At 72.2% G+C, this 113,573-nt stretch carries 106 protein-coding genes, 1 tRNA gene, 2 pseudogenes and 2 riboswitches (2 of these 111 running past the window's edge); of the genes and pseudogenes, 66 read left to right on the top strand and 43 right to left on the bottom strand.

Annotated features, from left to right (window positions below; translation table 11 throughout):
• On the top strand, window positions 1-1,022 hold the 3' portion of the coding sequence (locus tag IW249_RS07445; RefSeq protein WP_196920075.1) for a tetratricopeptide repeat protein. Its footprint begins 7 nt before the window's first position; the window shows 1,022 of its 1,029 coding nt (coding positions 8-1,029); its start codon lies beyond the left edge, outside the window; its stop codon occupies window positions 1,020-1,022.
• On the opposite strand, the gene IW249_RS07440 is transcribed toward IW249_RS07445, so the two are convergent.
• A complete protein-coding gene (locus IW249_RS07440; RefSeq protein WP_196920074.1) occupies window positions 1,019-2,215 on the bottom strand; it encodes a homogentisate 1,2-dioxygenase in 1,197 nt (398 codons plus the stop codon). The two genes, IW249_RS07445 and IW249_RS07440, sit on opposite strands and share 4 nt — an antisense overlap.
• Window positions 2,216-2,309: 94 nt before the next feature.
• Between IW249_RS07440 and IW249_RS07435 the strand changes: the two genes are divergently transcribed.
• From IW249_RS07435 to IW249_RS07410, 6 genes are all read left to right on the top strand, one after another.
• A complete protein-coding gene (locus tag IW249_RS07435; RefSeq protein WP_196920073.1) occupies window positions 2,310-3,179 on the top strand; it encodes a hypothetical protein in 870 nt (289 codons plus the stop codon).
• Entirely contained in the window at window positions 3,176-4,372 is a 1,197-nt protein-coding gene (gene fahA, locus IW249_RS07430; protein ID WP_196920072.1) for a fumarylacetoacetase, read from the top strand. Before IW249_RS07435 ends, fahA begins: the two co-directional genes overlap by 4 nt.
• 176 nt (window positions 4,373-4,548) lie before the next feature.
• Entirely contained in the window at window positions 4,549-4,758 is a 210-nt protein-coding gene (locus IW249_RS07425; protein WP_030327888.1) for a DUF397 domain-containing protein, read from the top strand.
• Between the two features lie 144 nt (window positions 4,759-4,902).
• Window positions 4,903-5,385, top strand: a complete 483-nt coding sequence (locus IW249_RS07420) for an SRPBCC family protein (RefSeq protein WP_196920071.1) — start codon at window positions 4,903-4,905, stop codon at window positions 5,383-5,385.
• A gap of 82 nt (window positions 5,386-5,467) precedes the next feature.
• Window positions 5,468-6,724: an outer membrane protein assembly factor BamB family protein gene (locus IW249_RS07415; RefSeq protein ID WP_196920070.1), complete on the top strand. Its 1,257-nt coding sequence runs from the start codon at window positions 5,468-5,470 to the stop codon at window positions 6,722-6,724.
• A 101-nt stretch (window positions 6,725-6,825) separates the two neighbouring features.
• Window positions 6,826-7,188 (top strand): LPXTG cell wall anchor domain-containing protein, encoded by a 363-nt coding sequence (locus tag IW249_RS07410; RefSeq protein WP_231392440.1) that lies wholly within the window; start codon window positions 6,826-6,828, stop codon window positions 7,186-7,188.
• 352 nt (window positions 7,189-7,540) lie between these two features.
• On the opposite strand, the gene hisC is transcribed toward IW249_RS07410, so the two are convergent.
• From hisC to hppD, 4 genes are all read right to left on the bottom strand, one after another.
• Complete coding sequence (gene hisC, locus IW249_RS07405; RefSeq protein ID WP_196920068.1) at window positions 7,541-8,644, bottom strand: histidinol-phosphate transaminase; 1,104 nt, start codon at window positions 8,642-8,644, stop codon at window positions 7,541-7,543.
• Entirely contained in the window at window positions 8,641-9,606 is a 966-nt protein-coding gene (locus tag IW249_RS07400; protein ID WP_196920067.1) for an RDD family protein, read from the bottom strand. The genes hisC and IW249_RS07400 overlap by 4 nt, the downstream gene beginning before the upstream one ends.
• 156 nt (window positions 9,607-9,762) lie before the next feature.
• The gene (locus IW249_RS34165) at window positions 9,763-10,464 is read right to left on the bottom strand and encodes an RDD family protein (RefSeq protein WP_196920066.1); all 702 of its coding nucleotides are present in this window, start codon (window positions 10,462-10,464) and stop codon (window positions 9,763-9,765) included.
• An 11-nt stretch (window positions 10,465-10,475) separates the two neighbouring features.
• Complete coding sequence (gene hppD / locus IW249_RS07390) at window positions 10,476-11,681, bottom strand: 4-hydroxyphenylpyruvate dioxygenase (RefSeq protein WP_196920065.1); 1,206 nt, start codon at window positions 11,679-11,681, stop codon at window positions 10,476-10,478.
• A gap of 139 nt (window positions 11,682-11,820) precedes the next feature.
• On the opposite strand from hppD, the gene IW249_RS07385 reads away from it, so the two are divergent.
• From IW249_RS07385 to IW249_RS07365, 5 genes are all read left to right on the top strand, one after another.
• A complete protein-coding gene (locus tag IW249_RS07385; protein ID WP_112588124.1) occupies window positions 11,821-12,324 on the top strand; it encodes an Lrp/AsnC family transcriptional regulator in 504 nt (167 codons plus the stop codon).
• Window positions 12,325-12,396: 72 nt separating this feature from the next.
• Window positions 12,397-13,839 carry an outer membrane protein assembly factor BamB family protein gene (locus IW249_RS07380; protein WP_372432940.1) on the top strand — a complete coding sequence of 481 codons (1,443 nt, stop codon included), beginning with the start codon at window positions 12,397-12,399 and terminating at the stop codon, window positions 13,837-13,839.
• A 125-nt stretch (window positions 13,840-13,964) separates the two neighbouring features.
• Window positions 13,965-15,632, top strand: coding sequence for a fumarate hydratase (locus IW249_RS07375; RefSeq protein WP_196920064.1), 1,668 nt, complete (start codon window positions 13,965-13,967; stop codon window positions 15,630-15,632).
• A 258-nt stretch (window positions 15,633-15,890) separates the two neighbouring features.
• Complete coding sequence (locus tag IW249_RS07370) at window positions 15,891-18,872, top strand: AfsR/SARP family transcriptional regulator (protein ID WP_196920063.1); 2,982 nt, start codon at window positions 15,891-15,893, stop codon at window positions 18,870-18,872.
• Window positions 18,873-18,907: 35 nt separating this feature from the next.
• Entirely contained in the window at window positions 18,908-20,317 is a 1,410-nt protein-coding gene (locus IW249_RS07365; RefSeq protein ID WP_196920062.1) for a class II fumarate hydratase, read from the top strand.
• Window positions 20,318-20,332: 15 nt separating this feature from the next.
• On the opposite strand, the gene IW249_RS07360 is transcribed toward IW249_RS07365, so the two are convergent.
• Window positions 20,333-20,623: a hypothetical protein gene (locus tag IW249_RS07360; RefSeq protein WP_196920061.1), complete on the bottom strand. Its 291-nt coding sequence runs from the start codon at window positions 20,621-20,623 to the stop codon at window positions 20,333-20,335.
• 383 nt (window positions 20,624-21,006) lie between these two features.
• Between IW249_RS07360 and IW249_RS07355 the strand changes: the two genes are divergently transcribed.
• From IW249_RS07355 to IW249_RS07345, 3 genes are all read left to right on the top strand, one after another.
• On the top strand, window positions 21,007-21,819 hold the full coding sequence (locus tag IW249_RS07355; RefSeq protein WP_196924677.1) for a helix-turn-helix domain-containing protein: 813 nt from the start codon (window positions 21,007-21,009) through the stop codon (window positions 21,817-21,819).
• The gene (locus IW249_RS07350; RefSeq protein ID WP_196920060.1) at window positions 21,810-21,992 is read left to right on the top strand and encodes a DUF397 domain-containing protein; all 183 of its coding nucleotides are present in this window, start codon (window positions 21,810-21,812) and stop codon (window positions 21,990-21,992) included. Before IW249_RS07355 ends, IW249_RS07350 begins: the two co-directional genes overlap by 10 nt.
• Before the next feature lie 95 nt (window positions 21,993-22,087).
• A complete protein-coding gene (locus IW249_RS07345; RefSeq protein ID WP_196920059.1) occupies window positions 22,088-22,687 on the top strand; it encodes a GNAT family N-acetyltransferase in 600 nt (199 codons plus the stop codon).
• On the opposite strand, the gene IW249_RS07340 is transcribed toward IW249_RS07345, so the two are convergent.
• Window positions 22,654-23,214 (bottom strand): CGNR zinc finger domain-containing protein, encoded by a 561-nt coding sequence (locus IW249_RS07340; RefSeq protein ID WP_196920058.1) that lies wholly within the window; start codon window positions 23,212-23,214, stop codon window positions 22,654-22,656. The two genes, IW249_RS07345 and IW249_RS07340, sit on opposite strands and share 34 nt — an antisense overlap.
• Window positions 23,215-23,285: 71 nt before the next feature.
• On the opposite strand from IW249_RS07340, the gene IW249_RS07335 reads away from it, so the two are divergent.
• The 3 genes from IW249_RS07335 (at window position 23,286) to IW249_RS07325 (ending at window position 26,792) form a co-directional block, all read left to right on the top strand.
• Entirely contained in the window at window positions 23,286-24,251 is a 966-nt protein-coding gene (locus IW249_RS07335) for an EamA family transporter (RefSeq protein ID WP_196920057.1), read from the top strand.
• 94 nt (window positions 24,252-24,345) lie between these two features.
• Window positions 24,346-25,047, top strand: a complete 702-nt coding sequence (locus IW249_RS07330; RefSeq protein WP_196924676.1) for an HAD family hydrolase — start codon at window positions 24,346-24,348, stop codon at window positions 25,045-25,047.
• A gap of 56 nt (window positions 25,048-25,103) precedes the next feature.
• Window positions 25,104-26,792 carry a S8 family serine peptidase gene (locus IW249_RS07325; RefSeq protein WP_196920056.1) on the top strand — a complete coding sequence of 563 codons (1,689 nt, stop codon included), beginning with the start codon at window positions 25,104-25,106 and terminating at the stop codon, window positions 26,790-26,792.
• Between the two features lie 230 nt (window positions 26,793-27,022).
• Here the strand turns inward: IW249_RS07325 and IW249_RS34160 are convergent, their stop codons facing one another.
• On the bottom strand, window positions 27,023-27,577 hold the full coding sequence (locus IW249_RS34160; protein WP_231392439.1) for an endonuclease domain-containing protein: 555 nt from the start codon (window positions 27,575-27,577) through the stop codon (window positions 27,023-27,025).
• Between the two features lie 621 nt (window positions 27,578-28,198).
• On the opposite strand from IW249_RS34160, the gene IW249_RS07315 reads away from it, so the two are divergent.
• Window positions 28,199-28,456, top strand: coding sequence for a hypothetical protein (locus IW249_RS07315; protein ID WP_196925106.1), 258 nt, complete (start codon window positions 28,199-28,201; stop codon window positions 28,454-28,456).
• Between the two features lie 140 nt (window positions 28,457-28,596).
• Here the strand turns inward: IW249_RS07315 and IW249_RS07310 are convergent, their stop codons facing one another.
• Window positions 28,597-29,262, bottom strand: coding sequence for an IclR family transcriptional regulator (locus tag IW249_RS07310; RefSeq protein WP_196924675.1), 666 nt, complete (start codon window positions 29,260-29,262; stop codon window positions 28,597-28,599).
• Between the two features lie 291 nt (window positions 29,263-29,553).
• Between IW249_RS07310 and cysS the strand changes: the two genes are divergently transcribed.
• A complete protein-coding gene (gene cysS / locus IW249_RS07305) occupies window positions 29,554-30,969 on the top strand; it encodes a cysteine--tRNA ligase (protein WP_196920054.1) in 1,416 nt (471 codons plus the stop codon).
• On the top strand, window positions 30,969-32,102 hold the full coding sequence (rlmB, locus tag IW249_RS07300; protein ID WP_196920053.1) for a 23S rRNA (guanosine(2251)-2'-O)-methyltransferase RlmB: 1,134 nt from the start codon (window positions 30,969-30,971) through the stop codon (window positions 32,100-32,102). The genes cysS and rlmB overlap by 1 nt, the downstream gene beginning before the upstream one ends.
• Before the next feature lie 143 nt (window positions 32,103-32,245).
• On the opposite strand, the gene IW249_RS07295 is transcribed toward rlmB, so the two are convergent.
• Window positions 32,246-33,337 carry an ABC transporter ATP-binding protein gene (locus IW249_RS07295; protein ID WP_196920052.1) on the bottom strand — a complete coding sequence of 364 codons (1,092 nt, stop codon included), beginning with the start codon at window positions 33,335-33,337 and terminating at the stop codon, window positions 32,246-32,248.
• A gap of 340 nt (window positions 33,338-33,677) precedes the next feature.
• Here IW249_RS07295 and IW249_RS07290 point away from each other — a divergent pair.
• A tRNA-Thr gene (locus IW249_RS07290) sits at window positions 33,678-33,754 on the top strand.
• A gap of 53 nt (window positions 33,755-33,807) precedes the next feature.
• Here the strand turns inward: IW249_RS07290 and IW249_RS07285 are convergent.
• A complete protein-coding gene (locus IW249_RS07285) occupies window positions 33,808-34,566 on the bottom strand; it encodes an ATP-grasp domain-containing protein (protein WP_196920051.1) in 759 nt (252 codons plus the stop codon).
• 207 nt (window positions 34,567-34,773) lie between these two features.
• Here IW249_RS07285 and IW249_RS07280 point away from each other — a divergent pair, with 207 nt between their 5' ends.
• The 4 genes from IW249_RS07280 to IW249_RS07265 all read left to right on the top strand — a co-directional run bounded on the left by IW249_RS07280 (window position 34,774) and on the right by IW249_RS07265 (window position 37,019).
• Window positions 34,774-35,175 carry a helix-turn-helix domain-containing protein gene (locus tag IW249_RS07280; protein WP_196920050.1) on the top strand — a complete coding sequence of 134 codons (402 nt, stop codon included), beginning with the start codon at window positions 34,774-34,776 and terminating at the stop codon, window positions 35,173-35,175.
• Between the two features lie 35 nt (window positions 35,176-35,210).
• Window positions 35,211-35,630: a VOC family protein gene (locus IW249_RS07275; RefSeq protein WP_088952055.1), complete on the top strand. Its 420-nt coding sequence runs from the start codon at window positions 35,211-35,213 to the stop codon at window positions 35,628-35,630.
• 10 nt (window positions 35,631-35,640) lie between these two features.
• Entirely contained in the window at window positions 35,641-36,306 is a 666-nt protein-coding gene (locus IW249_RS07270) for a DUF998 domain-containing protein (protein WP_196920049.1), read from the top strand.
• A 68-nt stretch (window positions 36,307-36,374) separates the two neighbouring features.
• The gene (locus IW249_RS07265; RefSeq protein ID WP_196920048.1) at window positions 36,375-37,019 is read left to right on the top strand and encodes a histidine phosphatase family protein; all 645 of its coding nucleotides are present in this window, start codon (window positions 36,375-36,377) and stop codon (window positions 37,017-37,019) included.
• Here the strand turns inward: IW249_RS07265 and IW249_RS07260 are convergent.
• Complete coding sequence (locus IW249_RS07260; protein ID WP_196920047.1) at window positions 37,007-37,558, bottom strand: hypothetical protein; 552 nt, start codon at window positions 37,556-37,558, stop codon at window positions 37,007-37,009. The two genes, IW249_RS07265 and IW249_RS07260, sit on opposite strands and share 13 nt — an antisense overlap.
• 151 nt (window positions 37,559-37,709) lie before the next feature.
• Here IW249_RS07260 and IW249_RS07255 point away from each other — a divergent pair, with 151 nt between their 5' ends.
• The gene (locus IW249_RS07255) at window positions 37,710-38,477 is read left to right on the top strand and encodes an enoyl-CoA hydratase/isomerase family protein (protein ID WP_196920046.1); all 768 of its coding nucleotides are present in this window, start codon (window positions 37,710-37,712) and stop codon (window positions 38,475-38,477) included.
• A 93-nt stretch (window positions 38,478-38,570) separates the two neighbouring features.
• On the top strand, window positions 38,571-40,157 hold the full coding sequence (locus IW249_RS07250) for a serine/threonine-protein kinase (RefSeq protein WP_307788541.1): 1,587 nt from the start codon (window positions 38,571-38,573) through the stop codon (window positions 40,155-40,157).
• 70 nt (window positions 40,158-40,227) lie between these two features.
• Here the strand turns inward: IW249_RS07250 and IW249_RS07245 are convergent, their stop codons facing one another.
• From IW249_RS07245 to IW249_RS07230, 4 genes are all read right to left on the bottom strand, one after another.
• Window positions 40,228-40,671 carry an HNH endonuclease gene (locus IW249_RS07245; protein WP_196920045.1) on the bottom strand — a complete coding sequence of 148 codons (444 nt, stop codon included), beginning with the start codon at window positions 40,669-40,671 and terminating at the stop codon, window positions 40,228-40,230.
• A 211-nt stretch (window positions 40,672-40,882) separates the two neighbouring features.
• Window positions 40,883-42,091 (bottom strand): hypothetical protein, encoded by a 1,209-nt coding sequence (locus tag IW249_RS07240; protein ID WP_196920044.1) that lies wholly within the window; start codon window positions 42,089-42,091, stop codon window positions 40,883-40,885.
• Between the two features lie 67 nt (window positions 42,092-42,158).
• Window positions 42,159-43,706 carry an FAD-dependent oxidoreductase gene (locus tag IW249_RS07235; RefSeq protein WP_196920043.1) on the bottom strand — a complete coding sequence of 516 codons (1,548 nt, stop codon included), beginning with the start codon at window positions 43,704-43,706 and terminating at the stop codon, window positions 42,159-42,161.
• Between the two features lie 25 nt (window positions 43,707-43,731).
• Window positions 43,732-44,220 (bottom strand): MSMEG_6728 family protein, encoded by a 489-nt coding sequence (locus IW249_RS07230; RefSeq protein ID WP_196920042.1) that lies wholly within the window; start codon window positions 44,218-44,220, stop codon window positions 43,732-43,734.
• A gap of 95 nt (window positions 44,221-44,315) precedes the next feature.
• On the opposite strand from IW249_RS07230, the gene IW249_RS07225 reads away from it, so the two are divergent.
• Genes IW249_RS07225 through IW249_RS07210 form a run of 4 tightly spaced genes read left to right on the top strand, consistent with a single transcriptional unit; the run spans window position 44,316 to window position 51,003 of the window.
• A complete protein-coding gene (locus tag IW249_RS07225) occupies window positions 44,316-46,298 on the top strand; it encodes a potassium channel protein (RefSeq protein ID WP_231392438.1) in 1,983 nt (660 codons plus the stop codon).
• Between the two features lie 50 nt (window positions 46,299-46,348).
• Entirely contained in the window at window positions 46,349-49,201 is a 2,853-nt protein-coding gene (locus IW249_RS07220) for an AfsR/SARP family transcriptional regulator (protein ID WP_196920041.1), read from the top strand.
• A 30-nt stretch (window positions 49,202-49,231) separates the two neighbouring features.
• Window positions 49,232-50,221 (top strand): ATP-binding cassette domain-containing protein, encoded by a 990-nt coding sequence (locus IW249_RS07215; protein WP_196920040.1) that lies wholly within the window; start codon window positions 49,232-49,234, stop codon window positions 50,219-50,221.
• A complete protein-coding gene (locus IW249_RS07210; protein WP_196920039.1) occupies window positions 50,218-51,003 on the top strand; it encodes an ABC transporter permease in 786 nt (261 codons plus the stop codon). Before IW249_RS07215 ends, IW249_RS07210 begins: the two co-directional genes overlap by 4 nt.
• A gap of 19 nt (window positions 51,004-51,022) precedes the next feature.
• On the opposite strand, the gene IW249_RS07205 is transcribed toward IW249_RS07210, so the two are convergent.
• Complete coding sequence (locus IW249_RS07205; RefSeq protein WP_196920038.1) at window positions 51,023-52,258, bottom strand: APC family permease; 1,236 nt, start codon at window positions 52,256-52,258, stop codon at window positions 51,023-51,025.
• Between the two features lie 11 nt (window positions 52,259-52,269).
• A complete protein-coding gene (locus IW249_RS07200) occupies window positions 52,270-53,016 on the bottom strand; it encodes a phosphatase PAP2 family protein (RefSeq protein WP_307788540.1) in 747 nt (248 codons plus the stop codon).
• 102 nt (window positions 53,017-53,118) lie between these two features.
• Between IW249_RS07200 and IW249_RS07195 the strand changes: the two genes are divergently transcribed.
• A complete protein-coding gene (locus IW249_RS07195) occupies window positions 53,119-54,330 on the top strand; it encodes a DUF4032 domain-containing protein (protein ID WP_196920037.1) in 1,212 nt (403 codons plus the stop codon).
• Between the two features lie 298 nt (window positions 54,331-54,628).
• On the opposite strand, the gene nagA is transcribed toward IW249_RS07195, so the two are convergent.
• The 3 genes from nagA to IW249_RS07180 are packed head-to-tail and all read right to left on the bottom strand — an operon-like array spanning window position 54,629 to window position 57,617.
• Window positions 54,629-55,738, bottom strand: coding sequence for an N-acetylglucosamine-6-phosphate deacetylase (nagA, locus tag IW249_RS07190; protein WP_196920036.1), 1,110 nt, complete (start codon window positions 55,736-55,738; stop codon window positions 54,629-54,631).
• Entirely contained in the window at window positions 55,735-56,688 is a 954-nt protein-coding gene (locus tag IW249_RS07185; RefSeq protein WP_196920035.1) for an ROK family protein, read from the bottom strand. Before IW249_RS07185 ends, nagA begins: the two co-directional genes overlap by 4 nt.
• Window positions 56,685-57,617 (bottom strand): SIS domain-containing protein, encoded by a 933-nt coding sequence (locus tag IW249_RS07180; RefSeq protein ID WP_196920034.1) that lies wholly within the window; start codon window positions 57,615-57,617, stop codon window positions 56,685-56,687. Before IW249_RS07180 ends, IW249_RS07185 begins: the two co-directional genes overlap by 4 nt.
• Window positions 57,618-57,817: 200 nt before the next feature.
• On the opposite strand from IW249_RS07180, the gene IW249_RS07175 reads away from it, so the two are divergent.
• From IW249_RS07175 to IW249_RS07100, 16 genes are all read left to right on the top strand, one after another.
• Complete coding sequence (locus IW249_RS07175; protein ID WP_053654382.1) at window positions 57,818-58,603, top strand: DeoR/GlpR family DNA-binding transcription regulator; 786 nt, start codon at window positions 57,818-57,820, stop codon at window positions 58,601-58,603.
• 122 nt (window positions 58,604-58,725) lie between these two features.
• The gene (locus tag IW249_RS07170; protein ID WP_269215241.1) at window positions 58,726-59,736 is read left to right on the top strand and encodes an ABC transporter ATP-binding protein; all 1,011 of its coding nucleotides are present in this window, start codon (window positions 58,726-58,728) and stop codon (window positions 59,734-59,736) included.
• Window positions 59,733-60,749 (top strand): ABC transporter permease subunit, encoded by a 1,017-nt coding sequence (locus tag IW249_RS07165; RefSeq protein WP_196920033.1) that lies wholly within the window; start codon window positions 59,733-59,735, stop codon window positions 60,747-60,749. The genes IW249_RS07170 and IW249_RS07165 overlap by 4 nt, the downstream gene beginning before the upstream one ends.
• Window positions 60,750-60,859: 110 nt before the next feature.
• On the top strand, window positions 60,860-61,261 hold the full coding sequence (locus IW249_RS07160) for a DUF3263 domain-containing protein (protein ID WP_196920032.1): 402 nt from the start codon (window positions 60,860-60,862) through the stop codon (window positions 61,259-61,261).
• A gap of 112 nt (window positions 61,262-61,373) precedes the next feature.
• Window positions 61,374-62,198 (top strand): hypothetical protein, encoded by an 825-nt coding sequence (locus IW249_RS07155; protein WP_196920031.1) that lies wholly within the window; start codon window positions 61,374-61,376, stop codon window positions 62,196-62,198.
• 149 nt (window positions 62,199-62,347) lie between these two features.
• A complete protein-coding gene (locus IW249_RS07150) occupies window positions 62,348-62,857 on the top strand; it encodes a GNAT family N-acetyltransferase (RefSeq protein WP_196920030.1) in 510 nt (169 codons plus the stop codon).
• 277 nt (window positions 62,858-63,134) lie between these two features.
• On the top strand, window positions 63,135-63,587 hold the full coding sequence (locus IW249_RS07145; RefSeq protein ID WP_196920029.1) for a hypothetical protein: 453 nt from the start codon (window positions 63,135-63,137) through the stop codon (window positions 63,585-63,587).
• Between the two features lie 2 nt (window positions 63,588-63,589).
• Entirely contained in the window at window positions 63,590-64,783 is a 1,194-nt protein-coding gene (locus IW249_RS07140) for an SRPBCC family protein (RefSeq protein ID WP_231393143.1), read from the top strand.
• Window positions 64,780-65,130: a gas vesicle protein GvpJ gene (gene gvpJ / locus IW249_RS35330; RefSeq protein WP_307788539.1), complete on the top strand. Its 351-nt coding sequence runs from the start codon at window positions 64,780-64,782 to the stop codon at window positions 65,128-65,130. The genes IW249_RS07140 and gvpJ (IW249_RS35330) overlap by 4 nt, the downstream gene beginning before the upstream one ends.
• A 1-nt stretch (window position 65,131) precedes the next feature.
• Entirely contained in the window at window positions 65,132-65,887 is a 756-nt protein-coding gene (locus IW249_RS07130; RefSeq protein ID WP_196920028.1) for a GvpL/GvpF family gas vesicle protein, read from the top strand.
• Between the two features lie 3 nt (window positions 65,888-65,890).
• On the top strand, window positions 65,891-66,208 hold the full coding sequence (locus IW249_RS07125; protein ID WP_196920027.1) for a gas vesicle protein GvpG: 318 nt from the start codon (window positions 65,891-65,893) through the stop codon (window positions 66,206-66,208).
• Complete coding sequence (locus tag IW249_RS07120; protein ID WP_196920026.1) at window positions 66,177-66,506, top strand: gas vesicle protein GvpO; 330 nt, start codon at window positions 66,177-66,179, stop codon at window positions 66,504-66,506. The genes IW249_RS07125 and IW249_RS07120 overlap by 32 nt, the downstream gene beginning before the upstream one ends.
• A 1-nt stretch (window position 66,507) precedes the next feature.
• Window positions 66,508-66,891: a gas vesicle protein GvpJ gene (gene gvpJ / locus IW249_RS35325; RefSeq protein WP_196920025.1), complete on the top strand. Its 384-nt coding sequence runs from the start codon at window positions 66,508-66,510 to the stop codon at window positions 66,889-66,891.
• Window positions 66,875-67,702 carry a GvpL/GvpF family gas vesicle protein gene (locus IW249_RS07110; protein ID WP_196920024.1) on the top strand — a complete coding sequence of 276 codons (828 nt, stop codon included), beginning with the start codon at window positions 66,875-66,877 and terminating at the stop codon, window positions 67,700-67,702. The genes gvpJ (IW249_RS35325) and IW249_RS07110 overlap by 17 nt, the downstream gene beginning before the upstream one ends.
• Complete coding sequence (locus IW249_RS07105) at window positions 67,699-67,911, top strand: gas vesicle protein (RefSeq protein ID WP_196920023.1); 213 nt, start codon at window positions 67,699-67,701, stop codon at window positions 67,909-67,911. Before IW249_RS07110 ends, IW249_RS07105 begins: the two co-directional genes overlap by 4 nt.
• Window positions 67,908-68,261: a gas vesicle protein K gene (locus IW249_RS07100; RefSeq protein ID WP_196920022.1), complete on the top strand. Its 354-nt coding sequence runs from the start codon at window positions 67,908-67,910 to the stop codon at window positions 68,259-68,261. The genes IW249_RS07105 and IW249_RS07100 overlap by 4 nt, the downstream gene beginning before the upstream one ends.
• Window positions 68,262-68,312: 51 nt before the next feature.
• Here the strand turns inward: IW249_RS07100 and IW249_RS07095 are convergent, their stop codons facing one another.
• The 8 genes from IW249_RS07095 to IW249_RS07060 form a co-directional block, all read right to left on the bottom strand.
• Entirely contained in the window at window positions 68,313-69,245 is a 933-nt protein-coding gene (locus IW249_RS07095) for an SMP-30/gluconolactonase/LRE family protein (protein WP_196920021.1), read from the bottom strand.
• A 93-nt stretch (window positions 69,246-69,338) separates the two neighbouring features.
• Entirely contained in the window at window positions 69,339-71,552 is a 2,214-nt protein-coding gene (locus tag IW249_RS07090) for an AAA family ATPase (RefSeq protein ID WP_196920020.1), read from the bottom strand.
• A gap of 36 nt (window positions 71,553-71,588) precedes the next feature.
• Window positions 71,589-72,089 (bottom strand): hypothetical protein, encoded by a 501-nt coding sequence (locus IW249_RS07085; RefSeq protein ID WP_196920019.1) that lies wholly within the window; start codon window positions 72,087-72,089, stop codon window positions 71,589-71,591.
• Window positions 72,090-72,126: 37 nt separating this feature from the next.
• Window positions 72,127-72,885: a GTP-binding protein gene (locus IW249_RS07080; RefSeq protein ID WP_196920018.1), complete on the bottom strand. Its 759-nt coding sequence runs from the start codon at window positions 72,883-72,885 to the stop codon at window positions 72,127-72,129.
• Entirely contained in the window at window positions 72,863-73,351 is a 489-nt protein-coding gene (locus IW249_RS07075) for a DUF742 domain-containing protein (protein WP_196920017.1), read from the bottom strand. The genes IW249_RS07080 and IW249_RS07075 overlap by 23 nt, the downstream gene beginning before the upstream one ends.
• Window positions 73,348-73,821 carry a roadblock/LC7 domain-containing protein gene (locus tag IW249_RS07070; protein WP_196920016.1) on the bottom strand — a complete coding sequence of 158 codons (474 nt, stop codon included), beginning with the start codon at window positions 73,819-73,821 and terminating at the stop codon, window positions 73,348-73,350. Before IW249_RS07070 ends, IW249_RS07075 begins: the two co-directional genes overlap by 4 nt.
• A complete protein-coding gene (locus tag IW249_RS34720) occupies window positions 73,818-76,436 on the bottom strand; it encodes a sensor histidine kinase (RefSeq protein ID WP_196920015.1) in 2,619 nt (872 codons plus the stop codon). Before IW249_RS34720 ends, IW249_RS07070 begins: the two co-directional genes overlap by 4 nt.
• Window positions 76,423-77,601 (bottom strand): hypothetical protein, encoded by a 1,179-nt coding sequence (locus IW249_RS07060; RefSeq protein ID WP_196920014.1) that lies wholly within the window; start codon window positions 77,599-77,601, stop codon window positions 76,423-76,425. The genes IW249_RS34720 and IW249_RS07060 overlap by 14 nt, the downstream gene beginning before the upstream one ends.
• A gap of 374 nt (window positions 77,602-77,975) precedes the next feature.
• Between IW249_RS07060 and IW249_RS07055 the strand changes: the two genes are divergently transcribed.
• Both IW249_RS07055 and IW249_RS07050 read left to right on the top strand, forming a co-directional pair.
• Window positions 77,976-80,840 carry an alpha/beta fold hydrolase gene (locus IW249_RS07055; protein ID WP_196920013.1) on the top strand — a complete coding sequence of 955 codons (2,865 nt, stop codon included), beginning with the start codon at window positions 77,976-77,978 and terminating at the stop codon, window positions 80,838-80,840.
• Window positions 80,840-81,706: an ABC transporter permease gene (locus IW249_RS07050; RefSeq protein WP_196920012.1), complete on the top strand. Its 867-nt coding sequence runs from the start codon at window positions 80,840-80,842 to the stop codon at window positions 81,704-81,706. Before IW249_RS07055 ends, IW249_RS07050 begins: the two co-directional genes overlap by 1 nt.
• Before the next feature lie 9 nt (window positions 81,707-81,715).
• On the opposite strand, the gene IW249_RS07045 is transcribed toward IW249_RS07050, so the two are convergent.
• Complete coding sequence (locus IW249_RS07045) at window positions 81,716-82,426, bottom strand: DUF4232 domain-containing protein (RefSeq protein WP_196920011.1); 711 nt, start codon at window positions 82,424-82,426, stop codon at window positions 81,716-81,718.
• Between the two features lie 267 nt (window positions 82,427-82,693).
• On the opposite strand from IW249_RS07045, the gene IW249_RS07040 reads away from it, so the two are divergent.
• Window positions 82,694-83,143: a DoxX family protein gene (locus tag IW249_RS07040; protein WP_196920010.1), complete on the top strand. Its 450-nt coding sequence runs from the start codon at window positions 82,694-82,696 to the stop codon at window positions 83,141-83,143.
• Window positions 83,144-83,399: 256 nt separating this feature from the next.
• On the opposite strand, the gene IW249_RS07035 is transcribed toward IW249_RS07040, so the two are convergent.
• A complete protein-coding gene (locus IW249_RS07035) occupies window positions 83,400-83,705 on the bottom strand; it encodes an ArsR/SmtB family transcription factor (protein WP_196920009.1) in 306 nt (101 codons plus the stop codon).
• Window positions 83,706-83,796: 91 nt separating this feature from the next.
• On the opposite strand from IW249_RS07035, the gene IW249_RS07030 reads away from it, so the two are divergent.
• From IW249_RS07030 to IW249_RS07020, 3 genes are all read left to right on the top strand, one after another.
• Window positions 83,797-84,759 carry a DMT family transporter gene (locus IW249_RS07030; RefSeq protein WP_196920008.1) on the top strand — a complete coding sequence of 321 codons (963 nt, stop codon included), beginning with the start codon at window positions 83,797-83,799 and terminating at the stop codon, window positions 84,757-84,759.
• A 68-nt stretch (window positions 84,760-84,827) separates the two neighbouring features.
• Window positions 84,828-84,963: riboswitch (SAM riboswitch) on the top strand.
• A gap of 10 nt (window positions 84,964-84,973) precedes the next feature.
• Complete coding sequence (thrC, locus tag IW249_RS07025) at window positions 84,974-86,260, top strand: threonine synthase (protein WP_196920007.1); 1,287 nt, start codon at window positions 84,974-84,976, stop codon at window positions 86,258-86,260.
• A 254-nt stretch (window positions 86,261-86,514) separates the two neighbouring features.
• On the top strand, window positions 86,515-87,534 hold the full coding sequence (locus IW249_RS07020; RefSeq protein WP_196920006.1) for a GNAT family N-acetyltransferase: 1,020 nt from the start codon (window positions 86,515-86,517) through the stop codon (window positions 87,532-87,534).
• A gap of 9 nt (window positions 87,535-87,543) precedes the next feature.
• Here IW249_RS07020 and IW249_RS07015 read toward each other — a convergent pair whose 3' ends face one another.
• A complete protein-coding gene (locus IW249_RS07015) occupies window positions 87,544-89,736 on the bottom strand; it encodes a hypothetical protein (RefSeq protein ID WP_196920005.1) in 2,193 nt (730 codons plus the stop codon).
• Between the two features lie 158 nt (window positions 89,737-89,894).
• Here IW249_RS07015 and paaN point away from each other — a divergent pair, with 158 nt between their 5' ends.
• A complete protein-coding gene (paaN, locus tag IW249_RS07010) occupies window positions 89,895-91,568 on the top strand; it encodes a phenylacetic acid degradation protein PaaN (RefSeq protein WP_196920004.1) in 1,674 nt (557 codons plus the stop codon).
• A 172-nt stretch (window positions 91,569-91,740) separates the two neighbouring features.
• Here the strand turns inward: paaN and IW249_RS07005 are convergent, their stop codons facing one another.
• The gene (locus IW249_RS07005) at window positions 91,741-92,271 is read right to left on the bottom strand and encodes a GNAT family N-acetyltransferase (protein ID WP_196920003.1); all 531 of its coding nucleotides are present in this window, start codon (window positions 92,269-92,271) and stop codon (window positions 91,741-91,743) included.
• Between the two features lie 317 nt (window positions 92,272-92,588).
• On the opposite strand from IW249_RS07005, the gene IW249_RS07000 reads away from it, so the two are divergent.
• The 3 genes from IW249_RS07000 to groL all read left to right on the top strand — a co-directional run bounded on the left by IW249_RS07000 (window position 92,589) and on the right by groL (window position 95,933).
• Window positions 92,589-92,792 carry a cold-shock protein gene (locus IW249_RS07000; protein ID WP_196920002.1) on the top strand — a complete coding sequence of 68 codons (204 nt, stop codon included), beginning with the start codon at window positions 92,589-92,591 and terminating at the stop codon, window positions 92,790-92,792.
• Window positions 92,793-92,886: 94 nt separating this feature from the next.
• Window positions 92,887-94,038: a YciC family protein gene (locus IW249_RS06995; RefSeq protein ID WP_196920001.1), complete on the top strand. Its 1,152-nt coding sequence runs from the start codon at window positions 92,887-92,889 to the stop codon at window positions 94,036-94,038.
• A gap of 272 nt (window positions 94,039-94,310) precedes the next feature.
• Complete coding sequence (gene groL / locus IW249_RS06990; protein ID WP_030490078.1) at window positions 94,311-95,933, top strand: chaperonin GroEL; 1,623 nt, start codon at window positions 94,311-94,313, stop codon at window positions 95,931-95,933.
• Window positions 95,934-95,989: 56 nt separating this feature from the next.
• Here the strand turns inward: groL and IW249_RS06985 are convergent, their stop codons facing one another.
• The 3 genes from IW249_RS06985 to IW249_RS06975 form a co-directional block, all read right to left on the bottom strand.
• Window positions 95,990-96,238, bottom strand: a complete 249-nt coding sequence (locus IW249_RS06985) for a hypothetical protein (RefSeq protein ID WP_196920000.1) — start codon at window positions 96,236-96,238, stop codon at window positions 95,990-95,992.
• Between the two features lie 78 nt (window positions 96,239-96,316).
• Window positions 96,317-97,252, bottom strand: a complete 936-nt coding sequence (locus IW249_RS06980) for a GNAT family N-acetyltransferase (RefSeq protein ID WP_196919999.1) — start codon at window positions 97,250-97,252, stop codon at window positions 96,317-96,319.
• A 69-nt stretch (window positions 97,253-97,321) separates the two neighbouring features.
• A complete protein-coding gene (locus IW249_RS06975) occupies window positions 97,322-99,853 on the bottom strand; it encodes a S8 family serine peptidase (protein WP_196919998.1) in 2,532 nt (843 codons plus the stop codon).
• A 79-nt stretch (window positions 99,854-99,932) separates the two neighbouring features.
• Between IW249_RS06975 and IW249_RS06970 the strand changes: the two genes are divergently transcribed.
• Complete coding sequence (locus tag IW249_RS06970; protein ID WP_196924670.1) at window positions 99,933-101,747, top strand: glycerol-3-phosphate dehydrogenase/oxidase; 1,815 nt, start codon at window positions 99,933-99,935, stop codon at window positions 101,745-101,747.
• Between the two features lie 88 nt (window positions 101,748-101,835).
• Window positions 101,836-102,372, top strand: coding sequence for a hypothetical protein (locus tag IW249_RS06965; protein ID WP_196919997.1), 537 nt, complete (start codon window positions 101,836-101,838; stop codon window positions 102,370-102,372).
• Window positions 102,373-102,382: 10 nt separating this feature from the next.
• Here IW249_RS06965 and IW249_RS06960 read toward each other — a convergent pair whose 3' ends face one another.
• Window positions 102,383-103,783, bottom strand: coding sequence for an FAD-binding oxidoreductase (locus IW249_RS06960; RefSeq protein ID WP_196919996.1), 1,401 nt, complete (start codon window positions 103,781-103,783; stop codon window positions 102,383-102,385).
• A 68-nt stretch (window positions 103,784-103,851) separates the two neighbouring features.
• Here IW249_RS06960 and IW249_RS06955 point away from each other — a divergent pair, with 68 nt between their 5' ends.
• The gene (locus IW249_RS06955) at window positions 103,852-104,136 is read left to right on the top strand and encodes a DUF4031 domain-containing protein (RefSeq protein WP_196919995.1); all 285 of its coding nucleotides are present in this window, start codon (window positions 103,852-103,854) and stop codon (window positions 104,134-104,136) included.
• Here the strand turns inward: IW249_RS06955 and IW249_RS06950 are convergent.
• Window positions 104,108-104,764 (bottom strand): HD domain-containing protein, encoded by a 657-nt coding sequence (locus IW249_RS06950; protein WP_196919994.1) that lies wholly within the window; start codon window positions 104,762-104,764, stop codon window positions 104,108-104,110. The genes IW249_RS06955 and IW249_RS06950 overlap by 29 nt on opposite strands.
• 106 nt (window positions 104,765-104,870) lie before the next feature.
• On the opposite strand from IW249_RS06950, the gene IW249_RS06945 reads away from it, so the two are divergent.
• Window positions 104,871-106,106: an FUSC family protein gene (locus tag IW249_RS06945; protein ID WP_196919993.1), complete on the top strand. Its 1,236-nt coding sequence runs from the start codon at window positions 104,871-104,873 to the stop codon at window positions 106,104-106,106.
• A 20-nt stretch (window positions 106,107-106,126) separates the two neighbouring features.
• On the opposite strand, the gene IW249_RS06940 is transcribed toward IW249_RS06945, so the two are convergent.
• On the bottom strand, window positions 106,127-107,395 hold the full coding sequence (locus tag IW249_RS06940; protein WP_372432938.1) for an aminotransferase class V-fold PLP-dependent enzyme: 1,269 nt from the start codon (window positions 107,393-107,395) through the stop codon (window positions 106,127-106,129).
• A gap of 46 nt (window positions 107,396-107,441) precedes the next feature.
• Window positions 107,442-107,562, bottom strand: a riboswitch (SAM riboswitch).
• 23 nt (window positions 107,563-107,585) lie between these two features.
• On the opposite strand from IW249_RS06940, the gene IW249_RS06935 reads away from it, so the two are divergent.
• Window positions 107,586-109,076 carry a PrsW family intramembrane metalloprotease gene (locus IW249_RS06935; RefSeq protein WP_196919992.1) on the top strand — a complete coding sequence of 497 codons (1,491 nt, stop codon included), beginning with the start codon at window positions 107,586-107,588 and terminating at the stop codon, window positions 109,074-109,076.
• A gap of 27 nt (window positions 109,077-109,103) precedes the next feature.
• On the opposite strand, the gene IW249_RS06930 is transcribed toward IW249_RS06935, so the two are convergent.
• A complete protein-coding gene (locus IW249_RS06930) occupies window positions 109,104-109,271 on the bottom strand; it encodes a hypothetical protein (RefSeq protein ID WP_167362445.1) in 168 nt (55 codons plus the stop codon).
• Window positions 109,272-109,364: 93 nt separating this feature from the next.
• Complete coding sequence (locus IW249_RS06925) at window positions 109,365-109,703, bottom strand: GroES family chaperonin (protein WP_030327790.1); 339 nt, start codon at window positions 109,701-109,703, stop codon at window positions 109,365-109,367.
• A 159-nt stretch (window positions 109,704-109,862) separates the two neighbouring features.
• Between IW249_RS06925 and IW249_RS06920 the strand changes: the two genes are divergently transcribed.
• A complete protein-coding gene (locus IW249_RS06920) occupies window positions 109,863-111,173 on the top strand; it encodes an AI-2E family transporter (RefSeq protein ID WP_372432937.1) in 1,311 nt (436 codons plus the stop codon).
• Between the two features lie 13 nt (window positions 111,174-111,186).
• Here the strand turns inward: IW249_RS06920 and IW249_RS35170 are convergent.
• A pseudogene (locus IW249_RS35170) lies at window positions 111,187-111,882 on the bottom strand (ATP-dependent DNA helicase); the annotation flags it as partial.
• A 111-nt stretch (window positions 111,883-111,993) separates the two neighbouring features.
• Window positions 111,994-113,391: pseudogene (locus IW249_RS35165) on the bottom strand (ATP-dependent DNA helicase); the annotation flags it as partial.
• A gap of 102 nt (window positions 113,392-113,493) precedes the next feature.
• On the opposite strand from IW249_RS35165, the gene IW249_RS06910 reads away from it, so the two are divergent.
• On the top strand, window positions 113,494-113,573 hold the beginning of the coding sequence (locus IW249_RS06910) for a DUF402 domain-containing protein (protein ID WP_196919989.1). It continues 427 nt past the right edge of the window; the window shows 80 of its 507 coding nt (coding positions 1-80); its start codon is at window positions 113,494-113,496; the stop codon falls past the right edge of the window.

Below are 113,573 nucleotides of genomic sequence, written 5' to 3'. Positions count from 1 at the left end.
GCGACCCCGCCCCCGACCAGTCCGCCGCCGACGGCTACGTCCAGCGGGCCCAACTCCTCGCCGAACTCGGCCGCTACGACGAGGCGGCCGGAGAGCTGGCCTACGGTCTGGCCCTCCAGCCGGATGACGTGGACGCGCTCACCATGCTGGCCCGGGTGCACCTGGCCGCCGGCCGCCCGGCCGAGGCGCTCACCGCAGCCGACACGGCCGTGGCTGCCGCACCGGAGGCCCTGCCGCCGCTGGTGGCCAGGGGGATGGCCCTGGCCGACCTGGAGCGCTACAGCGAGTCGGCGGCCACCGCCGACCGGATCCTCGCCCTCGGCCCGACCGCCGCGTACGCCCAGCGGAGCGCGGCGGCGATCCTGGCCGGCGCCCGCAACGGTCAGCCGGCGCTGAACGCGGCCTGGCGCGGCGTCGAGTTGGCCCCGCAGGAGCCGCAGGCGCACCTGGTGCTCAGCCTGGTCGCCGCCCGCCTGGACCTGTTCGACCTGGCCGAGCGGGCCTACCGCGAGGCGCTGCGGCTCGACCCGCGGCTCGCCGAGGCCGGCCACGACGTGGGGGTCATGCGGCTGGAGCAGCGCCGTTGGTCGGAGGCGTTGGAACACGTCGCGGAGGCGGTGACGGTCAGCCCGAGCCGGATCGACTCGCCGCGAACCCTCGCGTACGGGCTGCACCGTCTGGTGCTCTACGGCGCGGGCTGGTCGCTGGTGGCGGCGGTACTTGTCGCGTTCTCGGCGTCGGCGAACGACGGGTTCTCCCGCATCGTGGCGGTGCTCGCCGCGCTCACCGGCGGGATCGTCGTGTGGCAGCTCGCGGCCCGGCTGCCGGGGCTGACCCGGACCGTCCTGCCCGCCCTGCTGCACTCGGACCGCGCGATGGCCCTGGCCGTCTACGCAGTGGCCGCCGCGCCACTGCTGTTGCTGGTGTACGCCATGGTCGGCTCCCCGTGGCCCCTTGTGCTGGCCATCGCCGTCACGGCGGTAGCCGAGTTCGCGGTCTTCACCAGAACCGCGATCCGCTAGCCGCGACGCGCCCAGGTCCAGGCGTACCCCTCGTCCTCGCAGGCGCTGGCGGCGCCGCAGAGATCCAGTGGGCGGAAGGTGTCGACCATGACGGCCAGCTCGTCGAAGTAGTCCGCGCCGATGGAACGCTCGGCGGCACCCGGCTGGGGGCCGTGGGTGAAACCGGACGGGTGCAGCGAGATCGAGCCCTGCTCGATGCCGGAGCCGCGGCGCGCCTCGTAGTTGCCCCCGGTGTAGAAGAGCATCTCGTCGGAGTCGACGTTGTGGTGGTTGTACGGCACCGGGATCGACTGCGGGTGGTAGTCGACCTTGCGGGGCACGAACGAGCAGATGACGAAGTTGGGCCCCTGGAAGGTCTGGTGCACCGGCGGGGGCTGGTGGATACGGCCGGTGATCGGCTCGAAGTCGTGGATGGAGAACGCCCACGGGTAGAGGTGCCCGTCCCAGCCGACCACGTCGAACGGGTGGTTGGCATAAGTGTGACGAGTCCAAGCAGTGCCGCTGCCACCGGGACCTGCGGCCCGGGACCGGTGGCGGACCAGCACCTCGACCTCCTCGTCGTCGACGAGCAGCGGGGCATCGGGGCCGCGGACGTCCCGCTCGCAGTACGGCGAGTGCTCCAGGAACTGGCCGCGCACGGAGAGGTAGCGCTTGGGCGGGCCGATGTGCCCGGACGCCTCGACGGCGAGCAGTCGGACGGGCTGGTCGCCGGTGGGCACCAGCCGGTGGATGGTCGAGGTGGGGATGACGATGTAGTCGCCGGCGACCGCGTCCAGCACCCCGAACGGGGACTCGACCCGCAGGGTGCCCGACTCGACGTAGAGGCAGTGGTCGCCGGTGGCGTCGCGGAACAGCGGCGAGGGCCGGTCGGCGAGGACGTACCCGATCCGTACGTCGTCGTTGGCGAGCAGGTACTGCCGGCCGAGGATGGGGTCGGAGCCGCCGGTGTCCAGTTTGTGGGTGCGCAGGTGGCGGGGCTTGAGCGGCAGGTTCGGTGCCCGGGTGAACGCGGCCGGGGTGAACTCGTCGGCGGCCAGGATCGCTGTGGGCGCGTGCCGGTGGTAGAGCAGGGACGAGTCGGAGGAGAAGCCTTCCTGGCCCATCAGCTCCTCGGCGTAGAGGCTGCCGTCGGGCTGCCGGAACTGGGTGTGGCGCTTGCGCGGCACCTCGCCGACGCTGCGGTAGTACGGCATCTCGCCTCCCGATATGTCCCGTTCACCGGCCGAAGGCGTCCGATAATCGGACGCTGTTGTCCGTTCCTCGTAGCGTCCCGTACATTCTTGTTCCGTGTCAACGCAGGTGCCCGCACTCCTCCACGGCCTGGTGGACGACGCCGCCGTCTTCCCGCCGGGCAGCGCCGCGCTGCACGATGCAGTGGCCGCCCACCGCCAGCACCGTGCCGCCTGGTACGCCGACCTGGTCGGCCCGCTGTTGATCCCCGCCTCGGTCGTGGCCGCCGGTGAGCTGAGCGGTCTCGTCGACCCGGACGAGGGCCTGGTCGTCGGCGTGATCGGTGACACCGGGATCGGGAACCTGCCGTCGGCACTGTCGTTTCTCGCCCCGGACGGCGTCACCGCGCGTCAGGTCGAGGTGGCGGTCGCCAAACGTGGCGAGGACCCGCTGCCCGGCGTCGCCGAGCTGCTGCGGCTGACCGACGCGCTACCGGGCGTGGAGGCCGTCTACGCCGAGCTGCCGCTGACCTTCGGGCTGATGGGCGCGCTGGACGCGCTTGTCGCCGCGCGGGCCGACGGGGTGCCGATCGCGGCCAAGTTCCGCACCGGTGGCCTGGCCGCCGAACTCTTCCCCACCCCGACCGAGCTGGCCGCGGTGATCTGCGCCTGCCGGGACCGGGGCCTGCCGTTCAAGCTCACCGCCGGGCTGCACCAGGCGATCCGACACCTGGACCCGGAGACCGGTTTCACCCACCACGGCTACGCCAACGTGCTGGCCGCCACCCTGGCCGCCGCCGACGGTGACGGGGCGCGCTCGGTCGCCGAACTGCTGACCATGGTCGACCCGCGTCCCCTGGTGGAGCGCGCGACGGCACGGCTGGACGGGCCTCGCCCCCTGTGGGTGGGCTTCGGCTCGTGCAGCATCCTGGAACCACTGACCGATCTGATCCGGCTTGGGCTGGTGAACGGGGGCTACGACGCATGACCTGGGTGACCGGCGCCGACGGTTCGCCGTACGGGGTGACGAACCTGCCGTACGGGGTGTTCCGGCAGAACGGGGGTCAGCCGCGGATCGGCGTACGGATCGGGTCCTGGGTCTTCGACCTCGCGGCGGCGGAGACCGCCGAGCTGGTGCTGGCCGCCGGCACGCTGTGCCGGCCCGTGCTCAACGACTTCATGGCGCTGGGCCGTCCGCAGTGGACTGCGGTGCGGCAGCGGATCACCGAGCTGCTGACCGACCCGGCGCACCGGGCCGCGGTGGAGCCGCTGCTGGTGCCCCTCGACGACGTGGAACTGCTGCTCCCCATCGAGGTGGCCGACTACGTCGACTTCTACTCATCCGTTCACCACGCGTCGAACGTCGGGCAGATCTTCCGCCCCGGCCAGCCGCCGCTGCTGCCCAACTGGAAGCACCTGCCGATCGGCTACCACGGGCGGGCCGGCACCGTGGTCGTCTCCGGCACGCCGGTGACCCGGCCGACCGGGCAGCGGGCCTCCGCCGAGGGCCCTGTCACCGGCCCATCGGTACGCCTCGACATCGAGGCAGAGGTCGGCTTCGTGGTGGGCGTACCCAGCGCGCTGGGTGACCGGGTCGCCGTCGACGACTTCACCGAGCACGTCTTCGGGGTCGTGCTGGTCAACGACTGGTCGGCCCGGGACATCCAGGCCTGGGAGTACCAGCCGCTCGGCCCGTTCCTGGGTAAGTCGTTCGCCACCTCGGTCTCGGCCTGGGTGACGCCGCTGGACGCCCTCGCCGACGCCAACGTGGCGGCCCCCGACCAGGACCCGCCGGTGGTCGACTACCTGCGGGACGTGCCGCACCTGGGCCTGGACCTGCGCCTGGCGGTCGAGTGGAACGGCGACCAGGTCAGCGAGCCCCCGTTCGCCACCATGTACTGGACCCCCGCCCAGCAGTTGGCGCACCTCACCGTCAACGGCGCGTCGCTGCGTACCGGTGATTTGTACGCCTCCGGCACCGTCTCCGGCCCGGAGCGGGGACAGGTCGGGTCCTTCCTGGAACTGACCTGGGGAGGGGCCGAGCCGGTCACTGTGGGCGGCGAGAGTCGTACTTTCCTCAACGACGGCGACACGGTGACCATCACCGCCACCGCGCCCGGCCCGGACGGCACCACCATCGCCCTCGGTGAGGTATCCGGCACGGTTCGTCCGGCCCGCTGAGCGGGCACCCGCCGCCCGTCTCGTGCACGGGACCCGTGATCGCACCGGCTGTGCGATCACCGGCCCTGGTTGATCCGTTGAGCGTCCGGATTCCGTTGCCACACCGCGCAATCCGAGCCGGGCTCTGCCCGGCTGCCAGCGGTGGGGCAATCCCGACGCACACGGAGGTAACGACGATGCACGATCTTGCGGGCGCGGTCTGGCGTACCAGCAGCCGCTCAAACGACCAGGGGCTCTGCGTGGAGGTGGCGGACAACCTTGTCGATGTCCATGGTCTGGTCGGAGTCCGCGACTCCAAGGACCAGGCCGGTCCCACACTCGCGGTCAGCCCGCCGGGGTGGACGGCGTTCATCGGCGCGATTCGGGCCGGTCGCTTCGAGCGCTGACCGGCGCTTCGGCGCCGATCGACGACGACCGGTGCCGAAGCGACCGCCCAATCGGACAGCGTGGCCCCCGGGTGGTGGAAATTCCGTCCCGGGGGCCACGTCCGGCCCTCACTCCGCGTACCGTCGGGGACACGGGAGGGTGGCATGTCGACGGTGGCGATTACCGGGATCATCGAGGCGCACGCTGTCGATGTCTGGCGTCTGCTGACCGATCTGCCCGGCCGCGCGGCCCGATTGACCGCAGCCGGCCCGATCGAGGTGCTCACTCCTGGTCAGTTCGGGCCGGGCACCTCCTGGCGCGAGGAGCGGGTCCAGCCGGGCGGCGGCACGCTGACCGAGGAGTTCCTGGTGGTGGAGGCGCTCGCGCCGCAGCGACTGGTGCTCTGTTCCTCCGGTGCCGGCGCCGACTACCGCATCACCTGGAGCCTGCGACCGGTCCGTCGCCGCCGTCGGGGTTGCACGGCGATCACCGTCACCCAGGAGGCGGTGCCGACCGCTCCGTACGGTCGGGTGGTGGCGCTGCTGCTCGGCGGGCTGGCCGCCAGGGCGGTCGAGGCGGCGCTCCGGCGTGACCTCGCCGATCTGGCCGTCGCGGCCGGTGCCACCGGCTCCGTCGAAGCCGCCTGAGCGTCAGCCGGTCACCCCCTCGCCGTGACCTGACCGGGGTCCGGCCCCCTCCGCTGGGTAGGGTGCCGGGCGGAGGTGCGGCATGAGGTTCCCGAGAGGCCGGCGGCGGCTGGTGATCGCGGTCGCGGCGCTGCTCGCGACGGCGGCCGTCGTGGTCATCGTCCACCGGGTCCTCGCGCCGGCAGAGGTGAGCACCGTGGCACGGGCCGACTATCCGGCCCCGGCCCGACCGGCTGCCGGAGTGATCGGTCGATTGCCGGTCGCCCCGCTGATCGTCGACGGCAGACTGCGGGTGTACGCCGCACACCGCCAGGTCTACGCCGACCGGCCGGTCGACGGGCGGTACCGGACCAGCCCGTACTGGTCGTACCGGCGGTGGCCGGCGGAGCTGACCGGGGTGGTGGCCAGCGGCAGCACTGTGATCAGCCGCTGGTCGGACGGGCAACTCGTCGCACTCGACGCCCGGACCGGCGGGGTGCTCTGGCGAACCGACGGCCCGAAGCCCGCCGAGAGCGAGGCGTTGGTGCGGCGAACCGGGGCGGCGACCGTCTGGGATGCGCCAGGGCTCCACCTCACCGACCTCCCCGACGGGCGGGTCGTGCTGGTGGCGACCGGGGATGCCCAGGCACGCGGGGTCGAGCTGAGCGGCGGTCGGGAACTGTGGCGGGTCGAGCTGCCCGGCAGGTGCCGCAGCGATGTCGGCACCACCGCCGCCGGGCAGTTGATCGGTCTGGACACCTGCGCCGGGCCGGCCACTGTCGAGTTCCGGGACGCGGCGACGGGCGCGGTGCGGGAGCGTTGGCGACCGCCGGGCGGCCCGGACGCGTTGGTGGTGACGCCGCTGGGCTGCCGTACCGGCTGGTCGGACTGTCTGGGGCTGCGGACCGCCGGGCCGGGCGACGAGGGCGGTCGGGGTTGGCTCTTGGGTGCCGGTCCGCCGGTCGCGGCCCCGGCGCTGGACCCGGCTGGCGGCGCGCTGGTCGGTGAGCAGTCGGTCGCCGTGCTCGACGGCGTCGTGGTGGGTCGATCGGCGCGTACGGGCACCGAGCTGTGGCGGTCCACGGGCCTGGGCTCGGCCCGGGTGCTGGCCGGGCAACCTGGCCGGGTGCACCTGCTGACCGAGACGAACGACCTGGTGACGCTTGATCCGGCGACCGGGCGGCAGTTGTCCCGCTTCGCGCTCAACGTCGGCTCCGATGGGACCGGCTGGGCGCCCGGGGCGGTGACAGCCGAGGACGGGTTCGTCGCGGTCGAGCGGCTCCGCAAGCCGGTCGACCCGACTGGCGACGACCGGCGCTACTACTACACCGGCGAGGCGGTGATCCTGGCCGCCACCTGATCGTGGCGTCTTCGATCTCGGAACACCGAACCGTTCCGTGCTCTTTGTCGCAAAAGGGTACGTTTTTCATGGTTCAGGTTTCCGGTGGAAGGGGTCGGCGCATGGCCAGGACAGCAGCCAACTACCTCGTGGGCGGCGCGCTCGCCGCCACCGCGAGCCTGGCGTTGGCGGTGTCGCCGATGCTGGCCGCTGCGGACCCTGCCTCGGCGCGCGGGTTCAGCGCCGCCCAGCCCGAGCCGTCGGCGGGCGGCGGCGTCACGTTCGAGATCCTGCCGGCGTCGCCGACTCCGCCCCCGACCCAGCCGCCACCCACGTCCACGCCGACGGCACCACCCCAACCCACACCCAGTCACGGTGAGTTGCCGGTCACTGGGTCGGGTGGGTCGGCGCTGCTGCTCGCCGTGCTGGGCGCAGCCCTGGTCGTCGTCGGTTGGTTCGTCGCCCGCCGGAGACGACCGAGCTGATGAGCCCGGCCCGAGTCGGCGACCGGGCTGCCGCTCGCTGTCAACGGCCAGCCGGGATGCGCTCCCTCGGGTGACCGGTGGGAGGTTGACCGGACCGGCGGGAACGGCGGGCCAGCATGGCGAGACCGACGACCAGCAGCAGGCTCATGACGGCCGCCGCCACTGTCCAACCGGAGAAGATCCGGGCGTCTCGACCGACCTTGCCGTCGGGGTCGAGGGTGAGGCGCGGTGGCGACTGGCGGTGGTCGACGGAGCGCCCTAGGGCACTGGCAGGCGGAGCAGTTGAGTGCTGCCCCGCCCGCCTGGTCCTTCGTTCCCTGCCGGTGCGCCGGTGCGGTGCCGCCACGACGGCTCAGGCCAGGGCGGCCTCGGCCGCTGCCAGGAACGCGTCGTTCTCGGCCGGGGTGCCGATGGTGACCCGGACCCCGTCCCCGGCGAACGGCCGGACGATCACACCGCGCGCCTCGCACGCCTTGCCGAACGCCACCGCCCGCTCGCCCAGCGGCAGCCAGACGAAGTTGGCCTGGCTCGTCGGCACCTCGGGCACGAACTTGCGCAGCGCCTCGGTGACCCGGTCCCGCTCGGCGACGACCAGGGCACAGCGGCGCTCCATCTCCGCTACCTGGGTCAGCGCGGCGAGCGCACCGGCCTGGGCTGCCGTGCTGCTGGAGAACGGGGTCGCCACCTTACGGATGGCGGCGGCCACCACCGGCTGGGCAACCAGCCAGCCCATTCGCAGCCCGGCGAGGCCCCACGCCTTCGACAGCGTGCGCAGCACCGCCACGTTGGGCCGGTCCAGGTAGTCGAGCCCGTCCGGCACCTCCGGGTCGGTGACGAACTCCCGGTACGCCTCGTCGATCACCACCAGCACGTCGTCCGGCACCGCGTCGAGGAACCGGTCCAGCTCGGCCCGGCGCACGGCCGTACCGGTGGGGTTGTTCGGGTTGCAGACGAAGATCACCCGGGTCCGGTCGGTCACCGCCGCGGCCATCGCCGCAAGGTCGTGCCCGTACCCGGCGTCGTTGGGCACCCGCACGCTGGTCGCGCCGCTGGTCGCCACGATGATCGGGTACGCCTCGAACGACCGCCACGAGTAGAGCACCTCGTCGCCGGGCAGGCAGGTCGCCCGCACCAGGTGTTCGGCGAGCGCCACCGAACCGCAGCCGGTGGCGATCCGGTCGGCGTCCACCCCGTACCGCTGGGCCAGCGCGTCGCGCAGCGCGACCACGCCCATGTCCGGGTAGCGGTGCGAGGTGGTGATCGCCTCGGTGACCGCCTCCACCACCCCGGGCAGCGGCCCGTACGGCACCTCGTTGCTGGCCAGCTTGATGGCCTCCGGCAGCCCCAACTCGCGGGCCAGGTCGGCGGGGCTGCGCCCCGGCACGTAGCTGGGCAGGGCGTCCAGGTCGACGCGGGTCAGCCGCAGCGCCGGCTGGTGACGTCCGGAGTCGGTCATGGGGTGTCTCCCGGGGGCTGGTTGCTGTCGTTCGAGGGGGCGGAATCGGTGCGGTAGGGGACCTCGACGACCACCGTCTGCGCGCGCCTGTCGTGCAGCGCCTGACGCAGGGGGTGGTCGAAGAGGGGGGAGAGAGCATCGACCAGTTGCAGCACCAGGCCGAGCCCGGCGCAGTACCAGAGCAGAGTTGGCAGGCCCAGCGTGCTCCACCGGCTCAGCGCCCTGCGGACGCCCAGCGGCTGGTCGGCGGCCATCGGCACCGCCCGGATCCGCATCACCCGCTTGCCGATGGTCTGCCCGCCGGAGGCCATTGTCGGCACCTCGTACGCCAGCCAGAGCGCGGTGGCGATCAGCAGGATCGCCACCAGCAGGGACCCGGCCTGCTCACCGGGCATGGGCAGGCCGTCGGCGGAGGTGTCGCCGCGCGCCGCGCGCCGGAAGACCTCCTGCCAGTACGGCGCCCACTCCTGCACCCAGCGCCAGACGAACCAGCCGTTGACGACCACGTTCAGTGCGAAGACGAGGCCGAAGTCGATCAGCCGGGCGACGAACCTCCGGCCGTAGCCGGCCAGTCTGAGGCCGTGCGGTCGCGGCTCGGGCGGTCGTCCGGGCCAGCCGGGATGACCGGCCGGAGGCGCCCAGCCGGGAGGGCTGCCCTGCGGGCCCCACCCGGGCGGGCCGGCCTGCGGTCCCCAGCCCGGGCCGTGGCCCGGTTGCGGGCCGTACCCCGGGGGTGGGCCCTGCTGCGGCGACCAGGCCGGCGCGCCGGTCGCCGAGTCGGGGGTCGTCGACGCCGCGGGCGCGGCCGGGGTGACCGGCGCGGGCGGCGGCTCGGGCGGCGGCGGGCCGTCCGGCGGGGTGGCGTCGACGGGAATGGGCGCACCGAGCCAGCCCTCGCCGTCCCAGTAACGCCGGGTCTCGGTGTCGGCGGGGTCGACATACCAGCCGGGTTGAACGCTCACGCCGTCGCTCCGCTTCGCTTCGCGGCGGCGCGAGGCGCCACGCTACTGAGCCTGCTGGTTCGCTCGCTGCGCTCGCTCACGCCGTCGCTCCGCTTCGCTTCGCGGCGGCGCGAGGCGCCACGCTACTGAGCCTGCTGGTTCGCTCGCTGCGCTCGCTCACTGGGACACCTTAACGACGACCGTCCCGGCGAACTTGTCATGGAGGCACTGCTGCCACGGCTTGTCCCAGAGCTGCCAGAACCCGTCGAGGTAGCTCAGCCCCGGCAGGAAGCCAGAGAGTTGCTGCACCAGGAACCGCTTCGCGGCGGCCCGGCGGTCGAGGGAGCGCGTCGGGTCCAGCGGCACGATCCGCAGGTTCATCATCTTCTTGCCGAAGGTCTGGCCGGTCTTGAACATCATCTCGACGTAATAGATGTACGCGAGCACGAGCGAGATCGCGATGATCCCCAGGTCGAGCCAGATCAGGGGCAGCAGGAGGTCGCGAACGAAGTCGACCTCGTCAACCGAGCCGTCCGACGCGAGCACTGTGATGTCGGGCGCAACGACAACGAGGAAGATGATCGCCGCGGGCACCGCGAGCACCAGGCCGACCACCATGAAGACCGCGGAGTCGAGCAACATGGCCAGTAGTCGATCGCTGAAGCTGGCCAGCGGCTGTCCGCCCGGGGTCAGCGTCGGGGGCGGGGCCGCCGGTCGCGGTGGTCCGCCATAGAACTGCGGCGGGGCGTACCCGGGTGGGGCGTACTGCGGCGGCGCGGCGTACCCGTGGGGGTGTGGGCCGGGTTGCGGCGCGAAGCCGCCGGCGGTGGGTCGGGGCCCACCGGCCGGCGGCGTCGGGTACGACGGAGGTTGCGTCACGCTCGCAAGTGTTACAGGTTGCCGCGGGCTTCCTGCTCCCGCTCGATGGCCTGGAAGAGCGCCTTGAAGTTGCCCTTGCCGAAGCCCAGCGAGCCGTGCCGCTCGATCAGCTCGAAGAAGACAGTGGGGCGGTCCTGGACCGGCTTGGTGAAGATCTGGAGCAGGTAGCCGTCCTCGTCCCGGTCGACAAGGATCTTGCGGGCCTTCAGCTCCTCGATCGGCACCCGCACCTTGCCGATCCGCTCGCGCAGCTCCGGGTCGTCGTAGTACGAGTCCGGGGTGTCCAGGAACTCCAGACCGGCCGCGCGCATCGCGTCGACGCTGGCCAGGATGTCGTTGGTGGCGACGGCGATGTGCTGCGCGCCGGGGCCCTGGTAGAACTCCAGGTACTCGTCGATCTGCGACTTCTTGCGGGCGATCGCCGGCTCGTTGAGCGGGAACTTCACCTTGCGGGTGCCGTTCGCCACGACCTTGCTCATCAGCGCCGAGTAGTCGGTGGCGATGTCGTCGCCGACGAACTCCGCCATGTTGGAGAAGCCCATCACCCGCTTGTAGAACTCGACCCACTCGTCCATCCGGCCCAGCTCCACGTTGCCGACCACGTGGTCGACGGCCTGGAAGAAGCGCTTCGGCTGGATGCCGGCGTCGATCATCGGCTGCCGGTCCACGATCGGGCCCCGGGCCACGAAACCGGGCAGGAACGGGCCGGTGTAGCGGGACCGGTCGACAAGCGTGTGCCGGGTGTCGCCGTACGCGGCGATGGCGGCCATCCGGACGGTGCCGTGCTCGTCGGTCACCTCGTGCGGCTCGACGACGCTGGCGGCGCCCTGCGCGATGGCGTGCGCGTACGCGGCGTCCACGTCCGGGACCTCCAGCGCGATGTCGCTGATCCCGTCGCTGTGCCGGGCCACGTGCTCGGCGCCGTCGGCGTCCGGGCGCACCGCGCCGGTCAGCACGAACCGGGCGGAGCCACTGGTCAGCACGTACTGGGCGTGGTCCCGGTAGCCCTGCTCGGGGCCGCGGTACGCCACGCAGGTCATGCCGAAGGCGGTGGAGTAGTAGTGGGCGGCCTGCTTGGCGTTGCCGACCAGGAAGTGCACGTGGTCGAGGCCCCGGACCGGGAACGGGTCGTGGCTGATGTCGTGGTCGACAGCGCCGACGAGCCGGTCGACGTCGACGTCCTCGGTCGACTGGGGTCGGTCGATCGCCTGGGTCATGGTGGGCTCCCTCGCGTACCGGCCGGCCTTGTGGGCCGCCGTGGTCGGTTCTTGTGGCGAGGATCGCTGCCCCGGCGTCGAGTGGGCAACTGTTGCCGGAAATGCTGGTCAAGTTGTGCATTCGGTATGGTCGTCACTCATGAATGGTGAGCAGAATGTACAGCTCGACGCGCTCGATGTGCGCTTGATCGAACTGCTCGCCGAGGAGCCGCGGATCGGGGTGCTGGAGTGCTCCCGGCGGCTCGGGGTGGCCCGGGGCACCGTGCAGGCCAGGCTGGACAAGCTCATCGAGCGGGGGGTCATCAAGGGCTTCGGCCCCGAGATCGCACCGGCCGCGATCGGGTTCGGGGTGACCAGCTTCGTCACCCTGGAGATCAGTCAGCGGCACGGCCACGACCCGGTCACCGCCCACCTCGCGGCCATCCCCGAGGTGCTGGAGGCGCACACCATCACCGGCTCCAGCGACCTGCTCTGCCGGATCGTGGCCCGCTCCAACACCGACCTGCAACGGGTCATCGACCAGATCGTCTCGTCCGCCGGCATCACCCGCGCTTCGACGATCATCGCGCTGGCCGAGCAGATCCCCTACCGCACGCTGCCGTTGGTGCGCAGCGCTGTTCGGGCCGAGGGAAGGGTGCTGTAACACCTCCGAGCCCAGAAAGCGCGGCGACACGGCGGCGCGGGCGTACGGAAGATCCGTGATCGTGGCTACGGTGTGCGGGTGGCGAAGGGGAGCGTGCGCGGCGGGCTGCTGCTCGGCCTCGCCGTGGTCGTCGCGCTCGCCGCGACCGGCGTGTGGAACCCGTTCCCCGGCCTCTGGGACTGGGTGGACCGCAGTGAACCCATCTCCGAGCCGGACGTGGTCTGGCAGCAACGGGTCGGCGGCACTCCGCGCAGCGTGACCATCGCCGGTGACGCCGTGGTGGTCGAGCAGCGCACCCGTGTCGAGGCCCGCAGCCTGGCCACCGGCGCCCAGCTCTGGGAGCGCAAGGCGGACTGGGCGGCGGTCGCCGGCGGAGACCGCGACCCGGTCGTGGCAGTGGGCAAGCTCCTGGTCAAGGGGTACGAACTGCTCGACCCGACGACCGGGGTGACCCGGCGACGTGACGATGACGCGGTGGCCGTCTGGACGTACCGCAACCTGCTCCTCGACGCCCGGTGCACGGAGGCCACCGACTGCACCCTGAGCGCCTGGGACCCGCGTGGCACCGCGCCGCTCTGGACGGCCTTCCTGCCCGGGGTGCACAGCGGCCTGCTCGCCGACAACCCCGGTCTGCGCGGCACCCGCCGGCTCACCGCCACCCGGATCGACGACGGCGTGGCCGGGGCGGAGGCCGCGCCACCGCTGCTCGGCTTCCCCGTCGACGGTCGGGTTCACGTGGTCGACACCGCCACCGGCCGGGTGTTGCAGAACGTCGAGCCCGCCCGGGACGAGCGGCTCTCAGTGGTGGGCGGCCGGCTGCTGCGGATCGCCGCCCGCTCCCAGGACGGCACCTGTTACTTCGCCATCTCCGCGCGGGACTCGGCGACCGGGCAGGAGGCGTGGCAGCGGGCCGGCGTCAACCTGCGCACCGCCGACTCCGCTGGCTGCGTGCAACGCGAGGACCCGCAGGGTGCGCGGAACGTGCTGATCGGCGTCGCTCCGGACGGCCGTGAGGCGGTCATCGACGGGTACGACGGCCGGCTGCTCTGGGTCGGTGAGCGGGGCACCAAGTTGATCGCGGTGGACGATCGTTCGGCGGTGTTCCGGGCCGCCGACAAGCGTTCGGTCATCGCACGTGAGCTGGGCACCGACAAGGTGCTCTGGACTCGACAGGCCAGCGGCAAGGCCGGGGCGGCGCTCACCCCGTACGCGGTGGTGGTGGCCGACGAGAAGCCGTCCCGGCTGGCGGCACTGGACCCGCGTACCGGCCGGGAGTTGGCCGCCCTGCGCACCTCGGCGAACGCCCTCGCTGTCGGATCGCAAGGCATGATCATTGGCGAGGGGCGGGAGATCGGGTACGTCCGCTTCGGCGCGTCCGGAAACTCGCCCGCCCGACCGCCCGGCGACGGCGGGAATCCCGGGCCGGGCAGTACGGGCCCCGGCGGGTCGAACAACGGCGACTGCGGGCCGAAGGGGGAACTCTGCCCCGACCCGGGCGGCGGCAAGGACGGCTGAGCGGGCCGTTCACCTGATGTTCCGGACGGTGGCCGGGCCCGGCACGCCTGGTAGATGAGAGCGGCGTCCCAGCACCCGCCCGGCGGGTGGGAGTGATCGACCGGTCTGCCCTAGGCTTGCCGCTCATGAGCAGTGCCGCCGCATTCTCGTACGCCCCTCTGCTGCCGACCGGCCCGGACCAGACGGACTACCGCCTGGTCACCGACGAGGGCGTGGACGTCGTACACGGCCCGGGAGGCCGTCGGTTCCTCACCGTGGAGCCGTCCGCGCTCACCGCGCTGACCGCCGAGGCGATGCACGACATCGCGCACTTCCTGCGCCCCGCGCACCTGGCGCAGCTGCGGGCGATCATCGACGACCCGGCGGCCTCGCCGAACGACCGGTTCGTCGCGCTGGATCTGCTGCGCAACGCCAACATCGCCGCCGGCGGTGTCCTGCCCATGTGCCAGGACACCGGCACCGCCATCGTGATGGGCAAACGCGGTCGGCACGTGCTGACCGACGGTGCCGACGCGGAGGCCATCTCCCGGGGCGTCTACCAGGCGTACACCAGGCTCAACCTGCGCTACTCCCAGCTCGCCCCACTGACCATGTGGGACGAGCGGAACACCGGCAGCAACCTGCCCGCCCAGGTGGACCTGTACGCCGAGGACCCGGACGGGCACCCCGACGCGTACAAGTTCCTGTTCATGGCCAAGGGCGGTGGCTCGGCCAACAAGTCGTACCTCTACCAGGAGACGAAGGCGCTGCTCAATCCCACGCGGATGATGCAGTTCCTGGAGGAGAAGCTGCGGCTGATCGGCACCGCCGCCTGCCCGCCGTACCACCTGGCCATCGTCATCGGCGGCACCTCCGCCGAGTACGCGCTGAAGACCGCGAAGTACGCCAGCGCCAAGTACCTCGACGCGCTGCCGACCGCGGGTTCGATGAGCGCCCACGGCTTCCGCGACCTGGAGCTGGAGGCGGAGGTGCTGGAGCTGACCCGCAACTTCGGCATCGGCGCGCAGTTCGGTGGGCGGTACTTCTGCCACGACGTACGGGTGGTCCGGTTGCCCCGGCACGGCGCGTCCTGCCCGGTGGCGATCGCCGTCTCCTGCTCGGCGGACCGCCAGGCCGTCGCCAAGATCACCCCGTCGGGCGTGTGGCTGGAGCGGCTCGAAACCGACCCGGCGCGGTTCCTGCCCGACGTCACCGACGAATCGCTCGACGCCGAGCTGGTCGTCCGGGTCGACCTGAACCGGCCGATGGACGAGATCCGCGCCGAGCTGTCGAAGTACCCGGTGAAGACGCGCCTCTCGCTCTCCGGGCCGCTCGTGGTCGCCCGGGACATCGCGCACGCCAAGATCGCCGAGCGGTTGGACGCCGGTGAGCCGATGCCGCAGTACCTGCGTGACCACGCGGTCTACTACGCCGGCCCGGCGAAGACCCCCGAGGGGTACGCGTCCGGCTCGTTCGGCCCGACCACCGCCGGCCGGATGGACGCCTACGTGGAGAAGTTCCAGGCCGCCGGCGGCTCGCAGGTGATGCTGGCCAAGGGCAACCGTTCCGGTCAGGTGACCCGCTCCTGCCAGCAGCACGGCGGCTTCTACCTCGGCTCCATCGGTGGCCCCGCAGCCCGCCTCGCCCAGGACTGCATCAAGCACGTCGAGGTGCTCGAATACGCCGAGCTGGGCATGGAGGCGGTCTGGAAGATCGAGGTGGAGGACTTCCCCGCCTTCATCGTGGTCGACGACAAGGGAAACGACTTCTTCGCCGAGGTCACCAAGCCGGTGCTCACCGTCGGCCGCCGCTGACCCGACAGGCACGCGAACGGGCGTCGGGCGAACTCGCCCGGCGCCCGTTCTGTCGCCCGTGCTCTGCCGACATCGGTACGCCCGCCCCGCTGGGGTGGGACGGGCGCACCGCCCCCGTCGGATGCCGTCACCGACAACCCACAGTGAGTGTGCTGAGCACCGCTGTCGATCCACTCTCAGATCACTATCGCCTGACCGAGGCGATCTGTTACCACCGGACTACGCTGCTGGAAGTTGCACCACGAAGCGGGAGAGCAGATGCGGTTCGGGATCCTGGGGCCCCTGCGGGTAGGCGGTGGCGAGTCCACTGTCACCGCGGGACGCGACCGGATCGTGCTCGCCATGCTGCTGCTGCGGGCCGGCCGGCTCGTGCCGGTCGACGAGCTGATCGACGCGGTCTGGGAGGAGCGTCCGCCGGCCACCGCCCGGGCCCAGTTGCAGACCTGCGTGTCGCGGTTGCGCCGCCGGTTCGCCGAACTCGGCCTGGCACCGGACCTCATCGTCACCGACCCGGCCGGGTACGGCGTGCGTACCGGAACGACCGACCTGGACGCCGAGGTCTTCACCCGGGGCGTGGAGGCGGCCCGGGCCGCCGCCACTGCCGGTCGCCTCGTCGACGCCCGTGCCGAATTCCGCGCCGCCCTGGCGCTGTGGCGCGGGCCGGCGCTCGGCGGAATCCCGAGCGGGAGCGTCCGTCGTCGTGCACAGGCACTCGACGAGCAGCGCCTCACCGCCCTGGAGGAGTGCGTTGACGTCGAGCTGCGCCTCGGTCAGGCGGCCGAGCTCATTGAGGAACTCGCCGAGAGCGTTGACCGGCACCCGTTGCGGGAGCGGCTGCGCGGCCAACTGATGCTGGCGCTGTCCTCGGTCGGGCGGCAGGCTGACGCGCTCGCGGTCTACCGGGAGGGCCGGCGGTTCTACGCCGACGAGTTGGGCATCGAGCCGGGCGCCGGGTTGCAGGAGCTGCACCAGCGGGTGCTCGCCGGTGACCTGGCCCTGGCCGGCCGACCGGCCGGACCCGCTGGAGCGGTCCGCTCGCTGCCTCGGGCAATCGGTGACTTCGTCGGTCGGCAGGAGACCGTGGCCCGCCTGGTCAAGGAGATCGATGAGGACGGCACCCGCATCCAGCTCATCGACGGGATGGCCGGCAGCGGCAAGACAACGCTCGCGGTGCACGTCGCAACCGCCCTCGCCGACCGCTACCCGGACGCCCAGCTCTTCATCGACCTGCACGGGCACAGTGAGCGCCGCCCGCTGACACCGGCCACGGCCGTGGCCGCCCTGCTGCGCCAGCTCGGTGTGTCGGCGGAGCGGATACCGGAGAACATGGACGATCGGCTGGCGCTGTGGCGCACGGAGTTGGCTGGCCTGCGCGCCCTGGTGGTGCTGGACAACGCGGGCACCGCCGACCAGGTGGCACCGCTGCTGCCCAACGGCTCGCACTGCCTGGTGCTGATCACCAGTCGTCGCCGTCTGGTCGGGCTGGACGAGGGCCGCCCGTCGTCGCTGCCCGTACTCGACGCCGACGAGGCGATAGAGCTGCTTGGACGGGTGGCTGGCATGGAGCGGATCGCCGCCGAGCCGGAAGCCGCGGCCGAGGTGGCGCGCCGCTGCGGCCATCTACCGCTCGCCATCCGGCTGGCCGGCGCGCGGCTGGCGCACCGGCCTCGCTGGCAGGTCGCCGACCTTGCTGAGCGGCTGGTCGCCGGGGCTGGCCCGCTGGCCGAGCTGACCGCGGGGCAACGTTCGGTCGGGCAGGCGTTCGCCCTGTCGTACGCGCAGATCTCACCGTCGGCGCAGCGGCTGTTTCCGCTGCTCGGCCTGTACCCGAGCGGACGCCTGGACAGTCGGGTGGCCGCGGCCCTCGCCGGGCTGCCCCTGACCGACACCCAGGAACTGCTGGATGAGCTGGTCGACGCCCACCTGGTGGAGGAGGTGCAGCCCGGTCGGTACCGGTTACACGATCTGCTCCGGGAGTATGCCCGGCTGCTGCTCGCCGCGCCGGAATGGCAGCCGGAGCGCCGTGCCGCCCTCGAGCGGCTGCTGGACCATCACCTGTCCGTCACGTTGGCCATTGCCCGGATGCTCGAGGCGGCGGGCAGTCGCCGCAGTATCCCCGCGCACACGCCCGGCCGACCCGATCTGCTGGCCGCCCCGGTGTTCGAGGGGCGGGCGTGGTTCGAGGAGAACCACGCCGGTCTCACCGCACTGGTCCGGGTGGCCGAGGAGGAGGGCTTTCCGGTCCAGTGCTGGCAGTTGGCCCGGGCCTGCTGGCGGCTCAACTTCGACGGTGGGCACCTCGATGAGCTGATCGAGACCCACACGATCGGGCTTCGTGTCGCCGAGCGGCTGGGCGACGAGGCGGCCATAGCCACGATGTTGAACTACGTCTCCTCGGCGTACTTCCGACTGGCCCGGCTCCCGGAGGCGATCAGAGCGATGGAGTTGGCGCTCAGTTTGCGCCGCCGCATCGGGCTACGCGGCGACCTGCTCACCACGCTCTGGAACCTGGGCGTCTCGTACGCCGCGAACGGCGACCTTCGGCAGGCTGAGGTGAAGTTCGACGAGGCGTTCGGCCTGATCCGGGGTCCGGAGGACGCAGACGCGCTGACCAATCTGTTGAACAACCGGTCCTACACGTTGATTGGCTGGGGTCGGTACGACGAGGCGTTGCGCCTGGCTCGGCTGCACCTCCTGCTGGCCCGGCAGACGAGGGACCTCCGGCAGACCAACAACGCAATGGGGCATCTCGCCATGATCCGGCACCGGATGGGTGACCTGGGCCCGGCCCGCCGTCTGCTGCGGTCGGCGCTGTACCTCAAGCGACTGGGCGGTAATCGGTTCGGCGAGGGCGAGGTGCTCAACGAGATCGCCGTGATGGAACGCGTCGCCGGACAGCCGGATCGTGCGGCCGCCCTGCACCGGGAAGCACTGGTGGCGATGGTGGACGCCGGCGACCGGATCGGTCAGTGCGCCTCCCGGAATCTGCTGGCCCGGGCGATGCTGGAGCAGGGTGATGCCGTCAGCGCGCTCGACCTGCACCGCCGGGTGCTCGCCGACGCCAGCCGGCTCGGTGCCCGCTACGAGAAGGCCCGGGCGTTGGAGGGCATCGCCCGCTGCGTACGCGCCACCGATCCGGCGGCCGCCCGCGCGCACCTGGAGCAGGCGCTGGCGCTGTTCCGGCAGGTCGAGTCGCCGGACCAGCACGAGGTGGAACGGCTGCTCACCGAGTTGGGCTGACGGATCATCTGCGAGTCGGCCACGGGCGCGGCAGGATGGTACGCGTGACGACTCCAGAGGCGACCGGTTACCGCATCGAACGCGACTCGATGGGCGAGGTGGAGGTGCCCGCCGAGGCGCTGTGGCGGGCGCAGACCCAGCGTGCCGTTCAGAATTTCCCGATTTCCGGCCGAGGGCTGGAACCGGCCCAGATCAAGGCCCTCGCCCAGATCAAGGGCGCGGCGGCCGAGGTCAACGGTGAGCTGGGCGTGATCGACGCCAACGTCGCCGCCGCCATCGCCGCCGCCGCCGCGCACGTGGCCGACGGTGGTTACGACGACCAGTTCCCGGTGGACGTGTTCCAGACCGGCTCGGGCACGTCGTCGAACATGAACACCAACGAGGTGATCGCCACCCTGGCCAGCCGTGAGCTGGGCTCAGCCGTGCACCCGAACGATCACGTCAACGCCTCCCAGTCGAGCAACGACGTCTTCCCGTCCTCGATCCACCTGGCGGCCACCCAGTTCATCGTGGAGGACCTGCTGCCGTCGCTGGCGCACCTGGCTGCCGCGTTGGAGGCCAAGGCCGCGGAGTTCGAGACGGTGGTCAAGGCCGGGCGTACGCACCTGATGGACGCCACGCCGGTCACCCTCGGTCAGGAGTTCGGCGGGTACGCCGCCCAGGTCCGCTACGGGATCGAACGGCTGGAGGGCGCGCTGCCCCGACTGGCCGAGCTGCCGCTGGGCGGCACCGCCGTGGGCACCGGAATCAACACCCCGCTCGGCTTCGCCGCCGCCGTCATCGACAAGCTGCGCGAGTCGACCGGGTTGCCGCTGAGCGAGGCGCGTAACCACTTCGAGGCGCAGGGCGCGCGGGACGCGCTGGTGGAGACCTCGGGGCAGCTACGGACCCTGGCCATCGGCCTCTACAAGATCGCCAACGACATCCGCTGGATGGGTTCCGGCCCCCGCGCCGGTCTGCGTGAGCTGCGCATCCCCGACCTCCAGCCCGGCTCGTCGATCATGCCGGGCAAGGTCAACCCGGTGGTCGCCGAGGCGATGCGGCAGGTCTGCGCCCAGGTGATCGGCAACGACGCCGCGGTCGGGTTCGCCGGCTCGCAGGGCGACTTCGAGCTGAACGTGATGCTCCCCGTGATGGGCCGCAACCTGTTGGAGTCGATCCGGCTGCTCTCCGCGGTGAGCCGGCTCTTCGCCGACCGGCTGGTGGTCGGCCTGGTCGCGGACGCCGAGGTCTGTCTGGCGTACGCCGAGGGCTCACCGTCGATCGTCACCCCACTCAACCGCTACCTGGGGTACGACGAGGCCGCGTCGATCGCCAAGGAGGCGCTGGCCAAGCAGACCTCGATCCGCGAGGTGGTGATCTCCCGGGGTCACGTCGACTCCGGCAAGCTCACCGAGACTCAGTTGGACGAGACGTTGGACCTGCTCCGGATGACCCACCCCTGACTCGTCCTGCCCTGCTCAGGGCAGGTGCCGTGGTCTCGCCCAGCCGAGGAAGCGGGTGAAGAGCGCGGCGGGGTCCGGGCCGTCGTGCGGGTTCAGGCGGTACAGGTCGGCAGCCGCCTCGTGCAGGACACTGCACAGGTAGACGCTCAACCCGATCCGGTCGTGCGCATACTCCCGGCGCAGGGTGAGCCGGGCGACCGGGCACGGCCAGGGCGCGGCGCAGACCCGGCAGAGCCAGAGCGGTCGCAGCGGCAGGTGCGGTCGAGGGACTGGGGTCGCGCTGTCGTCCAGGGCGGTCCGGGACATGGTGTTGCGGTCCTTTCGAGCTGACTCGTTTGTGGCATCACCCCGCGCCCCGGTGGGGGTGCCACCTCAAGATCGTGCTCGATCCAGGATGGAGTGGTATCCGCCCGTCAGGACCCCACTACTTCCACGATCGAGCACGATCTTGTGTGGTCGGTCAGGGCGGGCTGGGAGGTGGGACCGCCCGGCACGGGGGAGCGGGCGGTCCCGTGCGGCGCCGGCAGATCCCGGGGGACGGGGAGCGGTGCCGCGCTTCACAGTCTGGTGATCAGGCGACTACGGTCGGAAGGGTTTGGCCGCGTCGTCATAGTCGCCCTGTTTCGGGTGGCACCGCCGCTGGCGGCCGGCTGGAGATGATCGTCTGCGGGGTGGAGGGCGGGCACGGCATGGCCGATGGACAGATGACGGCGGCGGCGTTCCTGATCGCGGAGCTGCGCCGGGCGCGGGTCCGACGCGGCTGGAGTCAGGACGAGCTGGCCAAGGCGGTGAACTACTCGGCGTCGATGGTCAGCGCCGTCGAGTTGGGCCAGCAGCCGCCCACCGCCAAGTACCTGGAACTCGTCGACCGCGCACTGGAAACCGGCGGCCTCTTCGGCCGGATGTCCACCGAACTGGTCAGCCTGGACCGGGCACAGCCCTGGCTGCGCGGCTGGCGCGCGATCCTCGCGGAGGCGCGGGCGCTGCGATGGTTCGACCCGCTGCATGTCCCTGGGCTGCTGCAAACCGAAGGCTATGCCCGCGCCATCTTCGAGTCAGACCGACTGCTCGACGCCGACGAGGTCGAGCGTCGCCTGACGGATCGGATGGACAGCCAGCGAGTCCTCTACGAAGATCGCCCGCCGCATGTGGTCGCGGTGCTCGACGAGTCGGTGCTGAGGCGACGCGTCGGCGGTCGGAAGGTCATGTGCGAGCAGTCTCTGCACCTGGCGCGTTTGGCGACCGAGCATCCGCGGGTTCAGCTCCATGTGGTGCCTCGCTCGGCCGAGGAGTATCCCGGCCTGAACGGGCCATTCATCCTTGCCACCGTGGACGACCATAGCGATCTTGCCTACCTTGGTGGCCAGATCGGCGGTCAGGAACTCGATCGACCTGCGGATCTGTTGCGTCTACAACGGACCTGGGAAGCTACCCTCGGGCAGGCGTTGCCACCGCAGGAGTCGATCGAGTTGTTGAGGGAAGTGGCAGAGTCGTGGAGTTGACCCGAGCCCGATGGCGTAAGAGCAGCCGGAGTGGTTCCAACGACCAGTGCGTCGAGGTGGCGACGAATCTCGGGGACGTGGTCGGGGTGCGAGACAGCAAGGACTTGGACGGGCCCGTGCTCGTTGTCGACGCGTACTCCTGGCGGCTCTTTGTGAGCGCGCCCCCGCGCTGACGCGACCGCCTCGCCCGCGACGGAGGTCGGGGTTCCGCGCACCTGGCCCGGTAAACGGCTCGACGAGGTCCTGAGCGGGACGGATGATCCGGGCCATGGGTGACGATGGCGCGGGTGTGCCGGCGGGGACCGAGCGGCTGCGGTTGCGGCGGCTGACCATGGCCGACGTGGGCGCGCTGGTCGAGCTGGACAGCGACCCCGAGGTCATGCGCTTCCTCACCGGTGGCGTCGCGACCCCGCCGGCCACCGTGCGCGATGAGCAGTTGCCGAGGTTGCTGGCCCAGTACGACAGGTATCCCGGGCTGGGTCGGTGGGCGGCGCACGGTCGGGAGTCCGGCGAGTTCCTGGGTTGGTTCGCGCTGGACCCGTCGGAGGACGGCACGGAGGCCGAGTTGGGCTACCGGTTGCGCCGCTCGACGTGGGGGCGAGGGCTGGCCACCGAGGGGTCGCGGGCGCTGGTCCGGTACGCCTTCGACACGGTCGGGGTGCGTCGGGTCTGGGCCGAGACGATGGCGGTCAACGAACGCTCCCGGCGGGTGATGGTGAAGGCCGGGCTGCACTACGTGCGGACCTTCCACCTCCAGTGGGACGACCCGATCCCGGGCACCGAGCAGGGCGAGGTGGAGTACGAGGTGCGGGCCGAGGAGTGGGCGACAGTCGGTCAGGAACGGCCGGCGGCTCGGCGGGCGCGGTAGGCGGTCACCGCCGCGCGGTTGCCGCAGCCGGCCTCGCAGAACCGCCGGGACCGGTTGCGAGACAGGTCGACGACCACGTTGTCGCAGTCCGGGTATTCGCAGATCCGCAGCCGGCTCAGCTCGCCGGTACGGACCAGGTCGGCCATCGCCATGGCAGCCTCCACGGCGATCCGGGTGGCCAGCGGCGCGTCGCGGGGCACGGCGTGCAGGTGGTACGGCTCGTCGTCGTGCTCGATGAGCTGGGGGAGCGCCTTGTGTTCCAACAGCAGGCCGTTGACCACCGCGACGATCTCGGGTGGCTCGGCGTACCAGATGCGGCGCAGTTGGGGCCGCAGCTCCCGGACGGCCCGCAGTTCGGCGTCGGTGTGCTCGTGCCGGCCGCTGTAGGAGTAGCGGACGAAGAACGCGTCCAGCGCCGCGATGTCGGGCAGTAACTCACCGTCTCGACCCGCGGTGTTGACCAGCGCCGCGGCGGCGATCAGCGAACACTCGGTGTCATGAGCGAATAGCAACTTGACTCCTGTCATGGCTTCCGCCTAGCGTCATCAGCACGAGGATAGTTTGCTCATGACATGGTGCCCATCCCGAGGAGCGCGACATGCACTCACGACCTGCTGCCGGCGTCGGGTTGGCGCTGCTCTCCGCAGTCACCTTCGCCACCTCCGGAACCTTCGCGCGGTCGCTCATCGACGCCGGCTGGTCGGCCGAATCCGCGGTGATCGCCCGCGTCGGCGTGGCCGCCCTGGTGCTGGCGATCCCCGCCCTGCTGTCGCTGCGGAGCAAATGGGACGTGCTGCGAAGCAACGCCACCTCCATCGGGTTGTTCGGGCTCCTCGGAGTGGCGCTGGCCCAGGTGTGCTTCTTCAACGCCGTGCGCTACCTGCCCGTCGGTGTCGCGCTGCTGCTGGAATACCTGGGCATCATCCTCGTCGTGGTCTGGATGTGGCTACGGCACGGGCAGCCGCCCCGCCGACTCACCGTCGCCGGGTCGGTGGCCGCACTGGCCGGGTTGGCGTTCGTACTCGACCTCGCCGGCACCGCCGACTTCCACCCGGTGGGCGTGCTCTGGGGGTTGGGCGCGGCGTTCGGCCTGGCCGGATACTTCGTGCTCGCCGGCCGGGTCGACCCCCGGCTGCCCTCGGTCGCCATGGCCAGCGGCGGAATGGCCGTCGGCGCCGCCGTGCTGCTCCTCATCGGCCTGACCGGCCTGCTGCCGCTGCACGCCACCTTCGGCGAGGTCACCTTCGCCGGGCAGCCCACCAGCTGGTTGGTGCCCATCGCCGGGCTGTCGCTGGTGGCCGCCGTCATCGCGTACCTCGCCGGGATCGCCGGCACCCGGATCCTCGGCCCCCGCCTGTCGTCGTTCGTCGGACTGACCGAGGTGCTCTTCGCGGTGCTGATCGCCTGGCTCTTCCTGAACGAGCTGCCCACCGGCTGGCAGTTGTTCGGCGGCGCGCTGATCGTCGCCGGAGTCGCCCTGGTACGCCTCGACGAGTTGCGAGGGTCGCCCGCGACGCCCGCGCCGGTCACACCCGAGCCCGAGCTGGTACTCGACGGGCGGTGAGGTTCGGCGGTCGTACTCCTGATGGTCGGCGCTTGTCGGCGGGCGGTGAGTTCGACGGTCGGTGAGTTCTCCGGGCGGTGAGAGAGTGGGCGTCGTGCTGACCACTGTGGTGTTCGATGCTGACGAGACGCTGCTGGACCTGCGTCCGGCGGTCACGGGCGGGCTGATGGCCGTCCTCGACGAGATGCGGCGACGCACATCGGCGGCGGCCGGGGTGACGCTCGCCGACCTGGAGTCGGACTGGCGCGCGGTCTTCGGCGAACTGAGCGCCGCCCCGGTGACGGAGATCCGGCGCGCCGCACTGGCACGGTCGCTGGCCCGCGCCGCGCTGGTCTACCACCTGGACGAGATCGCCGACCTCTTCTTCGCCCAGCGCTTCGCTCTCACCCGACCGTTTCCCGACGTACCGCCAGCGCTGGCCACGCTGCGCCGCCAGTACACGCTGGGCTTCGCCACCAACGGCAACAGCCGCGCCGAACGGTGTGGGCTCGATGGCGAGTTCGCCTTCGAGTTGTACGCGCACGAGAACGGCCTGCCCAAGAAGCCGGCCCCGGAGTTCTACGCCGCTATCGTCGCGGCGGCCGGGGTGCCAGCCGGGCAGATCGTGTACGTCGGCGACTCGTGGGAGCACGACGTGGTGGCGCCTCGGCGGGCCGGCCTGCGGTCGGTGTGGCTGAACCGGCTCGGCCTGCCCCGCCCACCCGGCTGCACGCCCGACGCCGAGGTCTCCAGCATGGCCGATCTGCCGGCCGCACTGGCGAGATTCACGGCCATAACGGGCGCTCAACTGGCGTAATCCGAAACGATGTTGTGTGATGGCTGCCACGTCCCTCAACGAGAGGATCCGATGTGGTGAGCAAGCGCTTCACCGCCCGCACGGTCGCGACCGCGGCAGTGCTGGCACTTACGGCTACGGGGTTGGGTGTACCGGCCAACGCCGCGCCGAGCGACTCCCGCACCTTCACCGTCGTCGCCGAGGATGGCGTCGCCGCCGACACGGCCATCGCCGCGATCCGGGCAGCTGGCGGCACTGTGGTGTCCCGGTCCGACGAGGTCGGGATGTTCCAGGTCAGCAGCGACCGGGCCGACTTCGCGACCAGGGCGACCGCCGCGCCGACGCTTATCGGCGCCGCCGAGCAGAAGGCCATCGGCCGCAAGCCGAAGCTGGACCGGGTCGAGCAGGAGCACCTGACGGCCGGTGCCCGTGCCGGTGCTGCCGGTGCTGCCAAGAAGGGCGCCAAGCTCGATCCGCTCGATGACAAGCTGTGGGGTCTGGAGATGATCCAGGCCGACAAGGCCCGCAAGATCGAGCCGGGTGACCGTCGGGTGACCGTCGGCGTACTGGACACCGGCGTCGACGCCAGCAACCCGGACATCGCGCCGAACTTCAACTGGTCGCTGTCGCGCAACTTCGCGCCCGACCTGACCGACGTGGACGGCCCCTGCGAGGTGTCGAGCTGCCTCGACCCGGTCGGCACCGACGACGGCGGGCACGGCACCCACGTGGCCGGCACCATCGGCGCCGCGGCCAACGGCTTCGGCCTCTCCGGCGTCGCCCCGAACGTCTCGCTGGTCGAGCTCAAGGGCGGCCAGGACTCCGGCTACTTCTTCCTCGACCCGGTGGTCAACGCGCTGGTCTACGCTGGCCGGTCCGGCATCGACGTGGTCAACATGTCGTTCTACGTCGACCCGTGGCTCTACAACTGCACCGCCAACCCGGCCGACTCGCCCGAGGACCAGGCCGAGCAGCGGGCCATCATCAAGGCGATGAAGCGGGCGCTGATCTTCGCGCACAACAAGGGCGTCACCCTCGTCGGTGCGCTCGGCAACAACAACGAGGACCTGGGCGCGCCGCGTACCGACGTCACCAGCCCCGACTACGGCGCCGCCCCGTACCCGCGACCGATCGACAACGAGAGCTGCTGGGACCTGCCCACCGAGGGCCCGCACGTGATCGGTGTTTCGTCGGTCGGCCCGTCCGGCAAGAAGTCGGACTTCTCCAACTACGGCACCGAGCAGATCTCGGTCGCCGCGCCGGGTGGTTGGTTCCGGGACGGCTTCGGCACCGACACCTTCCGTACCGACGCCAACATGATCCTCTCCTCGTACCCGAAGCACGTGCTTCAGGAGGAGGAGTCGGTCGACGCCGACGGCAACATCGTCGCCGGTTTCGAGAACTCGGTCTTCAAGCAGTGCAAGGCCAACGGTGAGTGCGGCTACTACACGTACCTCCAGGGCACCTCGATGGCGTCCCCGCACGCCGCCGGTGTCGCCGCGCTGATCGTCAGCCGGTACGGCAAGGCGCAGGGTCGGACTGGCTTCGGCATGTCGCCGGACCAGGTCGAGCAGCACCTCTACCGCACGGCCGCCGAGCACGCCTGCCCGGAGCCGCGCCTTCAGCAGTACCGCAACGAGGGCCGGGACGAGACCTACGACGCGTACTGCGCCGGTGGGGTCAACTTCAACGGCTTCTACGGCTACGGGATCGTCGACGCCTACGCGGCGGTGAAGACCCCGCTCAAGCCGAACGCCCGCCCGTAACGCACTTCGCACTGCGGTGGCGGCCCAACCGCCACCGTCCCCCGGGGCCCGGTCGACACGTCGTCGACCGGGCCCCGGGTCGTCTGGGCCTGTTGTCACCGGCCGTCGCCCGACGCCCGACGCCCAGCGCCGTCGCCCGACGCGCGGCCATGATCGACTCGGTTTCCTTGAAGGCGCGGTGTTGGCGCCTGAAGGATGGCGCGGTTTCCAGGAACCCGAGTTGATCCTGGTCATCTGGGCGATCCCTGTCGCCAGCCACGGCTGGCCAGCGCGTCGCGTACCTCTCGAAGCACCGCCGGAAACTCGCCGTGCAGCCGTCGGCTGGTCACGTGCAGGACCAGCCAACCCGCGGCGACCAGCTGATTCAGCCGACGGCGATCGCGGTGCAGTTGCTCCGGGTCGGAGTGCCACTTCCCGTCGTATTCGACCGCTACCCGGTACTGCGGCCAGGCCAGATCGGGGTGCAGAACAACGCCGGTGGGCAGGCGTACCGGATGTTGAACCGCTGGGCGCGGCAGCCCACCCAGCACCAACCGCACGCGCAGCTGTGACTCCGGCGGAGACTCGGCTCCGCCGTCGGCCAGGTCGAACACCCAACGTGCTCGTCGCCCACCGGGCCGGTCAGCATTGCGGGCAGCCATGGCGGTCAGGGTGTCGCGTTCGGCCAGCCCCTGCCCGAGCAGCGAGTCGACTATGGCGACCGCCCGGACCGGGTCGAGCCAGACCGCCGTCTCCCAGGCGGCCCGCCCGGGGTCGGATCGGGGGATTGGGAAGTCCCGCCCCATGGTCCTGGGCGTGCTCGCCGCCGCCCACCCATCGCCCCTACCGGCCACCACAATGCCCCCTGCTCCAACGGACACGGTGGCCGGGCGGGACAGGTGCCGTGCTGGGCGTGGCGACAATCCGCCGGCAGGTGGGCGGCCTACTCCCGTAGGTCGCGCTGCATCACGTGGACGTTCTGCGCTCGGCGGTCGTTCTGCGTCCGGCGGTCGGCCTGCACCTGGGAGTCGGCCTGCGTTTGGCGGTCGACTCATGGCTGATTGGCGGCCTGCGTCTGGTGGCCGGCCTGCGTCTGATGGTCGTCTCGTGCCTGCCGGTCGTCGTGTGGTTGGCGCGGCCAGCTCAGCGGTCTCGCTCGCCATCAGCGGGGTGATGGCGTTGACGTGCACGCGGAGGCCGCGCTGTGGGCCGATCCGCAGCGGTCGGGGCACGAGGACGTGCACATCGTCGGTGAAGCTCGCGGCATGTTGGACGCCGTGCAGGTAGGCGGCCGACGGGCCGCCGACCACCACTCCGGGTGGGAGCCGGAGGAGGGCGGCGCGACAGGCGAGGGCGTGGTCCCGGTCCAGCCGCGAATCGGCGTAGATGTCGTGGCGCAACCGCACCCAGGCGGAGTTGCGCAGCTGATGTTCGGTGAGCAGGCCGTCCCGGACAGCGTCGGAGCCGCGGAAGACCTGCCAGGCCAGGGCATCGGGGCGATGCGGACGTGGGGGCATGTCGAGCAGCGTGCCGACCGCCGACCGGCCACCGAAACCCCTGTGGACAACCCGGCCCGCGCGTGCCGCCGGACCTGTGGACAACCACGAATCCGCCTGCCGATCGTGCTATGGCACCGGCCGGAAGTGGCCGACCAATCAGGCATTCGGGCCGCCGATGTGCCGTGATCCACTCGCGTTCCTGGAAGTCGGGCGGTCACCGGCTCTGGGACACCGCGACTTCCGTGAACCCGAGTTGATCAAGCCACGGGAGCGGGCGGTGGGCGGCGGCGAGGGGGCCCGGGGGTGAGGTGGGTCGGCGCTCGGGGTCAGCTGAGGGCGGTGGCGATGGCCCGGGCGGCGGCCAGCACCTGCGGGCCGATGGTGTCGACGTCCAGTGGGGCGAGCGCGACCACGCCGACGCTGGCCTCCAGGCCGGGTACGCCGAGCACCGGTGCGGCCACCCCGTACGCCCCGGCCTGCAACTCTCCGCTGCTGCTCACCGGCTCTGCCACCCCGGCTCGGCCGGCCAGGATCGCCCGGCCCGCCGCTCCCCGGTCCAGTGGATGCCGTGCCCCGGCCCGGTACGCGACGTGGAACGACGTCCAGCTCGGCTCGACGACGGCCAGGGCGACGCCCTCTCCACCTTCGACGACGGTCAGATGCGCGGTCGCGCCGGCCTGTTCGGCGAGGCGGCGTAGCGCGGGCAGCGCGCCCTCGGCGAGCAGCGGCTGGGCACGTCGGGCCAGGTGCAGCAATCCGGCTCCGAGGCGCAGCCGACCGTCTCCGTCGCGGCGCAGCATGCCGTGGCCGGTCAGCGCACTGACCAGTCGGTAGACGGCGGCCCGGCCGACGCCGAGTCGATTCGCGGCCTCGGTGACGGTCAGACCGCCAGGGGCGTCGGCGACCAGGTGCAGCAGCCGCAACCCCCGGTCCAGCGTCTGCGACGTCTCCCCGCCCCGCCCGGCAACCGCGTCGGCCCGTCCCGCGCCAATCTCGGCCGGCCCGGAGGCCGCGTCGGCCGAGCCAGAGGCCCGCCCGAAGGCCGCGCCGGCCGAGCCGGAGGCCCGCCCGAAGGTCGCGTCGGCTCGCCCTCCACCTGCGTCGGCCGAGCCGAAGGCCGCATCGATCGGCCCGGCGGCCCGCCCGGAGGCCGGGTCCGTGGGGGCGGTGGGGTTGGCTGGCGGGTCACCGGAGCCACCGGAGCGTGCGGTCGCATCCACGCCTGGCAGCGTACGACCCGGCACCGGCGGACCCGGACAGGCACGGACAGCTACCCTTGTACGGTGACGCTACGCCTGTATGACACCGCCACCCGATCGGTGCGGGACTTCGTCCCGCGGGAAGCCGGCAAGGTGGGGGTCTACCTGTGTGGTCTCACCCTCCAGGCCCCGCCGCACATCGGTCATCTTCGCTCCGGCGTCAACTACGACGTGCTGCGCCGTTGGCTGCTGGCCGCCGGCTACGAGGTCACCTTCATCCGCAACCTGACCGACATCGACGACAAGCTTCTGGTGAAGGCGGGTGAGCAGGGTCGGCCGTTCTGGTCGATCGCGTACGCCAACGAGTTGCTGCTGGCCGAGTCGTACCGGTCGTTGAACGTGCTGCCGCCCACCTATGAGCCACGCGCCACCGGGCACATCCCGGAGATGCACGAGCTGATCACGAAGTTGATCGCCGACGGGCACGCGTACCCGGCGACTGACGGCTCCGGCGACGTCTACTTCGACGTGGCGTCCTGGCCGGCGTACGGGTCGCTGTCGGGTCAGTCTCCGGATGCCATGCAGTCGGCCGGGGACGCCCCGGATCGGGGCAAGCGGGACCCGCGCGACTTCGCGCTGTGGAAGGGCGCCAAACCGGACGAGCCGGCGGACGCCTACTGGCCCTCGCCCTGGGGGCTGGGCCGTCCGGGCTGGCACATCGAGTGCTCGGCGATGTGCTGGCGTTATCTCGGTCCGGAGTTCGACATCCACGGCGGTGGCCTGGATCTGACGTTCCCGCACCACGAGAACGAGATCGCCCAGTCCAAGGCGGCCGGGTTGCCGTTCGCCCGCTACTGGGTGCACCACGGCCTGCTGAGCATCGGCGGGGCCAAGATGGGCAAGTCCGCAGGCAACGCGCTGGACCTGGCGTACGTGGACTCGCTCGGGGTGCGGCCGGTGGAGCTGCGCTACTACTACGCCGCCGCGCACTACCGCTCGGTGATCGACTACTCCGAGGATTCGCTGCGCGACGCGGCCACCGCGTACCGGCGGATCGAGGGTTTCGTGCAGCGGGCCGCCGAGCGGGTCGGTGGTGGGCAGCTCGGTGAGCTGCCCGCCGGCTTCGTCGCGGCGATGGACGACGACCTCAACACGTCCGCCGCGCTGGCCGTGCTGCAACAGCACATTCGGGACGGCAACACCGCGCTGAGCGTCGGCGACGATGTGACCGTCCGCACCACGCTGGCCGTGGTGCGGGCAATGCTGGATATTCTCGGGATCGACCCCCTCGACCCGGCCTGGACCGGCGGCGGCCGATCGGACGATCTTCGTGCCGTGGTGGACTCCCTGATCGCGCTGGCCCTGGAGCAGCGTGCGCAGGCGCGGGGCCGCAAGGACTGGGCCGCCGCGGATGCGGTGCGTGACCAGCTCAAGCTGGCCGGCGTGGTGGTCGAGGACACCCCCCAGGGCCCCCGTTGGACTATTGGAGAGCAGGACTGATGGCCGGCAACTCGCAGCGCCGTGGCCGGCGACTGACGTCGAAGGCAGGCGCCCCCAAGGGCACCGGCGGCAAGAACAAGGACTCGTTGGCCGGGCGGGGTCGCACCCTGCCCGCGGACGAGCGGCCGTGGCACAAGGGCTACTCGGGCACCGAGAAGCTGCCCCAGCGCACCGCCTGGAAGCAGGACAAGGAGCGCCGCGCGGCGGCCGAGGAGGGGCGCGCCCCCAAGATCGGTCAGCCCGGTAGCAAGGACACCACCTGGGGCCGGGGCGGCGGTCGGGGCGTACCGGTCGGTCGGGGTGCTGCCACCGGCGGACGGGGCGGCAAGCCCACCGGGCGGTCTGGCCCCCGGGTCACGCCGGGGCGCAAGTCCAACCCGTCCAAGGACACCCCGGAGCTGCTGGTCGGGCGTAACCCGGTGCTGGAGGCGCTGCGCGCCAACGTGCCGGCGACGGCGCTCTACACCGCCCAGGGCATCGACATGGACGACCGGATCAACGAGATCATCCGGACCGCCGCCGACCGGGGCATCGCCAACCTGGAGATCAGCCGCGCCGAGTTGGACCGGATGACCGGCGGAGTGCTGCACCAGGGTGTCGGCTTGCAGGTGCCGCCCTTCGCGTACCAGCCGTTCGAGGACATGGTCGCCGCTGCCCTGGAGCAGCAGGCTCCGCTGCTGGTCGCGCTGGACGGTGTCACTGACCCGCGCAACCTGGGCGCCGTGATCCGGTCGGCTGCCGCGTTCGGTGCGCAGGGTGTCTTCGTACCCGAGCGTCGTGCAGCCGGGATCACCGCGACCGCCTGGCGGACCAGCGCCGGCGCGGCTGCGCGGGTGCCCGTGGCGCAGGTGACCAACCTGACCCGGTCGCTGAAGGCGTGCCGCGACGCCGGCTTCATGGTCGTCGGCCTGGATGCCGACGGCGACACCGACCTCTACAACCTGGAGGCCGCTGTCGGTCCGCTGGTGGTGGTGGTCGGTTCCGAGGGGCGCGGCCTTTCCCGCCTGGTCGGGGAGACCTGCGACCTGACCGTCAGCATCCCGATGATCTCCGAGGTCGAGTCGCTCAACGCCAGCGTGGCCGCAGCGGTCGCCCTGGCCGAGGTCGCCCGGCGGCGCTCCGTCGAGCTGTAGCGCACGTCGACGAAGGCCCTCTCCCGCCGAACGCGGGAGGGGGCCTTCCTCGTCCGGCGCCCAGGCAGGGTGAAGAACCGCTTCGGGTACGACGAAGGGGCGGCCCGCCGAAGCGGACCGCCCCTTGTCGGTACGGCGTTACGTCAGATCCGGCCACCGGTGGAGGCGTGGAAGACGTGGCTGCGACCGGCGACCGGCTTGACGAACACGGTGTCACCCATGTTCGGCATGTTGCGCCGGTCGGTGCGGACGACGAAGCGCTCCGAGTTGCCACCCAGCGCGGCGTGGCCGTAGACGTTGGCGTCCGAGCCGAGGTCCTCGACCAGCTCGACCACGACCGGCATGCCGCCCTCGGTCGGGCTGACCAGCTCGCAGTCCTCCGGGCGGAAGCCCACGGTGACCTTGCCGTCGCCACCCTCGGCGCGGGCCGCCTCGACCTGCTCCCGGGTCAGCGGGATCTGCAGCTCGGCGAACTCGGCGCCCCGCTCGTTCAGCGGAACGGTCTTGATGTTCATGGCGGGAGAGCCCATGAACCCGGCGACGAACACGTTGGCCGGGGTGTCGTAGAGCGCCCGCGGGGTGTCCACCTGCTGAAGGACACCGTCGAGCAGCACCGCGACCCGGTGACCCATGGTCATGGCCTCGACCTGGTCGTGCGTGACGTAGACAGTGGTGACGCCCAGCTTGGCCTGGAGCGACGCGATCTGGGTACGGGTCTGCACGCGGAGCTTGGCGTCGAGGTTCGACAGCGGCTCGTCCATGAGGAAGACCTGCGGCTCGCGGACGATCGCCCGGCCCATCGCCACACGCTGACGCTGACCACCGGAGAGCGCCTTCGGCTTACGGCTGAGGTACTCCTCCAGCTGGAGCAGCCCGGCCGCCTCCTTGACCCGCCGGTCGATCTCCGACTTGGAGGTCTTGCGGAGCTTGAGGGCGAACGCCATGTTCTCGTACACCGTCATGTGCGGGTAGAGGGCGTAGTTCTGGAAGACCATCGCGATGTCGCGGGCCTTCGGGGGAAGGTGGGTGACGTCACGCTGGTCGATGTAGATCGAACCGGCGTCCACGTCCTCCAGGCCGGCGAGCATCCGCAGGCTGGTGGACTTACCGCAACCGGACGGGCCGACCAGGACGAGGAACTCGCCGTCGCCGATCTCGAGGTCCAGCTCGTTGACGGCGGGACGCTCTTGGCCCGGGTAGACCCGGGACGCCTTGGAATAGGTGACCGTAGCCATGGTGAAGCGCTTCCTTTCACCGGCAGGAACGTGCCGGACGATCCGAGTGAAGGAGCAACCGGCACGTGTCCGTGCCGGTCAGCGGACGGCGGCCGGTCGCGGGGGCGCCCGATCATCGTCCGTGTCAGTGAACCGTAAACGCGTTTACCCCTGCTGCCAAGGCGGGGGTCCGCCGAGCCCACCAGGCGGGCTACGCATTCCGGTCACTCGGGCACGGTCAGACATCAATCGACGCAGCGTCAAAACGGTTGTGCGTCGGGTTGTTGACGATTCCCGTTGTCGGGAGGCCACGCGATCGGGATATCCGGACGTCAGTCGCTATGCTGACCTCGACGCACGCGCCCCTGTAGCTCAGCTGGCCAGAGCACTCGCCTTGTAAGCGAGATGTCGCCGGTTCGATCCCGGCCGGGGGCTCCAATTCCATCAGACCTTTCCGAGTGGCGCTGCCACGAGGGTTCTCGTGGTGACCGTCAGGTGGTCGGCTGAGGCCGTCGGATGAACTGTTGGTCGCGAGCGGTGACCGAGGCCGTTGGGCTGGCCGCTCGGAGGACGACATCGAGGACCAGGTCGGGATCCGCCACGTAGGCGCCGCTGGCCCATGCGGCGTTTGCCTCGATCACGGCCCAACGTCCGTCGACCAGTCCTACGTCTACGACGATGGCGGAGGGCAGGGTGTGCCCAAAGCCGGCGACGAGATCGGTGCCGAAGGCCAACGCGTCGGGCGACGGCGGGCCGAGGTGCAACCGGCCGTGCGCGGCGTACTGGCTGCCGGTGTGGACGACAGCGTCGAGCAGGTGCAGCCGGTACTCGGCGGTGAAGTCGACGATGTCGCTGACGAGCACCGGAGTTCGTCGGTCGACGGCATCCGGGCCGGGCAGACGGGAACCGTCGGTGTAGATCATCGCCGTGATGTTCTTGTCGTTGGGGGACTTGATGAACGCCGGTCGACGGAGTTCATATGCCTCGCCGATGGTCACCAAGGTGATCTCGCGGCGGGTGAGTTCACGGGGTAGGCCGGTCAGCCAGCCAGGCGCAGCCTCCAGGGGCGCGATCCCGAGCAGTGGTGCGACGACGTCAGCGAAGCTCGGTCCCGCATGGAGGTGGTCAGCACGCAGTCCGGCAGGTACTTCGAAGGTGGGCAGCTGGACGGTCTGTAGACCGCGTCGATGGGCGGCGTCGCGCAAGCTCTGAGCCGAGGCTGTCAGGCGCGGCGGCAGGACGAGTGTCACGGCCGATGATCCTGCCCAATGCGCCGTCACAGTTACCAGTCCGGTCAGCGGTTTCTCGACCGGCGCGGGCTGTGCCTCTGCCGGCCCGCTCCGAGGGGCACCGACGCGCTGGTGAGGCCGCCGACTTCTACTACCGCTAGTGACAGCTCAGCCGTACCCGGCGGTAGCCTGGGCTGCGGCGGCGAGCGAAGTGAGGCCGGGGGGTCGATGAGTCGCGCTGTGGAGGAGTCGAACCGGGCGATGCTGCGCGCACGGGACGCGATGGACCGGGCGTACGCCGAGCCTCTGGACATCCCGGCGCTGGCCCGGATCGCGCACGTCTCGGAGGCGCACTTCATCCGTACCTTCCGGGCTACCTTCGGTGAGACCCCGCACCGCTACCTGCAACGTCGCCGGGTGGAGCGGGCGATGGCGCTGCTGGTGGAGACCGACCGGGACGTTACGGACATCTGTTACGCCGTCGGCTTCGGCAGCCTGGGAACCTTCAGCCGGACGTTCCGGCAGATCGTCGGGCAGTCGCCCTCGGATTTCCGGCGTCAGCGCGTCGCGCCGGCCAACGTGCCGTCGTGCTTCACCAAAGCCTGGACCCGACCCAGCAGTTTTGGATAAGCCGCAGGTCACGGTCTACCTCTAGCGTCATGGGCATGACGATGAACGCGATCAGCCGCTCCCAGATCTACGTCCTCGACCAGGACGCCGCGCTTGACTTCTACGTCAACAAGCTCGGCATGGAGGTCAACACCGACCAGGACCTCGGCTTCATGCGGTGGCTCACGGTGAACCTGCCCGGCGACCCGGAGCGGGAGATCCTGTTGGAGAAGCCGGGCCCGCCCGCGCTGGATCCGGCCACCGCCGAGCAGGTCCGGGAGCTGCTCACCAAGGGTGCCCTCGGCGGGTACCTCTTCATGACCACCGACGACGCCCGCAAGACGCACGAGGATCTTGTGGCGAAGGGCGTCGAGATCACCGACGAGCCGACCGAGCGCCCGTACGGGATCGACTTCGGCATCCGGGACCCGTTCGGCAACCGGATCCGCATCGGCCAGATGTTCCCCCGGGCGTAGGGGGCGGGTGATGAGCCAGGCCGCGACGTTTCCCGTGGTACGACCGACAGCTGTTGGTCGGGACCGTCTGCTGCTGATCGGCGGGGTGCTCGCCGGCCCGATCTTCGTCGCCTCGGCGATCGTGCAGGCGGCGACCCGAGACGGCTTCGACTTCCGTCGTCACCCGGTCAGCGTGTTGAGCACCGGCGAGCTGGGCTGGATCCAGATCGTCACGTTCCTGGTCACCGGCGTGCTCTGCGCGCTGGCCGCTCAGGCGCTGCGCCGCCGTACCGGCAAGGGGTCGGTCTGGCTGCCCCGGCTGCTCGCGCTGTACGGCCTGGGCCTGGTCGGGGCGGCGATCTTCAGCGCCGACCCGGCCGACGGGTTCCCGACCGGTACGCCTCGGGGCGCCGGCGAGATCAGTTGGCACGGGGGCCTGCACTTCCTGGTGGCGGCGGTGGCCTTCGTGTCGCTGATCGTGGCGACGGTGGTGGCCGCCCGCCGGGCCGCCCGGCAGGGTGCGCGCGGTCGAGCCGCGTACAGCCTGGTGACCGGGATGTTCTTCGCGCTGGCCTGGGTGACGCTGATCGTTCGGCCGGCACCGGCCGTGATGGTGGCGTTCGGCCTGGCGGTAACGGCCGGCTGGCTGTGGGTGTCGGTCACCTTCGCGCGGGCGACGTCCGGTCGGGCCGACTGAGCCGACAGGCCGCAGGACCGGGAGGTGCGGGTGGAACCCGTACCTCCCGGTGTGTTGAGGTGAGGGCCATGGTGACCCGCTTGCTGTACCTGACCCGACACGCCGAGCAGGACCTGTCCGAGCTGAGTGGGACCGATGCCGGCGAGCCGGACACCGGCCTGTCGGAGCGCGGGCGGCGGCAGGCCACCCTGCTGGGCGAACGACTGCGAGCCCGCCGGTTCGCCGCTGTTCATCACGGGCCGCTGCGCCGGGCCGCGCAGACCGCCGAGCTGATCGCCAAGTCGCTGCCCGAGGTTCCGGTGTACGAGACGGAGCTGGCCGGTGACCACCTCCCACACGACACGGACCCGGCTGGCCTGCCGCCCGCGTACGCCGAATTCCTGACCCAGTTCTCGGAGGCCGAGCGGGTCGACGGGCCGCGAGTGACAGCGGACGCGGTGCGGCGGTTCGCCGGTCCGGTCGGTGAAGGGCCCGCTGGCGGCGAGCCGGTCCGCGAACTGGTCGTGACGCACAGCTTCCTGATCGCCTGGCTGGTGCGGCATGCCCTCGACGCGCCGGAGTGGCGGTGGTTGGGTTTGAACTCGCACAACGCGGGGCTGACCGTCATCCGGTACAGCGCGGCCGGCCCGCCGAGTCTGATCGCCGTCAACGATGTGGCCCACCTACCGCCGGAGCTGCGCGGGACCGGCCTGCCGCCGGACTATCTGACGTAAGTCTCGGTGGTTCGCAGGAGCAGGTTGACCACCGCCTGGGTGGCCGGCGGTGGGGTTCCGTCCTCGGGGCAGGTGGTGTATCCGGTGTCGTTGCTGGCCACGCTGAGGCGGTAGTGCATCACGTCCGAGCACCTGGTCGCGGTGGTCGGCTGCCGGGCCTCGGTGGCGAGCCGGGGGTCCGCGGTCAGTCCCGCGAGGGTGCCCTGGTCAGCAGGGGTGAGCCGTCCGTTGCGCCGACCGCCGGCCCGGTCTGTCACGGTCCACTGACCGTCCGGCTCGACGACGATGGACTCACCGCGCCCGGCGAAGCCGCCGGAGATTCGCAACGTCACCCGGGGGGCCACACCGCTGGTCCCGGCGCTGACCGTCGGGGCGGTGGTCGGCTGCGAGGTGCCGGTGGTCGGGTCAGCCGGGCCGGTAGCGGTGGTGGTCGAGGGTTGGGTCGGGGTGGCGGTGGGGGCTCGGTCGACGCTGGTGCAACCGGTCAGGAGCGCGGCCAGGAGCGCTACCGTGGCGACGGTCGTCGATGCGGGTCTCATCTCCGTCGGACGCGCGACCCCAACCGTTGGTTCCCCCCAGTGCGCCTGTGCCGCGCCTGACCGATCGTCTTCGCTATGGTCGCCGCACCGGCGCGCGACGCCGGCGGCCAGATTGGCGGCGTCGCTCCAGGTGACGCGGGAAGGAGCGGATGTGTCGGACGCGGAGTTGACCGTCGAGGTGGCCGGGCCGGTCGCCACCGTGGTGATCCACAATCCGGCCCGGCGCAACGCGATGACCGCGGCCATGTGGCGTCAGCTCCCCGAACTGCTCGACCGGCTGGAACCCGACCCCGCGGTACGGGCGTTGGTGCTCACCGGCGCGGGCGACGCGTTCTGCGCGGGCGCCGACCTCGGCGACCTGGCCGAGTTGTTGGACGCCGGTGACGCCAGCATCGCGGTGACCGCCGAGGAACGGCTGGCCCGGTTCTCCAAGCCGACAATCGCGGCCATCCGCGGCGCCTGCGTCGGTGGTGGGGCTCAGCTCGCTGTCGCCTGCGACCTGCGGATCGCCACGGACGACGCCCGTTTCGGCGTACCGCCGGCCCGACTCGGACTGGTCTACCCGGCGCCGACGACGCGCCGACTGGCCCGGCTGGTCGGCCCGTCCGCCGCCAAGCATCTGCTGTTCACCGCCGAGCTGATCGACGCCGAGCGCGCTCTGCGGATCGGTCTGGTCGACGAACTGCTGCCGGCCGACCGGCTCGCCGCACGGGTGGACGAACTGACCGCGACCATCGCCCAACGATCGCCGCTGAGCATCGCCGCCGCGAAGGAGATCATCGACGAGCGGGCCGAGCCCGCACGGATCGCCTGGTGGCACCGGAAGGTGGCGACCACCGGCGAGGCCCGCGAGGGGGTAGCGGCGATGACCGAGCGGCGTACGCCCCGCTTCGCCTGGCGCCCACCGACCGGCGACTGATCTCTGCGGGTACCATCGCGAGCCGCTCCCACTCATCGCAACACCTCGATCCCGGGTACCCGGAACCCAGGTCGGTACGGCAGGCTGTCGGTCGTGCAGCGTGATCAGTTGCTTGCGGGCCGCTACCGGCTCCTGGAACGCCTCGGCAGTGGCGGCATGTCGGCGGTGCACCGGGCGTACGACGAGGTGCTCGAACGGGACGTGGCGGTGAAGGTGCTGGTCGCCTCGGACACCAACGCCCGACAGCGGATCCGGGGCGAGGCCAAGGCCGCGGCCCGGCTGTCGCATCCACACGTCACGAGCGTTTACGACTACGGCGAGTCGGCGCTGGACGGTGTCCAGGTCCCGTTCGTGGTGATGGAGCTGCTCGGCGGGCACACCCTCGAACGGCGGTTGGTGGTCGGGCCGTTGCCGCCACGCGCCGGTCTGCGGGTGTGCGCCGAGGTGGCCTCGGCGCTCGCCGCCGCCCATGAGCAGGGGTTGGTGCACCGCGACATCAAGCCGGGCAACGTGATGCTCACGCCGACCGGCGCGAAGGTGCTCGACTTCGGCATCGCGGCAGCCGCCGGCGCCCCCGAGATCGACTTCGAGGGGCGGCTGCTGGGCACACCGGCGTACCTGGCGCCGGAGCGGTTGCTGGCCGGCGAGGTGCTGCCGGCCAGCGACGTGTACGCCCTCGGTCTGCTGCTGCACCGGGTGCTCACCAGCCGGCTGCCCTGGCCCGCCGAGGCGCAGACCGGGATGCTCCGCGCGCACACGCACGTCGAGCCGGACCCGCTGCCCGAGATCGACGGTGTCCCGCCCGAGGTGCACCGGCTCTACCGCTGGTGCCTGGCCGGCGATCCCGCCGACCGCCCGCCGGCCGCCGACGCGGCCCGCATCCTGCTCGCCGCCGCCAGCGGAGCCGCGTCCGAGGGCGCCGCCGTTGTCGCCGCCGAACCGGCGACAAACGTCGCCGAGCGGACCGGCACCGCGACCGGCACCGAGCCGACCGGCACCGAGCCGACCGGCGTTGAATCGGCCGACAAAGGACCAACTGGCGACGGCTCGGTTGGCACCGCGGCCGGCGCCGGGCCGGCCCGCGACTCGGCGGCGCCGATGAGGCGCGGGCCGTGGCGTCGGCGGCGGGCCATCCTGACGGTCGGCGGTGCCGTGATCGCCGCGGTGGCGTTGGCCGGGTCACTTGGAGACTCCAGCAATCGTCGACCGGGGCAGAGCGCCGCGCCGACCGGCAGCGGTCCGGGCACCACCACTGTGGGGATGCCCCGCAGCGAGGAGCCGACCGACGCGCTCGACGCCGGACCGTCCGCCGTGCCGCCGACCAGGATCACCGCGCCCGCTACCCGGAGCGGCCCCGCGACCGGCCCGGGCGGAACAGTGGCCCCGGGCCCGACGCCCACCACCGCGGGCCCGACCCCGACCCGGGCCACGCCGACTCCCACCCCCGGCGCCGGCGTACCCGTGGACGCTCGCGGCGGGACGGTCACCGTTCGCTGCGTGGGGAGGTCGGTCGAGGTGGTCGAGGTGGTGCTCGCGCCCGATTTCCGGGTCGAGGCGTACGACCCGGGGCCGGCGAGGCAGATCGTGGTCGAGTTGACCTCCACGGCGTACCGCAGCGAGATCCGGGTGCAGTGCCCCAACGGCCAACTGAAGTCGAAGGTCAAGGAAGGCGCCGCCTGATCGGGGGCCGGCGGGTGCCGCGCCCGGGACGTACCCGGGACGCGGCCCCCCGTTCCCGCCGGCCGGTCCGTCACCGCCCGGCCAGCGCCCCCCAGCCCGGGTTCACCGGCTCGCGGCGCAGCGGCATGCCCGCCTCCGCTGGCGTCCGGTCCCCCTTGCGCTGGTTGCAGGCGTAGCAGGCGGCGGTGGTGTTTCGCCAGGTGTTCCGGCCGCCGCGTGAGCGGGGCAGGATGTGGTCGATGGTGGAGGCCGAGCCACCGCAGTACGCGCAGCACCGATCGTCGCGGCGCAGCACACCGGCGCGCGACCAGGCCGGCCCGGAGTTGAACCTCCACCGGGTGACCACGAAGCGGACCAGCCGTACCACCCGGGGCATCGGGAAGACCCCGATCACCCGGTCCGGCTCGGCCTCGTGGATCTCGGCCACCCGACGGCAGAGCATTCGGACGGCGTGTTGGACGGTGACCCGGTGCAGCGGGCCGAGGTCGGCGTTGATGACGAGGACGGCGTCCACCGGGACTCCTTTCCAAAGGTGCCGGACAGCAAGAAGCCGCCCGGTCCGGCTGTCGGACGGGGCGGCTCGGCGCGTACGGGTACGCGTCAGTCGGGCCGGCCCGCCCGGGGACCTTCCGCTCGGCAACCGTCACCGGGCAGCGTCGACGGCACGGTGGTGACGTGCGACATCGTCATGAGCTGCTCCCGCGGTGGTGGTTGACAGTGCGCGCTCACGGTAGGTCGACGCGGGAGGCAGGGGCAACGTATTTCGATCGGCCGGTCTCTACGGGACGCCGCTGGCGGCGGGTGCGGGGAGTCGCTTTCGCCGCGACCTGGGCGGTGGTCAGGGGCCGGTTCAGCCGCAGGGACATCCGTGCGGTGAGTTCGCTGTCCAGCAGGGGCCGGTTGACCTCACCGGCGACCGCCAGGGCGGGCCCGGAGACCGACCGCCAGATCGCGGCCAGCCCGGCGCCGAGCCCCACCAGGGCGACTGTGGCCCGGGTGGTCGGTGAGCCGGCGGCCGCGGCGGCACTCACCCCGACGACAGCGAAGAGCACCAACAGCAGGGGTACGAGCACCGGCCAGAAGATGCCCCGGGCCGCCTGCGCCACCAGCCGCCGGTCCCGGATGATCAGGTTTCTGGCGATCACCGCGTAGTCATCCTCGTCGAGCAGGTCACGCGGGTGCAGACCGCCGGTGAGCACGTCACGCCAGAGGTCACCCTGGCCGCGCAGCGCCCGGCTCAGGGCGGCGGGCGTCGGCTCGGTCGGGTCCCCGTGGCCGGACCGGTCGACAGCGCTCGCCCAAGCGGCCAGTGACCGGCGCACCACTGCGGCCGAGTACGGCGGCAGCACGCTGGCCAGCTCGTCCAACCATCTGCTGATCTGGACCTGTCGGCCGCCGAACTGGCGCAGCAACTGTGTGACGTCGCCGGCCCGGACGGTGTCGGCCACTGATCGGCCCAGCCGGTAGGCCAGCCCGACCCTGTGGTTGGCGGCCATCGCCCACCGCAGCACCTCCACGTTGAGGTCGTCGAGGGCGAGCAGCAGCGGCACCGGGTCGGTGGGGTCGGGCTGACCCAGGTCGGGCAGCAGGGCTCGGGCGGCGGACGTGTCGGGTACCGGCCCGGTGTGCCGGGTGAGGTCGGCGATCTGGGCCAGGGCGACGTCCACCCCGTCGAGGTACATCCGCATCCGCCGGTGGGCGGACATCTCGGTGAGGTTGGAGAGTTTGGCAGGTGGTACGGCCGGGCGGGTCTCGGTGAAGGCGCGCGGCTCGGCGTGCTGCCCGTGGTGGTAGGCGTCCGCCATCCACCAGCCCAGCCGGAGCGCGGTGACGATGCAGGCGCGCTCGTCGCGGATCAGCGGATACGCGTCGTCGCGGCCGATCTCGTCGATCGGGGAGTCGTTCTCCGCGCCGGCGCGGTGCAGTGGTGACATCTCCCGCTGCCCTCCCGCCCGGCCGATCGACGGTTGATCATTCGAGCGTACGGCAGCGTACGGTGGCTTATGTTGTGTTTTGTCGATTTGGCCTGCCGGCCAGCAGCCCACGCGGTCGGATCGAGCGCACCGGCTCGGCCGCACCACCCTCGGCGCGCAGGATGTGGTTGGCGGCGATGATCCCGGTGGCGGCCGAGCGTTCCATCAACGCGCTCGGGAAGTCCGTCGCGATGCCGTCGCCGGCCAGGTAGAGGCCGTTCGCGTCGGTGCGTACCCCCGGTCGCCAGGCGTGGCTGCCCGGCGTGAACGCCGGCGCCTGCGCCTCCACCCGGGCCCGCAGCTCGCGGACCCGCAGGTCGCCGGCCTCCGGCCAGAGCGCGACCAGCTCGCGGCGCATCCGCTCGGCCAGTTCCTCGGCCGGCACACCGGGTTCGCAGGCGTACGCGTGCAACTCGATCACCGACCCGCCGGTCTGCCGCGCCCAGCGCCGCGGCTCGTTCTCCAACCGGTGGTAGAGCGTCACCGAGTCCAGAGTGGGCTGGCGGGACACACCGCTGAACACCGCCCGTTCGGCGGCCACGTCCCCGTCACACCAGTAGCGTGCCACCGCGTACGGCGGGCCGGGGGTGCCGAAGGCCGGCATCCTCCTCGCCAGGTCGGGGGCCTGCTCGGCCAGGTCCGGGGAGGCGGCGACCAGCGCGGCGAGCGCCGGCGGGTCGACGGCGAGCACGACGTGCCCGGCCGGATGGCTGCCGCCGTCGGTGGTCGTCACCCGCCACCCCTCGGCGTCGCGGTGCACCCCGGTGGCGGCGCAGCTGGTGAGGACCCGGCCGCCGTGCTTCTCCACGTGTCGGGTCAGCGGCTCCCAGATCGCCGTGGCGTAGTCCTCGTCGGGGCAGTCGAAGGCCAACCCCTCCGGGTTGCCGAGCAGGTAGAAGTGGAACTGGGCGACCATCTCGGCCGCCGACATCTCCGCCTCGTGGTTGAAGAACGAGTGCGAGAAGACCTCGAACAGCATCGCCCGCGCCCGGTCCGGCAGTCGCAGCGACGCCAGCAACTCGTCGGCGGTGGTGTCGTCCAGCTCGGCGTAGGTGCGCACCGGGTCGTAGCTGAGCAGCGGCAGCGCCGCGTCCCGGTCCATCAGTCGCAGGTCGGACAGGCGCAGGCTGGGACTGCGCAGCAGCAGCGCGAGCAGGTTCGCCGGCGGCGCGGGTGGCAACCTGCCGAACTCCTCGGTGGGCCACTGCTCGCTGAGGATCGGGTAGCCCGGAATGGGCTTGAGGAAGCCCAGGCCAGGATCGATCCGGCGGAGGATCGACCGCCAGTTGTAGTACTGCCGGAAGAACGCGTGGAAGCCGTGCTCGTTCTGCTGGCTGCCGTCGGCGAGCGCCTCCGGCCAGGCGCCCAGTCGACCGCCGAGCGTCGGTGCCGCCTCCAGCACGGTGACCGCCACACCCCGTTCGGCCAGCACCACCGCCGCCGACATGCCGGCGATGCCGCCACCCACCACGAGCGCCGTGGTCGGTCGTGGCACCCGGTCGGCGCCACCACCGCCCGGGTCCACCTGGTGCTGCCGTACGCCGATCAGCCGACCTACCACTTGCGACAGCGCCATGGGGCCCAGTCTGCCCCACCTCGGATCAGTCGGCTGGCAAGCAACGGCGGGGACGGTCGGAGGCGGGCCAGACGTACTCCAGGTCCTCCGGCACGTCGTCGCCGAACAGCGGGCGGTAGTGCGCCGGGTCCTTGCGCAGCAGCGACGAGCGGTGACTCAGGTGCAGGTCGTCGCGGCCAAGCCATGGTGGCAGCTCACCTGCTCGGGCCAGCTCGTCCTGGGTTCGGATCACGCCGGCCCCGCAGGCGGCGGCGAGGTCGACGGTCATCGTGGTGGCGCAGGTGTCGGCCCGCCCCGGCTCGGTCCAGACCGCGCACATGTCCAACCCGTAGCGGACGAGCGCCTCCTCGTACCCGGCCCACATCTTCACGGCCGGGTGGTTGCGCCAGCCGTACCCGGGTCGGGTGAGCCCGCGCAGCACCTGGATGGCCTCCACCCGCTGCTTGCCCAGCCGCTTCTGGTCCAGCGTGCGGGCGCTGGCCAGAAAGCCCGGGTACGGGAGGAACGTCTGCATGTCGCTGCTCTACCCGTCGCCGGAGCGGACATACCTGGCCACGGGATGATCCGGACGGGGTCGCCCACCATGGCAGTGCTGATTACGATCCGGGCATGGCGGAGCCGTGGCGGGACCGGGCGCGACGGGCGGTCGAGTGGAACTGGCGGCTGCGATCCGTCGGTGATCCACGCCCGCACTACGTGATCTGCGGGAAGGACGCGCTCGCCTACTACGTGGCCCGGGCGATGCTCGAAACCGAGCTGCCGGCGGGTGGGGCCCGGGTGACCGTCGTGGTCCCCGAGCGTTACCGCAGCAACGGGCCGGACGTGGCCGGGCTGCGCGGGGTCCGGGTGGTCCGCTCGGACCGGCTGGATGTGGCCACCTTCGAGGCCGCCGGCCTGGCCGGCGCGACCGGGCTGGCCCTGCTGCAGCAGGACGACGTGGGCAACCTGCACGCCGCGCTCTGTGCCCAAGCCGTCGACCAGCGGGTCCGCCAGGTGCTGCGGATGTTCAACGGCACCCTCGCCGACGGCGTACGCAAGCTGCTCAAGGCCCCGGTCGAGGTGCTCTCCGACGCCGAGATGGCCGCGCCGGCCTTCGTGGCCGCCGCGCTCAACGAGGTCGACCCCAGTTCCTTCCAACACCGGGACAAGACGCTGCGGGTGGCGCGGCGGGCCGACGTTCGACCGCAGGACGTGGTCTGCGCGCTGGCGCACCTCAGCGAGGTGCAGGGGGTGGAGCTGCTGCCGGCCGAGCAGGCCGGCGCCGATCTGGTGCTCGCCGAGGCGACCGGCCAGCCGCCGGGCACCGAGGTCGCCGCCCGCCGGCTGGTCCGCGCGCGTCGGCGGCGCCGACCGGTCGCGGTGGTGATGGGTGCGGTCCGCGGCTTCGCCACCCGCAAGATCGGCATCGCGGTGATGGCGGTACTCGCGCTGATCGCGGTGCTGGGGGCACTGATCTCCCGTGCCGAGGACGTCTCCCCGCTGGAGGCGCTGTACCTGACCCTGGTCACCACCCTCAGCGGCGCCGACCCGGACACCACCAAGACGGCGGACGCACAGATCATGCAGGTGGTGCTCAACCTGGCCGGGTTGGCGCTGATCCCGCTGATCACCGCCGTCGTGGTGGACGGCATCGTCAACGCCCGGCTGGCCCTGCACACCGGCCGCCTGCAACCCGCGCGGGTCGGGCACGTGGTGGTGATCGGCCTGGGCAACGTCGGCACGCGGGTGATGGCACAGCTGCGCGAGTACGACGTCGAGGTGGTGGCGATCGACAAGGACCCGGAGCCGCGCGGCGCGGCCCTGGCCCGCCAACTGGAGGTGCCGCTGATCGTCGGTGACGCCGCGTTGCCGGAGACGCTGGCCTCCGCGTCGGTGGCCGACTGCCAGGCGCTGGTGGTGGCGTCCACCGACGACGTGGCCAACCTGGAGGCGGCGCTCGCCGCCCGCGACCTCCGTGCCGACCTGCGCGTGGTGCTTCGGCTCTTCGACGGTGACTTCGCCGAACGGGTGGAGGAGACGTTCGCGCTCGGGGTGTCCCGGTCGGTCTCCTACCTGGCCGCCCCGGCATTCATCGGGGCGCTCACCGAACGTGCCGTGATCAGCACCATCCCGGTCGACAGGCACGCGCTGCCGGTCGCCGAGGTGCCGGTCGCCCCCGGTTCCGAACTGGACGGTCGGCCGCTGGACGTGGTCAACCGGGACGGGCAGGTCCGGCTCATCGCGCGTACCCCGGCCGGTGGTGCCAAGACGATCTGGTGGAAGGACCTCGACCCCCGGCAGGTGATCTTCGCTGGTGACCGGCTGACGGTGGTCGCCCGGCGTCGCGGGTTGGACTGGCTGACGCGGCAGTGCGCCCCGCCCGTCCACCCGGTCCCGGTCCCTCGGCCGGGCGGGGTTCCCGGCGGGTTGAAAACCCCAGCGGCGGCGTCTCCTCCGGTGCCCGGTCCGACGGACTCCGGGGTCGCCGCGTCCGCGCCCGGCGCGGCTCATCCCGTTCCCCCCGCCGAGGGTGCCCCTTCGACGACCAACGGCGGCCCACCTGACGAATTCGAGCTGACCCGCCGGCATGACGGGACCGGCGAGGCGAGCTGACACCATCCGGCGCGGCCAGAAACGGCCGGCACTGAGCGACAATCCATGGCATGCGTTTCCGCATCCTGGGGCCGACCCAGGTGGTGCTGGCCGACGGGCGAGAAGTCCCCGTGGGCGGTCCGCGGCTGCGCGCGTTGCTGGCGCTCCTCCTGCTCGACGCGGGCCGGGTGGTCTCCGCCGAGCGCCTGATCGACGGCCTGTACGGGGAGCATCCGCCCCGGGGCGCGGCCAACGCGCTCCAGTCTCAGGTGTCGCGGCTGCGCCAGGCCCTGCCCGCCGGGCACGACCCGGTCGAGTTCCACCCGGCCGGCTACCGCCTCGCGGTGGATCCCGACGATGTCGACGCGTACCGGTTTGAGCGGCTCGCCGAGGCGGGGCGTCGCGCGCTCGCCGACGGCGACTGGCCCCGGGCGTCGGCGGTGTTACGTGAGGCGCTGGAGCTGTGGCGTGGTCCCGCTCTGGCCGATGCCATCGGCCCTGCCGGCGCGCCCGTGCAGGCGGCCCGGTTGGGCGAGCTGCGGCTGGCCGCCATCGAGGATCGGGTCGAGGCGGACCTGGCGTTGGGGGCACACGGCACGCTGGTCGCGGAGCTGCGAGAGCTGGTCGTCGCGCATCCTCTGCGGGAGCGCTCGCGGGGACAGCTCATGCGCGCTCTGGCCGCGCTGGGTCGGCCGGCCGAGGCGCTGGCCGAGTTCGAGGACGCCCGGCGCGCTCTGGCCGAGCAGTTGGGTGCCGACCCGTCGGCGGAGCTGGCCGCGATCCACCTCGCGGTGCTGCGTGGCGAGGAACGCGGAGCGGCCGAACGGGCGCTGCCGGGCCAGCTCACCACGTTCGTCGGCCGGGAGGAGGAGCTCAAGCGCGTCGGCGAGCTGCTCGGTGAGCGTCGGCTCGTCACCCTCACCGGCCCCGGGGGAGCGGGCAAGACGCGCCTGGCGATCGAGGCGGCGGGCCGGGTCGACGGGGAGGTCCGTTTCGTCGAGCTGGCTGGGCTGGCCGACGGTTCCGACGTACCGCAGGCGGTGCTGAGCGCGCTCGGCCTGCGTGACGCAGGCCTGCGCGCCCCGGCCGAGTCGGGCTGGCAGACCACCGACCGGCTGGTCGAGGCGCTGGCCGAGCGGCGACTGCTGCTGGTGCTCGACAACTGTGAACACGTCCTCGTCGACACGGCCCGGCTGGCGGCCCGGTTGCTGAGCGCGTGCCCGGCGATGCGCGTCCTGGCCACGAGTCGGGAGCCGCTCGGGCTGGCCGGTGAGGCGCTGTGCCCGCTCACCGGGCTCGCCCTGCCACCGCTCGGCGCGTCCGCACTGGATGCCGACGAGTACGCGGCGGTCGGCCTCTTCGTCCAGCGGGCCGTCGACGTCGCGCCCGACTTCACTGTCACGCCGGTCAACGTCGAGATGGTGTTGCGGATCTGCCGCAGCCTGGACGGCCTGCCGTTGGCGATCGAGTTGGCCGCCGCGCGTCTGCGGGCGCTGTCCGTCGCCGAGGTGGCCGCCCGTCTCGACGATCGGTTCCGGCTGCTGTCGACGGGCAACCGGGCCGTGTCGCCGCGACACCGCACCCTCCGGGCCGTGGTCGAGTGGAGCTGGGATCTGCTCGACGACGCCGAACGGGAAGTGGCCCGACGGCTGACCGTCTTCGCCGGTGGGGCCACGCTGGAGGCGGCCGGGCGGGTCTGCGGCCTGCCCACCGCCGGGTTCGTCGACGCGCTCACCGGGCTGGTCGACAAGTCCTTCGTGGAGATGACCGGCGGTCGGTACCGGATGCTCGAAACGGTGCGGGCCTTCTGCGCAGAGCGCCTCGCCGAGGCCGGTGAGGCCGACCAGCTCCGCCGCGCGCACACCGCGTACTTCCTGGAGTTCGCGTGGACCGCCAGCGACCACCTGCGGTGCGCGGAGCAACTGCACTGGTTGCGACGGCTCGACGCCGAGCGGGACAACCTGCATGCGGCGTTGCGCCGGGCCACGGCCGCCGGTGACGCGTCCGACGCGGCCGGAATGGTCGCGGCCCTGTCGTTCTACTGGTGGCTGCGCGGCATGCGCGGGGAAGGGGCGCGGCTCGCTGCCGACGTCCTCGAACTGCTCGGCACCGAAGCGCCGCCGGGGCTGGGTGAGGAGTTCGCCCTCTGCGTCTACAACGCCTCGCTCGCGGGCTCCGGCCACCTGCCGTCCCTCGGGACGCAGTCGTCAGTGATCCGCAGTCTCGACCGGCCACCGCGACAGCCGTTCCTGCTGTACCTGTCGGGGATCTCGACCGGGCCGCCGTCCGGCGGTGCCGAGGATGTCGACGAGCTGATGGCGGAGCTGCGGCGGCTGGTCGGCCCGGACGAGTGGATCAACGCGCTCGGCGCGATGGGCAGCGGCTCGGCGCTGATGTGGAGCGGCCATTGGGCCCGGGCCAGGGCGGCGCTGGCCACCGGGCTCGACGGCTTCCGCAGCACCGGGGACCGATGGGGCACCATGATCACGCTCGGTGCTCTCGGCGAACTGGCCGCCTGGCAGGGCGACCCTGAGACGGCGGGCGCCCACATGGATGAGGCCATGGGACTGGTCGAGGCCCTCGGGTCGGCCGTCGACCAGGCCGACATGCTGCGTACCCGGGGGGAGATAAGGCTGCGCGCCGGTGACCTCGCGGCGGCGCACGACGACTTCGCCACTGCGCTGCTCCTCGCGCAGCGCAGCGGCGCACCCGAGTTCGTGGCCAGCGCCCGACTGGGCCTCGCCCAGGTGGCCCGCGTGCGCGGGGACCTGGCAGCGGCGAGGCGGTTCTGCGAGGAGGCGCTGACCGGCGGCCTCACCGGCTGGTACGTCGGCGAAGCCGCCCGTGCGGAGATCATTCTCGTCCTGAAGGAGATCACCGAGGTGGAGAAGGTCGGTGCGCCGCCGTCAGCGGACGGTGCGTGATCCGTCAGCGCCCAACCGCATCGTGGGGGCATGACGACATTCGAGGTGGTCGCCGAGGGGCTGGGCAAGCGGTACGGCCCGACCCGCGCGCTCGACACGTTCGACCTGACAGTGCCGGCCGGCACGATCCACGGACTGCTGGGGCCGAACGGCGCGGGCAAGACGACGGCCGTACGGATCCTCACCACGCTGCTGCGCTTCGACACGGGACGGGCCACAGTGGCCGGGTACGACGTGCTGCGCCGGCCGGACGAGGTGCGTGCCCGGATCGGGCTGACCGGGCAGTACGCGGCGGTCGACGAGATCCTCAGCGGCCGACAGAACCTGGAGCTGTTTGGCCGGCTGTTCCGGCTCGGCCGACGGGAGGCCCGCCGACGCGCCGGTGAACTGCTGGAACGGTTCGGGCTCGACGAGGCGGCGAGTCGCTCCGCCGGTGAGTACTCGGGTGGGATGCGCCGCCGTCTGGACCTCGCCGCCAGCCTGATCCGTACGCCGCGGGTGCTCTTCCTGGACGAGCCGACGACCGGCCTGGACCCGCGCAGTCGCAACCAGGTGTGGGACCTGGTCCGCGGTCTCGTCGCGGACGGAACCACGGTGCTGCTCACGACGCAGTACCTGGAGGAGGCCGATCAGCTCGCCGACCGGATCTCGGTGATCGACACCGGTCGGGTGGTGGCCGAGGGGTCGCCGGACCAGCTGAAGGCGATGACCGGCGGCGACCGGATCGAGGTGGTGGTCCGCGACGCGGCCGAGTTGAGCCGCGCTGCACGCCTGGTCGCGTCGACCTGCGGCGCGGAACCCGAACTCGACCCGGAGGTCCGACGGCTCAGCGTGCCGGTGCTCGATCGCGTCGCCGGCCTGGTCGACGTGGTACGCGCGTTGGACGATGCCGGGATCGCGGTCGAGGACATCGGCCTGCGGCGCGCGACGTTGGACGAGGCGTTCCTGCACCTGACCGGGCACCGGCCGGACGAGACCCCCGAACCCGTCGGGGCTGGACGAAAGGTGGACGTGGCATGACCACCGCTATCGCCGACGGCTGGACGATGACCAGGCGGAACATGACCCATGTGGTCCGCGCGCCGGAGGAGCTGATCCTCTACTTCTCGCTGCCGATCATGTTCGTGCTGGTCTTCGGGTACGTGTTCGGCAGCGGCATGCAGGTGGCCGGTGGTGGTGACTACCGCGAGTTCCTGCTGCCGGGGGTCTTCGTGATGACGATGCTGTACGGGTTGGGGGCCACCGCGACCGGCGTGGCGCTGGACCTCAGCCGGGGTGTCGTCGACCGGTTCCGGTCGATGCCGATGGCGCGGTCCGCCCTGATGACCGGTCGCAGCGCCGCCGACCTGCTGCGTGCCCTGCTGGAGATGTCCACCCTCCTGGTGTGTGGCCTACTCGTCGGGTGGCAGTGGCGACAGGGCGTCGGCAAGGCGTTGCTCGCGGTCGGGCTCCTCCTGCTGCTGCGGATCGCCATCACCTGGGTCGGGATCTACCTGGCGTTGTTGGTCCGCAACCCGGACACGGTCGGCGTGATCGTCTTCCCGGCGGCGTTCCCGTTGAGTGCCATCTCCAACGTCTTCGTGTCACCCGAGCTGATGCCTTCGGTCATCGGGACGATCTCGGAGTGGAATCCGTTGTCGGCCACCGTCGCGGCGATCCGCGAACTGTTCGGCAACCCGGGCCTGGGTGGCGACTCCTGGCCGGCGGAGCACGCGATGCTGTTGGCGGTGTTGTGGCCGGTGCTGCTGATCGCGACGTTCGCCCCGTTGGCCGTGCGCCGCTACCAGCGGTTGAGCCGCTGACTCGGGCCGCCAGCCACTGTCAGCGACGCGCCCGCAGAGCGTAGAAGGCGGCACCGGCGGCGAGCACAGCGAAGCCGGCGAGAACGCTGCCCAGCGGCAGGTTGACCGCCAGCAGCAGACACCCGGCCAGCCCCAGGCCGGCGAGCACCTGCACCGGCAGCCGACGACCAGACTCGCGGCCCAGGGTGAGCGCCGCCGCGTTGGTGATCGCGTAGTAGACGAGCACAGTGCAGCTGGAGAAGCCGATCGCGTCGCGGACGTCGCCGAGCAGCACCACCACGATCACCACGGCGGCGACCGCCAACTCGGCGCGGTGCGGCACCTGGTGCACCTGGTGCACGGCGGCCAGCGCGCCGGGCAGGTCACGGCGGCGGGCCATGGCGAGGGTGGTCCGGCCGACCCCGGCGACCAGGGACAGCAGCACCCCGACGACGGCGATGGTGGCACCGGCGCGGACCACCCACGCCAGGCCGGGCAGCCCGGCGGCGGTCACCACGTCGACCAGGGGCGCGGCGGAACCGGCCAGCCGGTCGGCACCGAGCACGCCGAGGGCGACCACGGCCAGCACCAGGTAGATCACGAGCACCACCCCGAGCGCCAGCGGCACGGCGCGCGGAATGGTCCGCTGCGGGTCGCGAACCTCCTCGCCGAGAGTGGCGATCCGGGCGTACCCGGCGAAGGCGAAGAACAGCAGCCCGGCGGCGGTGAGCACGCCCCGCGCCGATCCGCCGGGCTCGCCGAGTCGGTCCAGGTGCACCGGCCCGCCCACCACCCCGACGACGGTGACCACTGCCAGCACCGCGAGCACCAGCACGACCAACGCCCTGGTCACGGTGGCGGTCTTGCCGATGCCGCGCAGGTTCACAGCGGTCACCGCGAGCACCGCGCCGGCGGCCACCAGCCGGGCCTGGCCCGGCCAGAGGTACGCCCCGACGGTCAACGCCATCGCCGCGCAGCTCGCCGTCTTCCCGACCACGAAACCCCAGCCGGCGAGGAACCCGGCGAACGGCCCGAGGCGCTCCCGGCCGTAGACGTAGGTGCCGCCGGACTCCGGATAGCGGGCCGCGAGCCGCGCCGAACTGGTCGCATTGCAGAAGGCGACGAAACCGGCCAGCACCAGCGCGGGCAGCAGGCCGGCGCCGCCGGCCGCCGCCACCGCCGGGCCGAAGACCACGAAGACGCCCGCGCCGAGCATCGAACCCAACCCGATGACAACCGCATCGGGTACGCCCAGCCGCCGCGCCAGTTGGTCCACGATCCAAGACCCTAGGGGTACGAGGTGAACGGCCGGTCCCACCCGCGTAGCCGGCCGGGGAGCGGAATGTCGTCCCAGGGCACCCGGTGCAGCAGCCGGTCCAGGAAGACCCCGAGCAGCAGGGCCGCCACGCCGTCGGTGAGCCAGTGGAAGTTCAAATAGGTCGTCGTGACCAGCAGGATCGCCGGGGGAGCGAATCGGATCAGTCGGTGCACACTCGGGTGCAGTCGCCCCTCCGTCAGCGCGGTCAGCAGGACGGCCATCACCCCGTACCAGACGATCGCGTTGGCGACGTGCCCGGACGGGTAGGACAGGTCGTACTCGGTGGGCGGCAGGTCGTTGAAAATCCGGACCGACTGAGTCGGCGGCAGATCCGAGCTGGGTGCGGCCCGGTCGGTCAGGACCTTGAGCGGCCCGACCGTCAGGTACAGGAGGACGAACGCCCCCGCCAGCAGCAGCAGTGGCCGGATGGTGCGGCTCCGCCAGGCCACCGCGACGGCGAGCGCCCCGGACAGCGGCATCAGCAGCCAACCACCCTGCCCGAGGAAGTTGAACACCCGGGCCGTCCAGTAGATCGGCGCCGGGTGATGGGCGTAGGCCCACTCCCGGACCGCGAGGTCCAGACCGAGCAACGCACCTCCGGCGAGGGCGAGGGTCAACGCGCCGAACCCGACCAGCAGGAGCGCGTCGAACCACCAGCCGGCCGGGCGGACGGGCCGTAGCCGCAGGTCACGTCGTACCGCTGTGGGTTTGAGCACGCGACCACGCTACCGGCCCGGCGCGAGGCCGGGGTGTACGGCGCTGTGGGCCCAACCACGATCAGGAGCGGATGCGGGGGGCGACCAGTCATGCTTGTGCCCGTGCGGATCACGTCTGCCCTCGTGGACCCGGCGCTGCTCGACCTGCCCTGGTCGACACCGCTGGAAGAGTGGCCTGCCCAACACCTGGTGGCGCTGCCGCAGGGCATCTCCCGGCACATCGTCCGGTTCGTCCGGTTGGGCGACTACGTGTACGCGTTCAAGGAGACCCGCGAGCGGATCGCCGAGCGGGAGTACGACCTGCTGCGGGCCCTGGAGCGGATCGACTTTCCGTCGGTCGAGGCGGTGGCGGTCGTCGCCGACCGGCAGACCGAGGACGGCGAGCCGCTCGAATCGGTGCTGATCACCCGGCACCTGCAGTTCTCGTTGCCGTACCGGGCGCTCTTCTCGCACACCCTTCGGCCGGAGACGATGAGCCGGCTACTCGACGCGCTCGCCGCCCTGATCGTGCGGATGCACCTGACCGGCTTCTTCTGGGGCGACTGCTCGTTGTCGAACACGCTGTTCCGCCGGGACGCGGGCGCCTTCGCCGCCTACCTGGTGGACGCGGAGACGGGTGCCCTGCACAACTCGCTCTCCAACGGTCAGCGTGGTGAGGACCTGGAGATCGCCCGGGTGAACATCTTCGGTGAGGCGCTGGACCTTCAGGCCGCCGGCCTGTTGCACGAGTCCATCGACCCGGAGGTGGTCTGCGAGGAGGTCGTGCAGCGCTACGAGCGGCTCTGGCACGAGATCACCTATGAGCAGGCGATCGAGCGGGAGGCCCGGCACGACATCGAGGGCCGGATCCGCCGGCTCAACGAGCTGGGCTTCGACGTCGCCGAGGTGGCCATGTCGTCCATCGACGGCGGGCGATTCCTGGTCCGGCCGAAGGTCGTCGACGCCGGCTACCACACCCGGCGGCTGTTGCGGCTGACCGGGCTGGACGCCGAGGAGAACCAGGCCCGCAAGCTGCTCAACGACCTGGACGCCTACCGCGCGGAGAGCGACCTGATCGACGAGCAGCAGGCCGCCCACCGCTGGCTCACCGAGGTCTTCGAGCCGGTGGTCCGGGCCGTCCCCGCGCACCTGCGCCGCAAGCTGGAGCCGCAGGAGCTGTTCGCCCAGATCATCGAGCACAAGTGGTTGCTCTCCGAGCAGGCCGGCCGGGACGTCGGGATGCGCCACGCGGTCCAGTCGTACCTGTCCGACGTGCTGGTGCACCGCCCCGACGAGCAGGCCGTCCTCGGCGTCGAGGTTCCCAGCCTGGGTTGAGGCCCGGCCTGAGTTGTCCGGCTCAGACGGTCGCCAAGTCGGCTCCGGGCGCTAACCGAACTGTCTGTGCCCCTGCCTTTGGAGCTGATGTCGTAAACGATTCAGATCCAAAGGCTCCCTGGGCGGCCTGTCGAGCCGCCCCGGATAGGGGGCGGCGGTGGCGCCCCGCGGCGACAACGAGCGTCCGCCTACCTGCCCCTGATCTGGGGCAGCGCGACAGGCGCTACAGGCGCGGCGGTTCACGGCGGACTGCCGGGGTCACATCTCGACGCCGACCTGCGCACGAAGGGCCCGGCGATCACTCCACCCAGGAGCCTCCGCGCAGCACCCGCACCACGTTGAGGTCGTCGTCGAGCACCACAAGGTCGGCGCGGAGACCCACCTGGAGGGACCCGACCCGGTCGCCGAGGCCGATGGCCCGCGCCGGGGTGGTGGCCACCATCCGTGCGGCGTCGGCGATGGGGATTCCAGCGTTCACGGCATGCCGCAGCGCGGCGTCCATCGTCAGCGTGCTGCCCGCGATCGCGCCGTCGCGGGCCAGCCGGGCCACCCCGTCGGCGACGGTGACGGCCTGGCCGCCCAGCTCGTACTCGCCGTCGGGCATTCCGGCGGCGGCCATCGCGTCGGTGATCAGCGCGGCGCGGTCCGGGCCGGCGGTCGCCGTGGCGAAGGTCAGCATGCCGTCGTGCAGGTGCACCCCGTCGGCGACCAGCTCGCAGATCACTGTGGGCGCGTCGAGCAGGGCCACCACCGGCCCCGGCTCGCGGTGATGCACCGGGCGCATCCCGTTGAACAGGTGGGTGCCGACACTGGCGCCGGCGGCGACCGCGGCGCGGGTCTGCTCGTACGTGGCGTCGGTGTGACCCACCGCCGCCACCACCCGCTGCGCGGTGAGCAGCTTGATCGCCTCCAGCGCGCCGTCGCGCTCCGGGGCGAGGGTGACCATCCGGATGGCACCGCGACCCAGCTTGATCAGCTCGGTCAGCTCGTCGGTCGACGGGTCACGCAGGTACTCCGGGTTCTGCGCGCCGCAGCGGGCGGCCGACAGGTACGGCCCCTCGAAGTGGACCCCCGCCAACACGCCCTCGTCGACCAACGGGGCGAACGCCTCGGTTGCCGTACGCATCAGCGGGAAGGGTGCGCTGACCAGGCTTGCCAGCAGTGTGGTGGTGCCGTGCGAGAGGTGGAAGTCGGCCGCCTTGCGGGCCTCGTCCGCGTCACCGGTGGTGAAGGTGTGCCCGCCACCGCCGTGCGTGTGCATGTCGACGAAGCCGGGCAGGATCCAGTGCCCGTCGCGCACCGACGGATACTCGGCCACCGCTGTGATCCGATCGCCGTCCCACTCGACGCAGCCCTGCCGGACGACTCCGGTCGGGGTCACCACTCGGCCGTTCACCCGTACGGTCATCGCTTCTCCTGAAGGTCACGGACACCCACGGTGTCCAGGGCGAGCAGGGCGGCACCGAGGCAACCGGCCTCGTCGCCGAGGGCTGCCGCGACCAGCTGCGGCTCCCGGTGGAAGGTCATCCGTTCGTGCAGCGCCGCCCGCAGCGGGGTCAGCAGCCGGTCCCCGGCCTGGGCCAGGCCGCCGCCGAGCACGATCGTCGCCACGTCGAACAGCGCCTGCCCGCTGGCGAGGCCATCGGCGAGCGCTTCGATCGCCTCCTGCCAGACCTGGCCGGCCAGCGGTTCGCCGGCCGCGGCCCGTTCGGCCACCTCTGCCGCGGTCACCGGCACGTCGGCGGTCTCGCCGGCGAGTTCGGCGTAGCGGCGGCCGATCGCGGCGGCCGACGCCATCGCCTCCAGGCAGCCGGGTCGGCCGCAGCCGCAGCGCGGACCGTCGGGCCGGACCAGGATGTGGCCGATCTCCCCGGCGGCGCCGTGGGCACCCACCGCGGCCGTGCCGTCGACCACATGCGCGGCGGCGATGCCGGTGCCGATCGCCACGAACAGCACGTGCCCGGTGCCGCGTCCGGCGCCGAGCCGGGCCTCGGCGAGACCACCGACCCGCACGTCGTGGCCGAGCGCCGTCGGCAGGCCGAGCCGCGTCACCGTCAGGTCCCGCAGGGGTACGTCCCGGAAGCCCACGTTCGCCGACCAGACCGCGACTCCGCGTGCCTCGTCCACCACCCCGGGCACAGCGATGCCGACCGCGATCGGGGTGAGCCCGTCGGCGCGGGCCTTGTCGGCCAGCCCACCGGCCACGTCAAGGATGGTGCCGACCACGGCGGCCGGGCCGCGTGCGGCGTCGGTGGGGTGCCGCTCGGTGCGGACCACGACGCCGTCCGGGCGGACCAGCGCGCACTTCATGCCGGTGCCGCCGACGTCCAGCGCAACGACCACGCTGTCGTCGGTCATGGCGCGAGAACCACGGACCGGGTCAGGTGTCGGGGCGCGTCCGGGTCGAGGCCCCGGCTGGTGGCCAGCGCAACCGCGAAGCGCTGGGCCAGGATCAGGTCGGCCATCGGGTCGACCGGGGTACGGCCGGCGGACCAGCTGCCCAGCACCGTGCGCCAACCGTGCGTGCGGCTATGCACGAAGGCCGCGCCGGTGGCGGCCACATCCTCGGGCAGCCCGTCGGGCAGCTCACCGAACGCCCAGACCAGCCGGCCCGGCGCGGCGACCGAGATGGGGCCGTGCCGGTAGTCCATCGCCGGGTACGCCTCGGCCCAGAAGGTGGCCGCCTCGCGACACTTCAGCGCGGCCTCCTGGGCCAGCCCGATCGTCCACCCCCGACCGAGGAAGGTGGCCTGCTCGATGGTGGCCGGGTCGATCGGCAGCGGGGACCGCACCGCCACCTCCGCGTCGGCGGCGAGCGCGGTCACCGGGTCGCCGAGCTGGGCCCGGAGCAGGGCCAACGCGGTGGTCGCGAAGCGGGTCTGCACCACCGACCGTTCGTCGGCGAAGGGCATGGCCACGGTGGCGGCGGCCAGCTCGACCGCCGGGGACGTGGGGTCACCGACGATGACCGTGGTGGGTGTCTGTCCGCGTAGCGCGGCGAGCAGTTCCAGCACTTCGGTGGTGGTGCCGGAACGGGTGATCGCGATCAGCCGGTCGTAGCGGCGGCCGGCGGGGAACTCGGACGCCTGGAACGCGTCGGTCTCACCCTGGCCGGCCTGCTCGCGGCGGGCCGCGTACGCCATCGCCATGAACCACGACGTGCCGCAACCCACGACGGCGACCCGCTCCCCGGGACGCGGCAGGTCACCGCGTACGACCTCGGCCAGCCTGGCCGCCTCCCGCCAGCAGTCGGGTTGGCTCGCGATCTCCGCGTCCACGTGCGCCATGGGAAACTCCTCGCAGGGCCGGTCGGTGCTCAATACGGCTCGTTAGACCCGCATTTCGCGCGTTATTCTGCGCGAACGCAGGTGACCATGGCAACCGGCCGGTCGATCGCGCAGGTCAGTCTTTTGCGCCAGCCTAGTTTCGCGCACTAGTGTGCACGCAATCAATCACCGTCCGTGCAGTTGCTGGGAGGGCCCCCGCAGTGGACCGGTACGCCAGATGGAACGCGCTGCTCGAAATGCTGACCGACAACGGCCGGGTCAGCGTCGAGGCGGCAGCCGAGCGGCTGGACGTCTCCCAGGCCACCATCCGGCGTGACTTCGACCAGCTCGCGCAGCAACAGATGATCACGCGAACCCGGGGTGGCGCGGTCGCCAACGGCGTGTCGTACGACCTGCCACTGCGCTACAAGACGGCCAAGCACTCGGCCGAGAAGCAGCGGATCGGGGCTGCCGCCGCGGCGCTCGTCACGCCGGGCACCGTGGTCGGCCTGAACGGCGGCACCACCAGCACCGAGGTGGCCAGGGCGCTCGCCGTACGGCCGGACCTGAACACCAGCGCCGAGGGCGCCCAGCTCACAGTGGTGACCAACGCGCTGAACATCGCCAACGAGCTGCTGGTCCGATCGCGGATGAAGGTCGTGGTGGCCGGCGGCGTGGTGCGACCGAAGTCGTTCGAGTTGGTCGGCCCGCTGGGCGGGGCGTTGCTGCGCGAGGTCACCCTGGACGTCGCCCTGCTCGGGGTGGACGCGATCGACCCGCAGCTCGGCGCTGCCGCCCACCACGAGGGGGAGGCGGCGATGAACAACCTGATGGTGGCCCGCGCCAAGCGCGTGGTGATCATCGCTGACTCGTCCAAGCTGGGGGGTCACGCCTTCGCCCGGATCTGCCCGGTGGAGCGGGTGGAGACGCTGGTGACCGACTCCGGTGCCGCGCCGGAGGTGGTGGACGCGTTCCGCGCCGCCGGTGTGCAGGTCGTCTGCGCCTGAGCGGTCACGCTCCGTCGATGAATTAACCCGTTCGGCGCGTCGATGCATACCGCGTATTGCGCGGTCCTGCATACCGCGTATGGTGTCGGCTGTCACGCCCACCCATCGGGGGAGGTGCAGCCTTGCCGGCTGTCCTGGAGATCGAAGGTCTACGTAAGACGTACAAGAGTCGTCGACGCGGCACCCGCAACGCGCTCGACGGCTTCGACATGCGGGTCGACGCGGGGCAGGTGCACGGCTTCCTCGGCCCGAACGGGTCCGGCAAGACGACCACGCTGCGTACCCTGCTCGGCCTGATCCGACCCGACGGTGGCCGGATGGCGCTGCTCGGGCACGAGGTTCCCGACGCGCTGCCCACTGTCGCCGGCGAGGTCGGCGCGATCGTGGAGAGCCCACAGTTCTTCCCGCACTTCACCGCCCGGGACACGCTGTCCCTGCTCGCGGGGGCGGGCGAGGTGCCACAGATCCGGGTCGACGAGGTGTTGGAACTCGTCGGGCTGCGCGACCGGTCGGGCGAGCGGGTCAAGACGTACTCGTTGGGCATGAAGCAGCGGCTCGCCGTGGCCTCGGCCCTGCTGAAGAACCCGAAGCTGCTCATCCTCGACGAGCCGGCCAACGGCCTCGACCCGGGCGGCATCCGGGAGATGCGCACGCTGATGCGCACCCTCGCCGAGTCCGGAATGACAGTGGTGCTGTCCAGCCACATCCTCGGTGAGATCCAGCTGATCTGCGATTCGGTCACCATCATCTCGCTGGGCCGGCGGGTCGCGTTCGGCCCGGTCGACGAGGTGCTCGCGCAGCACTCGTCCGGTGCGGTCCGGATCCGACTGGAGGCGGTCAGCGACCTGCCGGTGGCCACCGAGGCGCTCACCGCGGCGGGGATCCGGGTCACCGGTCACCCGGACCACCTGATGCTGGCCGGCGTCGACAAGCCGGCGTCGGTGACCCGACTGCTTGCTGAGAAGAACCTCTACGTCAGTGAGTTGGCGCCGATCGCCGTCGACCTGGAGAGCGTCTTCCTCGAACTGACCGCCACCGCGCCGGTACCCGGACAGCACCGGCAGGTCGACGAGTCCATGAAGGTCGGTGGGACGGGTCAGCCCGGTCCCGCCGGGGGAGGGTGGGGCGCGTGAGCCTCTTTCGTACCGAGCTGCGCCGGCTCAGCAAGCGGCGTTTCACCCGCTACATGTCGCTGCTCGGCCTGCTGGTGCTGGCCGCGGTGGTGGTCGGGGTGTTCTTCACCAACCAGAAGATCGACGCCGGCCAGCTCGCCCAGGCCGAGCGTCAGGCTGACCAGCAGTACCAGGAGCAGGTGCGCTGGAGCGAGCAGGAGCGCGCCGCGTGCGAGCAGGCCAAGACGGCCGGCACGGCGACCGACGGCCGCTACCCGCCCGACTGCTCGGTGATCACGGCCCCGTCCCGGGACCAGATCGAGGCGAGCTGGTTCCTGCCCTCGACGTTCGACTTCAAGGAGACGTTCGACGAGACACTGATCCCGTTCGCGGCGATCCTCGCCCTGGTCGGGTTCGTCATCGGCGCGTCCTTCGTCGGCGCCGAGTGGAGCACCGGCGGCATGATGAACCTGCTGCTCTGGCGGCCGAAGCGGCTCACCGTACTGCTCACCAAGCTGGCCGCGCTGCTCACCGGCATCCTGGCGGTGACGCTTCCGGCCGCGGTGCTGTGGTTTGCCGGGTTCTGGGCGGTCGCCAACTTCCGGGGCAGCACCGAGAAGATGACCTCGGGCGTCTGGCAGTCGTTCATGCTGACCGGTGTACGCGGCGTGGTGCTGGTGTTGGTGCTCACCACCATCGGCTTCGCCCTCGCCTCGCTCGGTCGACACACCGCGATGGCCCTCGGTGGCGTGGTGGCGCTGATGGTGGTCGGCCAGTTCGGCCTGGGCATCCTGCTCTCCATGGCGGGCGTGCGGTTCGCCGAGGCGTGGCTGCTGCCCACCTACGCGCTGGCCTGGATGACGAAGACGGTCAAGCTGGAGGACTGGAACGCCTGCAACGCGACCTACTTCGGGGAGTGCAAGCCGGCCACGATGGAGATCACCTGGCAACAGTCCAGCGTCCTGCTCTCGGTCGGGGTGGTGGTGATCCTCGGGGCGGCGCTCTGGGCGATGCGTCGCCGCGACATCACCTGACCCGACCGAAGTGACGCGGCGCGGTCGGCCCGGCCGTCGGGGTTCCCGGCGGTACGGACCGGCCGCGCCGCCTGCTGCGTCAGTGGTCGCCGCTGACTAGGCTGAACGACATGTCCGCCGACACCACCCCGGCCGCCCCCGAGCCGTCCATCGACGCTCGTCCGGGTGAGGTCACGGGTGCTGCCGGGCCGACCGTCCCGAATCCCCGACCGGCGCCGCCCATCGAGACCGACGAGTCGGCGTCGCCGGCGGACGAGGCGGCGCAGCCCGCTGATCCCGCGCCGGGATTGACCGAGCGGGAACGGGCCATCCTCGCCTTCGAGCAGCAGTGGTGGCGGCACGCCGGCGCCAAGGAGCAGGCCGTCCGGGACACCTTCGGGATCTCGTCGACCCGGTACTACCAACTGCTCAACGGTCTGCTGGACAATCCGGCCGCCCTCGCCGCCGACCCCGTGCTGATCAGCCGACTCCGCCGGTTGCGCTCGTCGCGCGCCCGCAACCGCCGCCGTTGACCTCTACGCGCCGGGGCAGGAATGTCGCCGGGCCCGAGGGGTACGCGGGCAGCCGGAGGCGACGGAGGGGACGGGCTATGACGGGCAGCAATCCGGCGGGGGAGCATCGGTGATGCGTGTACGCTCCGCGTCCGCGCCGGCCCCGGGCCGGCCGGTCAACGAGGATCTGGTCTTCCGGTTCGGCCCGTTGGTCGGTGTCCTGGACGGCGCGACGGTGCCGGACGGCTTCGACACCGGTTGCGTGCACGGGCCCGAGTGGTACGTCCGGCACCTGGCCGCCCGGATCGGCGTCGCCGAGGCGGTACGCCCGGCCGCCCGGCTGACCAGCAACCTGGCCGCGGCCATCCTCGCGGTCCGCGCCGACCACGGCGGGCAGTGCGACCTGGACCATCCGGGCACCCCGTCCAGCACTGTCTGCCTGCTGCGGGACTGCGGCGACCAGGTGGACTACCTGGTGCTCTGCGACAGCCCGCTGGTCCTCGACACGGGCGGGCAGGTCAGCGTGGTCACCGACAACAGGCTGGACGCGGCGATGGCGGAGCTGCGGGAGACGGTGGCCATGGTGCCGGGCGGCGCGGCGGACCCGGTCACCCGGTTCCGGCACGCAGTGAGCGTGCAGCGGGAGCGGATGAACCGTACCCACGGCTACTGGGTGGCGGCTTCCGACCCGGACGCCGCCTTCCACGCGGTCACCGGGACCGCACCCCGGCACGGTCCGGGGGCGCTACGGCGGGCGGCCCTGCTCAGTGACGGCGCGTCCAGCGCGGTGGAGCAGTTCGCGTTGACCGACTGGGCCGGTCTGCTGGACCTGCTGACCGCCGACGGTCCGGGCGCGTTGATCGACCGGGTGCGGGACGCCGAGCGCGACCACCCCGATCGGCTGCGGCGGCACAAGTCCACCGACGACGCGTCCGTGGTGTTCTGCGAGTTCGGATAGCCGGTTTGAGCGTTCGCCACCCGTCCGGGTGACAACAGAGCGTGATGCGAAACACCAGGGCCGCCCGACCGGCCGGTACCGCTGACCAGACCGCCAGTGGATGGCCAATGGGGTGGACTTCGGCCGATGAGGGCGGCAGACTGCGGCACGTGGCGGGTGCGGTCCGGCTGGAGCCGGTGGACGAACGGAACCTGGAGCCGTTGCTCTCCGTAGCGGCTGCGGAGGCGGAGCCCGGTGATGTGATGCCCCCGGTCGAGGCGCCCGCCGGCTGGTCGCTCGCCCGCCGCGAGGCGTTCCGGGAATTCCACCGGGCCAGCTTCGGCGGGCTGAACGGCCCGACCGGTTCGCAGATGTACGCCATCCTCGTCGGCGGCGAGGTGCTGGGCATGATCCGGATGACGCGCTGTGACGAGCCGCGCACTGTGGAGACCGGGATGTGGCTCGGCCGGTCGGCACGGGGGCAGGGGATCGGCGCGGCCGCCCTGCGCGAGTTGCTGAACGCCGCCGCTCGGGCGGGCATGCGGGCGGTGGTCGCCGAGACGACCCCGGACAATATCGGCGCCGTCGCCGTACTCGAAAAATGCGGTGCGAAACTGCGCGAGGACGGCGGCAAGGTGCATGCCGAAATATGCCTCGATTCGACGCTTCCCGCTCTCTGAGGGCGGCTTTTAACGTTTCACCCTCCTGGCATTTTCCCTGCTCGTGACCCCCGTAAAGTCCGGTATGGGCCTTCCGGTGCCGGATTTCCGAATGCCTTTGCCTCGGCGTCCGAGGAATTCGGCGTAGCGGTTTCGGAGTAATTCCGCCGGGTACTGCCCGCCGGGTCCGCAGATACGGGACGTCTGATCGAGGGCATGGTTGGCGCTTTTCCCTGGTAGCCCTTTTCGGCCCGTGCAGGGCAGGCGTCCGGACCCACCGGGGAGCGAGGGAGACCTGATGAAGACCGGAACACGAATCGGGCTGGCGGTGGGCTTCGGCTACCTGCTGGGCCGTCGCCGCAAGTTGCGTACGGCGCTGACCCTGGCCGCGGCCGTCGCCGCCGGTAGGGCGAGCCGAGACCCGGGCGGTCTGCTCAAGCGGGGGACTGACGCCTTGCAGTCGTCCGCCCAACTGAGCAACCTGGGTCGGCTCGGGGGGCCGTTGGTCAACGCCGGTCGAGCCGCCGCGAATGCCGCTGCCGGCAGTGGCATCGACGCGCTCACCGGCCGGCTGCGCGACTCCGCGGACACCCTGCGCCGCCGCTCGGGCGGTCAGGGCGGTGCGGTCAGCGGGAGCGGCGCCGACGACCACGGCGACGGCGGCGACGGCGGCGCTCGCGGTGACGGCGACCGCGGCGCGACTAACGACGACCGCGGCGAGGCAGCGGCCGAGCAACGGCGGGGGCGGTGACCATGGCGGCGAACCCGGCAGGACTCGGTGACAAGCTGCGCGGCCAGCTGGCCGACGAGGTCCGCAACCTGGCCGGTGCGATTGGCGATCGCGCGGTCAGCGTGGTGACCGAGCGGATCACCGGTGCGACCGGCCGTCTCAGCGAGTACGCGCGTCAGGGTGGCGGGCCAGGACTGATCGCCGCCGCCACCGGCGCGCAGAAGTTGGCCGAGGGCGGCTCACCGGTGAAGGCGATGGTGCATGCCGGTATGGCCGGCGGTAAGGAGAAGGTGATGGCGGCTCTCGGCCGCGCGGGCGGCAAGGGCGGTAAGGGCGGCGCCAAGAAGAAGGTCACCAACATCGTCGAGACGATCGAGGTCGGTGTGCCGGTACGGGCCGCGTACAACCAGTGGACGCAGTTCGGCGACTTTCCCAGCTTCATGAAGAAGGTCGAGCAGTCCGAGAACGACTCGGACGAGAAGATGACCTGGAAGGCGCAGGTCTTCTGGTCGCACCGGACCTGGGAGTCGACGATCGTCCGCCAGGTGCCGGACAAGCTCATCCACTGGCGCTCCAAGGGTGAAAAGGGCTCGGTCGACGGCACCGTCAGCTTCCACGAGATCACCCCGGACCTGACCCGCATCCTCGTGGTGCTGGAGTACCACCCGCAGGGCCTCTTCGAGCACACCGGCAACCTGTGGCGCGCCCAGGGCCGGCGGGTTCGGCTGGAGTTGAAGCACTTCGTACGGCACGTGATGACCGAGGTGGCGCTCGACCCGGACCAGGTCGAGGGCTGGCGCGGTGAGATCCGTGACTCGCAGGTGGTCAAGGACCACGAGACCGGCCTGCGTGAGGAGCAGGAGCAGCGCGAGAGTGGCCGGGAGCGGCGCGGCGGCACGCGGGGCGAGACCGAGGTCGACGAGTTCGCCGAGGAGGAGCCGCGCCGCCGGCCCGGTGGGCGGCTGCGCCAACGGCCGCCCCGGCGACCGGCCGAGCCGGAGTACGACGAGGAGTACGAGGCCTACGAGGACGGCTACGACGAGGGGTACGCCGACGAGCCCGACGAGGAGCCGCCGCCACCCCGTCGCCGCGTGCCGGACCGGGCCCGGGGATCCCAGCCCCGCGAGGAGCCGCAGCGGCCCCGGCCGCCAGTTCGACGTGGACCGGAGCCGTCGCGCCGACCGGTTGTGCGTCGCCGCCGGGAGGAGGGCGAGTGACGCTGGTGCCGGGCGATGACGCCGTCGGCGGTGCCCTGGAACGGGTGGGTTCCGCCGGCGGCCTCGCCGACGTGGTGGAGACAGTGCTCGACAAGGGCGTGGTGATCGACGCGCAGGTGACTGTCGGGGTCGTCGGCATTCCCCTCGTGGAGATCAACGCCCGGGTGGTGGTGGCGAGCATCGAGACGTACCTGCGGTTCGCCGAGGCGGTCGACCGGCTGGACATCGCCCCGGACGAGGGCGAAGGGCTGGCCGGCCTCCTCGGCGGTGTCACCGGCGCGGTGCGGGACGTCACCGACTCGGTCGGGGAGGTCACCGGCAACGTGCGGGACCTGGGGAGGGGCTGACATGGCGGACGAGACGGGACTCTTCGTCTACGGGCTGGTGCCGGCCGACGTGGAGGCGACGCCCGACGCCGCCGGGGTCGGCGACCCGCCCGGCGAGGTGACGGTGATCCGGCACGGGGACATCGCCGCCCTGGTCAGCGCGGTGCCGCTGGACGCGCCGCTCGGCCGGTCGGCGGACCTGCGGGCGTACCAGGACCTGCTGGACGGGACGGCCGCGGTGGCGCCGGTGCTACCGGTGCGGTTCGGCACCGTGGTCACCGGCACGGACGCGGTGCTCGACCTGCTGCGGCCGCACCACGACCGGTTCGCCGCCGCGCTGGCCGAGTTCGAGGGCCGGGTGCAGTACGTCGTGCACGGGCGCTTCGACGAGCGGGCGTTGCTGCGCGGCATCCTCGACGAGAACCCGGCGGCCGCCAGGCTGGCCGAGCAGGTGCGTGGTCGGGCCGAGGCGGCCACCCGTGAACCGCGGATCCGGCTCGGGGAGTTGATCAGTCAGGCGGTGGAGCTGCGCCGTGAGGCGGAGAACCGGACGTTGCTCGACGCCTCGGCCGAGTTCGTCGTCTCCACGCAACTACGCCCGCCCAGTCACGAGATGGACGCCGCCCACGTGGCGCTGCTGGTGGACACCGACCGCGAGGCGGCCCTGGTGGACGCGCTGGAGGAGTACGCGCAGGACCGCCGGGGTCTGCTGAGGTTGCGGCTGCTCGGGCCGCTCGCCCCGTACGACTTCGTCGCCGCGCACCAGCTGGCGGGGTGACCGGTGGACCTGCTGTGGGCGCTGCTGACCCTGCCGTACGCGCCGGTGCGCGGGCTGACCGCTGTCGTCGGGGTCATCGCTCGGGAAGCCGAGTCGCGGCAGCGGAACCCGGTCAATGTCCGACGCGAGCTGGAGGAGTTGGACGCCGCCGTGGCGGCCGGCGAACTCAGCGCCGAGGAACGCGACCGGGCGGAGCAGCGGGTGCTGGACCGGCTGACCGGGGGTGCGGGCCGGGCCGAGCGACAACGCCCGCCCCGGCGCGGCCCGGCACGCGAGGGAGGAGTGCGCCATGACCGACGACGCCCAGGCCCGGCGGCGTGACCCGACCGCCGAGGGATACCTCGACGACGAGTACGTGGAACCGGTGTCGGCGGCCGAGGCGGCCCGGGCCGGGCTGCGGCAACTGGTCGAGCTGACCGGCCGCGAGCCGTCCGTCACCGCGTCGGTGGAGGCCATCGAGGACGGCTGGCTGGTCGGGGTGGAGGTCGTGGAGGCGCCTCGGATCCCCACCTCGATCGACCTGCTCGGCCTCTACGAAGTGGAGTTGGACATCGGGGGAAACCTGCTCGGCTATCGGCGGGTGCGGCGCTACCAACGTGGGAAGGGTGAGGTGGGCTGAGATGACCGCTGCACAACCACCGTCGGTGGTGCAGAACTCCGGCCAGGTCCTGCCCGCCGGCCACGAGCCGGCCAACCTGGGCGACATCCTGGAGCGGGTGCTCGACCGGGGCATCGTCATCGCCGGCGACATCCGGGTCAGCCTGCTCGACATCGAGCTGCTGACGCTGAAGCTGCGTCTGGTGATCGCGTCGGTCGACACCGCGCGCCAGATCGGCATCGACTGGTGGGAGCACGACCCATGGCTCAGCTCGCGGGCTCGTCCCCCGGTTGAGCCGGGTCCTCGTGACCCCGAGGAGGTCGAAGCGGAGCGTAGGCCCCGGGTGGCGGCTCGGGCCCGCCGCCGCGACGCCGAAGTGGAGGAGTGGGATGACTTCGACGGCTGAGGTGACCGCGCACCGGCCCGTCCCGGCCGTCGGGGCCTGGCTGCACGGCGTGGTCCGGGACGTCGAGCCGGCGACGCTGGCAGCGATCGGCGGGATGGACGGCGGACCGGTCCGCGCGGTGTCCGCGGCCGGACTCGTCGCCGTGGTCAGCACCGCACCGCTGAACGAGTACGGCGAGGAGCCACTACGCCGCAACCTGGAGGATCTGGCCTGGCTGGAGCGGGCGGCCCGGGCACACCACGCGGTGGTCGAGGCGCTGGCCCGGCGAGGTCCGGTGGTGCCAGCCCGGCTCGCCACCGTGCACACCGACGACGAGCGGGTCGCCGGCTCTCTCTCCGCCCGTCGTGCCGAACTGCTCGCCGCCCTGGACCGGCTGACCGGTCGTGGCGAGTGGGGCGTCAAGGGCTACCTGGTCCGCGAAGCGGCCACCGACAGCGCCGAGACGGCCGGGGGCGGCGGGGTGGGGACGGCGTATCTGCGCCGCCGGCGTGCCCAGTTGACTGCCCGGGAGGAACGCCAGCAGGTGGTGAGCGCTGCCGCGGACGCGGTGCACGGCGCCCTGTGCGAGTTGGCCGTCGCGGGCCGGCGGCACGCGCCGCAGGATCGCCGGCTCTCCGGGGCGTCCGCCCCGATGGTGCTCAACGGGGCGTACCTCGTCGACGTGGCGGAGCTGCCCCGCTTCACCGAACTGGTCGGCTCGTTGGGCGGCCGGCATCCGGGACTTCACCTGGAGCTGACCGGGCCGTGGCCGGCGTACTCGTTCGTCGCGGAACGGCCGGAGCCCGCGCTCACCGTACGGGAGCCGGGGTGACGACCTCGCTCGCGCCGAACAGCGCCGACGATCCGCTCGCGTACCGGCCGGTCGCCCTGGTCGACCTGCTCGACAGGGTGCTTGCCACCGGAGTGGTGATCAGCGGTGACATCACACTGTCCATCGCCGACGTGGACCTGGTCCGGATCTCGCTGCGCGCGCTGGTCGCCTCGGTCGGCGCGCTGGCCCCGCCGCAGGACGCCGGATGACCGGACGGGACGAGGCGGCGGAGCTGGCCGCGGCGCTGGGCGCGGAGTCATGGAAGCCGCCCCGGGTCACCCCACTGGACCGCCGGATCGCCGTGGACCGGGACTCGGTCGAGCGGGGGCTGGCGAGCCTGGTGCTGACCGTCGTCGAGCTGCTGCGGCAGCTCATGGAGCGGCAGGCACTGCGCAGGGTGGATCTCGGTGACCTCACCGAGGAGCAGGTGGAGCGCATCGGGGTGACACTGATGGCCCTGGAGGAGCAGATGGTCGGCCTACGCGAACACTTCGGGCTGGCGCCGGAGGACCTGAACCTCGACCTCGGTCCGCTCGGTCCGCTCCTCCCCACCGACTGACCCGGGTCGGCCGGCGGCGACCCGGGGAGGGGCCGCCGCCGACCGCCTGGATCAGGCCGGCAACCTGACGATGTCGTAGTCGGTGCTCGGCGTCGACTCCACGTCGAACCGGCCGTTCACCACGTACAACGCCGAGCCGAGCAGGTCGCCGGTGGCCGGCGACCGCAGCTGCGGGCCGGTGATCTCGCGCTGCACCACCCCGGCGGTGTATCCGGCGTTCAGCCGGACCACCGCGACGACGTTGGTCAGGTTCCGGATCACGTACAGGGTGCGCCCGCGCAGCACCAGCCCGTCGGCCCGTTCCACCGAGTAGCCGCCCAGGTCGACGAGGCGGCTGCCGCCGGTACGCGGGTCGACGCGCACGAGTTGACCGGTCAGCATCTGCGCGACCAGCAGATCGCCGTCCGGCAGTGCCACGATCCCGTTGTGGTAGACGTCCGGGGTGGCGGCCGGACCGCTGAGTTGCAGCACCCGGAAGGCTGTGGGGGCCGGAAGCCGGCCACCCGGGCCGAGGGGCACCACGTAGAGCACCTGCCGTGCGGAGTCGGTGAAGTAGACCGCCCGCTGGGTGATCACCAGGTCGTTGACGTAGCTGCCCGGCACGTCGGTGAACTGGTAGTGGGCCAGCTTGGTGCCGGTGTCGGCGTCGTACACGCTCGCGCCGCCACCGGAGAAGTCGGCGGTCCACAGCCGTCCCTGCGGGTCGAGCTTGAGGCCCGCCTTGTCGGTGCCGGGTGTGCCCGGGATCAGCACCGAGCCACGGCCGGTGCGTAAGTCACCCCGCCAGACCGCACCATCCAAGATGGAACCGACGAACACTGTGGTGCCCCGGCCGATCGTCAGCCCTTCCGGGGTGAACCCGTTCGGCAGCGCGATGCGGGCCGGGAACGGCTTCGCCGGATGAGCCGTCGCCGGTGCGCCGACCGAGACCAGTGTCGCCGCCGCCACGAGGGGGACGAGGAGGAGGGAGAGCCGCTTGCGCAAGGAACACCACCTGACGTCGCAGTGGATGACTCCACTGAGGAATGTGACGTACTAGGAACGTCCCGGGCACGACGAAAGGTTGTACTGCTCTGATCACTCCCGGTTGGCGGCGTACGCCGCCAGGGCGGCGACCTGGCCCGGGTCCAGCGACGGGCGTACCCGGGCCCGTGCCGTCGACACGTGCCCGGCGGTGACCGTGGCGGCGGCGAGCGACTCCCGCATCGCCGCCAGCGCCGCCTCGCGGACCAGCGCCGCGCAGTCCGCGGCGGAGAAGCCGGTCAGCTCGTCACCGAGGGCGGACAGGTCGACGTCCGGCGCCAACGGCACCTGCCGGGACGCGGCCCGCAGGATCTCCGCGCGGGCGGGCCCGTCCGGCGGTGGCACGTAGACCAGCCGCTCCAGCCGGCCGGGCCGCAGCAGCGCCGGGTCGACGAGGTCCGGCCGGTTCGTCGCGCCGACCACCACCACGTTGCGCAGCGTCTCGATCCCGTCCAACTCGGTGAGCAGGGCGGCGACCACCCGGTCCGTGGTGCCACCGTCGGTGGCCTGGCCACGGACCGGCGCCAGCGCGTCGACCTCGTCCAGGAAGATCAGGGTGGGGGCCGCCTCCCGGGCCCGACGGAACAGCTCGCGGACCGCCCGTTCGCTCTCACCGACCCACTTGGAGAGCAGTTCGGCGCCCTTCACCGACAGCACGTTTGCCCGCCCCGACCCGGCCAAAGCGGTGACCAGGTAGGTCTTGCCGCAGCCCGGCGGTCCGTACAGCAGCACGCCGCGCGGCGGCTGCACGCCGAGCCGGGCGAAGGTGTCCGGGTAGGTCAGCGGCCACAGCACCGACTCGGTCAACGTCTGCTTGACCTCTTCCAGGCCACCCACGTCGTCAAGGGTCACCGACGCCAGATCCAGTGTGGACGCCGCCATGGTGGTGGGCCGGACCACCTCCCGGGCGGCGGTGAAGTCGGCCATCGACACGGTCGGCGTCTCGGCGGACTTCTGTCGCAGCGCGGCGCGTACCCCGGCCTCCCGGACCAGCGCGGCCAGGTCCGCCGCGACGAACCCGGGGGTACGCCCGGCCACCTCGTCCAGCCGGACGTCGTCGGCCAACGGCACCTGCCGGGTCAGCACTGTGAGCTGTTCGCGGCGCAGCGCCTGATCCGGGAGCGGAACGCTGATCCGCAGCGACAGCAGGTCGGGGGAGCGCAGTGCCGGGTCGACCGCCTCCGGCCGGCCGGTGGTGCAGACCACGGCGACGCCGGCGCGGATGCTCTCCGCCAGCACCTGACGGAACACCGTCGCGACCGGACCGGGATCGTCAGCGGGGGCGAGCGCCTCGACGTCGGTGACCAGCAGCACCGCCGGCCCGCCGGCCCGGGCAGCCGTCGCCGCGTCGCGCAACCGCTCGGCGGCGGCCTGACTGGCCAGCGCGGCCACCTCCGGTGCCCAGAGCGGGTGAACGCGGGCACCGACCCGGGCGGCCACGGCCCGGACCAGCGCCGACTTTCCGGAGCCCGCCGGGCCGACGAGCAACACCCCCAACGAGATGGTGGTGCCGAGCCGGCCCAGCACCTCCCGGTGGTGGAAGCCGAGGTCCAGTAGTTCGGTCAGCTCCTCGGCCTGCGCCCGCAGCCCGGGCAGCTCGTCCACGTCGGGCGCGTCCTCGACCGGAACCGGGTCGGCGCTCGGACCCGGCCGGGCCGGCGCGGTGCCGACCGGGGCGGGCCCGCCGTGGGTGGTCGCGCCGTGCTCCCAGGCGACCGACGTGCCCATGGTGACCAGCGCGCCGGCCGCCGGCTCGACAGTGACCACCTTGAGCAGGGTGCTGGTCCAGGCGAACCCGACGGTGTTGGCGAGGCTGCGTCGCGCCGCCTCGACCAGGCTGCGGACCGAGGCGTCCGGCAGCACGTCCTGCGGCAGCAGCGACACGTCATCCCCGGCGGTGAGCACCTTGCCCAGCAGGGCGAGCCGGAGCATCTCCGGGCTGACCGCCGCGATGACCCCCACCGGCCCGGCCAGGACCACCCGGCTCGCCGGAACCAACGGCGTCGGGCTCACCCGCACCTGACCGCCGTCGCGCAGACCCAGGTTGCCCAACGTCAGGTCGTCGGCGTACAGCAGGGCGCTGCTCGCGCCCGGCCCGGCCGCCGCCGCGATCCCGGCCGTCTCCCGGCGGCCGGCGAGGCGGACCGGGTCGCCGGGGCGCAGCCCCAGCGCGGTCAGCGCCTCCGGGTGCAGGCGCACGATGCCCCGTCGGGCGTCCAGCGCCGCCGGCCGCAGGCTCGCCGTCAAGGTCAGGTCGGGTTGCGCCACTGCCCGACCGTAGCCGCCGGCAGCCACCCCCGCCGGTCAGCGCCGCGGATCCAGCTCGTCCAACAGCGTCGGGTCGCTTCGGATCAGCTCGGCCAACCGGGCCGCCGGGTCCGGGGTCAGACCGTCCGGACCGGGCGCCCAGGCCGGTACCGTCCGGCCGGAGAGCGGCCAGGCCGGCGGGGGTTCCACCGGCGTCGGCGGGGGCACCGGTCCGACCGTGACGTTGGGACCGTCCCAGGAGACCCGCATCGGGTACGTCCGCCCGGCGTGCTCCACCTGCACTGTCACCACCAGCCCGGGGTAGGCCCCGACGACCTGACGGACCGCCTCGGCCACCTCCTCGACCGGGCCCCATCCGGCCACCTCGCTCGGGGTCTCCACCCCCGCGTGCCGGCCCGGCCGGGCGTTGCGGGTGTCGCCGCCGAGGCCGGGCGGGCTCGACGGTGCGGTGGTGTCGTCGCGGTCGGCGGCCCGACGGCGCGACGCCTCCTCACGTCGGGCCAGCCGGGCCAGCGTCTCGTCCAGGTCGCCCCTCACAGATCACCTCTTCCCGCCACGGCCGGAGCTGGTCGGCTCAGGCCCTCCTGTCCCGGGTAGCGCGGTCCAGCGCGCGGTCCAGGACGACCAGTAGGGCGTCCCGCACCGAGAGCCGGTCGCGGGCATCGAATTGCACCAGGGGAACATGATCGCCGATGGCCAGCGCCCAGCGGATCTCACTGAGCTCCAGCGCCAACCGCCCGTCGAAGGCGTTGACCCCGACGACGAACGGCAGCCCGGCCCGCTCGAAGAAGTCGATGGCCGGGAAACAGTCGTCCAGCCGTGCGCTGTCCGCCACCACGAGGGCGCCGAGTGCTCCCCGGGCCAGGTCGTCCCACATGAAGCCGAACCGGGTCTGCCCCGGCGTGCCGAACAGGTAGAGCTTCAGGCTGCGGTCGATCGTCACGCAGCCGAAATCCATCGCCACGGTGGTGGTGGTCTTCGTGGACCGGGCACCCGGGTCGTCCACGCCGATCCCGGCGGTCGTCATCTCGGCCTCGGTGGTCAGGGGCGCGATCTCGGAGATCGCACCCACTGTGGTGGTCTTGCCCACCCCGAACCCGCCGGCCACCAGGATCTTGACCGGGATCGGCGGTGCGGCCGGCTTACCGGCCGGAGGCGGCACCGACCCCGCGCCGGACGGGGGCCGGTACGGCGGCGGTGCCGTCGGCGGTGGGCCGGCCCGCCCGACTATCGGCCCGGTGCCCGGGGACATGCCGTAACGGGCGGCGGCGCTGTTCGCGGCGACCCCGCCGAGCGGGGCGACCGGCCATTCAGGAGATCGCACGGAGTCCATCAATCACTCGCAGGATGAGATCGGGGTCGACAGCGTCGTCGGTGTCGGTGACGTGCACGTCCAGGTGCCCGGCGGCCCGTAGGTCGCCGACCAGGACCCGGGTCACTCCGAAGTGCAGTCGGGCGCGTGCCGAGATCTCGGCCACCGAGATTGGCTCGGCGCAGAGCGCGATGATCGTCTGAAGTTCCGGTGCCAGCAGGGCGCCGGGGGTGCCGGCCCACCAACCACTGTCCATGCGGGCGGTCACCTGGGTCTCCAGCCCGATCGCCGGATCGGCGCCCGCCACCCGCCCCGAGGTGAGCACGAACGGACGGGGACCGGCCGGCTGGCCCCCGTCCGGCTCCGGCTCCGGCAGGGCCGGTGTCGCCGCCGAGCCGTCCCCGGTCGGGGGTGGCGTGCGCAGGTACGGGCGGATCCGAACCCTGGGTTCCGGATCCGGATCCTCGCCGGCGACGTCGGGGCTCACTGCTGAACGGCGTTCTTCAATTCGACGATCAGTCGCGGGGTCAGGGCGCCACCGGCCCGCCCGGCGAAGAGCGTCATCTCGTACGCGACGGTGCCCAGGTTCGCCGAACGGTCGGCGACCACCCCGAGCACGGAACCGCTGCTGATCGCGCTGATCAGCAGGTAGCCGTCGGCCATGTCGACGATCACCCGGTTCAGGCCGCCCAGCGCGTACCAACTGGCGGCCCCACCGGCGAGGCTGGTCATCCCGGACACGACGGCGGCCAACCGCTCCGCGTTGGACCGGTCCTTGATCGCCGACATGGCCATCAGCAGACCGTCCGAGGAAACCGCGATCGCCTCCAGGACCCCGGCCGTGCTGGAGGTGAAGGAGTCCAGCAGCCAGTTGAACGTACGGGCCTCCGGGCTGAGGTCCCCATTGGCGCTGGGCTGACTCTGGTCGACGTTTTCGTGCAGGAAGGGGCTGGTCACCGTGATGATCCTTCTTCGTTCCGGTGGTCGGGGCTGACTTCGCGGAGAGCGCGGGCGACGCCCGCCTCGAACTCGCTGATGAGGTCGCGGACCTCGGCCGGGTCGCCGAGATGGGTGCTCGGCGGTTGGCAGGCCGGGATGGCGGTGAGGTTCGCCCCCGGTACCCGTCGGCTCAACCGGGGCCGCTCCGGTGCGACGTCAGTAGAGCCGCCACCATCCGGCACCGTGGGGCCGGTGCCTCCCGGGGTGCTGGGCAGGTCGACTGTCATGCCCGGGTCCATGACTGCCGCCCCGGCACCGGCCGACGGGTCGTTCGCCGTCCGCGCCGGCGCACCGCCGAGGCCCGGTGCCCCGTGCAGTTCGGCGCGGCGTACCCCGGCCTGGAAGGCCTCGACCAGTGCGCGGGCGGCGGCGGGGTCCGCGCCGGTGGCGTCCACCGGCCGGGTCGTCGCGGCGGTGGCGTGCAGAGTGGCACCGGGCACCCGCTGCCGCACCCGTGGCCCGGCCGGCTTGCCCGCCGGTTCGGGGCTCGGGGGTTCGGGAGCGGCCTGCTCCGGCTGGCCCTGCCCGAACGCGTTCCAGGACGGGCCGGCGTCCAGGCTGCGGGTGGCACGGCTGAGCAGGTCCGAGTCGAAGCGGGCCGGCACGGCGACGGCCACCGCACGAGGCTGCGCGTCCTGCTCGGGGTCGGGCGTCGGCGTCGTACGCCGGTCCCGGGCCGGCACCGCGGCGCGGGCCACGGTGGCCCCGGCCCGGTCGGCGCGGCGTAGCACCAGCGACGCCGACGGGATCTCCAGCTGCGCGGTCACTCCACCGCCGCCGGTGGCGGCCAGGGCAACCTGCCAGCCGTGCCGACGGGCCAACCGGCCCACCACGAAGAGACCGAGCACCTCGGTCGGGGCCAGGTCGAGCCGTTCCCGGCGGGTGAACCGGGCGTTCTCCTCAGCCAGCCGTTGCTCGCTCATGCCGATGCCGTGGTCCACCACTGTGATCCGCGCGCCCAGGCCGGACGTCTCGGCGGCCACCAGCACCCGGGTGTGTGGCGGCGAGAAGACTGTGGCGTTCTCCATCAGCTCGGCCAGCGCCAGGACGAGGTCACCGACCACCGCCGGCGCGGCCGAGACGCCCGCCGGAACCTGCACCTCCACCCGGGTGTAGTCCTCGATCTCGCCGAGCGCCAACCGGACCACGTCGGCCAGCGGCACCGGCGCGGTGTGCGCGTCGGCCCCGGCCGAGCCGGAGAGCACCACGAGGCTGCCGGCGTTGCGTCGCAACCGGCTGGAGATGTGGTCGAGGCGGTACAGGTGCTCCAGCCGGCCGGGGTCGGCCTCCTGCTGCTCCAGCCGGTCGATCAGCGCGATCTGGCGACCCACCAGGTTCTGGGTACGCCGCCCGACGTGGCCGAACATCTGGGCCACGTTGCGCCGGCCGGCGACCTGCCGCTCGACCAGCTGCGCAGCGGTGTTCTGCACCCGGTCGAAGGCCCGCGCCAGGTCGCCGATCTCGTCGTTGGCGCGGATGTCCACCGGTTCCAGACGGACCGCCTGCGGTTTCTCCGACTCGTCGTCGGTGACCCGGACCAGCTCCGCCTCGGCGACCCGGGCGACCCGGTCGGCAGAACGGGTGAGTCGGGTCAGCGGTCGGGCCACCGTCCGCGCCACCGCCACGCTGAGCAGCACCACAAGCGTCAGGATCATCGCCGTCACGGCACCGACCAGGTACGCGGCGGTCAACGCCCGCCGCTGCTCGGCCGTCACCTCGGCCAGCACGTCGGCGACCAGCTTCTTCTCGACGAACTGACCGAGCCGGATCATCGTGCGGACGGCCGGGAAGAGCGCCTCCAGCGGCACGTCACGGACCGCGCCGGCCGGATCCCGGGCGCTGGTGACCAGGAAGTCGGGGCTGGTACGCGCGGCCACGGCCGCCTCGTTGAGCTGGGCCACAGTGAGCTGTTCGGGCGTGATCAGGCTGCGGAAGCGGGCGTTGTCGACCTGGAGCGCGGCGATACAGGCCACGTACCCCGCCGTGGTGTCGGGGGTGCCGATCGCCTTGACCAGCAGGCTCAGGGTGGCGCAGGCGCCCAGGCCCTCGTCGGCGCGGAGCAGCCCGTCGAGGGCGAGCACCTGACGACCCGGCAACGTGTTGGTGTCCACGCTGAACGACAGACGCAGCGACTCGATGATCCCCTTGTTGACCGGGCCGAACGCGTCCATCACCTGACCCGGGTTGGCGGCCTTGGCCAGGACGGCCGTCCGCAGGTCGATGAGGCTGGACACGCCGTCGAGGGCGCTGTCGACCTGGTCGGTCAGCGCGTCGCTCCGTGCCGCCCGGAGGTCGGCCACCCGGTCGTCCACGTCGGCGGACTTGCGGACCAGCTCACTGCGGTCGACCCGGCCGAGCAGGAAACCGACGGAGAGGATGCGTTCCTGTTGGAGGTCCTGGACCAGGCTGCCGACCCGGCTGGCGAGCCGTACCCGTTCGGCGGTGTCGGCGGCCCGCTGTGCCGCGGCGACCCGGTCGAGCATCACCGGCACGGCCAGGCCGACCATGCTGAGCAGCGGAATCACCACGAGCAGCGCGAGCTTGCCGCGGATCCGGAGCCTACCGAGCAGCATCGAATGCCCCCCACGGCGCGGTCTCCGGGTCACGGGCCGCACCGGCCGGCTGCAACGCACGGGGCTCGTCGACCGGCGGTTGCCAGAGGTCGTGGTGCGGTGGGGTGTCCGGACTCTCCGCGTGGGTGGCGGCCAGGGCGGCCCGACGTCGTGCCCGGCGACCGGCGGCGACCAACAACGCGGTGAGCCAGCCCAGCAGCAGGGCGGCGGCGACCGCCGCCCCGACGGTCAGCCAGCGGTCCCGGTTGAGCCGATCGATGCGCTCGACCAGCAGCGCGTCCAGCTCGTTGAGGATGACCGGTTGGAGTTGGCGGGCCGAGCGGTGCGAGTTGAGGGCGGCGGCACTCAACTGCCCCGGGTTGACCACGCCGGTGTCCTTGCCCGGCAGCGAGTACGCGGCAAGTGCCTCCACCGAACGCTGGTAGGTGTCCAGCGGGGTCAGCACGTTGGCACCGAGGTCGGTGCTCTCCGAACCGTCCACGGCCGAGCGCAGGTTGTCGACGAGGTCGGCGGCGGGTGTCAGGGCGGTCACCCGCAGGCCGGTCAGCTCCATCAGGCCGCGCGGTTGCTCGGCGGCCGGCCGGCGGGAGACCAGCGTGCCCAGGTCGGCGAGCCGGCCGGCGGCGACCACCGCCTCGGGCAGCTCCTGGCCGACGCTGTCCTGGAGGAAGAACGAGTCGGCCTCGGGGTCGCGGACCAGCCCGGAGCTTTCCCGGACCTTCCGGTGCAGGGCCAGCAGCAGGTCGGAGACCTCGCCATACGCGGTGTACGCGGCCTCGGGGTCGGTGGCGCTCCGGCCGCGCAGCGCCTCCAGCTTGGCCCGTACGCCGGCCCAACGTTCCTGGCTGAGCAGCTCCCCGCCGATGCGGGCGTCGACCGCGGCGGCCTCCTCGACAGCCCCGTTCAACGCCTCCCGGGCGACGGGGCGGCCGTTGACCGCGTTGGACTGGGCCTCCACGAGGGCGTCGGTGACCGCCGCCAGAGCGGTGAGGTACTGCACGCCGAGTCGTTCCCGGGCGGCAAGGTCCCGGTCGGCGGTGATCTGTCGCCAGTTCGACGTGACGAGCAGGCCCAACGGTGCCAACAGCGCTCCGATGAGCAGCAGGGGCAGCAGTCGGCCCAGCGTGGACGGCCGTCGACGGGCCCGCGGCGCGGGGACTGTCATTGTGTGTCTCCTCCGGCGTGGGGCGCGGATGGGCGCCGGCGTCGAGCCAGCCGACAAGTCCCGTCCACCGGACCGGAAAACTAATCGAACCCCCGACTGGTCAGACCTCACTCAGCGAGTCAGGTTCGCGTCACTTCGAGCCATGTCACCATTTGTCCGCGTTACCGGCACGCTCTGTGTCAGCCGTGGGTGTGACATGGAGGGATCGAGGTGGATATCCGTGATTGATCGGAATTCACGGGATCCGAATTCAACTCGCTGTGCCGCGCCGGACGCTGCGCGCTCGCACCCCACTCCGCACCGATCGGGGCAACCGGACGGACGTACGGCGGATCTCAGCCAACGCTCAGGCTCCGGGCCGTACCGTGTGCCGCATGACATCGCCGTCGCCGGCCGCGTGGTTCCGGCGTGCCCTGCCCACCCGCCGCCGCGCGACCGCCGCCGCGGTGGTCGTCGTGCTGTTGGCAGCCGCCGTGACCTGGGCGGTGTGGCCACAGGGACCGGGGGTACGCACCGAGAGCGCGATGCTCACCGTCCGCTCCGGACCGTCCGGCGACCAACCGGTGAACCTGGACACCACCTTCTACCTGCCGGCCGACGCCTCGTCCGGTCGGAAGGTGCCGGCGGTGCTGTTGGCGCACGGGTTCGGCGGCACGAAGGAGTCGGTGCGTTCCGACGCGGAGGAGTTCGCCGGGCGCGGCTACGCGGTGCTCACCTGGACCGCGCGGGGTTTCGGCCGCAGCGGCGGTGAGATCCACCTGGACAACCCGGACTACGAGGTGCGCGACGCGGAGCGGCTGCTGGACTGGCTGGCCGCTCGGCCGGAGGTGCGCACCGACGCCGCCGGTGACCCGAAGGTCGGTGTGGTCGGCGGCTCGTACGGCGGCGGACTGGCGTTGCTGCTGGCCGCCCAGGACCGTCGGGTCGACGCGATCGTGCCCATGATCACTTGGAACGACCTCTCCCGCGCGTTCCTGCCGGAAAGCACCGGCGCAGCGCCGACCGAGGGCGTGTTCAAGAAGGGCTGGGCGGGCCTCTTCTTCGGCGGGGGCGGCAACGTGGGCTCCGGCCCGGCCGGGCTCTCCGGCGGGACCGCCGCCCAGCCACAGGGCGCACCGGCGTCGGCCGGCCCACCCAGCCCCGGGCCGGGCGCCGGCCCGGGCACCGGTCCCGGGGGCGCCCCGGCCGGTGCCGCCGACCCGTCCTGCGGTCGGTTCGCGGCCGACGTGTGCGCCGCTTACCTGCGGATCGCCACCACCGGGCGCGCCGACCAGGCCGCCGTGGATCTGCTGCGACGCTCCAGCCCGGCCGGTGTGCTGGACCGGATCAAGGCACCCACCCTGCTGGTGCAGGGCGAGGCGGACACCCTCTTCCCGCTCGGCGAGGCCGACGCGAACGCGCGCGGCATCGCCGCCGCCGGCACCCCGGTACGGGTCGCCTGGTTCACCGGCGGGCACGACGGCGGCAGTGGACCCCGCTCGGACGAGGACCGGGTGAAGTTCCTGACCGTCCAGTGGCTCGACCACTACGTCAAGGGCGAGGGCGATGCGCCCGGCGACGACTTCACCTGGTCGCGGATCGCCGGCTTCGACGCGCTCGACAGGGGTCTCGTCGCCACCGGATTCCGCCGCGCCGACTACCCGGGCCTGACCGGCAACGCCCGTCGTGAGGTGACGGTCACCGGTCCGGCGCAGCCGATCGCGAACCCGCCGAACGGCAACCCGGCGGCCATCTCCTCCATCCCGTTCGCGGGCGGGCTCGCCTCGCTGTTGGACGGGGTGGCCGGCGACGTACCCGGTCAGCACGCCCGATTCGAGTCGACCCCGCTCACCGAGGCGGTCGACGTGGCCGGTGCGCCCACCGTCACAGTGCGGGCCGCGTCGCCGACCGGCGAGGCGGTGCTCTTCGTCAAGCTCTACGACGTCGACCCGGACGGCGCGGCCACCCTGCCGAACGGTCTGGTCGCCCCGATCCGGCTCACCGGCCTACCGCAGCGGGTGCAGGACGCCCGCCCGGTCACCGTGACGCTGCCCGGGATCGTCCGCCGGGTCGAGGCCGGGCACCGGTTGCGGCTGGTGGTGGCCACCTCCGACCAGGCGTACACCACGCCCGCCGCGCCGACCGTCTACACGGTGGCCGCGGACGGCGCGGTCAGCCTGCCCACAGTCGACGGCGAGCCGATCCCCACGGCCGCGACGGTCTGGCGCTGGGTGCTCGCCGGCCTGCTCGCCGCCATCGTGATCGGGCTCGTCGTGGTCGTCGCCCTGGTCCGCCGCCGGCACCGCCGCCAGGACCGGTCGGTGCATCCGGAGTACGCGGACACTCCGCTGGCCGTGCGCGCACTGCGCAAGGAGTACGCGGACGGCTTCGTCGCGGTGTCGAACGTGGACTTCGAGGTGCACCCCGGTCAGGTGGTGGGTCTGCTCGGGCCGAACGGTGCCGGCAAGACCACCACCCTGCGGGTGCTGATGGGGCTGACCCAGCCGACCGCCGGCGAGATCTACGTCTTCGGCCGTCGGCTGGTGCCCGGCTCGCCGGTGCTGTCCCGGATCGGGGCGCTGGTGGAGGGGCCGGGCTTCCTGCCGCACCTGTCGGGTCTGGACAACCTGAAGGCGTACTGGCGGGCCACCGGGCGGCCGTGGGAGGACGCGCAGTTCGACGCGGCGCTGGAGATCGCCGGGCTGGGTGACTCCGTGCAGCGGAGGATCAAGAACTACAGCCACGGGATGCGCCAGCGCCTCGCCATCGCCCAGGCCATGCTCGGCCTTCCCGAACTGCTGGTGTTGGACGAGCCGACCGACGGGCTCGACCCGCCGCAGATCGCCGAGATGCGCCGGGTGCTCCAGCGGTACGCCACGGACGGCCGAGCGGTGCTGGTCTCCAGCCACCTGCTGGCCGAGGTGGAGCAGACGTGCACACACGCGGTGGTGGTGAACAAGGGCCGGATCGTGGCGTCCGGGCCGGTGGAGGAGATCGTGGGCGAGTCGCCGAGCGTGCTCTTCGACGTCACCGACCCGGTGGCCGCGCGGGCGGTGCTGGACCGGCTGCACGGGGTCCGGGTGTTGCCGGAGAGCGACGGCCAACTGGTGGTCGACACCAACGGCACGGCCCGCAGCGAGGTGGTGGCGGAGCTGGTGCGCGCCGGCATCGGGGTGGACCGGGTGGTGCCTCGGCGGCGCCTGGAGGACGCGTTCCTCGCCCTGGTGGGCGACAACTCTCGGGGAAGCGGTGACCGGTGATGGCTGTTACTGACGCGGGTGAGGCCCGCGGTTATCGGCCGTCGGCCACCATGCCGTTCGCGGCGGAGTTCCGTCGGCAGGCGTCCCGGCGGCGGACCCAGCTGGCGCTCGGGTTCATGGTGCTGCTGCCGCTGATCATCCTGATCGCGTTCCAGTTCAACTCCGGTGGCGACGACGACAACGGCAACAACGAGTTCGCCAGCCTGGTCGACCTGGCCACCTCCGGCGGACTCAACTTCACCCTGTTCTCGATCTTCGTGTCGGCGTCGTTCCTGCTGGTGGTGGTCGTCGCGCTGTTCTGCGGCGACACGGTGGCCAGCGAGGCGAGTTGGGGCAGCCTGCGGTACCTGCTGGCGATCCCGGTGCCCCGGGCGCGGTTGCTGACGGTGAAGCTGGTGGTCGCGCTCGCGTACTCGGGGTTGGCCCTGCTGCTGTTGGCCGGCACCGCGTTGCTGGCCGGCACCCTGCGCTACGGCTGGTCGCCGCTGCGCAGCACTGTCGCCGCCGAGCTGGAACCCACCGAGGGGCTGCTCCGGTTGCTGGCCGTGCTGGGCTACCTGGCGGTCGTACTCCTGGTCGTGGCCGGCCTGGCATTCCTGCTGTCGGTGATTACTGACGCCGCGTTGGGCGCTGTCGGTGGCGCGGTGCTGCTCTGGATCCTGTCCAGCATCCTGGACCAGATCACCGCCCTGGGCGCGCTGCGCGACTTCCTGCCCACCCACTTCAGCACCGCCTGGTTGGGTCTGCTGTCGACTCCGGTGCAGACCGACGATGTGGTGCGTGGCTGCATTTCGGCGATCAGCTACGCGACGCTGTTCTGGGGGCTGGCGTTCTGGCGCTTCACCCGCAAGGACATCACGTCGTAGCGGGTCGGGTCACAGCCGGCCGTCGGGTGGGCTCACCGACGACGGCACCGCGCTCGGCGCCGGTGGCGGGGCCGGCCGGGACGGCACCGGCGTGGACGGGTCGGCCTTCTTCCAGGCGCTGACGCCGATCCGGCCGGTGTTGCCGAGGTCGATCGGCCCGTCCGGGTCGACCTCCTCGGCCGGCTGCCCGGCGGCGGGAGCAACGGTCAGGAACTCGCCGTTGGTGGCCACCACTGTCGAGTCGGTGACCAGGTTGCGCCAGAGCACCACGGCGGTGGCCCGCTCCCCGGCGGCGAGGGTGACCTCCCGGGGTGGTTGGTCGAAGCCGGAGGTGATTTCCTTGCCGCCGTTGACCACCCGCAGCATCACCGGCTCACGCTCCTCGTCGAACACGTGCAGCACCGGGTACCCGTTGAGCTGGTAGGGGCGCTCGCCGCAGTTGACCAACTCCAGGCCGAGGGCGCGCAGGCCCATCGCGGCGTCCCCGCCGGTCGACCGGATCCGAACGCCGGTGGCCGGGCACCCGGCCAGCGGGTCGACGCTCCCCGACGGGCTTGCGGCGGTGGTGGGCGCGGCAGGTGGTCGCGGGCCGTCCGGGCCGCCCTGCCCGCGATGGTCGCCAGGCAGACACGCGCCGAGAGTGAGAGCCGCCGTGAACGCCGTGACCGTCGCGGACGCCGTGCTGGTGCGTCGCCGCGCTGCCGTCTCGCGAGAGATCATCCGTCGATCCTCGCCCACGCAGGCACCACACCGTCACCTGCCCAGCCCCCGTCCGCGCCGATCTTGCAGTTTCGGTTGCCGATATGCGCTGGATGCCCGCTATCCGACGACAGCAAGTGCAAGATCGCGGAGAAGGGCAGTGCGGGCTTGATGAATCGTCATACCATTTTCAGGAGGGATTTTCCCACCAGCAAGGAACTTATGACCTTCGATGTCTTCATACCTCACGATGGACAGGACTCATCCATTCCATTCGATGGAGGTGCCATGAATGTCTCTCGGCTCGGCGGGCCGACCCTGTCCCTGTTCCGCATCGTGATCGGCCTGCTGTTCACGTTGCACGGCCTGTCCTCGGTGTTCGGGTTGTTCGGCGGCAACCCGATGACCGGCAAGGCGGTACCGCTCGGCACCTGGCCCGGCTGGTGGGCCGCCCTGATCCAGTTGGTCTGCGGCGTGCTGGTGCTGGTCGGGCTCTTCTCCCGACCCGCCGCGCTGCTCGCCTCCGGCTCGATGGCGTACGCCTACTTCGTGGTGCACCAGCCGGACGCTCTGCTGCCGCTGCACAACGGAGGTGAGCGGGCGGCGCTCTTCTGCTGGGCGTTCCTGCTGGTCGCGGCTCTCGGCCCGGGTAAGTGGGCGCTCGACACGCTGCTCGCCCGGCACCGCACCGCGTCAGGGTCGGCTTCGGCGGCCGAACTCGACTCGGTTCCCGTCTGACCAGACCCGAACCACGCGTCGCCGGAGCCTCGACGAGGCGGCTTCGGCGGCGCGCCCGGTCAGGGCCGGTCGATCTGCCCGGCCGGGGCCGGTCGATACTCCCGGTCGCGGCGTTGCCTCTTCTCTGATGTCGTAGACGATTCAGCTCCAAAGCGAGCGTCGGTGGCAGGTCCCAGCCGCCGACGGTGACAGGCCGCTCGCCGATCGGGTGGTGCCGCCGCGCGAACCGCGGCCGAGGAGCGAGGGCGGGACGGTGTCAGGCCGGCGGGCGCTGGGTGAGGACCGCGTCCAGGAGGCCGGGGTAGAGCTCGTCCAGCTCGTCCCGGCGGAGCCGGACCAGTCGGCTGGTGCCGGCGGCCCGGGTCCGGGTCAGGCCCGCCTCGCGCAGCACCTTCAGGTGGTGGCTGCGGGTCGCCTTGGAGACGCCGAAGTCGAAGCTGCCGCAGGCGGACTCGCCGCCCTCGGCGAGCGCCCGGACGATCTGTAGCCGCACGTCGTCGGCGAGTGCGGCCAACACGCTGGTGACCGGTACGGCGGTCAGGTCGGGCTCGTGCGGCTCCATGTGAGCAGTGTAACCCTTGTTCGACAATAATCGAACAACACCCTATGGTCGGTGTCGTTGGTTCGACGATACTCGAACATTGGAGTTGCCGATGCGATCCCGCGCCACCGCGTACCCACTGGTCGCCGTGCTCGGCTGGGGCGTCATGTTCCCGATCCTGGCCAGCGCGCTCAACCGGGTCGACCCGCTCAACCTGACCACCGCGCGCTACCTGCTGGCCGCCGTCGTCCTGGTCGCCATCCTGCTGCTCCGCGAGGGTGCCGGCGCGCTGCGGCACGGTGGCCGGGCGCTGGAGGTGGTGGTGCTCGGAGTGGTCGGCTTCGCGGGCTTCAACCTGCTCACCAACCTGGCGCTCGAACACGCCGCCCCACAGCAGATCTCCCTCTTCGTGGCCACCACTCCGGTGATCACCCAGCTCGTTCGTTGGGCCCGCGACGGCGTACGCCCGAAGCCGCTCCTGCTGGCCCTCTCCCTGGTGGCGCTCCTCGGAGTCGGCCTGGTGATCACGCGCGGGAGCCTGGCCGGGCTCGGCCAGTTCGGACTCGGCGGGCTGATGATGGTCGGCGCGGTGCTGGGCTGGGGCATCTACACCCACGGTGCCAGCCGGTTCGGCGAGTGGTCCCCGCTGCGCTTCACCACACTGACAGCGCTCGCCGGCACGGCCGCCATGCTCGCCCTGAGCATCGGCGCCGACGCCGTCGGCTGGCAGCACGCGCCGGCCGCCGCCGACCTCGTGGCGGTCGCGCCGCAGCTGGCGTACGCCGTCCTGGTGGGTGCCGTGATCGCGGTCCTGGCCTGGAACACCGGCGTGCAGCGACTCGGCGCCGCCAACGCCGCGCTGTTCATGAACCTCGTCCCGGTGACCACCTTCGCGGTGCAGATCGCCCGCGGCTACCGGCCGGAGCCCGTCGAACTGGTCGGGGCCGCCATCACGATCGCCGCCCTGATCGCCGCGAACCTCGCCGCCCGGCCCCGGACCGCGTCGCTGCCCCGGCCGAGCGCGGTGACGGACCCGGTCGCGGTGACCGACCCCGTGGCGGTGAGTGCCCGCTGACCCACTCTCTGGGATCTGCGGTAGCAGCGGCCGACAGCGTTGTCCTAGACTCGACGGCACAACTGAATACCTCATCCAGAGGGGCTGAGGGATACGGCCCGACGACGCCCCGGCAACCACCCCGCGCGCTCACCGCTGAGCGACCCGCGGGGCAGGTGCCAATTCCGTCCCCGCCGCACCGTGCGATGCGGGGAAAGATGAGAGGACTCTCGACATGACGTCGACGCTCGTCACCTCCGGCATCGACACCTCTGCCAGCCCCGCCCGCGCCCTGGTCTGCCGTGCCTGCTCGGCCCGCTACCCGCTCGCCGCCCAGCACGCCTGTTACGAGTGTTTCGGCCCCCTGGAAGTCGACTACGACACCGCCGCGCTGGCCACCGTCACCCGCGAGCAGATCGAGGCCGGCCCGAACAACATCTGGCGGTACGCCGCCCTGCTCCCCGCCGGTCAGGACCCGGCCAGCCGGGTCACCCTCGACCCGGGGCTGACTCCACTGGTGGCGGCCCCGCACCTCGCCGCCGAGCTGGGCATCACCGCGCCGCTCTGGGTCAAGGACGACAGCGCCAACCCCACCCACTCGTTCAAGGACCGGGTCGTCTCGGTGGCGCTCACCGCCGCCAGGGCGCTCGGCTTCACCCGGTTCGCCTGCGCGTCGACCGGCAACCTGGCCAACTCGGTGGCCGCCCACGCCGCCCGCGCCGGGGTGCCCTCGGTGGTCTTCATCCCCAGCGACCTGGAGCAGGGCAAGGTCATCACCACCGCCGTCTACGGCGGTGAGCTGGTCGCCATCGACGGCTCGTACGACGATGTCAACCGGCTCTGCGGCGAGCTGGTGGAGACCGACGAATTCGAGGACACCGCGTTCGTCAACGTGAACGTCCGGCCGTACTACGCGGAGGGCTCCAAGACCCTCGGCTACGAGGTGGCCGAGCAACTCGGCTGGCGGATCCCGGCCCAGGTGGTCATTCCGATGGCCAGTGGCGAGCTGCTCACCAAGATTGACAAGGCGTTCTCCGAGCTGGTGGAGATCGGCCTGGTCGAGGCGCCGGCCGGCGGCTGGAAGGTCTTCGGTGCACAGTCCGCCGGCTGCAACCCGATCGCCACCGCGCTGCACGCCGAGACCGACACGATCATCCCGGTCAAGCCGACCGGGATCGCCAAGTCGCTCAACATCGGCGACCCGGCGGCCGGCCTGTACGCCCTGGAGGCGGTCCGCCGCACCGGCGGCTGGATGGAGTACGTCGACGACGACGAGATCCGTGCGGGCATCCGCGACCTGGCCCGCACCACAGGGGTCTTCGCCGAGACCGCGGGCGGGGTGACAGTGGCGGTGCTGCGCAAGCTTGTCGAGTCCGGCCGGCTCGACCCGACCGCCGAGACCGTCGTGTTCAACACCGGCGAGGGCCTGAAGACCATCGATGCGGTGGCCGGTCAGGTTGGTCCGACCCACCACATCAAGCCCTCGCTGCGCGCCGCCCGCGACGCCGGCCTCCTCGGCTGACCCCGGGGGGTCGAGTCGATCAGCGGGTAACTGGGTTTTCGCTGTGAGTGTGGAAAACCCGCCGCTACGGACTTGACGGCAGGAACCGGACGGCGCAAGATGCTCCGTGCGGGAGGGCATTTCGCCGAAGACTTTTGAAGTTCTTGCGACCCAACGCCGGAGGCGTTGTGCGAGTGTCCCTCCCGACCACGTTCGATCAGGCCAGCGATTAATTCGCTGGCCTGATCGCTTTTCCGGGGTGCACCCTCAGCGGCATGAGCATCACGATCGCGCCGTTCGACGGCGCCGACCGGACGTCGGTCGACGAGGCGTACCGGATCGGGGCGGCGACCAACGACGCCGATCTGTCGGACTTCCCGCCCTTCTGCCGCCGCCGCTTCGACGCGCTGTTCCACACCCCGATGCCCGGCACCCGGTCGCTCTGGGCGCTGGCCCGACTTGACGGCGTACCGGCCGGCTACCTCCAACTGGACCTGCCGCAGCTCGACAACACCGACAACGCCACCGCCGAGCTGCTGGTGCATCCCGAACTGCGGCGCCGAGGGGTGGGTCGGGCCCTGCACGAGTACGGGCTGCGCCTGCTCCGCGAGCACGGCCGTAAGCGGGTCGTGGCGATGGCCGTCTCCGCGCTGCCCGGCGGGCCCGCCCGAAGCGGGGCGGGCGACGCGTTCGCCGCCGCGACCGGAGCCCAGCCCGCCCTCACCGAGGTGCGTCGCCGACTCCACGTCGGCGAGATCGACCGGATCGCCCTGCGGGCGGCGCTCGCCGAGGCCCAACCGCGAGCCGAGGGCTATCACCCGGTCTGCTGGCAGGGGACGACCCCACGGGAGTACGTCGCCGACATCGCCTACCTCGACGGCCGGCTGTTGATGGACGCCCCCATGGGCGACGTGCAGTGGGAGCCGGAGCAGGTGGACGCCGAGCGCATCCGCGGCAACGAACGGGCACTCGACGCGCGGGGCCGGCGGCGCTACCACCTCGGGATGCGGCACGAGGCGTCCGGCCGGCTGGTCGCCTGGACGCTGCTGGACGTGGGCGCCTCCGCCGACTGGCACGCGTTCCAGCAGATCACCATCGTCGACCCGGACCACCGTGGGCACCGGCTCGGCCTCATCGCCAAGGCGGAGAACCTGCACCATCTGCTCACCCACGAACCAGCGGTACAGGTGATCGACACCTTCAACGCTTCCAGCAACAGCTACATGGTGGCGATCAACGAGCAGCTCGGCTTCCGCCCGGTGGACTCCTGGACCGACTGGCAGCTCACCCTCTGAGCCGACCGTTCACCGGTCGGTCCGTTCCAGGCGCCCGACCAGCTCACGGACCGCGGCGTGGAAGTCGTCGTCCGGAGTGAACCGGTGGCCCTGCACCGGTGGGGGCACGGTGTCGGTCGGTGGGATGAGCAGTCCCTTCGGATCCCGTACCCGACGGTCGACCCGGGCGGCCGGATCGTCGGGTCCGTCGACGGACGGGACGAACACCGGTCCGCCCACCGCGTCGGTGTACCGCCACAGGTTGATCCACCGCCAGGCCAACCGGCTGCCGACCTCGCGCACCATTTCGTCGCTGACGTACGCCGGGAAGATCCGCCGGTAGCGGTTGCCGAGCGGGGAGCCGTAGGTGAGCAGGGCCACCCGCCGGCGGCAGTGGTCGGGCAGTTGGAGGACCGTCGCCGCCGCGAGCACGCTGCCGTGACTCTGCCCGGACAACACCACAGCGTTCCCGTCGGCGGTGAGCTGCCCGATCCGGCGGGTCAGCTCCGGGACCGCCCGTTCGACGTAGCACGGCGGGGCGAGTGGATGCGCGGCACGCGGCCAGAAGGTGGCCAGCTCCCAGAGCACCCCGACCAGCCGGATCGCGCCGGACCGGTAGGCGACCAGCCCCAGCACGGCGAGGATCGCGGCGAACAGCCCGACCAGCAGAGCGCCCAGGTCGGTCACGAAGATCACCGGACGGGCCAGCGGCTCACCGCCCAGCCGCAGAGCGAGCGCACCAGGGCCGGGACCGACCACCGAGAGCCCGGCCGCCGCGAGGGTGAGCAGTGCCAACACCACGTACGCCGTGGCCAGCAGCCCTCCGAGCCGATCCGTCAGCCGGGCGCGGACGATCGCGTCGCAAACGGCCCGAGCCCGCTCGGGGGCCGCCCGGGAGGCTTCCGGATAGTCCCGTCGCACCAGTTCCTCGGCCTCCCGGCGGCGACGATCCCGGCCGATCCGGGGTACGAGCAGTGCCGTCACGAGCACCAGGAGCACGGCGAGGGAGAAGCCGAGGGTGGCCCAGCGGAAGGCGATCGGCGGCGACAACGGTGGCGCCCCGGGCGGCAGCGGCCGGGCGGGCGTCGGGCTGGAACCACGGTCCAGATACTCGGCGAGCCCGTAGGTCAGGCCCGAGTCGTAGGCGACGCCCAGCCCGATCGCGACGGTTGTCAGCACAGGCGCACCCAGCCCGGCCAGCAGGAAGAGGGGCCGAGGAAGGGAACGGCGCTGCACCACGACCACCAGGCCGAGCATCGCGAGCAGCACTACCTGCCCGGCGAACAGTCCGGCGGCCACCGTCCCGTACCCGGGCAAGGCCCCCTGGGCCGTCCACGGCGGCCGTGGCGCCAACGCGTAGCCCAGGGTCAGTACGGTGAGCGCGATGGCCGCCCAGCGGATGGTCCGCGAGCTCCACTGGTCCCGCTCTCCGCGCCGCTCTATCGCCGGCCGGCAGAGCAGCACCAGCGCGGCGGCGAGCAGCGCCACGTCCGCGGCCAGCAGCAGCCAGCCGGGCACTGTGGCGTCGTGCGGTGCCAGAACCAGCAGCAGAGTGATGTTGAGCGTGCCCAGCGCCACCGCGACGTGAACCGAGCGCAGGCGGCGCAGCAGCGACCGGGTGTCCCAGAAAGCGGGCGCGTCGAGCCGGTCCGCACCGACACCGGGCGACGGGTCGCTGTCCTCGGGAAGTTGCCAGGTCCGGGCACCGAGGCGCCAGATCAGGACGATCGCGATGATCGGCGGTACGGCCAGCAGCGCGAGCCGCTGCCCGGGTGGCACGCCGCCCAGCCAGGAGATCTCCCGCCGCCCCTCCAGACACCTCGGGTAGGCAGCGCACTGCCAGGCGATCAGGTCGACTGACACCCCGACGGCGGAGAGGACGTACATCGAGGTCATCGTCGCGGCGAGCAGTCGGCACAGCGCCCGCGCGGCCTGGCCGCCGCGACCGGTGACCGGAAGCATCCAGACGGCGATGTTGCTGAGCATGAACGGTAGGAGCAGGACCAGGGAGAACGTCCGGGTGGCGGTGCCGCCGGTCAGCCGGCTCCAGCGGTACGCCTCAAGCGTCACCCCGTCGCGGTCCGTAGGGGCACCGTAGCCGGGCCGCGGCCGGTAGAAGCCGGCGTTGTCGTCTCCGGCGACCCGCGCGACGATCGGTCGGTCGAGGATCGCCTCGGGTCCCTTGTCGGCGACCCCGTGCACCCGGATCTCGGTGATCCTCACCCGCCGCCCTCCCTGGCCGAAGGCCTGCGGTTACCCGCTGCCGCCGTGCGCAACCCCGCGGCCATCGGCGCTTCTGCTCCGGAACCCGACTGCGGCATGAGCCGCTGTCGGGCATTCGCGCTACTGCTCACGGACCGGGCTCAGGCATGATGGCGGGCATGACGGAGACCCCGCATCCCCTGTACGACAGGCACGCCGACACCCTCAACCGTGCGCTGACCGCGATCACGGAGCGGGGCTACTGGTCCGCCTATCCCGAATCCCCCAGCCCCCGGGTATACGGCGAGACCGCCGCCGCCGACGGTAAGTCCGCCTTCGAGGCGTACCTCGGTGGTGACTTTCCGCTCGACCAGCCCGGCAGCGGCGACCGGGTCGCCACCGAGACGAGCCCGTTCGGGGTGGAGTTGGCGGTGCGGTACCCGCACGCCGGCCCCGGCGAGCTGATCAGCGCCGCCTCCGCCGCGCTGCCGGCGTGGCGCGACGCCGGCCCGCAGGCCCGGGTCGGCGTCTGCCTGGAGATCCTCGACCGGCTGCACAAGCACATCTTCGAGCTGGCCAACGCGGTGCAGTTCACCAGCGGTCAGGCGTTCGTGATGGCCTTCCAGGCCGGTGGCGCGCACGCGCTGGACCGGGCGCTGGAAGCGCTGGCGTACGCGTACGCCGAGATGACCCGGCACCCGGGCACGGCGGGCTGGGAGAAGGCCGCCGGCAAGGGTGACCCGCTGCGGATGACCAAGACGTTCCACGTGGTGCCGCGTGGGGTGGCGCTGGTGATCGGCTGCAATACCTTCCCGACCTGGAACTCGTACCCCGGCCTGTTCGCCTCGCTGGTCACCGGCAACCCGGTGATCGTCAAGCCGCACCCGCGCGCGGTGCTGCCGCTGGCCATCACCGTGAAGTACGCCCGGGAGGTGCTCGCCGAGGCCGGGTTCGACCCGAACCTGATCATGCTGGCGGCCGAGGCGCCCGGCGAGAAGCTCGCCAGCGACCTGGCCCTGCACCGCTCCGTCAAGATCGTCGACTTCACCGGCTCCACCGAGTACGGCGACTGGCTGGAGACGCACGCCCGGCAGGCATCGGTCTACACCGAGAAGGCCGGCCTCAACACCGTCGTCATCGACTCCACCGACGACTTCGCCGGCATGTGCCGCAACCTCGGTTTCACGCTGACCCTCTACAGCGGGCAGATGTGCACCACCTCGCAGAACATCCTCATCCCGGCCGGAGGCATCGAGACCGACCAGGGGCACAAGAGCTTCGACGAGGTGGCCGGCGGAATCGCCGCCGCCGTCGGCAAGCTCACCGCGGACCCGGCCCGAGGTGTGGAGCTGACCGGCGCCATCGTCAACGACGGGGTGCTGGAGCGGCTGGCCGAGGTGACCAAGGTCGGCGAGCCGGTGCTGGAGTCGCGGAACGTCGCCCACCCGTCGTACGCCGACGCCGTGGTGCGTACCCCGACGATCGTCAAGCTGACCGCGGACGACACGGAGACGTACGGCCGGGAATGGTTCGGGCCGATCTCGTTCGCCATCGCGACCGACTCCACAGCGCACAGCCTGGAACTGCTGCGCCGGACGGTCGGCGAGAAGGGCGCGCTCACCGCCGGGGTCTACTCGACCGACGAGGCCGTGCTGGACGCGACCGAGGCGGTGGCGGTCGAGGTCGGGGTGCACCTGTCCTGCAACCTCACCGGCGGTGTCTTCGTCAACCAGTCGGCGGCGTTCTCCGACTTCCACGGCAGCGGGGCCAACGCGGCGGCCAACTCGGCCCTGACGGACGGGGCGTACGTGGCCAACCGGTTCCGGATCGTGCAGTCTCGCCGGCACGTCTGATCTTTGGTTGCGGTTGTGGGTTTCCGGGGCAGCCCGACCCACTCCGGGCGGTCAGGCTTGATCCCTGCGCGGGTCGGGCTGCCCCGGAAACCCTGCCGTGGGCACGACGGTGGCGTCGCTGCACGCTTTCTAGGGCATCAGATGGTTCTGCCTTGGGATGAGTTCTCTTGGTTTAGGCGGTTCGGCGCATCTGTAGCTCGGTGAGGGCTGGGATGGTGGGGTGGGGCACCCGTACGCCGGTGTCCTTGAAGCCCAGGCGCTGGTAGGCGCGGTAGGCGCGGTCGTTGCCGACCACCACTTCCAGTAGCAGCTCCGGTCGGCCGCAGGCTCGGGACCAGGCGGCCACCCCGTCGATCAGTTCGCCGAGCAGCCCACTGCCGCGCCAGGTCGGCGTGACGTACACGGCGTAGATCACGGTCAGCCCGGGTTCGTTCGGGGCGGTGGTGCCACCGGCGTGGCCGACCAGCCGGCCGCCCGGGTCGGCGATGAACTGCGCGTTGCTGGAACCGGCCGAGGTGTACGCGACGCGGGCGGCGTACTCGTTGTGGGGTCGGGCCGCCGCGTCCGCAAGGGTCTCCAGAAAGGCCAACGGCGCGTCGGCCAGCATCTCCAGGCGCAGCGCCCGGGCCCGGGCGGCGTCCTCCGGTCGGACCCGGCGGATCTCCGCGAGCCGCGGGGCCAGCGAGCCCATGTCGGTGGTCATGCCCGCATGCCTACCACAGCGGATTTTCGTGGGCTGCGCCCGATAGCCGTCACCGCCGGGGGCGCCTCGGGGCCCTTCGCCCATTCGCAATGACGCGCGCGAATCCGGTGGATCGGGAATCCGACCGGTCAGTGCGGCTGCTTTGCCCCCGAAGTGTGTCTGATTTGTGGCAGTGCGCGGCCGTCAGTGCTCGTGTAACGTGCGATTTCGGTCACCTGATTCAATGGCGGTCATCGATCGCTGAGTCGGTGGTCGGGGCACCCGGCCGCGCCGTGCGCCGGGTCAGGCAAGACCGCGCAGAGTGAGGGAAGTGCACCGTGGCACAGGGCACCGTGAAGTGGTTCAACGCCGAGAAGGGCTACGGCTTCATCGCCGTCGACGGCGGTCAGGACGTGTTCGTCCACTTCTCCGCCATCGAGATGGACGGTTACAAGGCGCTGGACGACGGTCAGCGGGTCGAGTTCGAGGTCGCCCAGGGCCAGAAGGGCCCACAGGCGGAGCACGTACGCGTCATCGGCTGAACTTCCTGGCCGATCGCCCCGTGAGTCGGGGCTGCGGCAGGGGCCCGCAGCCGGGAAGATCGTGAACCGTTCCAGCCGATGCTGAGGAGCGTTCATGACCGACCAGCCACCCCCGCCCACTCCGTCCCCCGGGTCGGGGGAGCCGGACCCGTCCTCGCCCGCCGGCAGCCCCGGCCACTCCGGTCCGCCGCCCGGCTGGGGGCCGGGCATGCCTCCGGCCGGCCACTCCGGTCCGCCGCCCGGCTGGGATCCCGCGCAGGGTGCCTGGGGTGCGGCCCCGCCGCCGCAGGGCTGGGTGTTCCCGCCCACCGGGGGTTACCCGCCCGGGTCGGGTCCCTACGGCGGGCAGCAGTGGTATCCGGGGGCGCCGGTTGGCTGGTACCCGCCGGGTTACGGGTTCGACCCGAACGATGCCCTGGTCACGCCGCCCGGTGCCGGCATCGGCGGTTGGTTCAACAGGTGCGGGGGAGCGCTGCGTCGGGGCTGGCGGCAGTTGGTGCCGATCATGCTGCTCACCCAGGTGCTGCCGGCGGCGGTGCTCTCGGTGATCGCCCTCGGGGTGGACCCGTCGGCGAAGTGGGCCGCCCAGGCCGATGGTGCTCCTGGCGCCGCGCTGCCGGACAACTTCGCCGCCGAGTTGGGGAGCCTCCTCCTCGTGCTGGTCGGCGGCAGCCTGTTGGTGGGCGTGGTGCAGGCCGTCGGGTGGGCCTCGGGCAGCTGGGTGATCACCCGCCAGGCCGCCGGTCAGCCGGTCAGCCTGGAGTCGGCGCTGCGCTACGGCTTTCGTCGGGCGCTCGGGCTGTGGGGCTGGACCCTGTTGGTCAGTCTGCTCATCGGCGTCGGTGTCTGTTTTTGCGTGCTGCCGGGCATCTACCTGGCCTTCGCGCTGAGCATGGCCGGCCCGGTCTATCTCTTCGAACGCCACAACCCGATCGGTCGTTCGTTCCGGATGTTCCACGACCGGCTCGGCCTGCTACTCGGGCGGGTCGCCCTGGTCGCCCTGGCGGTGATCATCGTGAGTGTGGTCTCCAGCTCCCTGGAGGGGGTGGGCACCTCCGCCTTCGGTACGGATCCGTTCGCGTCGCCGGGTAACGCGGCCGGAGTGGTGGTCGTGATCGGGATCACCGCCGTGCTGGCCCTGCCGGCCCACCTTGCCCAGATGATCGGTCTGCTGGTGACGTACGCCGAGCAGCGCGCCCATGAGGCGCCGGTGAACAGCCCTGGACTGGCTGCGGAACTCGGCTGAGCGGCGGCATCGTGCTTGCACTCGGCAGGGGAGAGTGCTAAACAAGTCATTGGCACTCGCATACCGTGAGTGCCAATGGTCGGGACGGTGGGGCCAGGTTGCACCGGCGTGGAGACGCCGGGGCGACACATGGCCGGTCGTCGCGGGCTATCCGGCCCGGCCGAAGGACGTCGTCGTCGCCAGGTGGCGACGTCCCAAGGTGCGTACACCAGGCGGCCCATCCGGGGCACACATCTCGGGTGGCCCGTGAGTGTCCAGGAGGACAACGCCGTATGGCCAAGATGATCGCGTTCGACGAAGAGGCGCGCCGCGGCCTCGAGCGGGGCATGAACCAGCTCGCCGACGCCGTAAAGGTGACCCTCGGCCCCAAGGGCCGCAACGTCGTGCTCGAGAAGAAGTGGGGTGCCCCCACCATCACCAACGATGGTGTGAGCATCGCCAAGGAGATCGAGCTCGAGGACCCGTACGAGAAGATCGGCGCTGAGCTGGTCAAGGAGGTCGCCAAGAAGACCGACGACGTTGCCGGTGACGGCACGACGACGGCGACCGTCCTGGCCCAGGCCCTGGTTCGCGAGGGCCTGCGCAACGTGGCCGCTGGCGCCAACCCGATGGCCCTGAAGCGGGGCATCGAGGCTGCTGTCGCGAGCGTCTCGGAGGAGCTGTCCAAGCTCGCCAAGGACGTCGAGACCAAGGAGCAGATCGCCTCCACCGCCTCCATCTCCGCTGGCGACAGCACCGTCGGCGAGATCATCGCCGAGGCGATGGACAAGGTCGGCAAGGAAGGCGTCATCACCGTCGAGGAGAGCAACACCTTCGGGCTGGAGCTGGAGCTCACCGAGGGTATGCGCTTCGACAAGGGCTACATCTCGGCCTACTTCATGACCGACCCGGAGCGTATGGAGGCCGTCTTCGACGACCCGTACATCCTGATCGCCAACAGCAAGATCTCGTCGGTGAAGGACCTGCTCCCGATCCTGGAGAAGGTCATGCAGTCGGGCAAGCCGCTGCTGATCATCGCCGAGGACCTGGAGGGCGAGGCCCTCGCCACCCTGGTGGTCAACAAGGTCCGTGGCACCTTCAAGTCGGTCGCCGTCAAGGCGCCGGGCTTCGGTGACCGCCGCAAGGCCATGCTGACCGACATCGCCATCCTCGCCGGTGGCCAGGTCATCAGCGAGGAGGTCGGCCTCAAGCTCGACGCCGCCAGCCTCGACATGCTGGGCCGCGCCCGCAAGGTCGTGGTGACCAAGGACGAGACCACCATCGTCGACGGTGCCGGTGACGCCGAGCAGATCCAGGGCCGGGTCAACCAGATCCGGGCCGAGATCGACAAGAGCGACTCCGACTACGACCGGGAGAAGCTGCAGGAGCGGCTGGCCAAGCTGGCCGGCGGCGTTGCGGTGATCAAGGTCGGCGCGGCCACCGAGGTCGAGCTCAAGGAGCGCAAGCACCGCATCGAGGACGCCGTTCGCAACGCGAAGGCGGCCGTCGAGGAGGGCATCGTCCCGGGTGGTGGCGTCGCGCTGGTTCAGGCCGGCAAGACCGCCTTCGACAAGCTCGACCTGGTCGGCGACGAGGCGACCGGTGCGAACATCGTCAAGGTCGCGCTGGACGCCCCGCTGCGGCAGATCGCCGTCAACGCCGGCCTTGAGGGCGGCGTCGTGGTGGAGAAGGTCCGTAACCTCGAAGCGGGTCACGGTCTCAACGCCGCCAACGGCGAGTACGTCGACCTGCTGGCCGCGGGCATCATCGACCCGGCCAAGGTGACGCGCTCGGCGCTGCAGAACGCCGCTTCCATCGCGGCGCTCTTCCTCACCACCGAGGCTGTTGTCGCGGACAAGCCGGAGAAGACCCCGGCTGCCCCGGCTGGCCCGGGTGGCGGGGACATGGACTTCTGAGTCCAGTTCTTACCCCGAACGGGGCGGGCCGCTGACGCGGTCCGCCCCGTTCGTCGTCAGGTCGGTAGTGGGCGCTGGTTGCGCCGTTTCTGTGCCCGGTTGTACGGCGGAGGCAGTGTGATCGGCGCGTCCACCATCTCCTGCGGTTCCTCGGCCACCGAAGGCTCGCCGTCGGTGCTCATCTCGGCCAGTTGCTCGGCGTCGCCGTAGTCGAGCCGGTCGAACGGCAGTTGGCCGGGGAGTTCACCCACCGGTTTCCAGGTGATCGGCGGGCCGTCCTCGGTCTGGTTGTCATCCGTGGTCATGGCTGCCTCCTCTACCAAAACGGTAGGGGGCGGCGATAGCCGATGCGGGCGAATGGATCTATGTCCTGTTTGTCCCGGTTACGCCGTCGGTAGGCTTCGCCGGTACAGGAAGAAGACCCGCTCGATCCGCGCTCCCGCGCTGCCCGAATAGAACAGCACCGGCCCCACCCAGCCAATCTGGGCCCGGTCCAGCCCCGCCGCCCGCTGGTCCCGCAGGCAACGCCGCAGCAGCACCCCACCGATGCCCGACCCCTCCGCGGCCGGCGCGGTGCCCATCGGCCCGAACCAACTCGGCCGGGACGACCCGTACGCGGCGAAGCCGAGCACCTCGCCGTCCCGCTCCGCCAGGTGACAACCGGCGTCGGCGCGCCCCACCGACCCGGCCAACTCGCCGTCCCACGAGCCGCCGAAGGTGGACCTGGCGAACGCCGTCAGCGCCGGCAGGTCCGCAGGCTCCGCCCGGCGTACGGTGACGCCCTGGTCGGCCAGCCGCCGCTCCGCCGCCTCGGTGGACCGCAGTGCCGGCGACCCGTCGTACGACAGGTCGGCCGTCATGTTCCAGGCGGTCCGGTCCTGCTGGTAGCCGAGCGCGAGGGCGGCGCAGACCGCCGGCGTGTAGCGGACGTCGATGCCCGGCCACGCGTAGTACGGCGGGTTTCCGGCCAGCAGCACCTCGATCGCCCCGCGCTCGCCGAGCACCCGCTCGGCCCGCTGGAGCAGCGCCCGGCCGACGCCCCGACGCCGCTGATCCGCACGGACCGCGACCAGATCCACGTGCCCGATCCCCGGCTCGGTGGACGACACCGAACAGATCAGCACCCCGACCAGGTCCGCACCCCGGTACGCGCCCAGCCCGACCACCGTCCGGTCGGCGGCGGCCCGGGTCCAGAGCACGTCCACGATGGAAGACGCCTCGGCGGCGTCCTCGGGCAGGTCGAGAGCCTGCTGACAGAGCTGTACGACGCTGGGGGCCAGGTCGGCGGTCAGCTCGGTGACGGTGATCTCGGCGTCCATGGTCGCCGACCCTAGATCACCGGGTGGAGAGGCGCATCCTCGGCTCAGCGCTTCAGGAAGGAAACCTGCCTATTGTTGGGCGGCGCGAACGGCGGCGTAGGCGTCGACCTGGCCGGCGCCGGTGACGTTCGACGGGCCACCGCAGGCGTCGGAGGGGCTGTCGGAGCGGTAGGTGGGCGTCGCCGCCGTGGCGGTGTCCCGGAGGATCTGCCGGGTCCGGGTCACGTCGCCGACCAGTGCCGGGTTCGCCGACCACATCAGCGCCACCACCCCGGCCACCTGGGGGGTCGCCATCGACGTGCCGTCCAGCGCGGCGTACGTGCCACCCGGCATGGCCGACACCACCCCCACCCCCGGTGCCAGCACGTCCGGCTTACCCGACCCGCCCGGCACCGGTCCGCGCGAGGAGAACTCGGCGACCCGCCGCTGGGCGTCCACAGCACCCACCGTCAGCACGTCCGCGTACGGGGCTGGCGGATCGTCGATCGACGCGCACCACGGGCCGGTGTTGCCGGCCGCGGCGACCACGAAGATCCCGGCGGCGTCCAGGGCGGCGGTGGCCGGCCGCAGGACCCGCTGGTCGCAACCCTCGATCGACGGGCAGCCCCACGAGTTGGTCAGCACCTGCGGGGCACGCTCCGGCCGGCCGTCGGTGAACGGGTCACCGCCGGTCGGAAAGGGCGCCAACATGAACTGGAGACAGTTCAGGTAGTGCGCGGGGCTGCCCAGGTTGCGGTCCAGGTTGACGCAGCCCACCCACTGCGCGTCCGGGGCCACCCCGATGCCGTCCCGCCCGACCGCGCTGCCCACCGTGTGGGTGCCGTGCCCACCCTGGTCGGTCGGGCGCCGGGTGTCGTCCCACGGGTCGTACCAGGAGTCGTCGCCGCCCCGGAACCCGGCTTGCAGCGCCGGATGGGTGCCGTCCACCCCCGAGTCGGAGCTGCCGACCACGATGCCCGTGCCGGTGACCCGGAGTTGGGACCACACCCGGTCGGCACCGATCTGGCGGATGTTCCACTCCGGGCCGGTGGGCTTGGGCGCGCTGCCCCGGTTCTGCCCGGCCGGGGCCGGCAGCGGGCGCAGGCGCTGGCTGACCAGCACCCGGGCCACCTCCGGTCGGCGGGCGAGCCAGGCCCGCACCGCCGGGCCGCCGTCCACCTCGACAGCGTTGACCAGGTAGTACGACACCGGGTCGAGTCGCAGCCGGTTCAACCCCCGCAGCAGGTCGCGCTGGCTCTGCTCGGCGGTCGTCACCAGCCGCCGGTAGACCTCCGCCGCGCGGGCGTCCCGCCCGGCCCGACCCGGCGCGCCCGCCGGGAGGCCACCCAGGTCGGCCTGCGCGCGCAGCACCACGAAGAGCCGCTCGCCGTACAGGCCGGGCTGACCGGGGCCGAGGTCGACCACGCCGAACGCCACCAGCAGCACCACGGCCGCCACCGCGGCGGCCCGCCTGTGCGGGGTACGTGCCGTCGGCCGGGCGAGCAGCACCGCGTACCCGATGGCGACCAGGAGCGCGACGGCGAGCCCGACGCCGGCCGCGGCCGCCACCCAGAACGGGACGTCGCGGGTACCGACCAGCAGCAGGGTGATCTCTTCCGGGTCGGTGAAGGCCAGTGGGCCGAGCGCCGCCAGGCCCACGAGCCAGCCGGTCGCGGTCCGGCCGGCACGGGTGGCCTCGGCCGGGTCGGCGCCGGACCGCCAGGTCGCCGCCCAGAGCGCGGCCAACGCGAAACCCACCGGCGGCACTGTCAGCAGCGCTGGCAACTGCGCGCCGGACTGGCCCGCCCCGGCCGCGAGCAGCAGCAGCGCCACCCCGGCGACCAGGCCGCCCACCAGCACCAGCCGAGCCGGCCGGGGCGGTCGCCCCACCGCGAACAGGGACCAGAAGGGGGCATCCAGCAGGGTCGCGGCCAGCACCCCGAGCGCGGCGGCCGCCAGCAGCGCGAGTGCGGTCTCCAGGAGGCCGCCGAGCGCGCCCAACCAGGCCCACGGCAGCAGCAGCGCCAACCCGGCGGCAACCGCGAGCAGCGGCACGGAGCCGGGCCGGCGCACGCGCCGTCCGACCGGCTCCGCGTTCCCGGTGGCCTCGGGCCGCGTGACGTCGCCGTTTCCGGCGGGTGCCGGGCCGCCGACAGCTTCAACCAGCCCGGGGTACGCCCACCGGCGCGCCGACCAGCACACGGCGAGTGCGCTGAGCAACGCGACGCCGGCCAGCGCGGCGAGGTACGCCTCGTGGTGCACAGGTGGCACGACCCGCAGCAGTGTGAGCACGCCGAGAGCGAGCGCCCCGATCAGCCAGGCCCGCCCGGTGGCCCGGACCGCTGCCGACCGGGGCAGCACGGCAAGCAGCAGGGCGGGCGTGCCGAGCAGCACCACGGTGGCCAGGCCGAGCACCGGCCAGAGCCAGCCGAGCCGGTCCCGCCCGAAGCCCAGCAGCACCTGGTCGGTCAGCCAACCACCGGTCTGGGTGCCCACTGTGACCGCAACAGTCCAGCAGCCGACGAACACGGCCGCGACCACCGGCCACGGGCTGGCCCTGCCTGCCGGCGGCGTGGGGGGAGGCGGCATGTGACCCGCGGGTGGCGGAGGCCCGACCTGCATGACTCGCACAGTACGGGGCGGGCGGCGAATGTCGACTCGGTGGCACGGCGGTTACGGTGGACGGGTGCGCGACCCCAATATCTCCCGATCCGTCGCCGGTCAGCTCTCACCGGTCCGCCGTGCGTCCGACCTGCGTCGACTGCGCGCCGAGCGCTTCGACGTGCTGGTCATCGGGGGCGGGGTGACCGGAGCCGGCGCGGCCCTGGACGCGGCGTCCCGGGGCCTGAAGGTGGCGCTGGTCGAGGCGCGTGACCTTGCCGCCGGGACCTCCAGCCGGTCCAGCAAACTCATCCACGGTGGCCTGCGCTACCTGGAGCAGTTGGAGTTCCACCTGGTCCACGAGGCGCTCACCGAGCGCGGCCTCCTGGCCACCCGGCTCGCGCCGCACCTGGTACGCCCGGTGCCGATCATGGTGCCGCTGCCGGCCGGGCGGGGCCTGCGGGACCTGCCGGCCCGGATCTTCCGCCGCTCGTACTACGGCGCGGGGGTGGCCGCGTACGACGCCTTCGCCGGGGTCTTCGGCGGTGGCCGGGGCATGCCCCTGCACCGGCACCTGACCCGGGAGGGCGCGCGACGGATCTTCCCGAGTCTGCGGGCCGACGCGCTCGCCGGGGCGATCCGCTACTACGACGGGCAGGTCGACGACGCCCGGCTGGTGGTCACCCTGGCCCGCACTGCGGCCAGCCTCGGCGCCACTGTGGTGAGCAGTGCCCGTGCCGTCGGGTTGATCCGGCAGGCGCGCGAGGTGACCGGCGTCCGCGTCCGGGACCTGGAGGCGCCGCCGGGCTCGCCGAACGCGGAGTTCGAGGTTCAGGCCCGCACCGTCATCGCCGCCACCGGTGTGTGGAGCGACGACATGTCCCGGATGCTCAACGACGTGGGCCTGCGGCCCGGCGTCCGGGTGCGCGCCTCCAAGGGGGTCCACCTGGTGGTGCCCCGCTCGGCGATCACCGGTGAGACGGGGCTCATCCTGCGTACGGCGAGTTCGGTGCTCTTCGTCATCCCGTGGGGTGGGCACTGGATCATCGGCACCACTGACACCGACTGGCGGCTGGACCGTTCCCACCCGGCCGCCTCGGCCCGCGACATCGACTACCTGTTGCAGCAGGTCAACACCGTCCTGGACCGGCCGCTGACCACGGCTGACATCGAGGGCGTGTACGCCGGGCTGCGGCCGCTGCTGGCCGGCGAGGCGGACTCCACCTCGAAGCTCTCCCGCGAGCACGCGGTCTTCGAGCCGATGCTCGGGCTGCTGCTGGTGGCCGGTGGCAAGTACACGACGTACCGGGTGATGGCGTCCGACGTGGTCGACCGGGCCGCTCGCCGGCTCGGTGGCGCCCGCTCGTCGCGCACCGCGGACCTGCCGCTGCTCGGCGCCGACGGGTACCCGGCGATGTGGCGGGACCGGGCCGACCTGGCTCGCCGGCACGGCGTGCCGGTGGGCGTGGTGGAGCACCTGCTGGAGCGGTACGGCACCCTCACCCTGGACCTGCTGGCGCTTGTCGACGCCGATCCACTGCTGGCGTCTCCGCTGGCCGGTGCCCCGGAGTACCTGGCGGCGGAGGTCGCCTACGCGGCGCGGGCCGAGGGAGCGCTGCACCTGGAGGACGTGCTGACCCGGCGGACCCGGATCTCGTTCGAGACCAGCCACCGGGGGTTGGAGTCGGCGGAGCACACAGCGGAGTTGATGGGCGCGGTGCTCGGTTGGGACGCGGCCACCCGGGCTCGCGAGGTCGAGCACTACCGCGCCCGGGTGGAGGCGGAGCGGCAGTCCCAGTTGATGCCGGACGACGCGGCGGCGGACGCGGCCCGGCTCGGCGCTCCGGACGTCCGGGGTTACGCCGCTGACCGGGGCGACGACGATCAGGTGGAGCTGCGCCCGTCCGCTCGATGACGAATTGCGACGTTACCGATGGGTAACCATCGATACCGGCCCGGATGGTGGTTTCGAACGCTACCTACGGTGGGGTAGGTTTCCGCGCGTGCTACCCCGCGCGCGCCCTCGTCTGCTCGTAACTCTGCTCGCCGTCGCGCTCGTCGGCGCCCTGACCGGGTGCTCACTCCTCGACCGGGACAAGCCGAGCACCCCTGCGGCGCAACCGACAGCCGGCACCGCTGGTGGCGGATCCCAGCCGGAGATCCCCACCACTGTCGCCGCCGGTCAGGTCAGCCTGCTCCAGCGGCTCGGCGAGGACGGGCCGATGCGCACCCTGAGCGTCGAGCGGAACGGCGCGTGGCAGTGCGTCGACTGCGCCGGCGACGGCGTGACCTCCCGGGGCACCCTCGCCCCGGAGCTGACCGAACGGCTCCAGGTGCTGCTCGCCAACCCGGGGCTGGCCGACGAGACCGATCAGGCCCGGCGGTACCGGACCACCTGCATCGACGCGCTGACGTCCAGCCTCATCACCTCGACCGGGCTGATCACCTCGCAGGACTGCCCGGGTGAGGAACTCACCCCCGTCGCCGGGGAGATCCTGCTGCTGCTCACCCAGGCCACCCCGGCCGAGGTCAAGGGCTGACCCCAGCCGGTCAGAGCACCTTGCCCGGGTTGAGTAGGCCAGCCGGGTCGAGCGCCGACTTGATCGCCTGATGCACCCGGACGCCGACCGGCCCGATCTCCCGGGCCAACCAGTCCCGCTTGAGCAGCCCCACCCCGTGCTCGCCGGTGCAGGTGCCGCCCAGGTCCAGGCCGAGCCGCATGATCTCGTCGAACGCCCGCCGGCCCCGCTCCACGCTCGCCGGATCGGCCCGGTCGACCACGATGTTCGGGTGCATGTTGCCGTCCCCGGCGTGCCCCACCACGCCGATCGGCACGTCGCACTCGGCAGCGATCCGGGCCACCCCGTCCAGGAGCGCGGCGAGTGCGCCGCGCGGCACCGCCACATCGTCGATCACCAGGCCGCCGTTGCCGCCCGGGTAGGAGTCCGCCGCGAACTTCTCCATGGCAGGGTGGGCCAGCCGGCGAGCCTGGAGCAGCGCCGCCGCCTCCACCGCGTCGGTGGCCGCGTAGACCTCGTCGGCGCCGACGGCCTCGCACACCTCGGCCAGCACCGCCAGGTCGTCGGCCGCCCGGGCACCGGTGTCGGCGGCGGCCAGCAACAGGGCCTGCGCGTCGGTCCGCAACCCCATCGGCTGGTACGCCTCGATCGCCCGCAGGTGGGTCTGGTCAAGCAACTCCAGCAGGCTGGGGGTGAGCCCGCGAGCCGCGATCTCGGCCACCGCCGCGCCGGCAGTGGCGGTGGATCCGAAGACTGCCACCAGGGTCAGCGACTCGGCCGGAGCGGGCCGCAGCGCCACTGTCACCTCGGTGATCACGCCGAGGGTGCCCTCCGAGCCGACGAACAGCCGGGTCAGGTCGTAACCGGCCACCCCCTTTGCCGTACGCCGGCCGGTGCGCAGCACCTCGCCGGAGGCGAGCACCACCTCCAGGCCGAGCACGTACTCGGTGGTCACGCCGTATTTCACGCAGCACATGCCGCCGGCGTTGGTGGCCACGTTGCCGCCGATGGTGGACGACTCCCAGGAGCCCGGGTCCGGCGGGTACCAGAGGCCCTGTTCGGCCACCGCCCCGGCCAGCGCCGCGTTGACCACCCCCGGTTGGACCACGGCGATCCGGCTCACCGGGTCGATCTCCCGGATCTCGGTCATCGCGACGGTGCTGAGTACCACAGCGCCGTCCACAGCGTTCGCCGCGCCGGCCAGACCGGTCCGCGCGCCCTGCGGCACCACCGGTACGCCGTACCGCGCCGCCGCCTGGACCACGGCGACCACCTGCCCGGTGTCGCGCGGGCGGGTCACCACCAGCGGGACGCCGGCGGCGCACAGGTCGGCCTCGTCCCGCTGGTGCATGCGCAGCAGGTCCGGGTCGGTGAGCACGGCGTCGTCACCGAGCGCGGCGCGCAGGTCGTCGAGGAGCGCGGTGGGGGCCATGCAGCCGAGGCTAGGTCGCCGACCGGCGATCATCAACATGATCGACTGCGCGGGATAACTTGGGCACCATGCTCTACCTGGACCGGCCGGCCTGGCCGTGGCGCGGTCGGCTCTGGTCGCACCTGATCAGTGACGTCTCGTACGCCGAGCTGCACGCCTTCGCCGAGACGCTCGGCGCGCCCCGGCGCGGCTTCGACAGGGACCACTACGACATTCCGGCCGACAGGTTCGCGGCGGCGGTGTGGCTCGGCGCCCAGGTGGTGCCGAGCCGGGAACTGGTCCGGTTGCTCCGCGCCGCCGGCCTGCGCCGACCGAAGCACCTGGTCAGCCCGCGTTCTCCGGCTCCCCGGTGAGAGCGGCCAGCTCGCGGCGCACATTGTCCCGGGCGGGCTCTTCCCACCGGCTCGCCAGCGGTGGCGACCGGAACAGCGCGGGCAGCGACAGCAGGCCGGTCAACACGGCGGCCCGCCCAGCCCGGAAGGCCGGCTCCGGCACGTGGGCGTACTCCCGGCGGATCGCCGCCGCGTACCGCTCGTAGCGGGCCGGCGGCGCGGCCAGCACGGCCAGGTCCGCGTCGCAGAGCAGCGCGCCGTCCCGGTCGCCCGGTGCCACAGTGTGCCCGGCGGTGAGCAGGACCAGCCGACGCACCTCGGCCACCATGGGCGCCGGCACCCCGAGCCCGGTGAGCATGCTCTCGGCCAGTGCCGCGCTGTCCCGTTCGTTGGCGTCGCCCGCCGCCCGGGGGTCGTAGACCGCGTCGTGGAACCAGGCCGCCAGCCGCACCAGGTCGGCATGAGCGGCCAGGTCGGTGTGCTGGTCCACCACGTCGAGCACCGCCGTCAGGTGGGCCAGCGTGTGATAGTGCCGGTGCGGCTCCCGCCACCTGACGATCAACTGCTCGCCGGCCCGGGTGGTATCCGGATCGGGGCTTGCGCCGGCGCCCCGGGCCGCCGCCCGCCACCGGTCCAACAGATCAGCCACCGCCCGAGTCTGCCGCATCCGCCCGCGACGCGCGGGAAGGGAGGATTCAGCGGGGCCACCACGGGTAGTCGCGCCCATGGCCGTGGCCCGGGACAAGCGACAGCCGATGGTGCGACGTACCGCGCTGCGCCAAGGACTGGTGGACATCGACGGCGCGCGGATCGCCGAGGCCACCGAACAGCTGCGGCACCGCGGTCGCGCCACCCTGCACGACCGGCTGCACCGGGTACGGATGGCCGGCGGACTCGCTGTGCAGGCCGGGCTGGCTGCCGGGCTGGCGTACCTGATCTCGCACAAGCTGCTCGGCAACCCGCAACCGGTCTTCGCGCCGATCTCCGCGGTCGGCACGCTGGCCGCGTCTGTCGGCCAGCGGTTCCGCCGGACCATCGAGTTGATCGTCGGGGTGGGAGTCGGGGTGGCCGTCGGCGACCTCCTGATCTACCTGCTCGGCACCGGGGCGTGGCAGCTCGGCCTGGTGGTCACCGTGGCGATCCTGCTCACCATCTTCGCCGGGGCGAGCGTGGCCATCGTCATCCAGGCGGCGGCCACGGCGGTGCTGATCGTGACGCTGAGCCCGTCGACCCAGAACCTGGAGATCCCCCGCTTCGTCGACGCGTTCCTCGGCGGTGGGATCGCGCTGCTGGTCACGGCGGTGTTGCTGCCACTGAACCCACTGCGAGTGATCAACCGGGCCGCCCGACCCGCCCTGGACCTGCTCGCCGCCCAACTCGACGCCACAGCGGACGGGCTGCGTAACCGGAACCGCGCCACCATCCAGGCCGCCCTGGAGAGGCTGCGCAACAACAAGGAGGAACTGGCCACGCTGGGCGAGGCCATCGAGGGGGCGAAGGAGACCGCCACCCTCTCCCCGGCCCGCTGGCACCGCCGCGACGAACTGACCCACTACGCGGAGGCGGCCGACCCGATCGACCGGGCGATGCGCAACAGCGGCACGCTGATCCGCCGGTCCGTCACGTTGATCGAGGACGAGGAACCGGTGCCCGATCCGATGCCGGACGCGGTCGGCCACCTCGCCGAGTCGGTCCGGCTGCTCAAGCACGAGTTCGCGTCCGGTGAGGAGCCGGAGAAGGCCCGGGAACGGTCGCTGCGGGCGGTCAGCGAGGCCGGCCGGGCGTACGGCGCCGGGGTCGGTTTCTCCGGCAGTGTGGTGGTCGCCCAGATCCGCACCACAGCGAGCGACCTGCTGGTCGCCTCCGGGATCGAGCAGGAGGAGGCGAACCGGTGGATCCGCACCGCCTTCGGCGAGCAGGAGCGCCCGGTCGGTGAGCCCGCCGAGCACGACGAGGCACCGAAGCCACCCACCGCCCCGCCGGTCGGCTGAGCGCGGGCCACCCCCGGGCCTCAGCCCAGCTCGGCCAACGCCGCGAGCAGCCGGTCCACCTGGGCCGCCGTGCTGCCCAGCCCGATGCTGGCACGCAGCGCGGTGGGCGGCAGGTCCCGCCGACCGGTACGCCCTGCCGCCTCGCTGAGCAGACGCCGGGCCAGCGGGTGGGCACAGAACAACCCGTCCCGTACGCCGATGTGGTGCTCGGCGGCCAGCCGGGTGGCCACCTCGGTGGAGTCCCAGCCGGCGACCACGAACGAGACGATGCCGACCCGGGGCGCGTCCGGGCCGAAGGTGCGCAGCTCGACGACGTGCGGCAGGGCGGCCAGGCCGGTGCGCAGCCGGGCCAGCAGGGCCTGCTCGTGGGCAGCCAGCGCGACCTGGTCCGCCTCGTCGAGCGCCGCGCACACCGCCGCCAGCGCAACAGCGCCGAGCAGGTTCGGGGTGCCGCCCTCGTGTCGGGCCGGGCCGGTCGCCCAGGTCACGTCGTGGGTGGCCGGCCCGACGTGGCTGGTGGCCCCACCACCGGCCAGGTACGGCGGCGCGGCGTCCAGCCAGTCCGCTCGGCCGATCAGCACTCCTGCGCCGAACGGCGCGTACAGCTTGTGGCCGGACACCGCCACATAGTCGACGTCGAGCGCGAGCAGGTCGACCGGGGCGTGCGGGGCGAGCTGCGCGGCGTCGAGCACGATCCGGGCGCCGTGCCGGTGGGCCACCCGCGCCAGTTCGGCGACCGGCCACCGCTCGCCAGTCACGTTGCTCGCACCGGTCACCGCGACCAGCACCGGCAACGCCGGGCTGCTGCCCCGGCGCAGCTCGGTGAGGGCGGCGGCGAGGTCGCGTACCGCCCCGTCGGGGTCGCTGGGCACCGGCAGCCGCACCGACCCGCGCGGCCAGGGCAGCAGGTTGGCATGGTGTTCGCCGGCAAACGTGACCACCGTGGTGCCGGCTGGCACGGCCCGCGCCAGCAGGTTGAGCGCGTCAGTCGTGTTGCGGGTGAAGATCACATGATCGTCGGCGCGAGCGCCGAAGAAGTCGCCGATCGTCTGCCGGGCCTGCTCGTACGCGAGGGTGCAGCGCCGCGACAGCGCTCCCGCCCCGCGATGCACGCTGGCGTACCAGGGCAGCAGTTCGGCCACCGCGTCGGCGGCGGCCCGCGCGCACGGTGCGCTGGCCGCGTAGTCCAGGTTGATCTCGCCGGGCACGCCGAGGACGTCGAGCGGCGCGGACGGCGCCGACGGCACGGCGGGCAGGGTGGGCAGCGAGGGGATGAGAGTGACGGACACGCCGGAACCTCCGGGGTCAGGGACCCCGGGTGCGGCATCGGGACGGGGTCCGCGCTTGCCCAGCACACCGATCGGGCTGGGCCCGGTCATCACCCGGGGCACCCCACCGCGAACTCGACGAGGGTTGCCGGCCAGCAAGCCGGGGCTTGACGCTGGCGCTCGTGACCTGCCGGCAGCATAGCGGCTACCGATGCGGCCGAACCAGTCGGCGGCGGATGGCTACGCTGACCGCATGGCCGACACCCCGCCCGGTTCACCTCTGCCGCCGTCGCCCGCCGCCCCGCCCGCGCCCGCCGCTCCGCCGGAGGGTGAGGCGCCCCGGATGCCGCTGCGCCGACTGGGCTGGCGGCGGTTCCTGGCGCTGGCCGGGGTGGTGCTGCTCATCGCGGCGTGCGCGGTGTTCATGGTCTTCACGCTCGGCCAGTCGCTCGGTGCGCAGGCCCTGCTGATCGGGGTGGTCGCGGCCATCCTGCCGGTGCCGGTGCTGGTCGCCTGCTTCCTCTGGCTGGACCGGTACGAACCGGAGCCGCTGAAGTACCTGATCTTCTGCTTCGCCTGGGGTGCGTTCGTCTCCACCGCCGCCTCGCTCACTGTGAACGACTTCGCGGCCAACCGTTTCGCCGACTGGGGCCTGCCGTCCGCGCTCACCGGGGTGCTGGTGGCGCCGTTCATCGAAGAGCTGACCAAGGCGCTGGGTCCGATCCTGCTGCTGGTGTTCCGCCGCCGCGAGTGGTCCGGGATCACCGACGGCCTGGTCTACTGCGGGCTCGCCGCGGTCGGCTTCGCGATGGTGGAGAACATCCTCTACCTGGGCGGGTTGGGGTACGCCTCCGGGGCCGACCGCTACGGCCCGGCCACCGGCATCCAGCAGGTCATCGCGATCTTCATCCTTCGGATCCTGCTGTTCGGGTTCGCCCATCCGCTTTTCACCTCGATGACCGGTGTGGGACTGGGCATCGCCTCCCGGACGGCCGACCGGCGCATCCGGGTGCTTGCCCCGATCGGCGGCCTGCTGCTGGCGATGATGCTGCACGGCACGTGGAACCTGCTGCCCACGCTGACCCAGGCCACCGGCGAGGCCATGATCATGCTGTACGGCTTCCTGGGCCTCATGGTCCCGGTCTTCTTCGGCACCGTCGGGTTGGCGCTGTGGCTGCGCGCCTGGGAGGGGCGGCTCACCGAGCGGGTCCTGCCCGACTACGTCCGCGCCGGCTGGCTCAGCCCACCCGAGGTGGCCGCGCTGAGCAGCCTCGGCCGGCGGCACGCCGCCCGCAGTTGGGCACGGCGGGTGGCCGGCGACGCCGGGGTGCGGGCGATGCGGGGTTACCAGTCCGCCGCCACCCGGCTGGCCCTGCTGCGCGACGGGGCGCTGCGCGGCCTGGACCGCAAACCCGCCGACCAGGAGCGAACAGCCCGCGAGGAGCGGGAGCTGCTGGACGCGATCACCGCGTACCGGTCGTTCTTCGTGGGTCGGGACCCGCAGGCCCCGGCGGGGGTCTGGGACGGCAGCCGCTACCACCTGCGCTTCCCGGACGGCACTCAGCGCCCGGTGGACGCGCCGGACGAGCCGGTGGTGCCGATCCCGGTGGTGCTGGCTCCCGCTCCGGTTCCGGTGGGTTACGCCCCACCCGGCTGGCCCGGCCCGCGATCGGCGCCGCCCTGGCCGCCGACGCACCCCTGACGCTGACGGGCAGGTCGGCGGAGCGGCTCAGGCCAGTAGCGAGGTGAGGAAGTCACCGAGGCCCTGGAACATCGCGATCAGCGCGGCCCCGATCCCTCGGAACATCTGCGCGGCGCCGTCCGGCCGAAAGGCCATGAAGTAGATCAGGAACGCGACACTGCCCCAGGTCAACAGCTTCTTCACGAATACCGGCATCGTCCCTCCCCAGGGCCACGGTCGCCGGATGGCTTCCCGTCGTACGGCTGGGCAAACGGTGCGCGACGGGGCCTGGTGGCCGGGGGAGGTGCGTCAGAGGTAGAGGCCGGTCGAGTCGTTCTCGATCCGCTCGGCGGCCACGGCGTGCACGTCCCGCTCCCGCAGCAGCACGTAACCGCGGCCGTGCAGCTCGACCTCGGAGCGGTCGTCCGGGTCGAAGAGCACCCGGTCGCCGGAGACGATGGCGCGGACGTTCGGCCCGACCCCGACCGCTGTGGCCCAGGCGAGGCGCTTGCCGACCGCGGCGGTCGCCGGAATGACGATGCCGGCGGTGGAGCGGCGTTCGCCCTCGCTGCCCTCCATCCGCACCAGCACGCGGTCGTGCAGCAGGCGGATCGGCAGGCCGGCGTCGAGATCGTTGTCGGCGGTCACGCCGCAGACGCTACCGTGTGGCCGACGGCGGCCTGCCGGTGGTTACGCCGGAGATGGTCGGGGCATTGTGTGGCGGAACCGCCCTACGGTGTCAGGAACGGACGTATGCTGTCCGACCTGTCGCCGTCGGCGGGCCGGGTTTTCTGCCAGGAGGTGCGCTTGAGCCGCTTCGAGCGGGTACGCGGGCGGCTTCGCCGCGCCTACCAGTCACGACAGGAGTCGCCGCGCGCCGACGAGGGTGCAACGAACGACGCGCTGGACGAGGCGTCGGAGGCGGCCCGGGTGGCGTCGCCGGCCGTGCCGGGGCCGACCGCGCCGCCGACCGCGCAGGTCTACGGCGCGGAACCTCCGGTGGACCTGCACAGCTCCACCTCCAGTCGGGACGACGCCGACGTTCCGCACGGGCTGCGGATCGCCGCCGCGTGGTGTTGGCGACTGATCGTGATCGGCGTGGTGGCCTGGGCCCTGGTGGTGATCGTCAGCACGATCAAGATCGTGATCATTCCGCTGGCCATCGCTCTGCTGCTCTCCGCGCTGCTCGCCCCGGCGGTGGGCTGGCTGCTGCGGGCTCGGCTGCCCCGGTCGCTGGCGACGGCTGTGGTGTTGGTCGGCGGCCTGGCCGCGGTGATCGTCACGCTGACGCTGGTGGTCAACGAGTTCATCCGCGGGGTGCCGGAGCTGAGCGAGAAGTCGTCCCAGGGTGTCCGGCAGATCCAGAACTGGCTGAAGACCGGCCCGCTGCACCTCTCCGACACCCAGCTCGACCGCTACATCGACGAGGCGCAGGCCTGGATCAACTCCAACACCTCCAATCTCACCAGTGGCGCCCTGAGCACCGCCGCGACGCTGGCCGAGGTGCTGACCGGCACGCTGCTGGTGCTCTTCGCGACGTTCTTCTTCCTGCGCGACGGCAATCGGATCTGGCGTTTCCTGGTCCGGCTGCTGCCGGTGGCCGCCCGGTGGAAGGTCGACGACGCGGGTCGCGCCGCCTGGCACACGCTCGGCGCCTACGTCCGGGCGACCGTGCTTGTCGCCTTCATCGACGCGGTCGGCATCGGCATCTTCCTTGTCGTCTTCGACATCCCGTTCGCCTTCCCGCTGGCGGCGCTGGTCTTCCTCGGCGCGTTCATCCCGATCGTCGGTGCGGCGCTCTCCGGCGGCGTGGCAGTCCTGGTGGCCCTCGTCGACAGCGGTCCGGGGATCGCGTTGATCATCCTCGGTGCGGTGATCGGCGTGCAGCAGATCGAGGGGCACGTGCTCCAGCCGCTGATCATGGGACGGGCGGTCGCCCTCCACCCGCTCGCCGTGATCATCGGCATCGCCGCCGGTGTCGTACTCGCCGGGATCACCGGCGCGCTGGTCTCCGTGCCGCTCATCGCGGTGCTGAACACCGCGGTCCGCCGGCTTGCCGCCCGACGGGTCCCGGACACCCCGCCCGACGCCGTCGTGGTCGCCGCCCAAGCCCCCTAGACCCGCCTTCGGGTCAGGACTTGGCCAGGCGCTCCAGGGCGCCCCGAGCAACCTCGGGGCGGGTCGTGTACCAGAACGGGGGCAGCGAGCGGCGCAGGAACGGCCCGTAACCGCGGGCCGTCTCCAGCCGCGAGTCGAGCACCGCGACCACGCCCCGGTCGCCGGTCGCCCGGATCAACCGGCCCACACCCTGAGCCAGTCGCACCGCAGCGATCGGCACGCTGACCGCCGCGAAGCCGGAGCCGCCACCCGCGTCCACGGCCGCCGCGCGGGCAGCCGCCAGCGGTTCGTCCGGGCGGGGGAACGGCAGCCGGTCGATGACGACGAGCTGGCAGGCGTCACCCGGCACATCCACCCCCTGCCAGAGCGACATCACCCCGAACAGGCAACTGGCGCGCTCCTCGCGGAAGCGACGCACCAACAGCGGCAGCGCCTCCTCACCCTGGAGCAACACCGGCAGGTCGGTCCGCGCGCGCACCAGCTCCGCCGCCTGCTGCGCGGCCCGCCGGGAGGAGAAAAGCCCGAGAGTACGACCACCGAGCGCCTCGACCAGCCCGAGCAGTTCCTCTCCGGCAGCCTCGGGCAGCCCGGAGACGCTGGGGCGGGGGAGGTGCGCGGCGACGTACAGGATGCCCTGCCGGGCGTAGTCGAACGGCGAACCGACGTCGAGTGACCGCCACCCGGGGCCCTCGGTGGCCGGTACGACGGCGTTCGTTGTGACGTCGCCGGCGAGGCGACGGCCCGGCATCTCGGCGGCCGGCCGGCCCGGCCCGGTGCGGGCGGCAAGCGCGGCCGCGGCGGGGGTCGGCGGGGCGGGCGGTGGCGCGTCCAGCCCGAGAGCGCGGGCGACAGTGTCGAACCGGCCGCCCAGCGCCAGGGTCGCCGAGGTGGCCACGACGGTGCGTTCGTCGTACAGGTGGGTGGCGAGGGTGCCGGCCACCGAGAGCGGCGCGACCACCAGCGCCCGGCGGCTGCCGCTGTCGTTCTTCTCCACCCAGGCCACGTCGTGGTCGCCCTCCTCCAGCAGCCGCTGCGCGGTGGTGGAGAGCTCGTCCAGGGCGGCCTTGGCCTGCTGCTTGCGGACCGGGTCGGGGTCGTCGGACTTCACGTCGCCGATCGCGTCCAGGGCGGAGCGGGTCGCCGCGTCGAGCAGCGTGCACGCCTCCCGCAGTGGCGTCGGCAACCCCGAGGTGATCCGCCCGGCCGGCGCCTCGGCCAGGCCGACCGCCAGGGCGTCACCGGCGGCGGTGAGCGCCTCGGCGGTCTCCGGGCGCAGCAGCGTACGGGCCCTCCGGGTGGTCCGGTCGATCAGCTCCGGCACCAGCTCCGCCTGGGCCGCGGAGGAGACCCGGTCGGCCAGCTCGTGCGCCTCGTCGACGATGAGCAGCTTGTGCGGCGGCACGATGTGCCGGTCGGCGAGCATGTCGACAGCGAGCAGGCTGTGGTTGGTCACCACGATGTCGGCCTCCCGGGCGCGGGCCCGCGACGCCTCCGCGAAGCACTCCTGCCCGAACGGGCAACGGGTCGCCCCGACGCACTCGCGGGCCGGCATCGACACGAGCCGCCAGGCCTGGTCGTCGACGCCCGGGTCCAGCTCGTCCCGGTCGCCGGTGGCGGTCTTCTCGGCCCAGTCACGCAGCCGCTCGACCTGCTTGCCCAGCCGGCCCGCCTCACCGAGCCACTTCGTCCCGCCGCCGGGGCGCGCCGCGGGGGCGTCGAAGAGGGTGTCCTCCGGCTCCTCCTCGGTGGAGTTGTCCAGTCGGGCGAGGCAGAGGTAGTGGTGGCGGCCCTTGAGCACGGCGAAGGTGGGTCGACGGCCGAGCACCGGCTCGACCGCGTCGGCGAGCCGGGGCAGGTCGTGGTCGACCAGCTGGGACTGCAACGCCAGGGTGGCCGTGGAGACCACCACGGGGCCGTCCACAGTGAGCGCCGGCGCGAGGTAGGCCAGCGACTTGCCGGTGCCGGTGCCCGCCTGCACGAGCAGATGCTCGCCCTCGGCCACGCACTCCTCGATCGCCGTGGTCATCTGCAACTGGCCGGGGCGTTCCGCACCACCGGGCACCGCGCCGACCGCCGCCGCCAGCAGCTCCGTGCCACTGGGCCGGGCACCCCGCCGCCGCCCCTTGGCACGGGCCGACGGGGTGGCGGAACCGGTGGCGGTGCGGGGCGGAGTCACCGTGCGACGGTACCCGGCGCCGCCGACACCGGCCGCGCCCATCCGCCGCGTGGCGCGATGCCGACCGGGCCGGCGTCGCGGCCGACCCCGTCCGGTTACGGCCGCGCTACGACGCGTTGGGCCGTATCGGTTAGGGTGCGAATCATGCCGAGCGACATGGTCCGCGTGATCTACCGCAAGTACGACGGCAGCGCCCACCGCGACTACCCGGCCCGCCGGCTCAC

This window comes from Micromonospora vinacea, assembly GCF_015751785.1.
GTDB classification, from domain to species: domain Bacteria; phylum Actinomycetota; class Actinomycetes; order Mycobacteriales; family Micromonosporaceae; genus Micromonospora; species Micromonospora vinacea.
The sequence above is the reverse complement of the archived record's forward strand: the minus strand, read 5'-3'. Positions and strand labels throughout refer to the sequence as shown.

Coding starts and splice junctions, on each gene's coding strand:
- IW249_RS07035 (WP_196920009.1), bottom strand. CDS start 83,705: ATGGAGCCGCACGAGCCCGACCTGACCGCCGTACCGGTCACCAGCGTG.
- IW249_RS07385 (WP_112588124.1), top strand. CDS start 11,821: ATGAATGGTGAGCAGAATGTACAGCTCGACGCGCTCGATGTGCGCTTG.
- IW249_RS06975 (WP_196919998.1), bottom strand. CDS start 99,853: ATGCAGGTCGGGCCTCCGCCACCCGCGGGTCACATGCCGCCTCCCCCC.
- IW249_RS06980 (WP_196919999.1), bottom strand. CDS start 97,252: ATGGACGCCGAGATCACCGTCACCGAGCTGACCGCCGACCTGGCCCCC.
- rlmB (WP_196920053.1), top strand. CDS start 30,969: ATGGCCGGCAACTCGCAGCGCCGTGGCCGGCGACTGACGTCGAAGGCA.
- groL (WP_030490078.1), top strand. CDS start 94,311: ATGGCCAAGATGATCGCGTTCGACGAAGAGGCGCGCCGCGGCCTCGAG.
- IW249_RS07185 (WP_196920035.1), bottom strand. CDS start 56,688: ATGACCGACGACAGCGTGGTCGTTGCGCTGGACGTCGGCGGCACCGGC.
- IW249_RS07145 (WP_196920029.1), top strand. CDS start 63,135: ATGAAGACCGGAACACGAATCGGGCTGGCGGTGGGCTTCGGCTACCTG.
- nagA (WP_196920036.1), bottom strand. CDS start 55,738: ATGACCGTACGGGTGAACGGCCGAGTGGTGACCCCGACCGGAGTCGTC.
- thrC (WP_196920007.1), top strand. CDS start 84,974: ATGACGTCGACGCTCGTCACCTCCGGCATCGACACCTCTGCCAGCCCC.
- IW249_RS07410 (WP_231392440.1), top strand. CDS start 6,826: ATGGCCAGGACAGCAGCCAACTACCTCGTGGGCGGCGCGCTCGCCGCC.
- IW249_RS06985 (WP_196920000.1), bottom strand. CDS start 96,238: ATGACCACGGATGACAACCAGACCGAGGACGGCCCGCCGATCACCTGG.
- IW249_RS06930 (WP_167362445.1), bottom strand. CDS start 109,271: ATGCCGGTATTCGTGAAGAAGCTGTTGACCTGGGGCAGTGTCGCGTTC.
- IW249_RS07375 (WP_196920064.1), top strand. CDS start 13,965: ATGAGCAGTGCCGCCGCATTCTCGTACGCCCCTCTGCTGCCGACCGGC.
- IW249_RS07120 (WP_196920026.1), top strand. CDS start 66,177: ATGACCGACGACGCCCAGGCCCGGCGGCGTGACCCGACCGCCGAGGGA.
- IW249_RS07220 (WP_196920041.1), top strand. CDS start 46,349: ATGCGTTTCCGCATCCTGGGGCCGACCCAGGTGGTGCTGGCCGACGGG.
- IW249_RS07270 (WP_196920049.1), top strand. CDS start 35,641: ATGAGCCAGGCCGCGACGTTTCCCGTGGTACGACCGACAGCTGTTGGT.
- IW249_RS07230 (WP_196920042.1), bottom strand. CDS start 44,220: ATGCAGACGTTCCTCCCGTACCCGGGCTTTCTGGCCAGCGCCCGCACG.
- IW249_RS06960 (WP_196919996.1), bottom strand. CDS start 103,783: ATGGCCCCCACCGCGCTCCTCGACGACCTGCGCGCCGCGCTCGGTGAC.
- IW249_RS07030 (WP_196920008.1), top strand. CDS start 83,797: ATGCGATCCCGCGCCACCGCGTACCCACTGGTCGCCGTGCTCGGCTGG.
- paaN (WP_196920004.1), top strand. CDS start 89,895: ATGACGGAGACCCCGCATCCCCTGTACGACAGGCACGCCGACACCCTC.
- hppD (WP_196920065.1), bottom strand. CDS start 11,681: ATGACCCAGGCGATCGACCGACCCCAGTCGACCGAGGACGTCGACGTC.
- IW249_RS07110 (WP_196920024.1), top strand. CDS start 66,875: ATGACTTCGACGGCTGAGGTGACCGCGCACCGGCCCGTCCCGGCCGTC.
- IW249_RS07420 (WP_196920071.1), top strand. CDS start 4,903: ATGTCGACGGTGGCGATTACCGGGATCATCGAGGCGCACGCTGTCGAT.
- IW249_RS06945 (WP_196919993.1), top strand. CDS start 104,871: ATGGTGCGACGTACCGCGCTGCGCCAAGGACTGGTGGACATCGACGGC.
- IW249_RS07235 (WP_196920043.1), bottom strand. CDS start 43,706: ATGGCGCTGTCGCAAGTGGTAGGTCGGCTGATCGGCGTACGGCAGCAC.
- IW249_RS06955 (WP_196919995.1), top strand. CDS start 103,852: ATGCTCTACCTGGACCGGCCGGCCTGGCCGTGGCGCGGTCGGCTCTGG.
- IW249_RS07155 (WP_196920031.1), top strand. CDS start 61,374: ATGCGTGTACGCTCCGCGTCCGCGCCGGCCCCGGGCCGGCCGGTCAAC.
- IW249_RS07365 (WP_196920062.1), top strand. CDS start 18,908: ATGGTACGCGTGACGACTCCAGAGGCGACCGGTTACCGCATCGAACGC.
- IW249_RS07020 (WP_196920006.1), top strand. CDS start 86,515: ATGAGCATCACGATCGCGCCGTTCGACGGCGCCGACCGGACGTCGGTC.
- IW249_RS07260 (WP_196920047.1), bottom strand. CDS start 37,558: ATGAGACCCGCATCGACGACCGTCGCCACGGTAGCGCTCCTGGCCGCG.
- IW249_RS07335 (WP_196920057.1), top strand. CDS start 23,286: ATGCACTCACGACCTGCTGCCGGCGTCGGGTTGGCGCTGCTCTCCGCA.
- IW249_RS07215 (WP_196920040.1), top strand. CDS start 49,232: ATGACGACATTCGAGGTGGTCGCCGAGGGGCTGGGCAAGCGGTACGGC.
- IW249_RS07060 (WP_196920014.1), bottom strand. CDS start 77,601: ATGACAGTCCCCGCGCCGCGGGCCCGTCGACGGCCGTCCACGCTGGGC.
- IW249_RS07050 (WP_196920012.1), top strand. CDS start 80,840: ATGGCTGTTACTGACGCGGGTGAGGCCCGCGGTTATCGGCCGTCGGCC.
- hisC (WP_196920068.1), bottom strand. CDS start 8,644: ATGACCGACTCCGGACGTCACCAGCCGGCGCTGCGGCTGACCCGCGTC.
- IW249_RS07370 (WP_196920063.1), top strand. CDS start 15,891: ATGCGGTTCGGGATCCTGGGGCCCCTGCGGGTAGGCGGTGGCGAGTCC.
- IW249_RS07265 (WP_196920048.1), top strand. CDS start 36,375: ATGGTGACCCGCTTGCTGTACCTGACCCGACACGCCGAGCAGGACCTG.
- IW249_RS07210 (WP_196920039.1), top strand. CDS start 50,218: ATGACCACCGCTATCGCCGACGGCTGGACGATGACCAGGCGGAACATG.
- IW249_RS07225 (WP_231392438.1), top strand. CDS start 44,316: ATGGCGGAGCCGTGGCGGGACCGGGCGCGACGGGCGGTCGAGTGGAAC.
- IW249_RS07315 (WP_196925106.1), top strand. CDS start 28,199: ATGTTCGGTGAGCAGGCCGTCCCGGACAGCGTCGGAGCCGCGGAAGAC.
- IW249_RS07240 (WP_196920044.1), bottom strand. CDS start 42,091: ATGTCACCACTGCACCGCGCCGGCGCGGAGAACGACTCCCCGATCGAC.
- IW249_RS34160 (WP_231392439.1), bottom strand. CDS start 27,577: ATGGGGCGGGACTTCCCAATCCCCCGATCCGACCCCGGGCGGGCCGCC.
- IW249_RS06995 (WP_196920001.1), top strand. CDS start 92,887: ATGACCGACCAGCCACCCCCGCCCACTCCGTCCCCCGGGTCGGGGGAG.
- IW249_RS07140 (WP_231393143.1), top strand. CDS start 63,590: ATGGCGGCGAACCCGGCAGGACTCGGTGACAAGCTGCGCGGCCAGCTG.
- IW249_RS07275 (WP_088952055.1), top strand. CDS start 35,211: ATGACGATGAACGCGATCAGCCGCTCCCAGATCTACGTCCTCGACCAG.
- IW249_RS07180 (WP_196920034.1), bottom strand. CDS start 57,617: ATGGCGCACGTGGACGCGGAGATCGCGAGCCAACCCGACTGCTGGCGG.
- gvpJ (WP_196920025.1), top strand. CDS start 66,508: ATGACCGCTGCACAACCACCGTCGGTGGTGCAGAACTCCGGCCAGGTC.
- IW249_RS07280 (WP_196920050.1), top strand. CDS start 34,774: ATGAGTCGCGCTGTGGAGGAGTCGAACCGGGCGATGCTGCGCGCACGG.
- IW249_RS07160 (WP_196920032.1), top strand. CDS start 60,860: ATGTCCGCCGACACCACCCCGGCCGCCCCCGAGCCGTCCATCGACGCT.
- IW249_RS07005 (WP_196920003.1), bottom strand. CDS start 92,271: ATGACCACCGACATGGGCTCGCTGGCCCCGCGGCTCGCGGAGATCCGC.
- IW249_RS07425 (WP_030327888.1), top strand. CDS start 4,549: ATGCACGATCTTGCGGGCGCGGTCTGGCGTACCAGCAGCCGCTCAAAC.
- IW249_RS07415 (WP_196920070.1), top strand. CDS start 5,468: ATGAGGTTCCCGAGAGGCCGGCGGCGGCTGGTGATCGCGGTCGCGGCG.
- IW249_RS07360 (WP_196920061.1), bottom strand. CDS start 20,623: ATGTCCCGGACCGCCCTGGACGACAGCGCGACCCCAGTCCCTCGACCG.
- IW249_RS34720 (WP_196920015.1), bottom strand. CDS start 76,436: ATGCTGCTCGGTAGGCTCCGGATCCGCGGCAAGCTCGCGCTGCTCGTG.
- IW249_RS07040 (WP_196920010.1), top strand. CDS start 82,694: ATGAATGTCTCTCGGCTCGGCGGGCCGACCCTGTCCCTGTTCCGCATC.
- IW249_RS07345 (WP_196920059.1), top strand. CDS start 22,088: ATGGGTGACGATGGCGCGGGTGTGCCGGCGGGGACCGAGCGGCTGCGG.
- IW249_RS07130 (WP_196920028.1), top strand. CDS start 65,132: ATGGCGGACGAGACGGGACTCTTCGTCTACGGGCTGGTGCCGGCCGAC.
- IW249_RS07295 (WP_196920052.1), bottom strand. CDS start 33,337: ATGGCTACGGTCACCTATTCCAAGGCGTCCCGGGTCTACCCGGGCCAA.
- IW249_RS07080 (WP_196920018.1), bottom strand. CDS start 72,885: ATGGACTCCGTGCGATCTCCTGAATGGCCGGTCGCCCCGCTCGGCGGG.
- IW249_RS07045 (WP_196920011.1), bottom strand. CDS start 82,426: ATGATCTCTCGCGAGACGGCAGCGCGGCGACGCACCAGCACGGCGTCC.
- IW249_RS07340 (WP_196920058.1), bottom strand. CDS start 23,214: ATGACAGGAGTCAAGTTGCTATTCGCTCATGACACCGAGTGTTCGCTG.
- IW249_RS07355 (WP_196924677.1), top strand. CDS start 21,007: ATGGCCGATGGACAGATGACGGCGGCGGCGTTCCTGATCGCGGAGCTG.
- IW249_RS07100 (WP_196920022.1), top strand. CDS start 67,908: ATGACCGGACGGGACGAGGCGGCGGAGCTGGCCGCGGCGCTGGGCGCG.
- IW249_RS07055 (WP_196920013.1), top strand. CDS start 77,976: ATGACATCGCCGTCGCCGGCCGCGTGGTTCCGGCGTGCCCTGCCCACC.
- IW249_RS07440 (WP_196920074.1), bottom strand. CDS start 2,215: ATGCCGTACTACCGCAGCGTCGGCGAGGTGCCGCGCAAGCGCCACACC.
- fahA (WP_196920072.1), top strand. CDS start 3,176: ATGACCTGGGTGACCGGCGCCGACGGTTCGCCGTACGGGGTGACGAAC.
- IW249_RS06935 (WP_196919992.1), top strand. CDS start 107,586: ATGCGGCCGAACCAGTCGGCGGCGGATGGCTACGCTGACCGCATGGCC.